Annotated in this window: 101 protein-coding genes, 3 tRNA genes and 7 pseudogenes; 54 read left to right on the forward strand and 57 right to left on the reverse strand. The window is 45.9% G+C overall.

Features of this window, described 5'->3' with window-relative positions; genetic code table 11:
• Window positions 1-90 precede the first annotated feature (90 nt).
• The 4 genes from DW830_RS00710 to DW830_RS00725 all read left to right on the forward strand — a co-directional run bounded on the left by DW830_RS00710 (window position 91) and on the right by DW830_RS00725 (window position 1883).
• Window positions 91-162 (forward strand) — tRNA-Glu (locus DW830_RS00710).
• A 236-nt stretch (window positions 163-398) separates the two neighbouring features.
• Window positions 399-485 (forward strand) — tRNA-Ser (locus tag DW830_RS00715).
• Window positions 486-511: 26 nt separating this feature from the next.
• Window positions 512-583: transfer RNA gene (locus tag DW830_RS00720), tRNA-Glu, on the forward strand.
• Between the two features lie 31 nt (window positions 584-614).
• Window positions 615-1883, forward strand: a complete 1269-nt coding sequence (locus tag DW830_RS00725) for a DUF5103 domain-containing protein (RefSeq protein ID WP_119248505.1) — start codon at window positions 615-617, stop codon at window positions 1881-1883.
• 84 nt (window positions 1884-1967) lie between these two features.
• Here the strand turns inward: DW830_RS00725 and rsxA are convergent, their stop codons facing one another.
• The 7 genes from rsxA to DW830_RS00760 all read right to left on the reverse strand — a co-directional run bounded on the left by rsxA (window position 1968) and on the right by DW830_RS00760 (window position 7639).
• Window positions 1968-2570 carry an electron transport complex subunit RsxA gene (gene rsxA / locus DW830_RS00730; RefSeq protein ID WP_089542704.1) on the reverse strand — a complete coding sequence of 201 codons (603 nt, stop codon included), beginning with the start codon at window positions 2568-2570 and terminating at the stop codon, window positions 1968-1970.
• A 40-nt stretch (window positions 2571-2610) separates the two neighbouring features.
• Window positions 2611-3195, reverse strand: coding sequence for an electron transport complex subunit RsxE (gene rsxE, locus DW830_RS00735; protein ID WP_118312902.1), 585 nt, complete (start codon window positions 3193-3195; stop codon window positions 2611-2613).
• A 6-nt stretch (window positions 3196-3201) separates the two neighbouring features.
• Window positions 3202-3876 carry an RnfABCDGE type electron transport complex subunit G gene (locus tag DW830_RS00740; RefSeq protein WP_119248506.1) on the reverse strand — a complete coding sequence of 225 codons (675 nt, stop codon included), beginning with the start codon at window positions 3874-3876 and terminating at the stop codon, window positions 3202-3204.
• A 13-nt stretch (window positions 3877-3889) separates the two neighbouring features.
• On the reverse strand, window positions 3890-4891 hold the full coding sequence (locus DW830_RS00745) for an RnfABCDGE type electron transport complex subunit D (RefSeq protein ID WP_089542707.1): 1002 nt from the start codon (window positions 4889-4891) through the stop codon (window positions 3890-3892).
• A gap of 41 nt (window positions 4892-4932) precedes the next feature.
• Window positions 4933-6285, reverse strand: coding sequence for an electron transport complex subunit RsxC (rsxC, locus tag DW830_RS00750; RefSeq protein WP_119248507.1), 1353 nt, complete (start codon window positions 6283-6285; stop codon window positions 4933-4935).
• A gap of 2 nt (window positions 6286-6287) precedes the next feature.
• Entirely contained in the window at window positions 6288-7130 is an 843-nt protein-coding gene (locus tag DW830_RS00755; protein WP_119248508.1) for a Fe-S cluster domain-containing protein, read from the reverse strand.
• A 170-nt stretch (window positions 7131-7300) separates the two neighbouring features.
• Window positions 7301-7639 (reverse strand): SoxR reducing system RseC family protein, encoded by a 339-nt coding sequence (locus DW830_RS00760; RefSeq protein ID WP_233544321.1) that lies wholly within the window; start codon window positions 7637-7639, stop codon window positions 7301-7303.
• Between the two features lie 352 nt (window positions 7640-7991).
• Between DW830_RS00760 and DW830_RS00765 the strand changes: the two genes are divergently transcribed.
• The gene (locus DW830_RS00765; RefSeq protein WP_119248509.1) at window positions 7992-8444 is read left to right on the forward strand and encodes a hypothetical protein; all 453 of its coding nucleotides are present in this window, start codon (window positions 7992-7994) and stop codon (window positions 8442-8444) included.
• Window positions 8445-9156: 712 nt separating this feature from the next.
• Here the strand turns inward: DW830_RS00765 and DW830_RS00770 are convergent.
• Window positions 9157-9510, reverse strand: a complete 354-nt coding sequence (locus DW830_RS00770) for a hypothetical protein (RefSeq protein ID WP_119248589.1) — start codon at window positions 9508-9510, stop codon at window positions 9157-9159.
• A gap of 467 nt (window positions 9511-9977) precedes the next feature.
• On the opposite strand from DW830_RS00770, the gene DW830_RS00775 reads away from it, so the two are divergent.
• From DW830_RS00775 to aroC, 3 genes are all read left to right on the forward strand, one after another.
• Window positions 9978-10262: a hypothetical protein gene (locus tag DW830_RS00775; protein ID WP_119248510.1), complete on the forward strand. Its 285-nt coding sequence runs from the start codon at window positions 9978-9980 to the stop codon at window positions 10260-10262.
• A gap of 151 nt (window positions 10263-10413) precedes the next feature.
• Entirely contained in the window at window positions 10414-11022 is a 609-nt protein-coding gene (locus DW830_RS00780) for a peptidylprolyl isomerase (protein ID WP_119248511.1), read from the forward strand.
• A gap of 143 nt (window positions 11023-11165) precedes the next feature.
• Window positions 11166-12290, forward strand: a complete 1125-nt coding sequence (gene aroC, locus DW830_RS00785; RefSeq protein WP_119248512.1) for a chorismate synthase — start codon at window positions 11166-11168, stop codon at window positions 12288-12290.
• Between the two features lie 61 nt (window positions 12291-12351).
• Here the strand turns inward: aroC and nth are convergent, their stop codons facing one another.
• Genes nth through DW830_RS00800 form a run of 3 tightly spaced genes read right to left on the reverse strand, consistent with a single transcriptional unit; the run spans window position 12352 to window position 13882 of the window.
• Window positions 12352-12999 (reverse strand): endonuclease III, encoded by a 648-nt coding sequence (nth, locus tag DW830_RS00790; protein WP_119248513.1) that lies wholly within the window; start codon window positions 12997-12999, stop codon window positions 12352-12354.
• 28 nt (window positions 13000-13027) lie between these two features.
• Window positions 13028-13642 carry an OmpH family outer membrane protein gene (locus tag DW830_RS00795; protein ID WP_119248514.1) on the reverse strand — a complete coding sequence of 205 codons (615 nt, stop codon included), beginning with the start codon at window positions 13640-13642 and terminating at the stop codon, window positions 13028-13030.
• A 45-nt stretch (window positions 13643-13687) separates the two neighbouring features.
• Window positions 13688-13882, reverse strand: coding sequence for a hypothetical protein (locus DW830_RS00800; RefSeq protein ID WP_089542716.1), 195 nt, complete (start codon window positions 13880-13882; stop codon window positions 13688-13690).
• Between the two features lie 149 nt (window positions 13883-14031).
• On the opposite strand from DW830_RS00800, the gene DW830_RS00805 reads away from it, so the two are divergent.
• Together DW830_RS00805 and DW830_RS00810 are read left to right on the forward strand one after the other, a co-directional pair.
• The gene (locus DW830_RS00805; protein ID WP_119248515.1) at window positions 14032-15489 is read left to right on the forward strand and encodes an aminoacyl-histidine dipeptidase; all 1458 of its coding nucleotides are present in this window, start codon (window positions 14032-14034) and stop codon (window positions 15487-15489) included.
• 38 nt (window positions 15490-15527) lie between these two features.
• The gene (locus tag DW830_RS00810) at window positions 15528-15911 is read left to right on the forward strand and encodes a hypothetical protein (RefSeq protein ID WP_117663841.1); all 384 of its coding nucleotides are present in this window, start codon (window positions 15528-15530) and stop codon (window positions 15909-15911) included.
• A gap of 132 nt (window positions 15912-16043) precedes the next feature.
• Here the strand turns inward: DW830_RS00810 and DW830_RS00815 are convergent, their stop codons facing one another.
• From DW830_RS00815 to DW830_RS00845, 7 genes are all read right to left on the reverse strand, one after another.
• The gene (locus DW830_RS00815) at window positions 16044-16589 is read right to left on the reverse strand and encodes an RNA polymerase sigma factor (protein ID WP_118311944.1); all 546 of its coding nucleotides are present in this window, start codon (window positions 16587-16589) and stop codon (window positions 16044-16046) included.
• A 205-nt stretch (window positions 16590-16794) separates the two neighbouring features.
• A complete protein-coding gene (gene htpG / locus DW830_RS00820) occupies window positions 16795-18852 on the reverse strand; it encodes a molecular chaperone HtpG (protein WP_119248516.1) in 2058 nt (685 codons plus the stop codon).
• A gap of 252 nt (window positions 18853-19104) precedes the next feature.
• Window positions 19105-19965, reverse strand: coding sequence for an N-acetylmuramoyl-L-alanine amidase-like domain-containing protein (locus tag DW830_RS00825; RefSeq protein ID WP_233544322.1), 861 nt, complete (start codon window positions 19963-19965; stop codon window positions 19105-19107).
• Entirely contained in the window at window positions 19962-21182 is a 1221-nt protein-coding gene (locus tag DW830_RS00830; protein WP_119248517.1) for a DUF4421 domain-containing protein, read from the reverse strand. Before DW830_RS00830 ends, DW830_RS00825 begins: the two co-directional genes overlap by 4 nt.
• 19 nt (window positions 21183-21201) lie before the next feature.
• Window positions 21202-22185 carry a Gfo/Idh/MocA family protein gene (locus DW830_RS00835; protein WP_119248518.1) on the reverse strand — a complete coding sequence of 328 codons (984 nt, stop codon included), beginning with the start codon at window positions 22183-22185 and terminating at the stop codon, window positions 21202-21204.
• Window positions 22186-22349: 164 nt separating this feature from the next.
• On the reverse strand, window positions 22350-22955 hold the full coding sequence (yihA, locus tag DW830_RS00840; protein ID WP_118311946.1) for a ribosome biogenesis GTP-binding protein YihA/YsxC: 606 nt from the start codon (window positions 22953-22955) through the stop codon (window positions 22350-22352).
• 87 nt (window positions 22956-23042) lie between these two features.
• Window positions 23043-24875 (reverse strand): ABC-F family ATP-binding cassette domain-containing protein, encoded by a 1833-nt coding sequence (locus DW830_RS00845; protein WP_119248519.1) that lies wholly within the window; start codon window positions 24873-24875, stop codon window positions 23043-23045.
• Window positions 24876-25027: 152 nt separating this feature from the next.
• Between DW830_RS00845 and rho the strand changes: the two genes are divergently transcribed.
• Window positions 25028-27097 (forward strand): transcription termination factor Rho, encoded by a 2070-nt coding sequence (gene rho / locus DW830_RS00850; protein WP_119248520.1) that lies wholly within the window; start codon window positions 25028-25030, stop codon window positions 27095-27097.
• A 563-nt stretch (window positions 27098-27660) separates the two neighbouring features.
• Here the strand turns inward: rho and DW830_RS00855 are convergent.
• The 5 genes from DW830_RS00855 to dapA all read right to left on the reverse strand — a co-directional run bounded on the left by DW830_RS00855 (window position 27661) and on the right by dapA (window position 34712).
• Window positions 27661-29841, reverse strand: coding sequence for a family 20 glycosylhydrolase (locus DW830_RS00855; RefSeq protein ID WP_119248521.1), 2181 nt, complete (start codon window positions 29839-29841; stop codon window positions 27661-27663).
• 46 nt (window positions 29842-29887) lie between these two features.
• Window positions 29888-31207, reverse strand: a complete 1320-nt coding sequence (locus DW830_RS00860; protein ID WP_119248522.1) for a YihY/virulence factor BrkB family protein — start codon at window positions 31205-31207, stop codon at window positions 29888-29890.
• A 104-nt stretch (window positions 31208-31311) separates the two neighbouring features.
• Window positions 31312-32715 (reverse strand): glucuronate isomerase, encoded by a 1404-nt coding sequence (gene uxaC, locus DW830_RS00865; RefSeq protein WP_119248523.1) that lies wholly within the window; start codon window positions 32713-32715, stop codon window positions 31312-31314.
• A gap of 139 nt (window positions 32716-32854) precedes the next feature.
• Window positions 32855-33742, reverse strand: coding sequence for an AraC family transcriptional regulator (locus DW830_RS00870; RefSeq protein WP_119248524.1), 888 nt, complete (start codon window positions 33740-33742; stop codon window positions 32855-32857).
• An 82-nt stretch (window positions 33743-33824) separates the two neighbouring features.
• The gene (gene dapA / locus DW830_RS00875) at window positions 33825-34712 is read right to left on the reverse strand and encodes a 4-hydroxy-tetrahydrodipicolinate synthase (RefSeq protein WP_118311953.1); all 888 of its coding nucleotides are present in this window, start codon (window positions 34710-34712) and stop codon (window positions 33825-33827) included.
• A gap of 166 nt (window positions 34713-34878) precedes the next feature.
• Between dapA and truA the strand changes: the two genes are divergently transcribed.
• Window positions 34879-35658, forward strand: coding sequence for a tRNA pseudouridine(38-40) synthase TruA (truA, locus tag DW830_RS00880; RefSeq protein ID WP_119248525.1), 780 nt, complete (start codon window positions 34879-34881; stop codon window positions 35656-35658).
• A gap of 147 nt (window positions 35659-35805) precedes the next feature.
• Window positions 35806-36723, forward strand: a complete 918-nt coding sequence (locus DW830_RS00885; RefSeq protein WP_089542731.1) for a DMT family transporter — start codon at window positions 35806-35808, stop codon at window positions 36721-36723.
• Window positions 36724-36996: 273 nt separating this feature from the next.
• Here DW830_RS00885 and DW830_RS00890 read toward each other — a convergent pair whose 3' ends face one another.
• Window positions 36997-40230 carry a response regulator gene (locus tag DW830_RS00890; protein WP_119248526.1) on the reverse strand — a complete coding sequence of 1078 codons (3234 nt, stop codon included), beginning with the start codon at window positions 40228-40230 and terminating at the stop codon, window positions 36997-36999.
• A gap of 45 nt (window positions 40231-40275) precedes the next feature.
• Window positions 40276-40986, reverse strand: coding sequence for a hypothetical protein (locus DW830_RS00895; RefSeq protein ID WP_119248527.1), 711 nt, complete (start codon window positions 40984-40986; stop codon window positions 40276-40278).
• A 322-nt stretch (window positions 40987-41308) separates the two neighbouring features.
• Between DW830_RS00895 and DW830_RS00900 the strand changes: the two genes are divergently transcribed.
• Window positions 41309-42046, forward strand: a complete 738-nt coding sequence (locus DW830_RS00900) for a hypothetical protein (RefSeq protein WP_147487173.1) — start codon at window positions 41309-41311, stop codon at window positions 42044-42046.
• A gap of 97 nt (window positions 42047-42143) precedes the next feature.
• On the opposite strand, the gene DW830_RS00905 is transcribed toward DW830_RS00900, so the two are convergent.
• Window positions 42144-42395, reverse strand: coding sequence for a type B 50S ribosomal protein L31 (locus tag DW830_RS00905; RefSeq protein ID WP_089542903.1), 252 nt, complete (start codon window positions 42393-42395; stop codon window positions 42144-42146).
• Between the two features lie 385 nt (window positions 42396-42780).
• Between DW830_RS00905 and DW830_RS00910 the strand changes: the two are divergent.
• The 3 genes and pseudogenes from DW830_RS00910 to udk all read left to right on the forward strand — a co-directional run bounded on the left by DW830_RS00910 (window position 42781) and on the right by udk (window position 45051).
• Window positions 42781-43844 (forward strand): annotated as a pseudogene (locus tag DW830_RS00910) (endonuclease/exonuclease/phosphatase family protein).
• A gap of 2 nt (window positions 43845-43846) precedes the next feature.
• A complete protein-coding gene (locus DW830_RS00915; RefSeq protein WP_119248529.1) occupies window positions 43847-44422 on the forward strand; it encodes a uracil-DNA glycosylase family protein in 576 nt (191 codons plus the stop codon).
• A 5-nt stretch (window positions 44423-44427) separates the two neighbouring features.
• Window positions 44428-45051 (forward strand): uridine kinase, encoded by a 624-nt coding sequence (gene udk / locus DW830_RS00920; RefSeq protein WP_089542900.1) that lies wholly within the window; start codon window positions 44428-44430, stop codon window positions 45049-45051.
• A 71-nt stretch (window positions 45052-45122) separates the two neighbouring features.
• On the opposite strand, the gene DW830_RS00925 is transcribed toward udk, so the two are convergent.
• A complete protein-coding gene (locus DW830_RS00925) occupies window positions 45123-45728 on the reverse strand; it encodes a DUF308 domain-containing protein (RefSeq protein ID WP_119248530.1) in 606 nt (201 codons plus the stop codon).
• 227 nt (window positions 45729-45955) lie between these two features.
• Between DW830_RS00925 and DW830_RS00930 the strand changes: the two genes are divergently transcribed.
• Both DW830_RS00930 and DW830_RS00935 read left to right on the forward strand, forming a co-directional pair.
• Window positions 45956-46534, forward strand: a complete 579-nt coding sequence (locus tag DW830_RS00930; RefSeq protein ID WP_119248531.1) for a histidine phosphatase family protein — start codon at window positions 45956-45958, stop codon at window positions 46532-46534.
• A gap of 84 nt (window positions 46535-46618) precedes the next feature.
• Window positions 46619-47371, forward strand: a complete 753-nt coding sequence (locus tag DW830_RS00935; RefSeq protein WP_089542897.1) for an SDR family oxidoreductase — start codon at window positions 46619-46621, stop codon at window positions 47369-47371.
• Window positions 47372-47417: 46 nt separating this feature from the next.
• Here DW830_RS00935 and DW830_RS00940 read toward each other — a convergent pair whose 3' ends face one another.
• On the reverse strand, window positions 47418-49034 hold the full coding sequence (locus DW830_RS00940; protein WP_118311884.1) for a DUF6377 domain-containing protein: 1617 nt from the start codon (window positions 49032-49034) through the stop codon (window positions 47418-47420).
• Window positions 49035-49661: 627 nt separating this feature from the next.
• Here DW830_RS00940 and rfbD point away from each other — a divergent pair.
• The 8 genes and pseudogenes from rfbD (at window position 49662) to DW830_RS00980 (ending at window position 59672) form a co-directional block, all read left to right on the forward strand.
• Window positions 49662-50534 carry a dTDP-4-dehydrorhamnose reductase gene (rfbD, locus tag DW830_RS00945; RefSeq protein WP_089542895.1) on the forward strand — a complete coding sequence of 291 codons (873 nt, stop codon included), beginning with the start codon at window positions 49662-49664 and terminating at the stop codon, window positions 50532-50534.
• 23 nt (window positions 50535-50557) lie between these two features.
• The gene (locus tag DW830_RS00950) at window positions 50558-51691 is read left to right on the forward strand and encodes a dTDP-glucose 4,6-dehydratase (protein ID WP_006847283.1); all 1134 of its coding nucleotides are present in this window, start codon (window positions 50558-50560) and stop codon (window positions 51689-51691) included.
• Between the two features lie 195 nt (window positions 51692-51886).
• Window positions 51887-52849, forward strand: a complete 963-nt coding sequence (locus DW830_RS00955) for a PCMD domain-containing protein (RefSeq protein WP_233544323.1) — start codon at window positions 51887-51889, stop codon at window positions 52847-52849.
• 49 nt (window positions 52850-52898) lie between these two features.
• The gene (locus DW830_RS00960; protein ID WP_410524474.1) at window positions 52899-54038 is read left to right on the forward strand and encodes a BamA/TamA family outer membrane protein; all 1140 of its coding nucleotides are present in this window, start codon (window positions 52899-52901) and stop codon (window positions 54036-54038) included.
• A gap of 34 nt (window positions 54039-54072) precedes the next feature.
• Window positions 54073-55802: pseudogene (locus DW830_RS00965) on the forward strand (sulfatase-like hydrolase/transferase).
• A 144-nt stretch (window positions 55803-55946) separates the two neighbouring features.
• Entirely contained in the window at window positions 55947-57476 is a 1530-nt protein-coding gene (locus tag DW830_RS00970; protein WP_119248534.1) for a carbon-nitrogen hydrolase family protein, read from the forward strand.
• Window positions 57477-57539: 63 nt separating this feature from the next.
• Window positions 57540-58616, forward strand: coding sequence for an o-succinylbenzoate synthase (locus DW830_RS00975; RefSeq protein ID WP_119248535.1), 1077 nt, complete (start codon window positions 57540-57542; stop codon window positions 58614-58616).
• Between the two features lie 42 nt (window positions 58617-58658).
• The gene (locus DW830_RS00980; RefSeq protein ID WP_119248536.1) at window positions 58659-59672 is read left to right on the forward strand and encodes an AMP-binding protein; all 1014 of its coding nucleotides are present in this window, start codon (window positions 58659-58661) and stop codon (window positions 59670-59672) included.
• On the opposite strand, the gene aroB is transcribed toward DW830_RS00980, so the two are convergent.
• Window positions 59659-60705, reverse strand: coding sequence for a 3-dehydroquinate synthase (gene aroB / locus DW830_RS00985; protein ID WP_119248537.1), 1047 nt, complete (start codon window positions 60703-60705; stop codon window positions 59659-59661). The two genes, DW830_RS00980 and aroB, sit on opposite strands and share 14 nt — an antisense overlap.
• Window positions 60706-60981: 276 nt before the next feature.
• On the opposite strand from aroB, the pseudogene DW830_RS00990 reads away from it, so the two are divergent.
• Window positions 60982-63917 (forward strand): annotated as a pseudogene (locus tag DW830_RS00990) (TonB-dependent receptor).
• A gap of 142 nt (window positions 63918-64059) precedes the next feature.
• On the opposite strand, the gene DW830_RS00995 reads toward DW830_RS00990, so the two are convergent.
• The gene (locus DW830_RS00995) at window positions 64060-64611 is read right to left on the reverse strand and encodes a porin family protein (protein WP_119248538.1); all 552 of its coding nucleotides are present in this window, start codon (window positions 64609-64611) and stop codon (window positions 64060-64062) included.
• 254 nt (window positions 64612-64865) lie between these two features.
• Here DW830_RS00995 and DW830_RS01000 point away from each other — a divergent pair, with 254 nt between their 5' ends.
• The gene (locus DW830_RS01000) at window positions 64866-65063 is read left to right on the forward strand and encodes a DUF6722 family protein (protein ID WP_119248539.1); all 198 of its coding nucleotides are present in this window, start codon (window positions 64866-64868) and stop codon (window positions 65061-65063) included.
• 140 nt (window positions 65064-65203) lie between these two features.
• Window positions 65204-65326, forward strand: a complete 123-nt coding sequence (locus DW830_RS16845; RefSeq protein WP_255415601.1) for a hypothetical protein — start codon at window positions 65204-65206, stop codon at window positions 65324-65326.
• Window positions 65327-65372: 46 nt separating this feature from the next.
• Here DW830_RS16845 and DW830_RS01005 read toward each other — a convergent pair.
• The 3 genes and pseudogenes from DW830_RS01005 to DW830_RS01015 all read right to left on the reverse strand — a co-directional run bounded on the left by DW830_RS01005 (window position 65373) and on the right by DW830_RS01015 (window position 67025).
• Window positions 65373-65794, reverse strand: a pseudogene (locus tag DW830_RS01005) (RNA-binding S4 domain-containing protein).
• A 2-nt stretch (window positions 65795-65796) separates the two neighbouring features.
• On the reverse strand, window positions 65797-66369 hold the full coding sequence (gene pth / locus DW830_RS01010) for an aminoacyl-tRNA hydrolase (RefSeq protein WP_089542883.1): 573 nt from the start codon (window positions 66367-66369) through the stop codon (window positions 65797-65799).
• A 53-nt stretch (window positions 66370-66422) separates the two neighbouring features.
• Window positions 66423-67025, reverse strand: a complete 603-nt coding sequence (locus DW830_RS01015; protein ID WP_119248540.1) for a 50S ribosomal protein L25/general stress protein Ctc — start codon at window positions 67023-67025, stop codon at window positions 66423-66425.
• Between the two features lie 310 nt (window positions 67026-67335).
• Here DW830_RS01015 and nusB point away from each other — a divergent pair, with 310 nt between their 5' ends.
• From nusB to DW830_RS01040, 5 genes are all read left to right on the forward strand, one after another.
• The gene (nusB, locus tag DW830_RS01020) at window positions 67336-68334 is read left to right on the forward strand and encodes a transcription antitermination factor NusB (protein WP_119248541.1); all 999 of its coding nucleotides are present in this window, start codon (window positions 67336-67338) and stop codon (window positions 68332-68334) included.
• Window positions 68335-68447: 113 nt separating this feature from the next.
• A complete protein-coding gene (yajC, locus tag DW830_RS01025; RefSeq protein WP_117662985.1) occupies window positions 68448-68765 on the forward strand; it encodes a preprotein translocase subunit YajC in 318 nt (105 codons plus the stop codon).
• Between the two features lie 39 nt (window positions 68766-68804).
• Window positions 68805-69752: a CdaR family protein gene (locus DW830_RS01030; protein WP_317125360.1), complete on the forward strand. Its 948-nt coding sequence runs from the start codon at window positions 68805-68807 to the stop codon at window positions 69750-69752.
• 50 nt (window positions 69753-69802) lie between these two features.
• A complete protein-coding gene (gene coaE, locus DW830_RS01035; RefSeq protein ID WP_158573407.1) occupies window positions 69803-70378 on the forward strand; it encodes a dephospho-CoA kinase in 576 nt (191 codons plus the stop codon).
• 35 nt (window positions 70379-70413) lie between these two features.
• Complete coding sequence (locus DW830_RS01040) at window positions 70414-70863, forward strand: DUF5606 domain-containing protein (RefSeq protein ID WP_119248544.1); 450 nt, start codon at window positions 70414-70416, stop codon at window positions 70861-70863.
• A 94-nt stretch (window positions 70864-70957) separates the two neighbouring features.
• On the opposite strand, the gene DW830_RS01045 is transcribed toward DW830_RS01040, so the two are convergent.
• On the reverse strand, window positions 70958-72319 hold the full coding sequence (locus DW830_RS01045) for an MATE family efflux transporter (protein WP_119248545.1): 1362 nt from the start codon (window positions 72317-72319) through the stop codon (window positions 70958-70960).
• Between the two features lie 201 nt (window positions 72320-72520).
• On the opposite strand from DW830_RS01045, the gene DW830_RS01050 reads away from it, so the two are divergent.
• Window positions 72521-74725, forward strand: coding sequence for a sodium-translocating pyrophosphatase (locus tag DW830_RS01050; protein WP_119248546.1), 2205 nt, complete (start codon window positions 72521-72523; stop codon window positions 74723-74725).
• 509 nt (window positions 74726-75234) lie between these two features.
• Window positions 75235-76347, forward strand: a complete 1113-nt coding sequence (locus DW830_RS01055) for a Fic family protein (protein WP_233544324.1) — start codon at window positions 75235-75237, stop codon at window positions 76345-76347.
• A 171-nt stretch (window positions 76348-76518) separates the two neighbouring features.
• Here the strand turns inward: DW830_RS01055 and DW830_RS01060 are convergent, their stop codons facing one another.
• The 7 genes from DW830_RS01060 to DW830_RS01090 all read right to left on the reverse strand — a co-directional run bounded on the left by DW830_RS01060 (window position 76519) and on the right by DW830_RS01090 (window position 82307).
• Entirely contained in the window at window positions 76519-76788 is a 270-nt protein-coding gene (locus tag DW830_RS01060; RefSeq protein WP_119248547.1) for a nucleotidyltransferase domain-containing protein, read from the reverse strand.
• Between the two features lie 167 nt (window positions 76789-76955).
• Window positions 76956-77354: a hypothetical protein gene (locus tag DW830_RS01065; RefSeq protein WP_119248548.1), complete on the reverse strand. Its 399-nt coding sequence runs from the start codon at window positions 77352-77354 to the stop codon at window positions 76956-76958.
• A 19-nt stretch (window positions 77355-77373) separates the two neighbouring features.
• Window positions 77374-79131, reverse strand: a complete 1758-nt coding sequence (locus DW830_RS01070) for an LlaJI family restriction endonuclease (RefSeq protein WP_119248549.1) — start codon at window positions 79129-79131, stop codon at window positions 77374-77376.
• Window positions 79132-79138: 7 nt separating this feature from the next.
• Window positions 79139-80965: an AAA family ATPase gene (locus DW830_RS01075; RefSeq protein WP_119248550.1), complete on the reverse strand. Its 1827-nt coding sequence runs from the start codon at window positions 80963-80965 to the stop codon at window positions 79139-79141.
• A gap of 60 nt (window positions 80966-81025) precedes the next feature.
• A complete protein-coding gene (locus DW830_RS01080; protein ID WP_119248551.1) occupies window positions 81026-81430 on the reverse strand; it encodes a HEPN domain-containing protein in 405 nt (134 codons plus the stop codon).
• Entirely contained in the window at window positions 81421-81747 is a 327-nt protein-coding gene (locus tag DW830_RS01085) for a nucleotidyltransferase domain-containing protein (protein WP_118254818.1), read from the reverse strand. Before DW830_RS01085 ends, DW830_RS01080 begins: the two co-directional genes overlap by 10 nt.
• 236 nt (window positions 81748-81983) lie before the next feature.
• The gene (locus DW830_RS01090) at window positions 81984-82307 is read right to left on the reverse strand and encodes a nucleotidyltransferase domain-containing protein (protein ID WP_119248552.1); all 324 of its coding nucleotides are present in this window, start codon (window positions 82305-82307) and stop codon (window positions 81984-81986) included.
• Between the two features lie 585 nt (window positions 82308-82892).
• On the opposite strand from DW830_RS01090, the gene DW830_RS15690 reads away from it, so the two are divergent.
• Window positions 82893-83033 (forward strand): hypothetical protein, encoded by a 141-nt coding sequence (locus DW830_RS15690; protein ID WP_158573405.1) that lies wholly within the window; start codon window positions 82893-82895, stop codon window positions 83031-83033.
• Between the two features lie 80 nt (window positions 83034-83113).
• Here DW830_RS15690 and DW830_RS01095 read toward each other — a convergent pair whose 3' ends face one another.
• Complete coding sequence (locus tag DW830_RS01095; protein ID WP_119248553.1) at window positions 83114-83581, reverse strand: DUF6575 domain-containing protein; 468 nt, start codon at window positions 83579-83581, stop codon at window positions 83114-83116.
• The gene (locus DW830_RS01100; protein ID WP_119248554.1) at window positions 83578-84009 is read right to left on the reverse strand and encodes a hypothetical protein; all 432 of its coding nucleotides are present in this window, start codon (window positions 84007-84009) and stop codon (window positions 83578-83580) included. Before DW830_RS01100 ends, DW830_RS01095 begins: the two co-directional genes overlap by 4 nt.
• Window positions 84010-84164: 155 nt before the next feature.
• Between DW830_RS01100 and DW830_RS01105 the strand changes: the two genes are divergently transcribed.
• Genes DW830_RS01105 through DW830_RS01120 form a run of 4 tightly spaced genes read left to right on the forward strand, consistent with a single transcriptional unit; the run spans window position 84165 to window position 86119 of the window.
• Window positions 84165-84671: a very short patch repair endonuclease gene (locus DW830_RS01105; protein WP_119248555.1), complete on the forward strand. Its 507-nt coding sequence runs from the start codon at window positions 84165-84167 to the stop codon at window positions 84669-84671.
• 27 nt (window positions 84672-84698) lie between these two features.
• Complete coding sequence (locus DW830_RS01110) at window positions 84699-85268, forward strand: hypothetical protein (protein ID WP_147487174.1); 570 nt, start codon at window positions 84699-84701, stop codon at window positions 85266-85268.
• Window positions 85240-85602: a type II toxin-antitoxin system HigA family antitoxin gene (locus tag DW830_RS01115; RefSeq protein ID WP_119248557.1), complete on the forward strand. Its 363-nt coding sequence runs from the start codon at window positions 85240-85242 to the stop codon at window positions 85600-85602. Before DW830_RS01110 ends, DW830_RS01115 begins: the two co-directional genes overlap by 29 nt.
• Before the next feature lie 10 nt (window positions 85603-85612).
• On the forward strand, window positions 85613-86119 hold the full coding sequence (locus DW830_RS01120; protein ID WP_119248558.1) for a very short patch repair endonuclease: 507 nt from the start codon (window positions 85613-85615) through the stop codon (window positions 86117-86119).
• Here the strand turns inward: DW830_RS01120 and DW830_RS01125 are convergent.
• The 4 genes from DW830_RS01125 to DW830_RS01140 all read right to left on the reverse strand — a co-directional run bounded on the left by DW830_RS01125 (window position 86116) and on the right by DW830_RS01140 (window position 88079).
• Window positions 86116-86367: a hypothetical protein gene (locus DW830_RS01125; RefSeq protein ID WP_119248559.1), complete on the reverse strand. Its 252-nt coding sequence runs from the start codon at window positions 86365-86367 to the stop codon at window positions 86116-86118. The genes DW830_RS01120 and DW830_RS01125 overlap by 4 nt on opposite strands.
• Complete coding sequence (locus DW830_RS01130) at window positions 86348-86836, reverse strand: DUF3990 domain-containing protein (RefSeq protein ID WP_118311351.1); 489 nt, start codon at window positions 86834-86836, stop codon at window positions 86348-86350. Before DW830_RS01130 ends, DW830_RS01125 begins: the two co-directional genes overlap by 20 nt.
• A complete protein-coding gene (locus tag DW830_RS01135) occupies window positions 86836-87081 on the reverse strand; it encodes a DUF3791 domain-containing protein (RefSeq protein ID WP_117661563.1) in 246 nt (81 codons plus the stop codon). The genes DW830_RS01130 and DW830_RS01135 overlap by 1 nt, the downstream gene beginning before the upstream one ends.
• A 245-nt stretch (window positions 87082-87326) precedes the next feature.
• Window positions 87327-88079 carry a NigD-like protein gene (locus DW830_RS01140; RefSeq protein WP_119248560.1) on the reverse strand — a complete coding sequence of 251 codons (753 nt, stop codon included), beginning with the start codon at window positions 88077-88079 and terminating at the stop codon, window positions 87327-87329.
• 197 nt (window positions 88080-88276) lie between these two features.
• On the opposite strand from DW830_RS01140, the gene DW830_RS16205 reads away from it, so the two are divergent.
• From DW830_RS16205 to DW830_RS01150, 3 genes are all read left to right on the forward strand, one after another.
• On the forward strand, window positions 88277-88942 hold the full coding sequence (locus DW830_RS16205; RefSeq protein ID WP_233544325.1) for a metallophosphoesterase: 666 nt from the start codon (window positions 88277-88279) through the stop codon (window positions 88940-88942).
• A 5-nt stretch (window positions 88943-88947) separates the two neighbouring features.
• On the forward strand, window positions 88948-89412 hold the full coding sequence (locus DW830_RS16210; protein WP_233544326.1) for a metallophosphoesterase: 465 nt from the start codon (window positions 88948-88950) through the stop codon (window positions 89410-89412).
• A 361-nt stretch (window positions 89413-89773) separates the two neighbouring features.
• A complete protein-coding gene (locus tag DW830_RS01150; RefSeq protein WP_119248561.1) occupies window positions 89774-90379 on the forward strand; it encodes an epoxyqueuosine reductase QueH in 606 nt (201 codons plus the stop codon).
• A 252-nt stretch (window positions 90380-90631) separates the two neighbouring features.
• Here DW830_RS01150 and DW830_RS01155 read toward each other — a convergent pair.
• A pseudogene (locus DW830_RS01155) lies at window positions 90632-92294 on the reverse strand (formate--tetrahydrofolate ligase).
• An 81-nt stretch (window positions 92295-92375) separates the two neighbouring features.
• Complete coding sequence (locus DW830_RS01160; protein ID WP_119248562.1) at window positions 92376-92624, reverse strand: hypothetical protein; 249 nt, start codon at window positions 92622-92624, stop codon at window positions 92376-92378.
• A gap of 295 nt (window positions 92625-92919) precedes the next feature.
• On the opposite strand from DW830_RS01160, the gene pflB reads away from it, so the two are divergent.
• From pflB to DW830_RS01175, 3 genes are all read left to right on the forward strand, one after another.
• A complete protein-coding gene (gene pflB, locus DW830_RS01165; protein ID WP_119248592.1) occupies window positions 92920-95166 on the forward strand; it encodes a formate C-acetyltransferase in 2247 nt (748 codons plus the stop codon).
• A gap of 76 nt (window positions 95167-95242) precedes the next feature.
• Window positions 95243-95974, forward strand: coding sequence for a pyruvate formate-lyase-activating protein (gene pflA, locus DW830_RS01170; RefSeq protein ID WP_119248563.1), 732 nt, complete (start codon window positions 95243-95245; stop codon window positions 95972-95974).
• A gap of 365 nt (window positions 95975-96339) precedes the next feature.
• On the forward strand, window positions 96340-97218 hold the full coding sequence (locus DW830_RS01175) for a GIN domain-containing protein (RefSeq protein WP_119248564.1): 879 nt from the start codon (window positions 96340-96342) through the stop codon (window positions 97216-97218).
• A 237-nt stretch (window positions 97219-97455) separates the two neighbouring features.
• On the opposite strand, the gene DW830_RS01180 is transcribed toward DW830_RS01175, so the two are convergent.
• The 4 genes from DW830_RS01180 to pyrB form a co-directional block, all read right to left on the reverse strand.
• Window positions 97456-98202: a DUF5020 family protein gene (locus DW830_RS01180; protein ID WP_119248565.1), complete on the reverse strand. Its 747-nt coding sequence runs from the start codon at window positions 98200-98202 to the stop codon at window positions 97456-97458.
• Window positions 98203-98354: 152 nt separating this feature from the next.
• A complete protein-coding gene (gene glyA, locus DW830_RS01185; protein ID WP_119248566.1) occupies window positions 98355-99635 on the reverse strand; it encodes a serine hydroxymethyltransferase in 1281 nt (426 codons plus the stop codon).
• 38 nt (window positions 99636-99673) lie between these two features.
• Window positions 99674-100138: an aspartate carbamoyltransferase regulatory subunit gene (gene pyrI / locus DW830_RS01190; RefSeq protein ID WP_119248567.1), complete on the reverse strand. Its 465-nt coding sequence runs from the start codon at window positions 100136-100138 to the stop codon at window positions 99674-99676.
• A gap of 31 nt (window positions 100139-100169) precedes the next feature.
• Window positions 100170-101117 carry an aspartate carbamoyltransferase gene (gene pyrB / locus DW830_RS01195; RefSeq protein ID WP_089542854.1) on the reverse strand — a complete coding sequence of 316 codons (948 nt, stop codon included), beginning with the start codon at window positions 101115-101117 and terminating at the stop codon, window positions 100170-100172.
• 115 nt (window positions 101118-101232) lie between these two features.
• Between pyrB and DW830_RS01200 the strand changes: the two are divergent.
• The 4 genes and pseudogenes from DW830_RS01200 (at window position 101233) to DW830_RS01215 (ending at window position 107342) form a co-directional block, all read left to right on the forward strand.
• Window positions 101233-103560, forward strand: a pseudogene (locus DW830_RS01200) (transglycosylase domain-containing protein).
• A gap of 215 nt (window positions 103561-103775) precedes the next feature.
• Window positions 103776-106244: a phenylalanine--tRNA ligase subunit beta gene (gene pheT, locus DW830_RS01205; protein ID WP_119248568.1), complete on the forward strand. Its 2469-nt coding sequence runs from the start codon at window positions 103776-103778 to the stop codon at window positions 106242-106244.
• A 73-nt stretch (window positions 106245-106317) separates the two neighbouring features.
• Window positions 106318-107061: a YebC/PmpR family DNA-binding transcriptional regulator gene (locus tag DW830_RS01210; RefSeq protein WP_119248569.1), complete on the forward strand. Its 744-nt coding sequence runs from the start codon at window positions 106318-106320 to the stop codon at window positions 107059-107061.
• Between the two features lie 2 nt (window positions 107062-107063).
• Entirely contained in the window at window positions 107064-107342 is a 279-nt protein-coding gene (locus tag DW830_RS01215; protein ID WP_119248570.1) for a TIGR03905 family TSCPD domain-containing protein, read from the forward strand.
• 142 nt (window positions 107343-107484) lie between these two features.
• Here DW830_RS01215 and DW830_RS01220 read toward each other — a convergent pair whose 3' ends face one another.
• Entirely contained in the window at window positions 107485-107871 is a 387-nt protein-coding gene (locus DW830_RS01220; RefSeq protein WP_118311336.1) for a hypothetical protein, read from the reverse strand.
• A gap of 70 nt (window positions 107872-107941) precedes the next feature.
• Between DW830_RS01220 and lepA the strand changes: the two genes are divergently transcribed.
• Together lepA and DW830_RS01230 are read left to right on the forward strand one after the other, a co-directional pair.
• Window positions 107942-109735: a translation elongation factor 4 gene (lepA, locus tag DW830_RS01225; RefSeq protein ID WP_119248571.1), complete on the forward strand. Its 1794-nt coding sequence runs from the start codon at window positions 107942-107944 to the stop codon at window positions 109733-109735.
• 45 nt (window positions 109736-109780) lie between these two features.
• Complete coding sequence (locus DW830_RS01230) at window positions 109781-110380, forward strand: Crp/Fnr family transcriptional regulator (protein ID WP_119248572.1); 600 nt, start codon at window positions 109781-109783, stop codon at window positions 110378-110380.
• An 86-nt stretch (window positions 110381-110466) separates the two neighbouring features.
• On the opposite strand, the gene DW830_RS01235 is transcribed toward DW830_RS01230, so the two are convergent.
• The 3 genes and pseudogenes from DW830_RS01235 to DW830_RS01245 form a co-directional block, all read right to left on the reverse strand.
• Complete coding sequence (locus DW830_RS01235; RefSeq protein WP_119248573.1) at window positions 110467-112131, reverse strand: AMP-binding protein; 1665 nt, start codon at window positions 112129-112131, stop codon at window positions 110467-110469.
• Window positions 112132-112216: 85 nt separating this feature from the next.
• Window positions 112217-113883: pseudogene (locus DW830_RS01240) on the reverse strand (AMP-binding protein).
• 208 nt (window positions 113884-114091) lie between these two features.
• Window positions 114092-115339 carry an ABC transporter permease gene (locus DW830_RS01245; RefSeq protein WP_119248574.1) on the reverse strand — a complete coding sequence of 416 codons (1248 nt, stop codon included), beginning with the start codon at window positions 115337-115339 and terminating at the stop codon, window positions 114092-114094.
• Between the last annotated feature and the right edge of the window lie 4 nt (window positions 115340-115343).

Genomic DNA, 115343 nt, shown 5'->3' on the forward strand with positions numbered 1-115343 from the left:
GATTCCCCTATCGACTACTTGGTTAAATAAGTTAAATTTGTTGTTCAAGTCTGCACAAGTTGTGAAACCAATGCAGACTAATTAAAAATGGTTCGATTCATCTAATGGTTAGGATACAAGATTCTCAATCTTGGCATAGGGGTTCGATTCCCCTATCGACTACTAAGTGTTTTTCATGTATTGGTTATTGTTAGTAAGCTTGCAATTAGTCAAAAAGACTACTGCAAGTTATTTTTTTATCCCTACGCAGGTAACGCTATCGCCGTTGTGGATAAATGACAATTACCCATCATAAAAGCAAAAAAAGTAAAGGAAAAATTTGGTGGAACCAAAAAAAAGTTGTACCTTTGCAATCGCATTTGAGAACGATGCTTGATGATTCAGAAATGAATCCAACAGGAAGGTTGGGTGAGTGGCTGAAACCACCAGTTTGCTAAACTGACGTGCGGGTTACCGTACCGGGGGTTCGAATCCCCCACCTTCCGCAAGCATTATTCAAAATTGCACCGTTGGTCGATTCATCTAATGGTTAGGATACAAGATTCTCAATCTTGGCATAGGGGTTCGATTCCCCTATCGACTACATTCCCCCTTTTTACCGTATCTTTGCAAGCATGAAAAAGATATTGACTCTCCATATACTTCTCGCCCTCGCTGCTCTGCCCTCACGGGCGCAGAGACACGAGATATACTGTCAGCGCATCGCTACCCTACAGGTGGTGGCGGGCACCGACTGGCAAGCCCTTCCCATCACTTTGCTGAACGGGCAACCCATCCACATCGACTTCGATGACATGACCCACGATTATCATCGATACACCTACAGGATAGAACATTGCGATGCCGACTGGAAGGTTTCTCAGGGACTCTTCGAGACCGACTATCTGAAGGGATGGAACCACGAGCAAGCCATCGACAACATCGAGCAATCGCTCAACACCAACCATCTCTACACCCACTATCATCTCACAATCCCCAACGAGAACTGCCACATCACCATGAGCGGAAACTACAAGCTCACCATCTACGATGACAACGCAGAGACGAACAACCAAGAGGATGAAACTACCGATAAGGACGGCAGAAAGATACTCACCGCCTGTTTTATGGTAGTAGAGCCACAGGTGCAGGTTGCCATCGGATATTCTTCGAATACGGACATCGACATCAACAAGCAGCATCAGCAGGTAAGCATGAATGTGAACTACGGCAACCTAAAGGTAACCAACCCCTCACAGCAAATCAAAACCGTGGTGCTGCAGAACGGACGTTGGGATCAGGCAGTATGGAATGCCAAACCTGATTATATCAGCTCAGAGGGGCTGCAATGGAAGCACAACCGCCATCTGATATTCGATGCAGGAAATGAATACCGAAAATTCGAACTGCTCGACATGGATCATCCTACGATGGGAATAGACGAGATAAAATGGGATGGAGAAGAATACCAGGTCTATGTAATGCCCGACATTCCTCGCCCCAACTACGTACACGATGAGAGCGCCAAAGGCTCCTTCTACGTGCGCAACAGCGATAACGAGGATAATAATTTCACCTGCGAGTATGCACCGGTACATTTCCGGCTACAGACCAATCGCCAGCCAGGTGACGTATATCTGAATGCAGACTGGACCTACGACCGCTTTTCGCCTACCTATCGGATGGAATACAACGAAGCCGACCACAGCTATCACGCCACCGTGCTGCTCAAGCAAGGTTATTACAGCTACCAGTATCTGGTGCTCAAAAGCGACGGCAGTACGCAACCCGTGAGTACGGAGGGTAACTTCTTCCAGACTACCAACCGCTATGATGCCCTCATCTATTATCGAGGCACGGGAGATAGAACCGACAGACTGGTAGGCTGGAAAAGCAGCCAATAAAAAACGCCCTGAAAGCGCAAAAGCATCAACCATATATAATGCTTTTGCCCTCTCAGGGCGTTTTAACTAACTAATACTATCTTTTTACTCCAATCCGAACAAAGCCTTCAAGCCTCCATCTACACCAGAGAAGCCCATGAAGGCAAGGCTGAGGAGAGCGGCTGTAACCATGACGATGGCTACGCCCTGCATACCCTTAGGAATGCGAACCAAAGCCTGCTGCTCACGAATGCCAGCGAAAACGATGAGAGCCAGGGCAAAGCCGAGGGCTGTAGAGAACGCATAAACCACACTCTCCAAGAGATTGTAGTCCTTCTGGATAACCAGGATAGCTACACCCAGCACAGCACAGTTGGTAGTAATCAAAGGCAGGAAGATGCCGAGCGCCTGATAAAGCGCAGGAGAAACCTTCTTGAGGATAATCTCTACCATCTGAACCAAGGCAGCAATCACGAGGATGAACGCCAGGGTCTGGAGATATTGCAATCCGAACGGATCGAGTACATACTTCTGAACACACCAGGTAATGATGGTTGCCAAGGTCAAGACGAAGGCGATGGCACCACCCATACCGATGGCTGTATCAACTTTCTTCGATACGCCCAGGAACGGACAGATACCGAGGAACTGCGACAAGACGATGTTGTTGACGAATATCGCAGAGATAAATATCAATAAATATTCCATAATTTCTATTTTATTTCATGGATTGAAGCGATGCCTACGCTTACTTCTTTACCTTATTAAATATCGCAATGATGTATCCCAATGTGAGGAATGCTCCTGGAGGCAGGATGAACATCAGAATATTGGTTGTCTCTGGCAACAGAGTGATACCGAATACGCTTCCTGCACCGAGAATCTCACGAGCTGCACCCAAGATGGTCAAGGCAAGGGTGAAACCCAAACCGCAACCAATGCCATCAAAGAGACTGGCAATCGGTGAGTTCTTAGCAGCAAAACTCTCTGCTCTACCCAGGATGATACAGTTTACAACAATCAATGGGATGTAGATACCCAGCGCCTGGTTAATGCTGTCAGGAGCATAGGCGCTCATCAGCATCTGAAGGATGGTTACGAAGGCTGCAATCACGACAATGAAAACAGGGATGCGAACCATATCCGGGGTAATCTTCTTGATACATGAAATCACAAAGTTGGTACAAACCAATACCGCCATGGTAGCCAATCCCATGGAAAGACCATTGATGGCACTGGTTGTTGTAGCCAAGGTAGGACACATACCGAGGAGCAACACGAAGGTAGGGTTCTCCTTGATGAGTCCGTTCATCAAAATTTTCATATTACTCATATCGACTTATCCTTTCTTTTCGTTATGTTCAACTTTAGATGCACCGCTCTCAGCATCAGCTTTCTGAGATGCACCACTCTCGCCATCTACACTCTTACCTGCATAGGCAGCATAAGCCTGATTGATAGCCTTGAGGAAGGCACGGCTGGTAATGGTTGATGCGGTGATGGCATCTACTGTATTGCCGCTCTTATCGTCCGTGCTCACGTGGAGGTCGCCATCCTTTGGAGTCTTGCCAATGATGCTACCCTTTCCGTCTTTCTGGAACCAGGTGGTTGCCTTGGCACCCAGACCTGGAGTCTCTGAAGCCTGAAGAATGGTGTAACCCATAATCTTGCCCTCGGCATCGAAACCTACGAGCACCTTCAAGTCGCCACCGAAACCGCCGGTAGTACTCTCTACGGCAGCACCCAACTCCTTGCCGCTCTTGTCAGAGCACTTGTGGAGGATAAAGGTAAATTCCTTGCCGCCAAACTCCTGCTTCACCTCTTCCGGCTCAGCCACCTGGAGATCTTCAGTGCCCATCACGCTCTTGATACCGGCAGCCAGACTCTGGGCAGCCTTCTCGGCGATTGGACCTGAAGTAAGGTTGTTGATACAAGCCAGCACGGCACCCACAACGAGTGCTACACCTACGAGCACCAAAACCATGTTCTTTAATGATGATTCTAATTTCTGCATGTCTCAATCCTCCTTATTTCTTAGCAGGCTTCTCACCGAAGCGCTTTGGTTTAACGTATGTGTTAATAAGAGGTGTGAACGCATTCATGATAAGAATGGCGAACGACATACCTTCTGGATAGCTACCCCAGTTACGGATGATGACGGTGAGAAGACCGATGCAGACACCGTAGATGAGCATACCCTTGTGAGTCATTGGTGATGTTACGTAATCGGTAGCCATGAAGATGGCACCGAGCATCAAACCACCACTGAAAATGACAGCCAGAGGATTGGCATAAACAGGATTAGCCAAATGCATCAAACCACTGAAAACGAATACGGTAGCGATGATGCTGACTGGAATATGCCAGGTAATAACCTTTTTCCAGAGCATGTAAGCCAAACCGAGCAAGAGGGCGAATGCACAAACCTCACCGGTAGTACCGGCTCCGAAGGTATCGCCAGTAGCACCGAAGAGCAGACTCATGGAATCAGGCAACTGATTCAGGAGAGAAGCATCGCCAGTCTTGATGGCTGTCTTCATGATAGCCAGCGGTGTAGCACCAGTTGTTGCATCGGTATAGCTGAGCATCTGTCCTGCCACTGGCCATGAAGTCATCTGAGCAGGGAAGCTGACGAGCAGGAAGCAACGGCCCACCAAAGCAGGATTGAAAGGATTGTTACCCAGACCGCCGAAGCTCATCTTACCCACACCGATGGCAAACAGAGCACCGATGATGATGATCCAGAGAGGAAGGTTACTTGGCAAGTTCATACCGAGCAAGAGACCAGTGATGATGGCAGAACCATCGAGCAAACTGGTCTCCTCCTTCAGGAGATATTTTGTAATTGCCCACTCAAAGAAAACGCAGGCTGCCACAGAGGTGAGCAGTACGACTGCTGAACCCAGACCGAAGAAATAGAAAGATGCGAGGATGGCAGGCACGAGAGCGATGATCACTCCGTACATGTTCTTCTCCACGCTCTCATTTCCGTGGGCATGTGGCGATAATGAAACGATTAATTTTCCCATTTTACTTAATTAAGTATTTGGATTGTTTTTACTTTTATTCTTTACTTCTTGGCACTTCGTGCTCTGATGATGCCCATCACCGCTGCCTTACCATTGATGATGTTATCGAGGATAGGACGATGAGATGGACAGGTAAACTGGCATGAACCGCAGGCAATGCAGGATGTTACCTCCTCTGCCTCCAGGCGTTCATAATCCTTCACTACGCTCAGGGTAGCAAGCAAGTATGGCTCCAAGCCCATTGGGCAGGCATCCACACACTTGGCACAGCGGATACATGGCTGAGCCTTCTTGCGGTGAGCATCGGCATCGGTCAGTACGGTGATGGAGTTGGTACCCTTGGTTACAGGAACATCGAGACTGATCACAGCCTTACCCATCATCGGACCACCAGCCAATACCTTGTTGTCGCCCTCAGGCAAACCGCCACAGTTCTCAATCATCTGAGAGAATGGGGTTCCCATACGTACGAGGAAGTTACCAGGATTCTTCACCTGCTTACCGGTAACGGTGGTATAGCGTTCGAAGAGTGGCTTATTCTTCATAACTGCCTGATAAACAGCGAAGGCAGTACCTACATTCTGAACAATTGCTCCAACATTGACCGGGATAGCTGGAGGAGCAGGAACCTGTCGGCGGATAACGGCGTCCACCAACTGCTTCTCACCTCCCTGAGGATACTTCTTAGCCAGAGGAACAATCTCGATACGAGCGTCATTGGCAGTCTTTTCCTCAAAGAGTTTGATGGCAGCAGGCTTGTTGTCCTCAATACCAATGTAGCCCTTCTCTACCTTAGCCGCCTTCATCAGAATGTTCAAGCCAACGAGAATCTCATCGGCATGCTCCATCATCAGACGATAGTCGGCTGTGATATAAGGCTCGCACTCCACACCGTTGATGATGACGCACTCAGCCTTGGCTCCTGGAGGAGGACAAAGCTTGATAAAGGTTGGGAAACCAGCACCACCCATACCAGTGACACCAGCCACCTTGATACGGTTGACAATCTCTTCTGGAGTCAGCTCAGCATGAGCCTCCAGAGTCTCGAGTTTATCAGAGCGGTCGATATTCTCCTCCCACTCGTCGCCCTCTACATTAATGATAATGCAAGGCTTGCGATAACCGGTAGCATCAATAGATGTATCTACCTTGAACACGGTTCCTGAAACGGAACTGTAAATAGGAGCACTCACAAAACCACCCGCCTCAGCGATGAGTGTACCCACCTTCACCTTGTCGCCCTTGGCAACTACAGGCTTGGCAGGAGCACCGATGTGCTGACCAAGCGGAAAAATAGCCTGCTTAGGGAGAGGAGCTACCTGAGTAGCCATCTCGGCAGTAATCTTATTCTCTTCTGGGTGAACTCCACCAATTCTAAAAGTTCTCAAATTCATGATTATTCCTCCTTTTTCTTAACTGGGAAATTTACTTTTACGAGAGCACCGGTTGGGCATTCGTCAACACACTTGGTACACATGCGGCACTTATTGAAGTCAACATAAGCCACATTGTTTTCTACCGTGATAGCATCAAACCTGCAGACTTTCTGACACTTACCGCATCCGATGCAAGCAACGCTACAAGCCTTCTTAGCCACAGCTCCCTTGTCGTGGTTCACGCACTGCACGTAAACACGGCGACCCTTAGGACCCTTCTTTCGAAGCTCGATGATGTGACGTGGACAAGCCTTGGCGCAAGCACCACAACCCGCACACTTCTCCTCATCAACCTCAGGAAGCCCCGTCTCTGGATTGATAGAGATAGCACCAAACTGACAGGCAGCCACGCAATCGCCACAACCCAGACAGCCGAAACCGCAGCCGGTTTCACCAGCACCACAGGAGTTCATGGCAGCACAAGTGTGCAAACCATCATACTCGGCAATGCGAGGACGATGCTCGCAAGAGCCATTACAACGAACCACTGCCACCTTAGCCTCTGTGTTAGCCACAGCCAAGCCAAGGAGATCAGCCACTTTGCCCATCACGTCGGCACCACCCACAGGACACATCAGTCCATCGATGCTACCGGCATCAGCACCCTTGACTAGCGCAGCAGCCATACCGGAACATCCGGCAAAACCGCAACCACCGCAATTGGCACCAGGAAGGAGTTCTCCCACCTGTCCCAATCGAGGGTCTTCTTCAACGGCAAACTTCTTGGATACCCCGAAAAGTACCAGCGCTGCAATCAGCGCAATGGCACCGAGTACCAAGACAGCACTCAAAATTAAATCCATAATAGTTTGTATTTGTTTTGTTAATATTTCTAGTTATTTCCATATCAGCCAACATCTTGTATTCGAGCCTGAAAAGCTGGGAAATCATTCCTAGCTGCAGGGTTCAAGACTAAAGCTTAATTTGTTTCGTAGTTTGTTTCTCAAGAGATAAAGCCCTATATAATAAGGTATCAATATCCCCAAGGCAGACACAGCGCATATCCCTCTGATTGCGTAATCTTCAGTACGGCAACCAAAGCCACAACCATCAGGACCAGAGGCAGCAAATAGCCATACAAGCTGGCGCGGAAGCCAACAGCCGTATCTGCCACCACAACAACAGAGTCACCCAGCTGATACTTGACAGCATCAGCAGCCTGCACCTCGATAATCTTTTCTTTCGTTTCAGAAGCATTGCAATGAGCAGCCACCTTGCAGGCACTGCACGCAGATGACTGAAGGATGCGCACGCGCACACAGCCCTCTTCTACTCCATCCACAACTCCATTATGCTTTATTTTATTACTCATTTCCAAATCTTGTTCATAAGGTTAGCCTTTCCTCTTCTACACAAGAGCACCTATTTTAAGGTGGCTTATTGCAAAGTAGAGTTAGCAATTCTAATTTGTTTGCAAAGATAATATATTATTTATAAATGACAAACAAAATCACCAGATTATTTAATCAAAAGAAACGTAAACGTTTTCTATTTTACATTTTAGACCATAAAAACAAAGAAAAACGCAGAAATAAACGGATAAAAATAGGTTTTTTATAAATTTCTCGCCATCTTCTTTGTTTATATCATTTTTTTGTGTACCTTTGCAAAAAACAAGAAAGCCAACAACACCTAGCGTGTCGAGGCACGAAAACACTAAGATTATGGAAATAACAGAGCAGATGACAATTCAGCAAGTTGAGCGCTTTATCAAAAAGATAGCTCAAAAGTTTCCAGCACAACCTTCAAATGAAGAAAACGCCGTGCTGACCGACATCCATGTAAGAGTTTCCCAAGACAGTGGTGAGCTCCTAGCCTTTGACGATGACGACACAGAGATTACTCGCTGCGTAGTTGAGCAATGGATAGACAACAAGGATGAGAACTTCTATGATGAGGTGGCAAAGATTTTGCGAGACACCTTGCGCAAGAATTCTGAGATTGCAGATCATCTCGGAATCCTGAAGCCATATAGCTTCGTGCTGGAAGATGATGACAAGGAAAACCTCGGCGAACTCTATCTTGCCGACGATGATACCATCATTCTGGGTGGTGACCTGATGGAAAACCTGGATCACGACCTCGATGAATTCCTTGACGACTTGTTAAAAGAATAAACTATAAAAGTGCCAGTCAGCCCACTAGTGGATCCCACCATGCCCGTCGCATGGGCACCCACAGCCCACCAAGCGGGCATCCACAGAACAAGCGCCGGGCAACAAGTGCCCATAGAACGGGCAATGAGTGCCCAAATGCTGGGACTATTTTTGGGCAACACTGATAAGAGTTTACTGTTTACAATTTATAGTTGACAGTGTACTGTTTTCGATGCGCAGTAGATGAAGCAATCCTTTTAGTCGATATTTACAACAGAGAATGAGACTATGAGACTTTTTCTTAAAAAAAAACTTTTTCACGTAAGCGCATACTAACAAGAGCAAAGCCCATCCTCCGGATGGGCTTTAGCATTTAATACAAAAACATTATGAATTATTTCTATTAGCGAACAAGATTCGTTTTATCTTCTATATTCTATCTAAAAGTTATATTCTATACAAACTAATAGTTTCAAACAATTACCATACTCCTACGGTTCATCTATTCACGTTTACGGGTGCAAAGATACGGCTTTTTTCTTATTCTTGCAATACCTAATAATGGGGGTTTTAGACAATACCTAAAACTGATGAGCCAGACACTTTAGCCTATTGCTATTTGCCCCCTCTCCTATACACACAAAAAAAAACTGCAAGCCAGACTTTTCGTCCGACCTGCAGTCCATTCATATCTCTCTCTTATAATTTCCTTTCAGAATTCAACCGAATTGAATTACTTCAAACCACGATTCATAAGTGTTGCATTCAGAAGCATCACATACTTGCGATACTGAGAATCATTGAGGATGCTGTGCATGTACTTAAGATCCTTAATGACAGCCTTGTCAATCATAGCTGCACGCTCATCCTTTGCTGCAGTTGCAGCATTCATCATATCAGCAGTGAAGTTCTTGTGAACATCAGCTACAGCCTCTGCCTGATCAATATTGAGTGACAATGCATTAGCCAAGCTACCCATCTTTACATTCATGTTGAAAGCTGCTGTTGCGTTTGTTGCCTCGTCTGCTGCGAAAGTAGTTGTTGCCATTGCGAACATTGCTACTGCCAAAATCATAATCTTTTTCATAATCTTTTTACCTTTCTTTACTTTACGAGCCATCTTCTGAACCTACACTATCTCTCTTATAACCTAGGAGGCTCTAGAAGGACTCTTGTTAAACATTATCCTGATGTCTTTTCTTTAAGACACTGCAAAGATACAAACTTTCCGTTGTGTACGCAAACAATTTACAAGAAAAATGCTCTAAAGGGCCTCTTTTTTGATATATATCAACATCAAAAGGCTTCTTTCTTCTACTTTTCGTTATCCTACACTTATTTTTGCATTCAAAAGGTAAGCAGTTTTGCAATATCAGTAACATTTGCGTTTCAAACGAGAACTACTATAAGAAAAAGCCTGGCAAGTTGCCATTTTCCAGCCATAGAAAATGAGCACTCTGAATCTTTTTTTCCGAAAACCCCAATATTTCTACTATTTCTTTTCCATATCCCAATTATTTATTGTATCTTTGCAGAAGATTTACAATAGAAACAATGGAAGAACAAAATCATATAGACAAGGCACTCGCCTTCCTCGAAAGCCTCGAAAAGTTGGGAAACCAGCTCAAAGCGGCTGAAGAGAATCAGAAACAGTTCCTCGCCAGAATGCTTGAACTCAAGAAATCAGGCGAAACTGACAGTGAGGAATACGCAGACCTTTCACGCAAGAGCAAAGGATTGCAGGACATCATCGACAAATGGCGCCCTATCTATTTGGAGCGAATGGAAATGGTGAAAAGCGTGCAGATGAAGAAGCGTAAGCGCACTGGAAAGAAGTAACTACAATAGTGGCTATCAGACTGGGACAAAGTACCTGCAAAGCAAGGTATAAAGAAACTATATATTAATGTACGCGCGTACATTATGTATATCAAATCAAATAGCCCACAGATGGCACTATAAATAGAAAACAATAAAAAGAATAAATAAAATGGAATCAAACAACAAAAACAAGTTTATTAGAGTATCATACGCATTGTATGATGTAACAAAGGGTGATAACGGCGAAGAGATGCTGATTGAGCGCACTACAGATGAGCGTCCTTTCTTCTTCATCAGCGGTATGGGTGTAACCTTGCCAGCTTTCGAGGAAAAGGTAGTTGATTTGGCTGAGGGCGAAGAGTTCGACTTCGAGTTGGAGCCTGAGCAGGCTTATGGTTTGCACTATGACGAGCGCGTAATCGACCTCGACAAGCAGATCTTTACTATCAACGGACAGTTTGACGCTCAGCACGTACAGGTAGGTGCTATCATCCCATTGCAGAACGAGGATGGCAACCGCTTCAATGCTGTAGTCAAGAATATCACAGACGAGAAGGTAACTTGCGACCTCAACCACCCATTGGCTGGTTTGAAGCTTAACTTCTGCGGTCAGGTTCTTGAGAGCCGCGAGGCAACAGCAGAGGAAATTGCCAAGATGGCACAGATCATCAGCGGCGAGGCTGGTGGTTGCGGCGGCGGTTGCGACAACTGCGGCGGTGACTGCAAGGATGGCAACTGCGAGGGCAACTGCGAGGGCGGCTGCGATTGCAACAAGTAATATTTGAGAATAAACGATAGCGGCTATCTCAATACCATTGGGATAGCCGTTCTTCATATCAACACAGAGGCTTACCGGTACATCTACTTCCAGCAACCAGCTCCTGTATCGGGATAACAAGCCTTAACATATCATATTTGGCAATGAGGAATACATTTGGCAATCTTTTCACTCTCACAACATTTGGCGAGAGTCATGGCATAGCTGTAGGAGGCGTCATCGACGGTTTTCCTGCAGGTATCGACATCGATATGGACTTTATCCAGAGCGAACTGAACCGTCGTCGCCCTGGACAAAGTCACATCACTACAGCACGAAAGGAAGCAGACCAGGTAGAATTTCTAAGTGGTGTTTTCGAGGGAAAATCTACGGGAACCCCTATCGGCTTTGAGGTACGCAACCAGAACCAGCATTCTCAGGATTATGAGAATATGCGCTGTCTGTTCCGTCCATCCCATGCCGACTTCACTTACAATGAGAAGTATGGCATCCGTGATCATCGCGGTGGCGGCCGTTCATCTGCACGCATCACCATCGCCCGCTGCGTAGGTGGTGGCTTAGCCAAGTTGGCACTCCGCCAGCTCGGCGTCAGCATTACGGCATATACATCTCAGGTTGGCAGCATCGCCCTGGAAAAAGATTACCATCTATATGATCTCAACACCATCGAAGACAACCCCGTTCGTTGCCCAGACCAGGCAAAGGCAAAGGAGATGGAAGACCTCATCGCACAGGTCAAGGCTGATGGTGATACCATCGGAGGCATCATCACCTGCGTCATCAAGGGATGTCCTGTAGGATTGGGAGAACCGGAATTCGACAAACTTCATGCCCAGCTTGGGGCAGCCATGCTTGGCATCAATGCCGTCAAAGGATTTGAATATGGAGAAGGATTCGCCGGAGTTTCTGCTCGCGGAAGCGAACAGAATGACGTCTTCGTTCCTAAAGCCAAGAATATGGGTGCTGCTGATGATGCAGCAAACAATCAGGACGTTGCAGCTCGCATCACGACCAAGAGCAATCATAGCGGTGGCATCCAGGGAGGATTGAGTAATGGGCAGGATATCTACTTCCGGGTAGCCTTCAAACCTGTAGCTACCCTTCTGATGGAACAGGATACAGTAGATTTGGAAGGAAATCCTACCAAACTCACAGCTCGCGGACGCCACGATCCATGTGTATTGCCAAGAGCCGTACCTGTAGTAGAGGCAATGGCTGCCATGGTAATCCTGGATAATTATCTTTTGAATAAAACTATAAAAATTTAATTAGTGAATAATTGGTAGTGATTAGTGATAAACAAACTAATCACTACCAATTAATCACTACCTAGAGTTTACTGTCCTTTAAGAGTTTTGGACAATATTCATTGAAGAAGCATTTATCACAAAGCGGCTTGGCACTTTTGCAGATATATCTGCCGTGCAACAGAATCCAGTGATGCGCATTCGGAATATCTTCTGCCGGAATGTGCTTCATCAGATAATCTTCTACCTTGCGAGGCGTATCAGCCGTACGAGGCACCAACCCCATACGATGACTTACACGATAAACATGCGTATCCACCGCCATCGTGGCATGACCGAACCAAACGGCACGGATTACATTCGCCGTCTTGCGCCCCACTCCAGCTAATTTCACCAGATCTTCAGCAGCCTCCGGCACCTCACCTCCAAAGAGTTCTACCAGTTGCCGTGACATCTGTGCCAGATGTTTCGCCTTGGCATTGGGATAACTTACCGAACTGATCAGCTCATAGATATCCTCCTCGCTCGCCTGCGCCATGTGCCGTGCATCTGGATAACGGGCAAAGAGGGCCGGCGTAACCATATTGATACGCTTGTCGGTACATTGAGCCGAAAGCAAGGTAGCAACCAGAAGCTGAAATGCGCTACCGAATTGCAACTCGGTAGTCACATTCGGCAGCGCATTTCTGAAGTGATTCAATATGAAATCGTATCTTTCGTTACGAAGCATATTTCTATACGTTTATATTTTCCGGAAATTACTTCTTCTTGGCTGGAGTCTCCTCTGTACCCTTCAACTTACCCTTGTAAGCCTTGTTCAAGCCAGAGATAACCTCACTGGTAATATCGTATGCCTTGTCTGCATAAAGCAGATTGTCACCACTCTTAGAGAAGATGATGCTATACTTCTTATCCTTGTTATACTGAGCCAGGTAGTTAGCAATGCTGTCGTGGAGAGCTTTGTTGTACTTATTCTGCTCAGCAGCAAACTCATTGCTCAAACGTTGCTGCAAACCCTGAAGATCATTGTTCTGCTTCTGCAAACCAGCCTGGATAGCCTCAGCTTGCTCACGGGTGTAAGCATTCTGCTGAATCTTCTGCTGGAAGTTAGCAGCAGCTGCCTGCAACTGCTGACCCTTCTGAGCGATAGTAGCCTGAATATTCTGACCCTTTTTCTCCAGCAAGGCAGCATACTCCTTAGCGAATGTGTATTGAGTCATGATAGAGTCAACCTCTACGTATGCGATCTTCAACTCTGCTGGAGCCTTGCTCTCAGACTTAGCCTCAACCTGAGGCTGTGACTTATTGCATGATGCCAACGACAAGGCAGCTACAGCAGCAATAGCCACTGAACTCAAAATGTTCTTTTTCATTTCTTCTGTATTTTTATTATTATTTATTCCTAAAACTAAAATGATTTAATACGCCTTGTTTGCTTCGCGCGCTTCGCGGTCTTGGTCAACCACACAGTGGATACCCATCTTGCGCAAACCAGGATTGTCGTGAACATGCTGAGAAGAGAACTTACCATTCTTCTTGAAAATCAGCTTCACACTAAATAATGCCATTGCGATAGCAATTATTAACAGACTTAATAACATTAATTTTATCATTTTTATTACCTTTGCAGTGCCTTAGTGCACTTCACGTTGCAAAGGTACGATTTTTCGGGCAAAAAGCAAAAGAAATCTCATAAATAAATGACTTTCTTGATGCAAAAATAACAAAATAAGAGAATAATACATACAAAATAACATTATCAATGGAAAAAAATGAATTAAAACCTGCTCTTGTGTTCGAGCAGTTCGCTAAAATCAACGAGATACCTCGTCCTTCCAAGCACGAGGAGAACATGATTGAGTACTTGAAGGAATTTGGCAAGAACCATAACCTTGAGACTGTAGTTGATGAGACTGGCAATGTCTTGATTCGCAAGGCTGCCACCCCAGGATATAAGAACGCTGACACCATCATCCTTCAGAGTCACATGGATATGGTATGCGACAAACTGGTGGACGTAGAGTTCGACTTCCACAAGGATGCCATCCAGACCTACGTAGATGGTGAATGGTTGAAGGCAAAAGGTACTACCCTAGGTGCTGACGATGGTATCGGATGTGCCATCGAGCTTGCCATCCTCGCAGCCAACGACATCGAGCATGGTCCTATCGAGTGCGTCTTCACCCGTGACGAGGAGACCGGCTTGACAGGTGCAGTAGGTATGAAGGCTGGTTTCATGACCGGCAAGATGCTCATCAACCTTGACTCAGAGGATGAGGGTCAGATTTTCGTATCCTGCGCAGGCGGCCAAACTACCAAGGCTACCTTCCACTTCACCCGCGAAGAGGCTCCAGCAGGCTACTTCTTCATGGAGGCTTCCCTGAAAGGTCTCAACGGCGGTCACTCTGGTGATGACATCAACAAGAAGCGCGCCAATGCCATCAAGGTACTTGCCCGCTTCCTCTTCCTGGAGAACGAGAAACTCAATGGTGCCCTTCGTCTGGTAAGCTTCAACAGCGGCAAGATGCATAACGCCATCCCTCGTGATGGCAAGATTGTCTTTGCTGTCAAGAATGAGGCAAAGGAGCAGGTACGTGCAGACTGGAATATCTTCGCATCTGAGGTAGAAGATGAGTTCCACGTAACTGAGCAGTCTATGCTTTTCAACATGGGTTCTGCCGATGCAGCTCCTGTTATCGAGAAGGCTGTAGCCGATAAGTTCATCATGGCTTTACAGGCTGTAGATAATGGTCCACTCACCACCTGTCAGGACGAGGCACTTGCCGAGATGGTAGAGACATCCAGCAATGTTGCAAGCGTGATGACCGACGAAACTAGCATCAACATCGTGGCTTCTCAGCGCAGCAATGTGATGAGCAACCTGGACAACATGACCAACACCGTGAAGGCAGCCTTCCTTCTGGCAGGTGCTGAAGTAAACGTGGGAGGCAAGTATCCTGCATGGAAGATGCGTGCCAACAGCAAGCTGACCGACATTACCGTGAAGAGTTACGAGAAACTCTTCGGCAAGGAGCCATGGGTAAAGGGTATCCACGCCGGTCTGGAGTGCGGTCTCTTCTCAGAGCGTTATCCAGACCTTGATATGGTAAGCTTCGGTCCTACCCTTCGCAATGTTCACACACCAGAGGAAGCACTTCTGATTCCTACCGTTCAGATGGTATGGGATCACCTGCTGGATATCCTCCGCAGCGTGAAGTAAGAAGAACTGAGTGAATTCCTAACAAAGGATATGAAATCATGAAGAAGATACTATTCGTATTGACATTAGGCTTGGCGCTGGTCCTCACTTCCTGTGGCGACCAGCACAAGGCTCAATCACTCGTCAAGGATTTCCTCAATGAAAACCTGGAAAACGAAGATTGTAGCTTTAAACGCTTCAGCCAACTCACTCCTACAGCCATGATCGATTTTAACAGAGTAAAATCTATGCGTCAGGAGATGAACCAGTTGCCATATATGAAAAAGAACATCGACTATAACGATGGCACCTTCCCAGATACCTTAATGTATCTGAGAGCCACCTACCAGTTGACTACTCATGATGGCAAGAAAGAAGAACTCACCCAGACATTCTATCTTGACAAGGCTTTGACCCGAGTCATCGCTTTCAAAGAGAACTGATTCTATTTCAAAAAACTAAAATCAAGAATTTAAGTTCAGATTGTAAAATTAGAAAAACATAAAAACAAGGCTGCACTCCTATCAAAGGGAATGCAGCCTTATTTTCGTGATAAAACCTCTAGCCAAGGGACCTCATCCTGCCAAAGCCTTCTCAACAAAACCACGAACCTTCTTACGGGCAACTCCCAGTTTCTTTTCTGCTTGTTTATATTTCAGATTTAGGGTTACCGCAATCTGACGAACCGGCATATCTTCGTAGAGATTCAGACGATATACCGAACGCTGACTCTCTGTAAGCTGAGCAATACCCCGCTCCAGTATCTCATTCACTTCACGAGCCGAGAAGACAGACTCCACCCCTTCAGAAGAACGGTTTATCCAACTGCCCTTCCTGATAAAATGCTCATACTTCTCATATTGCTGTCTGCAACGCCAATAATCTACGATTTTATTCCTTGCCATTGTATAGACCAGACAAGGCAGAGTTACCGGTGATATCATCTGATCCGACTGCAGAAGTCGGACAAAGATATCCTGCACAATATCCTCAGCCTCATCCACAACTTGCAGACGAGATATGACGAACTTCTTGAGTTCGTCATAATGATTTGTGTAATAATCAGCAATGATGCATTTTTTAGATGCAACATCCTGTTCTGATTCAACATTTTGTTTCATATCAGGAGGGTTTTATCTGTTTATAGTTTATTTGTTTCTTCGATCAAGTAGTGCAAAGGTACAAAAAACAGATAATATCACCAAAGAAAAGAAACAAAAAAATGTGCTAAATGCCTATTTTGAAACATTTAGCACATATCTAGATACAATTTGTAACATTCAATGTTACCCTACGTAAAGTAATATACTTTTTATAAAGTAGCAATTACTTGATCATATCCACACTTCTCTTCAGGAAAGCATCGAGAGAAGCGCCCTTCAGCATACCATTCTGCAACAGGGCGAGGTCGATGAGCTGATGAACGATGTTGTTGTTCTTGGCATAACCAGAGATGATATCGTTGCGCTTAGCCTTCTCATCGCTGATGGCTTTCTCTGTGTTGTGAACATCATCCTTCTCCTCCTGGGTAATCTCTTCTGGCTTCTTCTTGCCCTGCTCCTGATGAAGCACTGCAAGACGAGCTTCCTGTCCCTTGATCTCTGCAAGGATTGGCTTCAGGCTTTCGGCGGTATTAGCCTCAGCATCCTCCAACACCTTCTTCACCAATGCATGGTCTGAGTTCAATACGATGTTGTAGCTGTCTGGCATCTGACCATAGAAGTTCATACCTGCCTGGAACTGACTCATTGCCTTCATACGGCGCATATACTCGTTCTGAGTAATGAGCACAGGTTGGTTCTGCTCACCCAAAGCCTGAATCTCCACGAAGAACTCTGCCTTGTCGAGCTTAGGCATCTGAGAACGGAACACCTCTGTCAAATTGTCAGACTGATCCTTTGTCAAATCTGTCTTCTTGGCATCTTCCTTCACGATGAGTCGGTCGATGATATCAGCATCCACACGGGTAAAGCGGCTCTTCTCCAACTTCTGCTCCAACATATTTACCATAGGTGTATCGAGCTGACCTTCCATCAGGAGCACAGAGTAACCCTTCTGCTTGGCAGCCTCGATATAAGAGTACTGCTCCTCCTTATTGTTGGCATAGAGATATACCAGATTGCCATCCTTATCAGTCTGGTTGTCCTTGATCAGCGTCTTGTACTCCTCGTAAGTGAAGTACTTGCCCTCAACATCATTCAGAAGCGCGAAGTCCTTGGCACGCTCGTAGAAGTCTTCCTGTGAAAGCATACCATAATTGATGAAGAGCTTGAGATCATCCCACTTCTCCTCGAATTCCTTGCGGTTCTCCTTGAAGATTGAGCTCAGACGATCTGCCACCTTCTTGGTGATATAGGTAGAAATCTTCTTCACGTTGCTATCGCTCTGCAAGTAGCTGCGGCTCACGTTCAATGGGATGTCTGGCGAGTCAATGACACCATGTAACAGGGTCAGGAACTCAGGGACAATGCCCTCTACCTGGTCGGTAACGAATACCTGGTTGCAATACAGCTGAATCTTGTTACGCTGCATGTCGATGCTGTTCTTGATGCGTGGGAAGTAGAGAATACCCGTCAGATTGAATGGGAAATCTACGTTCAGGTGAATCCAGAACAATGGGTCGTCCTGCATTGGATAGAGGGTGTGATAGAACTTCTTATAGTCCTCATCCTTCAGAGTGCTAGGAGTCTTGGTCCAGAGAGGCTCCACATTATTAATAATGTTATCCTCGTCAGTCTCCACGTTCTTGCCGTCCTTCCACTCGGTCTTTTTGCCGAAGGCTACAGGCACTGCCATAAACTTGCAGTACTTGTTCAGAAGTTCCTCGATCTTGTTCTTCTGGAGGAATTCCTTGCAGTCGTCTGCAATATGGAGAACGATGTCAGAACCACGCTCTGCCTTGTCTGCATCCTCGATTTCGAAAGCCGGTGAACCATCGCAGCTCCACTTTACAGCCTTGCTACCCTCTTTATAGCTCTTGGTGATGATTTCCACCTTGCTGGCTACCATGAAAGAAGAATAGAAACCGAGTCCGAAGTGACCGATGATGGCATTGGCATTCTCCTTATACTTATCAAGGAAGTCGGTTACACCTGAGAATGCAATCTGGTTGATATATTTATCGATTTCCTCCTCAGTCATACCGATACCACGGTCGCTGATGGTCAGGGTACCAGCTTTCTCATCTAGAGAGATACGCACTGTTGTGTCACCAATCTCACCCTTGAAGTCGCCCTGGGCAGCAAGGGTCTTCAACTTCTGTGTAGCATCCACAGCGTTGGAAACCATCTCACGGAGGAAGATGTCATGATCTGAATATAAGAATTTCTTGATGACAGGGAAAATGTTCTCTGTCGTTACACCGATATTACCTTTCTGTGCCATAATTATAATGTTTATTTATATGTTTTACTTTATTTGTTTTTGCTATAGGTTTTACAAATAACGTGCCAAAAAGGGAGAAATGAACAAAATGGCAGAATTAATCTGACAGAATCATCATAACAAGAAGTAAGCCTTAAGGAAAAAAATATTTTCCCTTAAGGAAAAAAACAACTATCCTTAAGGGAAAATATTAAATGTGAAAAATGCCCTATTTACCGGCTTTTCCGACATCAGCATTCATATTCCGAAATTTTATAACACCCTACAAGCTCGGACACCAATCTGAGATGGATACTTCTGCATATAGGTATAAAGTGTCATCGGTTCATCAATCACTTTTTTGTGGATGCTGCTGGCATTGAGCAGATGTAATCCATCCTTATGCCAGGAAGCAATACCGATATGCGTGGTGTCCAATCCCTTCTTTCGGGTTATCATCAGAAGGATATCACCATCCTTGATGGTATTTCTGAAAAGCTGGTTGTTACGAATCTCCTTCGGGATATAGCGATAGCGCTTGCCGTTGATGCTCTGCTCCAAAGCACGGATACCCGACTTCCACTGCGGATGAGCCGAAAGCATCTTGTAACTGGAAGGATGGGTGGACATCCAGTTTACGTTGATGGTCTGGACTGCAGTGAAGGGAGGATTATTCTGAATATCCTTCACGATACCTTCCTTTACATTATCATCCACCCAGAGGGTGAAATAGTGCTGGCGTTTTACATACGCTACCTCTCCGCCGATATAGCGCACGTGCTTCAGATGATTGCAGAAAGCTGCGAAACTGGTTTCCTGATGCTTGGCACACATCGTCAGGGCGGTCACGATTTCCACGTAGGTAGTACAATCTAGTTCCCTGGTATTCACCACGAGCAGCTCTTCCTGGGTTCTGTCCAAGGTGCCACCCACATAAGGAATACCCACAAACTGCTTTCCAAACCACATCATCCAGTTGGCAGGCTTTTTCTTCATCGCCTTCGCCTGCTGCAGCAAGGATACGATTCGCAGACTATCCTGGCGCTGATAAACTACGCCCGTCTTGGCAAAAGCAGGCATTACCATCAGGAATGCCGCTGCAAAAACTAAAAAACTGTGCTTTACTTTCATCATTTTACATTTTTATATTCTCGTTTCTTTCCAAAGTTCACACCCACATAAATATTGAGCGAACCGAAAGAATTGTTGGTTGAGAAATGATCCTTGTGATAATTATACGAATGGATGACGGTACTGGCACCTGCATACCAGCGGTCGTTGTTCCATACCACTCCAAAACGGCCGATACCATCAAAATTGAAATTCTTGAAGTTGAAGTTCTTCAGATCAAACTTATCCTTTTCCGGGTCTCCCGATTTGGAGTGATTATAGGCAAGACCTACGGAGAGGGAGGCATTGAAGAGCCAGTTTTTGGCAAACACCCAGTTGTAGCCATATCCCACCGTAGCGGAATAATCGCTATACTTCACCTTCGAGAACATCAGACTGCTGTCAATTTTAGCCTTCAACTGCTGCTTGTTGTCCTGATTGAGCCGCTCATCCACTATGGCAGAAAGCTTATCCCAATCCACTTCCAGCTGATGCTGGGTATATCCCAGTCCTACCATCCATGAGCCAGCACTTTTCTTCTGTCTTGTACTTTGAGAGTAAGCTGCTGGATATGAGAACTTACGATGATTAAATATATAGTAAAGATTCAAGCCTTTAATACTACTCTTAAAACCATCGAAAGATACTCTTCTCAGAGCATCCGTATTAATATGATCACCCAGATCCATTCGCTGAATATGATAATCATTACCCGTCTGGCGCCAGAACAAATCTACGCCCAGCAAACTGCTATACAGACTCAGGTTGAACTCCTTCTTGCTGCTATGATTGCTCTTGGTATCGATATGCTTCAGGTCGATAGTATAACCCAGGAATACCCATCGCCATCCCAGATAAGGTCCCAGACGCCAGGAAGGATCAGGCGCAAAGGAGATTCGCTGCCCCTCCTTGCCATACAGGGTATATTCCTCGTAGGTATTGGTATTCTGCAGCATCACCGTATAATTGAAATGCTGCGGTTCTATATACCTTTCATCTATATTGGAGAATTCTCTAAAGAAGGTAGTGAAGGTCTTACCCAGTCGATGAAAGAAAGTGCGCTCATGACGGGCACGAATCAAGCTGTCCTGAGTATTACCCTTGAACATCGAAGAATTGAAAAGGGTCTTGATGAGAGAAGAGTCCTGTCTTACCGGGCATTCCAACGTATCTCGCTCCGCCGCCATCTGTGGCAGCAGAACGAGAAACAACAGTCCTAGTATTATTCCAATTTTTCTCATCACATTTAGGTTTTTCTTTCTAATTCTTCCAAAGCACGCGATCAAGCACCCAGTTTACCGGGGTAGCCGAAACGCTGGTGCAGGTACAGGTATTAATGCCCTGCAGATGCTCTATCACATTTCTGATGATAGGCAACTGAACATACGGTGGATTGGCAACGGTGATGCTCGATCTGCCCTCGCTCGTAATCAGCTCGATAGGCTGATAGGTAAAGACAGAGAAAGAGAGCGAACCCTTGTCACCAATCACCTCGATACAGTCTTCCTTGGCACTCTCATGTCCCACGAAGCACCAGCTGCCGCTCGCCGGAATACCACTTTCGAAGAAGAAACAGGCAGATACCGTATCCTCTGCATCATAAAGATGCGCACGGTTGGCAGGATAACCATGGGCACGGGTGATGACTCCAAAAAGATCCTGCAACAAGTCTATCTGATGAGGAGCCAGGTCGTAGAAATATCCTCCACCGGCAATATCCGGCTGCAATCTCCAAGGCATCTCCTTGCCACTCTTGGTGTCCAGATCACGTGGAGGCACAGAAAAGCGGACCTGTACATTGATGACATCACCAATAACACCACTTTTAATAATCTCCTTTACTTTTTGAAAATAAGGAAGATAACGACGGTAATATGCAACAAAACATGGCACCCCCGTCTGCTCGCTGATACGATTGATACGAATACAATCGCTATAGCTTGCCGCCAATGGTTTCTCGATATATACCGGTTTGCCGGCACGCATTGCCATAATGGCGAAGGTGGCATGCGATGATGGTGGCGTGGCGATATATATTGCATTCACATCTGGATCATCGATGAGTTCCTGTGCATCGGTGTACCATTTCCGTATATGATGACGCTCGGCATAACCACGAGCCTTTTTCTCGCTACGGCTCATCACCGCAACGACCTGCGACCCCTCTACCTCATTGAAGGCAGGTCCGCTCTTCTTCTCGGTTACTTCTCCGCAGCCGATAAATCCCCAGTTTATCTGTTTCATCCTATTACTTTTATATTCTGATTTTACCTGAATATTGTTGATCCGGACACGATTATATACCAGAATCCGGCAGAGTGTATCTTGACCCAAGAGTGTATCTTGACCCAAGAGTGTATCTTGACCCAAGAGTGTATCTTGACCCAATAGATTCAGATGGCAGGCTTTTACTCTCCTGCCAGTGATTTATTGATTTCGTCGATATAGTCGAGTACTTCATCACGCCCCATCTTCTTCTCGCTACTAGTGATGAAGTAAGGAGGAAGTGCCTCCCAACGGTCCTCCAGAGCGTGCATCCACTTCTCGGCATTCATACGAGCCTTTACCGGACCCAACTTATCAGCCTTGGTAAAGACAATACAGAAAGGCACATTGCTTTCGCCCAACCAATCCACGAACTCACGGTCAATCTTCTGTTGCTCATGGCGCACATCAATCAGAACGAAGACATTCGCCAACTGTGGGCGCTGCAGGATATAACTGCTGATCATCTGCTCCAACTGCTTCTGCACAGTCTTCGAACGCTTGGCGAAGCCATAGCCAGGAAGGTCAACCAGATACCATTCATTATTGATGATAAAATGATTGATAAGCAAAGTCTTACCCGGTGTAGCTGAAGTTTTAGCCAAACCCTTATGATTGCAAAGCATATTGATCAGGCTCGATTTGCCTACATTACTACGGCCGATAAAAGCATACTCAGCCTTATTATCTTTTGGACACATGCTCACGCGTGGAGCAGATATCGTAAATTCTGATTTCTTGATTTCCATTCTTTCTATTTTCTTTTATAATTATTATTATAGGCAGCCCACGAACTAATCATAAAGTTCAATATCCAACCGCTCACAGTTCTATGTCTAGAGCATCTCTGACAATTCCAGCCACCTCATTTCCTTCTCGTCAAGCTCATCCTTGATTTCCGGAAGACGCTTGCTCTTTTCGGTCAATTCCTCTACCGACAGGGTACCGCTGCAAAGGGCTTCTTCCAACTTTTTCTGCTCATCGGTAAGTTTCTCTATTTCCTGGGTCAGCTGTTCATATTCACGCTTCTCCTTATAGCTCATCTTACGCTTGTTTTCAAAGTTGGCATCACGCTTGGCAGTGCCGGCACCATCGTTGGCAACCGTATTGTTATTGCCTGCGTTTTTAGCCGTAACAGCAGCTTTTTCAGCTTCATCTTTCTCCTGCAACCTGCTCCAGTCTCTATACTGGGTATAGTTGCCAGGGAAATCCTGAATTTCGCCTTCGCCCTTGAATACCAGGAGATGATCTACCACCTTGTCCATAAAGTAACGGTCGTGACTCACTACGATCACGCAACCTGCGAAATCCTGCAAATACTCTTCCAACACCTGCAAGGTCTGGATATCGAGGTCATTGGTTGGCTCATCGAGTACCAGGAAGTTGGGATTTCTCATCAGCACCGTACAGAGATAGAGCTTGCGCTTCTCGCCACCACTCAACTTATACACATAGTTGTGCTGTTCCTCAGGAGTAAAGAGGAAGAACTGCAGGAACTGCGAAGCCGTCATATGCTTGCCGTTGCCCAGGTCGATATAGTCGGCAATCTCCGTGATGACATCTATCACCTTCTGGTCTTCCCTGAACTTGAGTCCCTCCTGCGAGAAATAACCGAAGCGCACAGTCTCTCCAATATCAAACTTACCGCTATCCGGCTGCACCTCGCCCAGGAGCATTTTGATGAAAGTAGTTTTTCCCGTACCATTATTACCTACGATACCCATCTTCTCAAATCGGGCAAAGTTGTAGTAGAAGTTATCGAGAATCATCTTCTTCTTTCCTCTGTCATCGAAAGCCTTGCTCACATACTGGCATTCGAAGATTTTCGAACCAATATATACGGTAGAAGCCTTCAATCTTACCTGACGGTCTTCGATGCGCTGCTTGGCTACCTTCTCCAACTCATAGAAAGCATCCTCACGATATTTCGCCTTATGACCTCGAGCCTGAGGCTGACGACGCATCCAGTCCAGCTCTCTGCGATAGAGATTCTTGGAATGCTGGATTTCTGCACGCAGATTATCCATACGCTCCTGGCGCTTTTCCAGATAGTAAGCATAGTTTCCACGATAGGTGTAGATGGTCTTGTCATCGAGCTCCAGGATGGTATTACATACCTTATCAAGGAAGAAACGGTCGTGCGTAACCATGAAGATGGTTTTGTTACCTCGATTCAGATAACCCTCCAGCCACTCTATCATCTCCAGGTCGAGGTGATTGGTAGGCTCATCGAGCATCAGGAAGTCAGGCTCATCTATCAGCACATTGGCGAGTGCCACACGCTTCTGCTGTCCTCCACTCAGCTGTCCCATCGGCTGGTCCATATTGGTGATATGCAACTGTGTGAGGATCTGCTTTGCCTTGAGCACCTTTTCCGGATCATCCTCATGATTGAAGCAAGCTTCCAGCACGCTTTCCTCCGGATCAAACTTAGGAGATTGTTCCAGATAGCCCACTTTCAAGTCGCGTCGATAGATGATATCACCACTCTCATGCCCCTCCTTATCCATGAGCACCGACATCAATGTAGATTTACCCGTGCCATTGCGTGCCACGAGTCCCACTTTCTGTCCTTCTGCTATAGAGAAGGATATTTTATCAAAAAGAACCTCTGCTCCAAAGCGTTTGGTGAGGTTTTGAACGTCTAAATACGGTATTTGACTTGCCATTTTCGTTATTTTTGTGCAAAGTTACAGAAAAAATTTGGCAGAAACAAATTTTTTGCTTATCTTTGCACTCGAAAAGTTCAAATACATATAGTGTTTCCATTGTAGAAACGCTACATTTCATAGAAAAATCATATAATATACAATATATAATAATGTATAGCAAAGACGAATTATCAGCAAAAAGTGTCGTTCAACTGAAGGACCTTGCAAAAGAAATTGGCGTCAAGATTAAATCTGGCGACAATAAGGAAACGATTATCTATACGATTCTTGATGCTTTGGCAGAGGCATCAGCAGATGGTGCTGCGCAGAAGCGTAAACGCACACGCATCGCCAGCAAGAAAGAAGATCGAGTATATTCTGTTCATGGAATCGAGGGCGAAAACTTCGATGTTATGAAAAACCAGGTTAACGGCCCTGCCGCTACTGATACAACCACTGAAGGAGAGACTCCACAAGCTACCCCTGCATTCGTTGATCCACTGGCTGCTTTTCCTAAGCACAGAGGACGCAAGAGTAAGGCAGAACTGGAAGCCATTGCGGCTGCCAAGGCGGCTGCCATCAAAATGCAGCAGGAAGCAATGAAGAATGCAGAAAACACTGCTGAGCAACCTACTGAAGATGCAGATCTGGCAGAAAATCCAACAGAACAGGCTACTGTTTCTGAGGAAGAAGCTATGGCTACAGCTCTGGCAAACAAAGAGCAGCCAACAGAAGAAGCTCCCGTATCTGACAACCAGGAGGCAGAGATTCCAGAGGCGCAGTTTACTGCCAACGGTTCGGGCAATGACAACAGTGAGTTGATTGCCATACTCCAGGCTAAGATGAATGCTCACAACGAGAACAATACTCCTGCAGAACCAAAAGAAAGCAATACTCCAAAACATACTCCAGAGCCAGCTGTAGCCGAGACTACACCAGATGGTGTCTGGGCAGGCGACCCGGGCGATGGCACCGATTTCATCACCGTGGTAGATTTACCTATCGAGGATCAGGCTGCCATGCCTACATACGATATCTTCGACCGTCCGATGACTCCGGCAGCAACAGCAGCTCCAGCACAAGCCCCTAAAGAGGTAAGTCAGGAACCAGAATATGATTTTACTGACATCATCTCTGCCAATGGTGTACTCGAAGTACTCTCTGATGGATATGGTTTCCTTCGCAGCAGCGATTTCAACTATCTCTCATCTCCAGATGATATCTACGTAGCTACCAATTTCGTGAAGCGCTACGGATTGAAGACAGGTGATGTCATCCAGTGCCACGTTCGTCCACCACATGAAGGCGAAAAGTACTTCCCACTCACCAGCATTGACAAGATCAATGGTCGTGACCCATCGGATATAAGAGACCGTGTTCCATTCGAGCATCTCACCCCACTCTTCCCTAACGAAAAGTTCGAGCTCTGCGGCGACCGCCGTACCACCAACCTGAGTACCCGCGTAGTAGATCTCTTCTCACCTATCGGTAAGGGACAGCGTGCACTCATCGTGGCTCAGCCTAAGACCGGTAAGACCATCCTGATGAAGGATATCGCCAATGCCATCGCAGCCAACCATCCAGAGGCATACCTGATGATGCTGCTCATCGACGAGCGTCCTGAGGAGGTTACCGATATGGCTCGCACCGTGAATGCCGAGGTTATCGCATCTACCTTCGACGAGCCAGCCGAGCGCCACGTGAAGATTGCCGGCATCGTTCTGGAGAAGGCAAAGCGTATGGTTGAGTGCGGTCATGATGTTGTCATCTTCCTCGACTCTATCACACGTCTGGCACGTGCCTATAATACAGTAGCCCCTGCATCTGGTAAGGTGTTGACGGGTGGTGTGGATGCCAACGCATTGCAGAAGCCTAAGCGTTTCTTCGGTGCAGCCCGTAATATCGAGGGCGGCGGTTCGCTCACCATCATCGCTACTGCCCTCATTGATACAGGTAGTAAGATGGATGAGGTTATCTTCGAGGAGTTCAAGGGTACAGGTAACATGGAGTTGCAGCTCGACCGCTCACTCAGCAATAAGCGTATCTTCCCTGCAGTCAACCTTGTGGCTTCTTCTACCCGTCGCGACGATCTCTTACAGGATAAGACAACCCTCGACCGTATGTGGATTCTCCGCAAGTTCATTTCAGATATGAACCCTATCGAGGCGATGAACACCATCCACAAGAGTATGCAGCATACCCGCAACAACGAAGAGTTCCTCATTTCCATGAACTCATAACGATAAATATCACACAAAAAAGAGTCCAGTAAGTCCATTCATACTTACTGGACTTTTTCTTTCTATTTAATAGGTAAAACAGCACATCCCTGTACAAAAAAAGCTATATTGCTGATACGGCATACAAGCATGACAGCAATACGGGGAATATACTATAAAAATGTCATTTTCATCACATATCTGAAGTAGTTGATACAGGTCAAAAAACACTTGTTGCATTTATATTTCTTAGCATAAAATGCCGTTATTTGATAAAAAAGTGTTAACTTTGCACTCGTATTAAGGAATAACAGTAACAAAAAATTAAAAAGATTTAAAGATTATGATGACTATTTTTACAATGGCAGTAGCCGCAGTTATGTTTTCAGGTATGGTACTTTGCATGGGTATGTTCTTGAGAGACGTAATCAACTCAATCCCGGAAATGACTAATATGAGCCACTCTGTTAGTTTGAGCAAGTAAAAATAGAAATCTCTATTATATTTACAGTGAGAGAGATTTAAATATGAGAAAGGGCAAGATCCATTTTTGGAGCTTGCCCTTCTTGCTTTCTAGTTCTTCATTAATATTCCATAGAGAAGGTGATGCCTCTTCTCATCATATCCTTCACGGTTGGCTTCAATCGGGTCAGGAATCCCTCCCATGAACGGTTCTTCTGGAAACTCCAGCCTGCCTCAGCCAAAGCCAGCGAACGAGGATAAGCCTGATAGTAGATACGTTCAGGCGAATTGATACACTCGCTCCAAAGGGTTCCGGCTACACCGAAGAGATTGTTCTTCTCAAACTCCTCGCCCATACCCCAGGCAGGATCCAGGCTATAGGCTGCCTTCAGAGATGTAACAGGCATACCCCAGTTTACCTCAGGCATATCGCCCTTTGCCATCGGATAATCAAAATAGCAATGCTCTCCAGGACAAAGCAGGATACGGGCATTGTTCTCAACAGCCGCTACCAATGCTTCCTTTGTCAAACCGGCACGCCAGGCAAAGGTAACACAACCAGGCTGTATCTTCTTGAAATCGGTCTCATACCAGAACATTGGAGTCTTGTGATACTGGGTACGAAGCAGTTCTATCACCTTGTCAAAGAGATACCCCTGCAACTTCCAGTTCTCAGAACGGTCGGTTGTGGTAATACCCAGCTTCTTCTTCAAAGCCTGGCACTTAGGACAGTAGGTCCAGCAGTCGAGCGCAGGATTTCCTGCCTCATCACCACCCAGATGGATGTATTCAGAAGGAAAGATATCTGCCAACTCCTTGAATACATTACCCAGGAACTCGTAAGTGAAGTCATTACCCGGACAAAGCAACTCATCCGATACACCGCAGGTGGTACGGATAGGTTTCTGAACACCCTGACAGGTCAACTCCGGATAAACACTGATGGCAGCTACCTCGTGACCCGGCATCTCAATCTCAGGAACCACCTGGATATGATACTTGGCACAATATGCCACGAAGTCGCGCATCTGCTCCTGGGTATAATAGCCCTTGATAGGCATTAGCATATCGTCCATTCCCCATCGACTGCTCGCCTCGGCAGTGAGTCTAGGATATTTCTTGATTTCGATGGTCCAAGCCTGGTCATCTACGAGATGGAGATGAAGCATATTCAGCTTATAGCGGGCCATCTCCGGAACAAAAGCCTTCAGATCCTCGTATGGAACGAAGATACGGCAAGGATCCACCATCAACTCTCTCACATGGGTGCGAGGCTGGTCTTTCAATGTCAGCTGCGGGATGGCATCACAACCTACCTTAGCGGCATCGCCGCGGAGCAACTGGTCGAAAGTCATCAATCCATAGAAGACACCAGCAGCTGTCTTACCCTTGATTACTACTCCCTTCTGCTGCACATCCAGGGTATAAGCCTCATTGTCTGCCAGCGTCTCATCCAGGGCAAGCGTCATAGTGAGCTGTCCGCCCTTTTTCAAATCCTTATGCTGCAGCTCTACTCGCTCCTTCAGGATTCTCTCGGCATGTTCCTGCTCATTGGCAAGACCATCGGCAGCTACGATCTTCCAGTTTCCTGCCACCTGCAAAGGTGCCGCCTTGGCATTTACTTTCAGTTCCATCGGAGTAGGAATCAGACAAGCCTCAGGATTGCAGACTTCTCTCGCCTGCTTCACCTCACCGAAGAAGTGGTTCCATCCCGGTGCCTTGCGATAGAGTTTTTCGCTACCTCTTGGCATCACCAGTTTCACGTCTCGCATATTCATGCCCGAAAAAGCAGTAGAAGCTGCCTTTGGCGGAATCTTGGAATTCACCTTGATGACCTTTACGCCTTCCAGATTGGCAAAGGCAAACTCTCCTAACTCCGGCGTTCCGTCTATCGTGATGTTTTTCAATGCCTTACAACCAGAAAAGGCTGCAGCTCCCACTTTCGTCACGCTCTTAGGAATCACTACATCCTGCAGATTGTCGCAGGCAAAGAAAGCCTGACTACCAATCTCCTGCAACTGGTTTGGCAGGATGATGCTCTGCAGATGATGACGGGAATGGAAGGCATTCTTTGGAAGAACAGGACAGGTAGCTTCGCTCAAGTCCAGAGTTCTCAATTGCCAGCACAAGTCACGAAGCTGTCGGAAATCCGAATTTCTCGTGGTTGTTAATGTTCCTGTCAATTTCAGGTTAATAGCAGCCGATTTTTTCTCAGCATTGAGGTCCTTCATATTGGCGACGGTCTGCGCCGACAACGAGGTTGCCAACAAAGCAAAAACTGCAAAAGAAATCATTTTTCTCATACACTAATGGTTTTTAAAGGTTTATATACTATTATTCTAATTAATATTAAACGAAATTTATTCTCTTGCCACTTTCTACGAACTCTGCATTCAGGACATCTATGTCTTTCCACTTTTCCCAGTCAGGATTCTGCTCAGCAAGTCCCACAACATCAACCCCATAGGTAAAGAGTCGCTCTATCATCGCTCCATAGGTAAGATGATCGATCTTCTCTATCGGATGCAGGATGATCGATTCCTCGAAACTACCCTTCTTCTCGCTTCGGATTTCCACCAGCAGCTTTGCCTGCAGCAATTCCTTCACGGCGTGATTGATGATCTGCTGCGGAATCTTCGTCACCTCATGGATATCTTTCGGCGTATAAGCCTGCTCACCATCATTGAAGCGATGACACACCTGATGCATCACCACAGCACAGACCTTGATACGCTGTTCCAACTTCACATGATCATACTTCAAGTCCAGGTCATAATGATGCAGGTTCTGGTTGGTATAGCAGAGCAAGGCACCAAACACTACGATTGCCCACGAAATCTGGAGCCACAGAAGAAACAACGGAATGGCGGCAAGCGAACCATAGATTACGTTATAGCTCGAAAGGAATACCTGCAGATAAATATATCCATACTGCAATGCCGTCATGCTGATGCCCGCCAGAAGCGAAGGCACCAGCGTACTGCGAAACCGGATATAGGTATTAGGAATCACGCAATAGCAGAACACGAAGAATAGGAACATCGGCACAAATGCAGCTACATGCAGGATGAAAGCCGGGATAGTCTCTCCCATATCAGCAATCCGATCCACATCATCTATCACATTCACTGTCCATACATTAAAGAAAGAGGCGAAGAGAATCATCATACCCAGTCCGAAAAGAATGGTAGGATATTCTGTCACGATCTGCTTCCACGAACGCTCACCCGTATGCCAGATGTCATCAAAGGTGAGCTCTATCTTCTGCATCAGTGAGATGATGGTATAGAGAAACATCACAATACCCGTACCGATGATATAATTACTCTGCGTGTTCTCGATATAATTGTGAACGAAATTCACGATAGTCTGAGCCACAACGGGTTGCGCCTCGAAAGTGGTAGATAGCCACGACTCCAGCATAGCCGTATAACCGAAACCGCGGGCAATGACAAACATCATCGCCATGAATGGAATCAATGCCATAAACGAGGCAAAGGTCAATGCCGCCACATCCCTGGCCCACATATCCTTGATATAGAAGATACGACCGGCGAGCATACCCATCTTGAGCCAAGATTTCATCTTGCCTCGAAAATCCTGGATATTCGAAGAATTCAACTCCCTGATATCCTCGTAGAAACCTACTATTTTATCTATTAATCCCATAAACTCCGGTTTTTTGTTATCAAGCAACAAATCCCCTCACAACACCCAGAAGATGCCGTGAAGGGATTTGTCTTAGTATTTTGCTGATCAGATTCTACTACTCTTTAGTAGAACTTGAAGTAGTTGCGAGCGTTGTTGTAAGAAATGTCCTCTACCATGCGAGAGAGGCTCTCCATGTCGTTAGGAAGCAAGCCCTTCTCTACATCATTGCCGAGGAGGTTGCAGAGCAAACGACGGAAGTACTCGTGACGTGGGTAGCTGAGGAATGAACGTGAGTCGGTCAACATACCTACGAAACGGCTCAAGAGACCCAATACTGAGAGTGCATTCATCTGACGGGTCATACCATCGAGCTGATCGTTGAACCACCAGCCTGAACCGAACTGGATCTTACCTGGGCAAGAACCGTCCTGGAAGTTACCAAGCATGGTAGCAATTACCTCGTTGGCACATGGGTTCAATGTATAGAGGATGGTACGTGTCAACTTACCCTCCATATTCAACTCATTGAGGAAGTTGCTCATAGCCTTAGCGGTAGTAAACTCACCGATAGAGTCGAAACCGGTATCAGCACCGAGCTTGTTGTACATCAATGTATTGTTATCGCGGATAGCACCATAGTGGAACTGCTGAGTCCAGTCGGCTGCGTGATCCATCTCAGCGCAAACCTTCAGGAAGGCATGCTTATACTGGCGGATCTCGAGTGCAGAGAGCTGCTGACCGCGCATTGCCTTTGCAAAGATAGTCTCAATCTGAGAATCTGTATATGGCTCATCATAGAACTCCTCGATACCGTGATCGCTCAATTTACAGCCGTTCTCGGTAAAGAAGTCGTGACGCTTCTGCAAAGCATCAACCATATCCTGGAAAGTAGTGAGGGTAACACCAGCTACCTCGCCCAACTTGTTCATATACTCAGCGAAATCAGGCTTCTCGATGTTCATCGCCTTGTCAGGACGCCAAGCTGGAATCATCTTGATCTCGAAACCACTCTCACGTGTCTGCTTGTGGTAACGGAGATCATCGATAGGATCATCTGTTGTACAGACGCACTCTACATTATAGTGACGCATGAAGCCACGAGCAGTAAACTCAGGCTGCTGCAACTTCTCGTTACACTCGTCGTAGATTTCACGTGCAGTCTTAGGGCTCAACTGCTTGTTGATACCGAAAGCTGTCTTGAGCTCCAGGTGTGTCCAGTGATAAAGAGGGTTACGGAAAGTATATGGTACAGTCTCTGCCCATTTCTCGAACTTCTCCCAGTCGCTGGTGTCAGTACCTGTGCAGAAACGCTCATCTACACCATTGGTACGCATAGCACGCCACTTGTAGTGGTCACCACCGAGCCAGAGTTCTGTAATGCTCTTGAACTTGTGATCATTCGCAACCATCTCAGGGATGAGGTGGCAGTGATAATCGATGATTGGCATCTTAGCCGCATGATTGTGGAAAAGGTCCTGCGCTGTCTTGGTATCAAGCAGGAAGTTTTCATCCATAAATTGCTTCATAACTGTATAGTAGTTTTTAAATGTTTATTTATTTAATAATACTAATGATGACGCAAAGATACAATAAATATCCCAAAAAGAAATCGTTTAAGGGAAATATTTTTAATTATTTCACTTAAACGATTACGTTATGCGTATTTTATACGATAATTCTGGTCTTATGATAGTTCTCTCTGAACTCACTTGGCGAGCACCCCTTCTTCTTCTTGAAGATGCGATTGAAGTTACTGAGGTTATTGAAACCGCAGTCGAACCCGATTTCGCTGATGCTTTTTGCAGTATCCACCAGCATCCTGGCAGCATAGCCCAGACGGAGGTCGATGATATACTCTGAGATGTTTCTACCCGTATGGAGCTTGAAGAATCTGCTGAAGGCACTCGAGCTCATACCCGCCAGCGAAGCGAGATCCGGCAATCGGAGTTCATCCATATAGTTCTTCGAGATATAGTTCTTTACCTTCAGAATACGTCGGCTGTCATCCTCCACCGCCACCTTGGCATAGCTGCTCGATACCAGAGTTCGCGCATCCTCACACTTCGACAGTTCATAAAGAATGGTGAGAAACTGCTGCACGGCATAAAAGCCATCTTTCACTGTACTCAGGGTATCCAGCAATCGATAAACCTTCATAATCGCCTTCAGAGGAAAGCAAAGTCCTTTCTTCGCCTCCTGCATCATACGTGTAATGCTGGCATACGGATTTCTGCCAAAGAGAGTCTCCTCACCCATACTGAAATCAAACTGGATGGTAATCTCACGGATATCTTCACTGCGACAGACGTTCTGTTCCCATACATGTTCCAGATCAGGTGATGTGATGAGACAAAGGTCGAAGTCGCCAATTACCTCCTGAGAATCACCCACAATACGCTTTACTCCCGCCGCATTCTCTACAAAATTGAGTTCGAACACCGAATGATTGTGTATCGGATAGGTAAACTCCTTCTTGTGCCTGTCGGCAATGTAAAGCACATCCTTACCCATCAGCGGGGTAATCTCATGTATGATTCTTCTGTCTTCAGCCATAATGTATAGTGATTAATGATCAGTGATTAGTTATCAATGATTATTCTATGCGTGTAATAATCAATAATAACTAATCAATATATTAAATATTCAAAGTTCTGAGGATTTCACTCATCTTCTGCTTGGTAGCGATACGGGTAGGAACCAGCGGCAGGCGCAGCTCGTTTTCGATAAAGCCCATATCATTGAGCAATGCCTTCACACCGGCAGGATTACCATCTACGAAGAGAAGGCTGTAAAGCTCAGTGAAGGAATGATGAATCTTGCGGGCTGGCTCGTACTCACCACGGAACTCCAGACGGATCATTCTACTGAATGCCTTTGGCAGAGCATTACCGATGACAGAAATCACACCGGCAGCGCCACTCGCAATCATAGAGAAAGTAAGGGCATCATCACCGCTGATTACTTCGAAATTATCCGGCTTGTTCTTGATGATCTCATCTACCTGCTCCAGACTACCACTCGCCTCCTTCACGGCTACCACATTAGGGAAGTCACGGGCAATGCGGCAGGTGGTCTCTGGCTTCATATTGATACCGGTTCTGCCAGGTACATTATAAAGTACGATAGGCAGCGGACTAACCTGTGCGATGGCCTTGAAATGCTGATACAAACCTTCCTGGGATGGCTTATTGTAATAAGGACAGATGCTGAGGATGCCATCGATGCCACTCCAATCGCTATTCTTGATTTCCTCTACGACAGCGGCAGTATTGTTGCCGCCACAATATTTCAATATCTTGACGCGACCCTTGTTCACGTCTTTCACCAATTCTGTAATCTTGTCTTTCTCTTCCTGGGTCAGGCAAGGAGCCTCACCAGTTGTTGCAAGGATGCAAAGGAAGTCTGCACCATTGTCAATTTGGAACTCTACCAATCGCTTGAGCGACTGATAATCTACCGAACCATCGGCCTTAAAAGGAGTAATGAGGGCAACACCAAGGCCCCTAAATATATTCTGTGCCATAATCTAAATAAACAAAATCGTTGGCAAAAGTACACAATTATTAGCATATTGCAAAATAAAATCGCAATTTTCTTTCAAGATTGTACCATTTTTGAAAATATTCTGTATTATTATACCATATTTCACGTTTTTTTAGTAACTTTGCAGTCGTTTTAAGTGAAAAGCAATGAGATATTTTATATTCTTTGGTTACGACGGAACCAACTATCACGGCTGGCAGATTCAGCCCAATGCCAATTCGGTGCAGCAGGAGTTGCAGCGCGCCCTCTCCATCCTCCTCAGAAAGGAGATTGAAGTGGTAGGTGCAGGAAGAACTGATACCGGAGTGCACGCCCGGAACATGGCAGCGCATTTTGACTGGAATTCGGAAGAGAAAGTTTCGGAAGAGAAAGTTTCGGAAGAAAGAATCCCGATGGCCCTCGACCAGCTGACATATCGTCTGAACAGAATCCTGCCACGCGACATTGCCGTCTATGAAGTTCGGGAGGTAGATGCCGAGATGCATGCCCGCTTCTCTGCCACCTCGCGTACCTATCATTATTATATACATACCCGGAAGGATCCCTTCGAGCGCCACTATTCGCTGCAGATGAGCTACCCGCTGGATTTCGAAAAGATGAACCAGGCGGCGCAGCATTTCCTGCATCACGAAGACTATGCGGCTTTCAGCAAGGCAGGCGGTGACAACAAGACCACCATCTGCCATGTGTCGGCTGCCAGATGGGTCCAGACCTCCCCTACCACCTGGTATTTCGAGATTACCGCCAACCGTTTCCTCCGAAATATGGTACGTGCCGTAGTGGGCACCCTCATAGATGTAGGCAGGGGCAAGATCACGATGGAGCAGTTTCTCGACATCCTGCACAACGGAAGCCGCAGTGATGCGGGCGAAAGCATGCCAGGCAACGCATTGTTCCTGGAAGACGTGGGGTACAACGAACTTTGAACTTTGAGATTTGAACTTTATGATTGGCAATAATCCTATAAGTTGCAAGACAAGCCATATCATAAAGTTCAAAGTAATCTCAAAGTTACAAAGTAAAGTAATCATAAAGTTCAATGGTCAAAGTTCAATGGTCAAAGTAAAAGTAATATGTGGTTAGTATTAGCATTTCTCTCAGCAGCGCTGCTGGGATTCTATGATGCCTTCAAGAAGAAGGCTCTTTCAGGTAACGCAGTGATTCCCGTGCTCTTTCTGAACACGCTTTTCTCATCGCTCATCTTCCTGCCGTTCATCATCTTGAGCTATACAGGAAATTCGCTGGATGGAACCATGTTCCATGTAGCTGAAGGCGGATGGGAAGTTCACAAGTATATCGTGCTCAAGAGTTTCATCGTATTGAGCAGTTGGATTTTCGGTTATTTCGGCATGAAGCATCTGCCGCTCACCATCGTGGGACCTATCAATGCCACCCGACCGGTAATGACACTCGTGGGTGCCTTGCTGGTTTACGGCGAGGTACTCAACCTCTACCAGTGGATTGGTGTCATTCTTGCCATCATCTCCTTTGCCATGCTTTCACGCAGCGGAAAGAAGGAGGGCATCGACTTCAAGCACAACAAGTGGATCTACTTCATCGTACTGGCTGCCGTGCTCGGTGCCGTGAGTGGTCTCTACGATAAGTATCTGATGGCTCCACCTGAGAATGGCGGTGTGGGATTGGATAGAATGATCGTGCAGAGCTGGTACAATATCTACCAGTGCTTCCTCATGGGAGCCATGCTCCTGATGATCTGGTGGCCAACAAAGAAGAACTCCACCCCATTCCATTGGCATTGGAGCATCATCTTCATCAGCATCTTCCTCTCGGCTGCCGACTTCGTATATTTCTATGCGCTCAGCCTGCCGGGTGCCATGATCAGTATCGTAAGCATGATCCGTCGTGGTTCGGTCATCGTCAGCTTCCTCTTCGGTGCAGCCATCTTCCACGAGAAGAACCTCAAGGCGAAGTTCGTAGATCTCCTCCTCGTCTTGCTAGGAATGCTCTTCCTCTATTTCGGAACGAAGTAAAAGTTCTATGCCAGCACGCCCTGAAAGGGCAGAAGCTCCTAGCCCAGGGCAACACCCTGGGTATAAGGTATATATAGGAAGTCGCCCTGAAAGGGCAAAAGCTTTGAAATTGAAAGCTTTTGCCCTTTCAGGCGACTTTACTTTTTGCCAACATTACCCAGGCGATGCCCTGGGCTAGGAGCTTTTGGGCTTTCAGCCCGACTTCGGCTGCCATAATCTAAACTTATGACACACCCTCATTCTATAGATTTATAGAAGACAATTTCCAGTCTTTTATTCCTTGGTTCGTTCGCGATATTCGCTAGGAACAATACCCAGTTCTTTCTTGAATACCTTGGAGAAGTACTTAGGGTCGCTGAATCCTACTTCGAAAGCGATGCTGGTAAGCGGATCATTGGTCTGCTGCAGCAATTCGCAGGCTCTCATGATTCGGATATGGCGCACGAAGTCGATTGGTGTCATACCTACAGCCTGCTTGATCTTGTTGTAGAGTACGCTTCGGCTCATACCGATGGCATCAGCGATGTCGTCTATCTTCAGGTCTGGACTGCCCATATTGTCGGTCACGTACTTCAGGATCCTACCCATGGTCTTGTCGTTGATCTGACTTTCCATGAATGCATAACTCTTCATTTTCGACTTTTTCTCTTCTGCCAGTCTTTCCTTTTCCTGGATGTCGAAATTCAGTTCACGGAGTGTCTTCCTTGGCTCAGTTGCTGGTTGGGAAATTTCTGCCGCTTCAGTATTTCCGGTATTTCCAGTATTTCCTGCCTTTCCAGTATATCCTACATTTCCGTTCTGCTTCATCATCTTGGCAATGTCGGTCTGCGTAGACTTGCGTTTATTGATGGCAGCCTCGATACGTCCCATCAGGTATGAGGTAGAGAATGGCTTTGTAAGATAGCCATCCACTCCCTGTTCGAATCCCTTCAACTGGTCTTCTACACTGGCTTTTGCCGAGAGGATGATGATAGGTATATGCGAGATGGTACGGTCTTGCTTGATTTCACGTATCATCGTGATACCATCCATCACAGGCATGGTTACATCGGTGAGGATAAAGTCTGGCATCTCTGTGCGAGCCTTATAGAGACCCACCTTGCCGTTTTCTGCCAGGAGCACATTGTACTTTTCTTCGAGTACGCTGTTGAGATATAGGCGCAGGTCGGAGTTGTCTTCCACAACAAGAATGGTGAGGTTCTTGCTTGGTTTGTTAGAGGCTGTACCCTTCTGTTTTTCCTCCTCTTCGTGCTTTGCCTTTTCTTTCTTCTTTTCTTCTTCCAACTCCTTCAGGTACTTGGATACGGTGGTATCGTCTATTTCGCCTTCAACTTTTTCCATCTCATTGCCTTCCTCATTGACGTTTTCGCTGAGTCCGCCGTTGACCAGGAAGTTGGCATTATCGTCGAATCTCAGTACCTTGTTGAGCATATTCAGCATTTCTCTTGAGTTCTTCAGGGCAATGACGAGCATTTCCCTACTGTTTCGGGTGATACCATGCTCGGTGTCCAGAACGTGTTTCAGTGGTCCGCCAATCAGGGTCAGCGGGGTGCGCAGCTTATGACTGGCATCGCTGAAGAAGTCGTTCTTCATCAGACTCATTTCGTGCTCCAGCTTTTCACGCTGCTTCCTGTTATAGGAGTAGAATATACTTGCCACTACCGCAGCGAGCAATAGCAGCAGGGTGAGTCTGCCCCATACACTTTCCCAGAAAGTAGGACGTACCTCGATAGGAAGTTCTGCAATGTACTTGCTCCATACACCATGGGAGTTGGTGGCTGATACCTTGAGAATATAGTCTCCCTGTGAGATTCGGTTGAAGCCGATAGTATTGCTGCTACCATTGTCAATCCATTTTCCTGGAGGAGTTTGTCCCTCCAGGCGATAGCGGTATTTCATCTGGTACTTACGTGAATAATCGAGCGAAGCGAAGCTGATGGTCAGGTTTCGCTTGTTGGCTGGAATCACGATCTTCTTGCTATGCAGGATAGGGATAGACTCGCTTTCGCCGGTAAAGTGCAGCGAAGTGAAGATGATATGAGCCTGGTATTGACTCTTCTTCAGGGTTGCTGGATTGAAGGTCAGCCATCCGAATGGGGTTCCTACGGAAATGTCGTTCGTGGCTGGATCGTGGGTAGGGCGAGCCCCGGTGAAGGAGATGTTGTAATCGAAGTCGTTCGGACCGAAGACGGTGGTCTTTCCTGTCTTCAGATTACATTTGTTGATACTCGACTCACGGATCACCCATAGGTTGCCCTCGTTATCTTCTATCATGCTTTGCACGATACCTTCATTATAGTTGATGTTCTTGAAATACTTTGTCTTCAAGTTGTCCTGCAGCAGTTTCTTGTTGATGATGCTTTCCAGAATTCCTCCTAACTGAGAGATGTAGGTCTTGCCATTGCTATGCTCTATGATAAAGTTGACATCGTTGGCTGCCAATGATGTGGTATCGTTGGGAATATAGCAGGTTTGATAGAACTTGATCTGTTGCGGATTCCTGAAGTTATCGCCGAATGTAATGAGACCGTCTGTGGTACCTACCAGAATTTCTCCTGTAGGGCTACAGAAAATGCGTCGTATATCGGCAAAACTATTCTTAGGCCATGGCAAGCCAAAGTTCCTGTTGTAGAAGAACAGACCTGTTTCGCCTTCTTGGGTAAGAGCCAGTCCGCCACCATGTGTGGCTACCCATATTCTTCCATAGCGGTCAGCTACCACATCATAAATGTCGTTGTGCGGTAACGATGCCTTGTTGGCTGGATTGTGTTCGTAATGGCTTACGCCTTCATGCGACCGGACATAAAGTCCGTCGCCTTGGGTTCCTATCCACATTCTGCCCCTTGTATCACTGAAGATTGAAAATACTGGATATGGACAGAATGGTACCTGGTTAGGTACAATCTGACCGCCTGGAGCCAGATAACCTACGGTTTGATACTTGCTGTCAGTTACTTGCACGACACCATTCGCATAACCGGTCCAATGGTATCCTTCTGGAGTATTGCAGAGTGCACGTACTTCTGCTTCACCATTCTCCAGTTTGTTTAAGCGATACGTATGGTTCTTGAAGGCTACCTGGGTAAGATCGTGGGTACCTGCTATCCAGAGGATTCCCTGATCGGAAAGGAAATGCTTTCCGATTTTAGGCACACGGTAGTTGCCCGAAGAGTTGCTCCTCAGGAGATAAGGTACCAGTTTGCCGGCTTTGCGGTCGAAGTAGCTGAAGGTTCCTCCATTCGGCACAATCCATAGAGTCTTGTTTTCATCTTGGGTGATGAAGAAACTGTCGGAGGTGGTGCGGTCCATAGGATCCTGTTGGTCGGCAAACAGCCATTGCTTGGTTGAAGTCTTTGGATTTACCAGGGTTACACCCATACCATCCGTAAACACCCATACCATTCCGAAATCATCCGTATAGATATTCTTCACCTCAGTCAGGGGCTGGCTTGGACTTTGTACATTGATGATTTCTGTCTTGAAGGTGCGTGGATTGTAGATAATCATTCCCAGGTTAGTAGCTATCAGGAGCTGATAGCCTGTGTTCTTGAGCTAATTGATGCGGGTTACTCCGGCTGGGAGTGGTATCATATTCAGCTTGTTGTTCTCATCGAATACGGCGAGTCGGCCATCTTCTGTTGCCAGGAAGACATTATCGCCCACTTCTCTTATCCATTTGAAGGGGATGGGAGTGCTGAATTGAGAGTGGTAGATGGTGGTTCCCTTGTCAGTGAGAATCCAATCGCGTTTTTTCTTATCTGCCCAGATATGCCATACGTTTCCGCTTCGGAGTCCGTCTTGTCCTACCTTGATGAGCTCTGGAATATTTCCCTCTCTCTGGAGTCCATTGATACGTATCAGATAATCGCCAGACTTGATAGTTACCCAGGTGTTATCATGTTTGATAGGGTAAATCTTATCTACTCGCAGGTCGATGTTATATAATTTATTGATGTTGTCACCTACGGGAACGAAAGTACACAATATGGTCTCATAGGCATAGAGGCGTCTGCTCGCAGTGATACACCACACGTTGTTTCTGGCTGTTGCATAGATGCCTATGAAGCGGTTGGTGGAAAGAAGGTCGATATCGTCTGCATCATCACGGAAGGTATGGAAGGAGTTTCCATCATAATAGGATATTCCGTTCCAGGTACTGAACCACATCAGGCGGTCGGGTGTCTGTGCTATGTCGGAAATCGTGTTGGCGGCAAGTCCGTCGATGATGGAGAATTTGCGAACATCGCAGTAGGGGGTTCCCATAACCTCAGTGAGGTTATGAGTATGAGGAGTATGCTATAAATGGCTCTCTTAATCATATTATCTGTTTCTGACATTCTGTTCGTCAGTCTTTGGTTGGTAAATATGCATAAATATTGTTGCAAAGATAGTGTATTTTTTTGAGAATGACAAGGTTTTATAGGGAAAAACTGTTATATAATAGGGATTTTCCCCTAGATTATTCCTCTTTTCCCTTTGCTAGGTGTAAAAATTGCCTTATCTTTGCACCATCATTCAAGGAACCAGATCTGTTAAGGGTCTGAGCTCTGTACGGATATTAACAATAAAATAAAAATCTTACGATATGAGAAAAATGAGACTTTTCGTGATGCTGATGGCGATAGCTGCGGTATCCTTTACGTTTACCAGTTGTGATGATGATCCTTGGGATGATGATTATTGGGATGATCCTTATGGATGGTACGATGATTACAACCATGGTGGCTGGGGATGGAACCAGGATTATTGGTATGAAGGTTCGCAAGGATCACATGATGACGATCTGGTCGATGAGGCGATGACCTTGGTTGGTGAGTGGTATGGTCAGGTGAAGTATTCCTATATCCAGGATGATGGTATGTCAAGAGGCTATGATGAGTTTTATGCCAATATGATATTCTATCAGAGCGGAAACCAGAGCGATGCCCTGAGTGGAAGTGGTGTGGAGATAGATGAGGTTCATGATAATCAGGGAAATGTTACCGATCAGCAGACCCTGAAATTCTCCTGGTATATCGATAACAATGGCGATATCTACCTGAAGTATGCCAGTGGTGCCACCTTCGTGTTGGATGCAGGTGCTAGCCAGTACGGTTTCCGTCTCGGTGTCGAGAAGGGCAATAATTATAAAACCTTCTATGGTTATATGATTGGTACCGGTAAGGTGAAGGGTGATATCATCTACTTCGATTTATCTGAGGTTTCTACTACCGGTTATGCCAAGAAGCTTACACGTTCAGCATCAGCTGCAACTTCATTCGGCAGTGGAGCAACTATGAAGCCAATGGCTGGCACGGTGAAGCAATTGAATAAGAGAAGATAGGTTTATAAAAAAGTGCATTCCTACGTATATGCAACTACGTTGGAATGCACTTTCTATCTTTCGATATTATATATCCTTATTAAAAAAGGTATATATATTACTTCTTCAACTTAGCGTAACGGCTCATGAAGCGGTCAACGCGACCAGCAGTATCAACGAGCTTGCTCTTACCTGTGTAGAATGGGTGAGAGGTGCTAGAGATTTCAATCTTAACAACTGGATAAGTCTCGCCCTCGAACTCTACAGTGTCGTTAGTCTTGCATGTTGACTGAGAGAGGAACATATCGCCGTTAGACATATCCTTAAATACTACAGGACGATAGTTCTCTGGATGAATACCTTTTTTCATTTTTCTTTTATTTATTATTAATTTGTTAAAAAATAGACGTTATGGGGACGCTTTCACATCATTTCATGTCCCTCTTCAGGGCATGCCCATTATAGCCTTTACCTAATTCAGGGTGCAAAGTTACTGCTTTTTCCTGAAATCACCAAATATTTCCCGGTGTTTTTTAGAAATATTGGGGATTTTGGTGTCTGTGTATATATAAATAAGGTGGAAAATGATCTTTTAGAGTGGTAAAAAGAGGACTGGATGTGTTAAAAATGAATGAAAACTCAAAATTTTATTCCCATTTATGATGATAATTGTAATTAATGCGGTATCTTTGCATATTAGTTTGAGAACATCAGATGATGTATCATATAGTTATAACTTTAAAGCGAGAAAAAGAATGAAAAGACAAATGCTATTATTGGCAGCCCTGCTCATGGTTGGCTTGGGTGCTTGGGCGCAGAAAGCGGAGCAGAAATTCAACCCTAAAAAGTTCCAGGTTTTTGCCGTTGGATTCTATAATCAGGAAAATCTCTTTGATACCTGTCATGATGCCGGCAAGAATGATTATGAGTATCTGCCTGCTAAGGGATGGAATAGCGAGAAATATACGAGTAAGTTGAAGAATATGTCTCGTGCTTGGCTGATATGGGTACGGATGTGCTGCCTGATGCTGGTTGCGCCTTCATCGGTCTTGCCGAGGTTGAGAATGCCAATGTACTGAAAGACCTTACTGCCCAGCCGCCTTTGAAGGCTCGCAATATGCAGTTCTGCCATATCGAAGGTCCGGATAAGCGAGGCATCGACTGTGCACTGCTTTATAATCCGGCTCTTTTTACCGTGAAGAATGTGAAGCTGGTTCCTTATGTGCAGGAGTTGGCAAAGGATTCAGCCTTTTATACCCGTGGCTTTCTTACGGTGAGAGGTGAGATGGCGGGGGATGATGTGGCGGTCATCGTTTGTCACTGGCCAAGTCGTTTCTCCGATTCCTTCTATCGCGAGAGTGGCGCCCGTCAGACCAAGGCTGTGAAAGATTCCCTGCTTCGCCTGAATCCAGAGATGAAGGTGTTTGTGATGGGAGATATGAACGATGATCCTACCAACAAGAGTATGCATGAGGTTCTCCGTGCCCAACCGGAAATATCAGAAGTAGGTGAGGGAGATATGTATAATCCTTGGTATAACATCCTGGCAAAGGAAGAAAAGGGAACCCTTTACTACAGAGGAAAATGGAATCTCTTCGATCAGATTGTGCTGACTCCTAATCTTCTGAACAAGGATGGAAAGAAGAAGGGCTATCGCAGTCTGAAGTACTGGAATCATCAGGTGTTCCGCAGAGATTATCTCATCCAGCAGGAGGGTCGCTATCAGGGTGCGCCGTTGCGTACCAAGGCTGGCGGTAAATGGCTGAATGGATATAGCGATCACTTGCCTGTAGTACTGTATCTGGTAAAAAAGAAGTAGAAATGTTAGAGTCTCATCCTTTTGAACCATGGTTGCCGGGCAATGCCAAGTTGCTGATGCTCGGAACCTTTCCGCCGGCAGAAAAGCGCTGGTGTATGCCCTGGTATTATCCTAATTTCCAGAATGATATGTGGCGAATCTTCGGCATCATCTACTTTGATGACAAGTTTCATTTCGTAGATGTGGAGCACAAGACTTATCGCCTGGATGCCATCAAGGAGTTCCTGATGCAGAAGGGGGTGGCTATCTATGATACTGCCCAGCAGGTGATCCGTACCAAGAATACGGCATCTGACAAAGACTTGCAGGTGGTTCAGCCTTCCGACCTGGACGGCATGCTCCGTTCCCTGCCTGATTGCACGGCGGTACTTACTGCCGGACAGCTGGCAACCAAAGTCTTCTCCGATCACTTCGGCATCAAGGAAAAACCGGAGATGGGAGGATTTGTGGAGTTTGAATTCGAAAACCGCAAGTTCCGTCTCTATCGTATGCCTAGCAGCAGTAGGGCTTATCCGATGGCTGTAGAGAAGAAGGCGGAATATTATCGGAAAATGTTTAATGATATATTGGAAAAATAAGAGATATGGCAGAAAATAAAGTAACAGTGATCGGTATCGCTGGTGGTACCGGATGCGGTAAGACTACCGTAGTCAAGAGATTGGTGGAAGCTTTGCCTCCTCATTTCGTGGCAGTTGTTCCTCTGGATTCTTATTATAATGATACGACGAATATGACGGAGGAGGAGCGTAGGGCGATCAACTTCGATCATCCAGATGCCTTTGATTGGAAGTTGCTTCATCAGCAGCTTGCCGACCTTCGTGCCGGTAAGGCAATCGAGCAGCCTACCTACAGTTATCTGAAGTGTAACCGCGAGAAGGAAACGATTCATGTAGAACCTAAGCCAGTGATAATCATAGAGGGAATCATGACTTTGGTGGATAAGGAATTACGTGATTTGATGGACTTGAAGGTGTTTGTGGATACAGATGCCGATGAGCGCCTGATCCGTAACATCCAGCGTGATACCATCGATCGTGGTCGTACGGTTTCCATGGTGGTAGATCGTTATCTGAAGGTGCTCAAGCCAATGCACGAACAGTTTATCGAACCAACCAAGCGCTATGCAGACATCATCATTCCTCAGGGAGGAGAGAATGCTACCGGTATTGGTATTCTCTGCAGATATGTAGAGGGATTGGTAGATTAAAACCATAAAAGCTTCTATCATTCGGATATGAATCCTATGATAGAAGCTTTTTTCGTATTATCTCTTTCGTATTATCTTTTTTGTATTTCCTGTGTCTTCTGCCATCTGCGTCGGTTGTTGGAAACCTTCAGGGCATTGACGGCTTCCACCACGCCATATACCAGCATTGCCCATCCGATAACGAGCAGTGGGGCAGAGGCAATGGAAGATGGCTTGAAGAGGGTGAACAGCCCCAACAGCAGCAGGAGTGTAGGCATCAGCCAATATACGATACCCACTCTGCCCATCTTGGCAGCAGATACCAGGTTCGCCATTTGGGTAAGGGCTCCCATAATCAGTATTGCCGAGAGGATGAACATCAGCCAGGCGATGAATACATTTGGCATCAGTGCCAGTATCAGACCAAAGATGAGTGAACCGAATCCTACAAGAGGAAAGTTAGGGCGCATACCTATGATTTGGTTGCCTTGTGCATCATAGAGATACTGTCCCTTCATTTTCTCTGCATTTCGCTTGGCACTCATATAACTGAGTAACGAGAATACGCCTGAGAGGAAAAACAATACACCGATGGCAATGGTAATCCAGGTGACTGTCTGTTCTCTGTATTGTATGAGTAGAGCACCCACAATGATGGCGCATAAGGCTCGAAATAATGAACTTTGTATTACTTTCATATCAATTGATTTAAATGTTGTGTTGCAATATTGCGTTTCCTTTTCCTGAAAAGTATTTCCTTTCTATTGCAAAAGTACGAAAGATTTTCGATACCACAAGTTTTTTCTCTCGCTTTTATATCATATTTAACGCAATTTATTCCTTCATTTCAATTATTATCAGTAATTTTGTAAGCAAAAATAAAATAGATGGTTGAATGACCATCTGATGATGATAAATATTCAATATGACAAAGCTATATTTAGTTCGACATGGTGAGACCATGGATAATGCCGCCCAGATTATGCAGGGGCAGACTCCAGGCAGACTGAATGACGTGGGCATTCAGCAGGCTGAAGAAGTGGCAAGGAAAATGGCAAATGATCACATCGATGTCTTCGTTTCGAGTGATCTTTATCGCAGTATGCAGACTTGTGCCATCATTGCCCGTCCCCATTTGGAGGCAGAAATGCACTTGAAGGGTAGTGGAGATGCTGCCGCATTCTTGACGGAAGATGATATTCTCCAGAAAATAGAGACGACTCCTTTAATCAGGGAACGTGACTGGGGAGATTTTACGGGTAAGTTCATTCCTTCTCTTCCCAAAGACCCGAAGGATTGGCCGGACAATGTCGAATCTCTGGAGCGGATGAAGTCGAGGGCGCAGAACTTCCTCACCTGGCTGAAGGTGGCATATCCTGACAAGACCATCCTGGCAGTAGGTCACGGTATCATCAACAAGGCGATTCAGAGTGTGTATTACAAACGCCCGATGAACCAGATAGAGAAAATGGCGAATGCCGAAGTGAGAGTTCTCATTCTGTAATGGAATCATAAAGAAATCAGGAAGATTTTGCTCCAGGCAAACGAATCATAAAGTTCAAAGTTCAAATATCAAAGTTCAAAGTATATGAAAATTGCTCTTATCACAGGTGCAACCAGCGGAATTGGCGAGGGTTGTGCGCGCCGCTTTGCAAGAGGTGGCTACGATTTGATCATTACGGGTAGAAACACCGGTAAACTGGAAATTCTCAAGAAAGAGTTGGAGGCAGAGGGGGTACAGGTCCTTGCTCTGGCTTTTGATGTGCGTAACCGTGAAGCGGCAAGAAAGGCTGTGGATTATATTCCGCAGGATTGGCGCAATATTGATGTGCTGATCAATAATGCAGGCTTGGCTCGTGGCCTGGAACCTGAGTATCAGGGTAGTTTCGAGGATTGGGATCAGATGATTGATACCAATATCAAGGGACTCCTCACCATGACTCGTCTGATTGTTCCTGGTATGGTGAGACGTAATCATGGACACATTATTAATATAGGTAGTGTGGCTGGTGATGCGGCTTACGCTGGTGGCAATGTATATTGTGCTACCAAGGCTGCCGTCAAGGCCATCACCGATGGCTTGCGTATTGATGTGGCTCATACCAAGGTGCGTGTTACCAATGTCAAGCCCGGCTTGGTGGAGACGAATTTCTCTAATGTCCGTTTCCATGGAGATAATCAGCGTGCTGCCAGTGTTTATCAGGGTATCGAACCTTTGAATGGGGATGATATTGCGGATGTGGCTTTCTATGCAGCCAGTGCTCCGGAGCATGTACAGATTGCAGAAGTCTTGGTTCTTGCTACCCATCAGGCTAACGGAACCGTTATCCATCGTGACTAATCTTTAAGTAAGTTCGTACGCCCTCAGGGCGTGCGGAACTTACTTATTATATAATGTGGCAGAGTCGGTTGATATCCGACTCGAAGGTTTCCCTGTTGAGCGACTTGGCTCTCATTCCCGACTTGTAATTGTAGATGGTCTGGGTAGAGTAGTATAGCAGGGTTGCTATTTCCTGGCTATCCGTTACGCCCAGTCTCATCAAGGCATAGATTCTTACTTCGGTTGTCAGCTCATTAGGAGATGGCAGCACGATATGGTGCTCTGGCTTGAGAAGCGTATTCAGTTCCTCAACGAAATTCGGATACAATTCCATAAAAGCCTTGTCGAAACGGATGTAGAACATTGACGATTCCTCTTCTGCCAGCTTGAAGCTGTTGATGCTCTTCAGCAAGTCTTCTGTCTGCTTGGCTTTTACCTTTCTGCTCACCAGTTTTCTGTAGTCATCCAACTTGCGGATATACAGGGCGCTGATATCCATGAAGAGGCTCATATAGGTTTCGCGTCGCTTGTTGGTATCCATCAGTCGCTGGTTGAGCTCTGCCAACTGCTTGTTCTGTGCCGCAATCTCCTTTCGGTTTTTCTTCAAACTGTTTTTCTGTTTGGTATTCACCACTGTAAGAATCAGGATGATGGTTAAGATGACGCAGGCACAGATGAGTCCAATCTCCATACGGGTACGGGAGCGTTCTGCAGCCTCCTGGTTGCTTGTAACAATCACTGGCAGGATGTTTGAAATCTCTATCATACGGAGACGGTTGTTGAAAAACTGGGCATCCTCCATGGAATGCTGGATATATCGGGTGGCACGCTTGCTGTTGTCTTTGTCTGTTTCATAGAGAAAATAGGAAAGTTTTTGGAGGGCTGCTGTCTCCTTGAGTTGGCAAATCCCATCAGACTCACTTGCCTCTACCAGATACTTCACATACAGATCATACTGTTCGAGGTCTCTGTAGTAACGGGCTATGCCGTATGCTGCCATAGGATGCAGTCGATCGTTTTTAGCCGTCATCTTTAAAGCTTTGAGATAACAGTCTAATACACTTCTGTGTGTAGGCGAGCTGAGAAAGATATACTCTCCTTTCATATACTGGTAAAAAGCCGACTTCTTTCCTTTTTCATTGAAGTTTTCAAGCAAAATATTCATATAATACTTCTTCTTGGCTTTGAAGTCGTTTGCAAATTCCGATTTGGCTGCGTAAGATTGCCAGTAATTGAACAGCCAGGCATAGGTAAAGTAGTAATACAGCTTCTGTTCGTAGGGCATTTGCTTAGGGTCGAGTGTCGCCAGAATGCCTTCCGCCTTGTCATAGAATCCTCCCACCGACAGCACGGATGCCCGGTGTATCTTAAAGCAAGTAATATAAAAGGTGTTATGGGTAGCTTCTGCCAGTTGGAGTCCTTTACTCACATAGGCACATGACGAGTCGTAGCGATAGTTACTATAGGCACGATAGAGACTGTCGAGGTAGCATAACCTTTCCTCGTCAGTGATTGCATCGCCTGCCTGTCGTCTCAGTCGTTTGAGCTCCTTCTCTTTCTGTTGCTGGTAGTAGCTGTCCATTTCGATAGCATGGTCAACCCGCTCCAATAGCTTTTCCATATCGGTCTTGCCATAGGAGAGAAGTGGTATCATGATGAATAGTAAAAGTATGTACTGCTTCATTTTCTATACTATTTTTATCCTTTTGTACTATTTTTGTTGTTTACGCTGCAAAGATATAGAAAAGATTTCTAATAAAAGCATTTACTTTGATAAAAATGCTTAAATGGGTTAAAATACTGATAATCAGTAGGTTATATACCTAGCAAATCTACATTTTATTTACTATACGCCTACTAGGGTGTACAGATAGCCAAAAAAGTACGTATCTTTGCAGCGGAATTCAAAAAAGCAGTAAAAATGACTTTGGTTTAAAAACCACTTCAAGTCTTCTAAAGTTTAAAGGTATATAAATATTCCTTTTGTTGATTTAGTATGTTGATTTAAATAACAGTATTAGTTTCTTAGGGGAAAGATTGATTGAAAAATAGGAAGCCTGCTTGATTGAATCTATTTGCTTTCAAAAAAGCAGCAATGCTTTACTATTATGTTTAGGAAAGACTCGTCGTTTTCTTGTGAAAGAAGGCGGCGGGCTTTTTGTTTTTATAGGGGTGTACTTCCTAAAAGTATAATTTATGTTACTATGAATCTTTTTGTCTTCATAAAAGTTGTGTAGCTCGGAATAATTCATTATCTTTGCCACATATTATATATATAATGTATTATCATTAACTAGTATCACAGCAAAATATGAATATATTAGTTACAGGCGCTAATGGTCAGCTCGGTCATGAAATGCAGATTTGCGCCAAAAACAGCAATCACAAGTTTGTCTTCACCGATGTGGCTGAAGGCTATGAGAAATTGGATATTACTAACCTCGACGCTATCCGCGAAAAGGTGAAGGAAAATGATATCCAGGTTATCGTTAACTGCGCTGCCTATACCAACGTGGATAAGGCGGAGAGCGATTTCGACCTCGCCAACCTGCTCAACAATACGGCAGCAGGCAACTTGGCTCAGGCGATGAAGGAAGTGGATGGAACCCTGATTCATGTGAGCACAGACTATGTGTTCCAGGGCGACAAGAACATCCCTTGCAAGGAAGACTGGGAAACCAATCCGCTCGGTGTCTATGGCAAGACCAAGCTCGCAGGAGAAAAGAGCATCGAGGCTACTGGCTGCAAGCACATCATCATCCGTACGGCATGGCTCTACTCGCAGTGGGGTAAGAACTTCGTGAAGACGATGCAGAACCTCACGGCAAGTCACGACACCCTGAAGGTGGTATTCGACCAGGTGGGTACTCCTACCTATGCCGGCGATCTGGCTGCTGTCATCTCTCACATCATTGAGACCAACCAGCTCGACAAGACTGGCATCTATCATTTCTCTAACGAGGGTGTATGTTCCTGGTTCGATTTTGCCAAGATCATCTGCGAGCTCAGCGGCAATACCTGCGATATCCAGCCTTGCTACAGCGAGGAGTTCCCAAGCCCAGTGAAGCGTCCTCACTTCTCAGTGCTCGATAAGAGCAAGCTGAAGCAGACCTTCGGTTTCAAGGTGCCATACTGGACAGACAGTTTGAAGAAATGTATCGCCGAATTGGCGGAAGCAAAATAATTATAATATAAAAAAGAATTGAAATGAAGAATATCATTATCACGGGCGGTGCTGGTTTCATCGGCTCACACGTAGTAAGACTTTTCGTGAACAAATATCCTGAGTATCACATCATCAACCTCGACAAGTTGACTTACGCAGGTAATCTGGCTAATCTCAAGGACATTGAGGACAAGCCTAACTATACTTTCGTTAAGGGTGATATCTGTGATTTCGACCTGATGCTGAAGCTGATGCAGGACTACAAGGTGGATGGCATCATCCATCTCGCTGCCGAGAGCCACGTAGATAGAAGTATCAAGGATCCATTCACTTTTGCTCAGACCAACGTGATGGGTACCCTGTCTCTGCTCCAGGCGGCAAAGATTTACTGGGAGAGTCTTCCTGAGGGATATGAGGGCAAGCGTTTCTACCACATCTCTACCGATGAGGTTTATGGTGCATTGCAGATGACTCATCCTGAGGGCATTCCTGCTCCTTTCACCACCAAGGCATCTAGCGATAAGAACCATGAGGCTTACGGCGAGGAGTTCTTCCTGGAGACTACCAAGTACAATCCTCACTCTCCATACTCTGCATCTAAGGCAAGCTCAGACCACTTCGTCCGTGCTTTCCACGATACATACGGTATGCCAACCATCGTGACCAACTGCTCTAACAACTATGGTCCATACCAGTTCCCTGAGAAGTTGATTCCGTTGTTCATCAACAACATCCGTCATCGCAAGCCATTGCCTGTATATGGTAAGGGTGAGAATGTGCGCGACTGGTTGTATGTAGTGGATCATGCCCGTGCCATCGATATGATTTTCCACAAGGGTAAGATTGCCGAGACTTACAACATCGGCGGTTTCAACGAGTGGAAGAACATCGATATCATCAAGGTGGTAATCAAGACCGTTGACCGTTTGCTCGGCAGAAAGGAAGGCGAGGATATGGATCTCATCACTTACGTAACTGACAGAAAGGGTCACGATATGCGTTATGCCATCGACTCTCGCAAGCTTCAGAAGGAACTCGGTTGGGAGCCATCACTCCAGTTTGAGGAGGGTATCGAGGAAACCGTGAAGTGGTATCTCGAGAATCAGGAATGGATGGACAACGTAACCTCTGGTGATTACCAGAAGTACTACGACAACATGTATTCTAACCGTTAATAGACACCCTGTAAGAGCAAAAGCTTTCACAATCCCAAGCTTTTGCTCTTGCGGGGCTTTTTTTGTTTTTCATCGATTAAAATCCCCTAAATATATTATTATTTCTTAATATTTCATTTTTTAGTACTTTGAAAACCCGAAAGTACGAAAAGTTTTTCTATCTTTGCAGCATCTAGAAAGATAAAAGTAATAGATATGAAAAAACAAGTAATTTTCGGCATAGCATTAGCGCTTGCTATTTTGTCATGCCTTCCTATGCAGGGACAGGAAAAAGTGGTTCCTCTGAAATATGGAAACATGGACCACTGGGTAATCAGAAATATCAAAGAGTCGGCTATCATTGGTGGTAATCAGAAAACCATTTATGCCGTAGGACCTAATATGACTATCCATGGCAATACTCCATATACCAATAAGGGTGGGTCTCCTTGGGGCTCATCCAATGTTCTTGCGCATGTTTCCGGCATTTACAAGACCAATAATTCGGTTTATCGCGACAGGCACGGCAGTGGCTATTGCGCCAAATTGGAGACTCATATAGAAAAGGTAAAGGTGTTGGGACTTATCAATATCAAGGTACTTGCAGCTGGTTCCCTTTTCCTGGGAGATGTTCGTGAACCGATCACCAGTACCAAGGATGGTCCAAAGGCTATCAACTGGGGTATTCCGTTTACGGCTCGTCCTAAGGCTTTGCGTTTCGATTACAAGACCTCCCTTCCTAATGTTGCCAACCGTATCAAACAGAATGGATTCAGTGGTGCCTCTACTGTGGCTGGAAGAGACCATGCCATCGTGGTGCTCTATCTTCAGAAGCGTCACGAGGATGCCAAGGGTAATATCACAGCCAAGCGAGTGGGTACGATGGTGGTACGATACGGCAAGAGTACGAATGGATGGGTGGAAGATGCAACCTATACCATCCACTATGGTGATATCCGTCACATGGCTGGCTACCATGCCGCAACGATGGGACTCCGTTCTACCGATTATGCCCGCAACAGCAAGGGTAAGAGTGTGCCCGTAAGAGAAGTGGGATGGGCTGCTGCCGATGAAACGCCTACTCATCTCATTCTCCAGTTCTCTTCTTCGGATGGCGGTGCCTATATCGGAACACCAGGCAACACCTTGTGGATAGATAATGTGGCATTGGTGTATTAATCATTTAAATATTGACTTTATGAAGCATATTCTAATCATACTTTTTGCGATGATGGCATTGAACAGCTATGCCTCGGAGCCAATTTCTTCAGATACTCTCTCTTCAGAGAAGGTGGATACAGCCCAGCAGGTCAAGAAATCGTGGATGACGCGATTCCTAGACTACTTCAATGATGCCAACAAGAACAAGCAGCATAAGCGGTTCGACTTCAGCGTAATCGGAGGTCCTCACTATGCTTCTGATACCAAGTTTGGTCTGGGAATGGTGGCTGCAGGACTTTACCGCACCGATCCTAACGATAGCATTTTGCCGCCTTCCAATGTATCGCTTTTCGGTGATGTCAGTTCGGTGGGCTTCTATATGTTGGGTGTTCGGGGCAATCATATAGCTCCTGCCGGTCGTTACCGCATTGATTATCATCTCTATTTCTATTCCTTCCCTTCCGATTTCTGGGGAATCGGTTACGAGATGGGCGATAACGATGACAACAAGAGTGATATGAAGCGTTGGCAGGCTCAGGCAGAAGCCAGTTTTCTGTTCAGGGTAGCCGATAACTTCTATGTGGGACCGATGGCAGCTTACGACTATGTGATAGGCAAGCAGATAGAGCGCCCGGAATTGCTGCAGGGGATGGATAAGCATACCTGGAATGTAGGAGTGGGTGTATCTTTGGTTTATGACAACCGAGATAATCTTACCAATCCGCACCGGGGTATCTATCTGAATCTCAAGCAGATGTTCCGGCCAGAATTTATGGGTAATGATTATGCCTTTAGTACGACTCATTTCCGTTTTGATGCCTATCAGCGACTGGGCAAGGGAACGATTCTTGCCGAGGATTTCGGAGCCAATCTCAATTTCGGCAATCCTTCATGGGGTATGATGGCGGAACTGGGAGGTACCAGTTCGATGCGTGGCTATTACGAGGGCCGCTATCGCGACAAGCATTCCCTGGAGGCTACCGTGGAGTTGCGCCAGCATGTCTGGAAGCGAAATGGTATTGTGGTCTGGGCTGGAGCAGGTACAGTTTTCCCTAAGTTCTCTGCGTTGCGAAGCAGACAGATTCTGCCGAATGCGGGAGTAGGCTATCGCTGGGAGTTCAAGAAGAATGTGAATGTACGATTGGATTATGGATTTGGAAAGTCTGGACAGTCTGGCTTCCTCTTCAATATCAACGAGGCATTTTGATGAGACTTTTTCATTATATAATAAGGTGTAGTCTATGAATCATTCTATATGTAATACTATATATAATAAGGTGTCTTCAGGTACCTTCCTTTACTGGTATGCGGTGGTGGCATTGCTGCTGCCCAACATCGCCCTGTGCTTTACCGAAAGATTGTCTTTCTGGGCGGGCGCAGCCAATGTGCTGTTGCCTCTGGCACTGTATATGTTGTTCTTTTCCGTAGCCAGATGTCCGGGCAAGATGGTATGGTGGGCATTTCTCTTTGTCTTTTTCGCAGCCTTCCAGCTGGTGTTGCTCTATCTCTTCGGTACAGGAGTGATAGCGGTGGATATGTTCCTGAATCTCGTGACTACCAATCCAGGAGAGGTGATGGAACTGCTGGACAATCTGGTACCTGCCGTGGTAGGTGTTTTTGTGATTTATCTTCCCTTGCTCATTCTGGCTGTCATCCATATCAGGAAGAAGCGTCAGTTATCAGTCTCTTTTCAGCATCACGTTCGAAAATGGGTGATGGAGGTGGGGGCTATCGGCCTCTTCTGTCTGCTGGCATGCTATGTGGTGGTGGATGATTACCGGATGCGCAATCAGCTCTATCCTGTCAACGTCTGCTACAATCTCTATCTGGCTTTCGAGCGCAATGCGGCATCGGAGAATTACAGGGAGGCAAGCCGTAACTTCCGGTTTGATGCCCGGAGCGAGCACGATGTGGAAACTCCTGAGGTGTATGTGATGGTAGTGGGAGAGACGGCACGTGCCCATAACTTCAGTCTCTATGGTTATCCTCGAAATACCAATCCTCTGCTTTCCAAAACGCAGGGTATTATGGCTTTCCCTGATGCAACCACGCAAAGCAACACCACCCACAAGAGTGTACCGATGCTTCTGTCGGCTGCTTCGGCAGAGGATTTCCCACGGCTCTTTCATGAGAAAGGCATTCTGGCAGCCTTCAGGGAAGCCGGATTTCATACCGTGTTTATCAGCAACCAGTTGCCCAATCATTCGTTTATCGATTTTCTGGGAGAACAGGCTGATGAGCATTATTTCCTGAAGAAAGAGGATGCTTTGCAAGGTAATCATTATGATGAGGATTTGTTGCAGAAACTGGATGAGATATTGCCCAAGGCTGATGCTTCCTCGTCTGCCCATTACCGTTATCGCAAGCTCTTCGTCGTTCTTCATACCTATGGTTCTCACTTCAATTATCAGGAGCGTTATCCCCGTAGTTTCGCTTATTTCAAGCCCGATAGCAGGAGTGAGGCAAAGTCGGAGAATCGGCGTGACCTCCTGAATGCCTATGATAATACCATCCGATATACCGATTATATCCTGCATAGTATCATTGAACGCCTGCAGAAATGGGAGGGGATACAGACTAAGACGGATGGGGTATATGGTCAGCCTATCTCAGCGATGCTCTATACCAGCGATCATGGAGAGAATATTTTCGATGATGAGCGCTGCCTCTTCCTTCATGCTGCCCCGAGGCTTCGGATTACGAACTGCATGTGCCTTTCATCATCTGGACTTCTGAAGGCTTCAGTAAACAATATCCGGATATATTGAAGGCATTGGGAGAAAATCGGTCAAAACAGGTACAGAGTAGTCTTTCGGCTTTTCATACCATGTTGGGCATCGGTGGCATTCAGACCCATTATCGTCAGGATGAATACTCGGTGGCAAGTGATAAATATCATCCGGTAAAGTTGCTCTATCTCGATGATCATGATGAGGCAATACCGCAGGAAGATGCCAAGTTTTTGCGTTAAATTCTAAGCCAAAAGGCTTTCTTACAGCAAAATACATGAAAAGAGTTTTCGTAAATATCAATTATTTGCGAAAACTCTTTGTCGTATCTATAATTTGCTGTATCTTTGCACTCGGATTTAGATAATAATAAAAATACAGTTGTTATGGAACCAACTCGAAAAATCGAAAAGGTGAGCATGCGCAACCTCCACATGGAGGATTATGACCAGCTCGCCAAGTCGTTTAAGCGTATTTACGCTGACTCAGATGTATTCTGGACAAAAGAACAGATTAAGAAACTCATTACTATCTTCCCTGAGGGACAGGTGGTTATCATCGTGGATGATAAGATTGTGGGCTGTGCCCTCTCTATCATCGTCAACTATAATATGGTGAAAGGCGACCATACCTATGCTCAGGTGACAGGTAATGAAACCTTCAATACCCACGATCCTAATGGAAACATCCTTTACGGCATCGAGGTGTTTATCCACCCAGACTATCGTGGCCTGCGATTGGCTCGCCGTATGTATGAGTATCGCAAGGAACTCTGCGAGAAGCTCAACCTGAAGGCGATCATGTTTGGTGGTCGTATTCCAAACTATCATAAGTATGCCGACAAGATGCGCCCTAAGGAGTACATCGAGCACGTAAGAAACCGTGAGATTTACGACCCGGTTCTTACCTTCCAGCTTTCAAACGACTTCCACGTTCGCCGTGTCATCCGTAACTATCTTCCTAGTGATGAGGAAAGCGAACACTGCGCCACCCTGCTGCAGTGGGATAATATCTACTATCAGCCACCTACGGATTCTTATGTAGATAGAAAGCCAACCGTGCGAATCGGTCTGGTACAGTGGCAGATGCGTCCATACGCTTCGGTGGACGACCTCTTTGAGCAGGTAGAGTTCTTCGTGGATTCCGTGAGCGATTACAAGAGCGATTTCATCCTCTTCCCAGAGTATTTCAATGCACCATTGATGGCGAGATTCAACGATTTGGGTGAGGCACAGAGCATCCGCAAGATGGCTCAATATACCGATGAGATCCGTGACCGATTCCGCGAGTTGGCCATCAGTTACAACATCAACATCATCACGGGTAGTATGCCTTATCTCAAGGATGATTCCCTCTACAATGTCGGTTTCCTTTGCCGTAGAGATGGTAGCGTGGATATGTACGAGAAGATTCACGTAACTCCTGATGAGCAGAAGTGCTGGGGCTTGAGCGGCGGTAGCCATATCCAGACCTTTGATACTGATTGTGGTAAGATTGGTATCGTAATCTGCTATGATGTGGAGTTCCCTGAACTTTCCCGTCTGATGGCAGAGGATGGTATGCAGATTCTCTTCGTTCCATTCATGACCGATACGCAGAATGCCTACTCTAGAGTGAGAGTCTGTGCCCAGGCGCGTGCCATTGAGAATGAATGCTATGTAGCCATTGCAGGTAGTGTGGGTAACCTGCCACGTGTTCACAATATGGATATCCAGTATGCCCAGAGTGCCGTATTCACTCCTTGCGACTTCGCCTTCCCTAACGATGGCAAGCGTTCGGAGGCAACACCTAATACCGAGATGATTCTCGTATCAGATGTTGACTTGAATCTCTTGAATGAGCTTCATACCTACGGTGCCGTTCGAAATCTTCGTGACCGTCGCAAAGACTTGTACGACTTGAAACAGAAAAAGTAAGTTAAGTGAAGAGTGAAGAACGAAGAGTGAAGATTCAATTGTATTGATATATAGATATAAAGAATGTATAAGATAGACATCTCGGAGCGCACGCTCCACTTCAAGCAGCCGGCAGGCACGTCTCGTGGCGTATATACCACGAGACACAGTTATTATCTCACCCTAACATCGGATGAATTGCCGGGAGTAGAGGGAGTGGGTGAGTGTGCTACGCTCCCTGATCTCAGTTGCGATGCCAAACCGGAATATGCTGTCACCCTTCGACAGGTATGTCAGATGGTGGAGCAGATGGGACGCATCCCATACGATATGATTCGTGCCTATCCTAGCATCACCTTCGGCTTGGAAACCGCCTTTGCCTCGTTCTTCGATGCAGCAAAGAAGCAGAACTTAAGTGTCTCTGTTCCTGCAGGAATGGAGAACCTGATAGATCTCTTCGACTCTCCTTTCGGAAAAGGAGAAGAGGGTATCACCATCAACGGACTGGTGTGGATGGGTACTTATGAGGAGATGCTGGCACGACTGGAGGAGAAGCTCCAGGCGGGTTTCCATTGCGTGAAACTGAAGATTGGTGCCATCGATTTCTTTAAGGAACTCGACCTCATCAAGCGCATTCGTGATGTCTATACCCAGGAACAGGTGGAGTTGCGAGTGGATGCCAATGGTGGTTTTCTGCCAGAGAATGCCATGAGCCAGTTGGAGGCTTTGGCTAAGTATGATATCCATTCCATCGAGCAGCCTATCAAGCAGCATCAGTGGCCAAAGATGGCTCAGCTCTGTAGAGAAACTCCGCTTCCTATCGCCCTGGATGAGGAGTTGATTGGTGTGAATGTCAGAAGTATGAAGGAGGCATTGCTCGATACCATTCGTCCACAGTATATCATCCTGAAGCCTTCGCTCCATGGTGGTATCTATGGTTGCAACGAGTGGATCCAGTTGGCCAGCCAGCGTGGTATTGGCAGTTGGATTACCTCGGCATTGGAGAGTAACATCGGGCTGAATGCCATCGCACATTATGCAGCCAAGGTATATGGTCCGAATGTAGAGATGCCTCAGGGCTTAGGCACCGGTCAGCTCTTTACTGATAATATCCCAATGCCATTGGAAATCCGGGGTGATAAACTCTTTGTTGTAAAATGACTTTGGTAGGATTTTCGTAATAACTTTTAAAGAATTCTCGTAATGACTTTAGAAGATTTCTTTTCTGAATGGAATAACGATAGCGACCGGGTGCTGGTGCATACCAGTGGCTCCACGGGAAAGCCCAAGCCGATGATGGTGGAGAAGAAGCGAATGCTCAACTCCGCCCGCATTACTTGTGATTTCCTGGGATTGAAGCCTGGTGATAGCGCTTTGCTCTGTATGTCGCTTGATTATATCGCAGGTAAGATGGTGGTGGTGCGCAGTATTGAGCGCCATCTCCATCTTATTTCTGTTTCTCCTAGTGGTCATCCGCTGAAGAATATAGATTTGAAAGATGTAAATGGAAAAGATGTAAATGGGGAAATCACTTTTGCCGCTATGGTTCCGATGCAGGTGTATAACACTCTGCAGGTTCCTGAGGAGCGTGAGCGACTCACTCATATCCGCCATCTGATTATCGGAGGTGGAGCCATCGATGCATCCTTGGAAAAAGAACTCCAGGCTCTTCCTGGCAATATCGCTATCTGGAGTACCTACGGCATGACCGAAACCTTATCTCATATCGCCTTGCGAAGAATCAATGGCGCTGAGGCTAGCGAATGGTATCAGCCTTTTGATAGCGTGAAAATCAGTCAGACCGAAGAAGGCTGTCTCGTCATCGATGCCCCTCTGGTCTGTTCCGAAACCCTGGTAACGAATGATATTGTGGAAATAGAATCCTATATATATAATAAGGTGGAAAAACTTCGTTTCCGAATCAAAGGCAGAAAGGATAATGTTATCTGCAGCGGTGGTATCAAGATTCAGATAGAAGAAGTGGAGGCTCTCTTGAAGCCTCATCTTGAAAAGCCTTTCATGCTTGCCAAGAAGAAAGATGAAAAGTTTGGAGAAATCGCCGTTCTCTTGTCAGAGGATAAAGGGATAAAAAAAGTAGAGGCGACTATCCGCCGCCTCTTATCTGATCATAAATACTGGATTCCAAGGGAATTCCTTCATGTAGATCATCTTCCGCTTACCGAAACCGGAAAGCCGAAGCGATCTATCCTTCTCTGAAGAAGTCGAGTGCTTCCTTGATTTCTTCTGTAGTGGCGGTCTGGTTGATGCGGATGTCTCCGATGGCTCCCAGCATGGTGAAGTTGATGATGCCATTCTGGTTCTTCTTGTCGTGCTGCATCAGCTCTATCAGCTCGTCGTAGTCATCGCAGGTGATATTCAGCGTACCGTAGTTCTCCTTGATGAAGGTCACGGTCTGGCGCATCTTCTCTGTTGGGAATCCTGTCTTTACCACACTGAGATAAAGCTCAGGGATGAGACCGAATGCCACGGCATAACCATGAAGGATTGGCTTGCGCTTCAGCGCCCAGCTCTCGAAGGCATGACCGAATGTATGTCCCAGGTTCAGAGCCTTGCGGATGCCCTTCTCATGAGGATCCTGCTCTACGATGCGCTCCTTTACCTTCACGCTGTCGCCCACCATGCGCTGCAACTGCTTCAGGTCTGGGTTGGCAAGGTCGAAGCTTACCAGCTCTTCCCACATCGCTTCGGTAGAAATCAAGCCGTGCTTCAGCATTTCGGCATAGCCCGAACAGATATTCTCGGCATCCAGGGTCTTCAGGAACTCGGTATCGAGAATCACGAACTTCGAGTCGTTGAAAACACCCACCTCATTCTTCAAACCTCCGAAGTTGATGCCGGTCTTTCCACCCACAGAGGCATCTACCATCGCCAGCAGGGTAGTAGGAATATTGATGAAGTTGATGCCACGCTTGAAGGTGCTGGCTGCAAAACCGCCTAGGTCGGTTACCATACCGCCTCCGAGGTTGATCATGCAAGAGTGACGTGAAGCGCCACCATCCTGCAGGCCCTTCCATACCATCATCAGGCTTTCGATGTCCTTATGACTGTCGCTAGCCGGAATCGTGATCATCTTAGCTTCCTTCATGCAGTAGAATTTCTGCAAAACCGGAAGGCACATTTCCTGTGTGGTAGTATCTGTAAGCACAAACAACTTGTCGTGCTCGCATTCTGAGAGAGCGCTTACCAGTTCGTTCTCCAGATGGGTTGATATGATTACTCTCTGATCCATAACATATATACTTTTAAAAGAAACTGACTTTCAGAGTCACCTTTTGTAGGTAACTCATTGTAAATTCGCTTGCAAAGGTACGTTAAATCAGAGACAAAACAAAATAAAAAGCACTTTTTTATCTATAAAAGTTTAAACCTTGATATATTTTATGCGTCAAAAGAAGCAGAATGCCCCAAAAAGAGCAGCTGTTTTTTACAATTGCGCTTTTATTGGGTCTAATCATGTAAGTAAGTCAAAAATATAAGTAAGAAATAATAATAACGTCTATAATTAATGAAAAGATCTATTCTGATGATGCTTCTGGTGTTCGTAACCATGGCATCTTTTGCTCAGGATCGCTTGATTACCGGTGTGATTACCGACCGTGATACCAAGGATCCCGTAGAACAGGTAACGATTCAGTTACTCAAGACCGACAGTACCTATGTGTCGGGTGCTCTCAGCAATGAGCAGGGCCTCTTTCATATCAAGGCTCCTGCCAATGGCAAGTATTTACTTAAAATGTCGAGTGTAGGTTACAAGACTACCGTAAAGCGTATCGAGATTTCTGATGACAAGGATCTGGCGATGGGCAAGGTGGTGATGGGTGCCGAGGCGATTATGCTGAAAGGTGCCGTGGTAACCGCCATGGCTCAGAAGGTGAGCCTGAAGGAGGATACCTCGTCTATAATTCGGCAGCCTACCGTACACCGGAAGGTTCGGTGGTAGAGGAACTTGTCAAGCGTCTGCCCGGTGCAGAGGTTAGCGACGACGGTACCATCAAGATCAATGGTAAGGAAGTGAAGAAGATTCTCGTGGATGGCAAGGAGTTTATGACGGGTGATACCAAGACTGCCCTGAAAAACCTGCCTACCAGCATCATCGACAAGATCAAGGCGTACGATGAAAAGAGTGATCTCTCTAAGGTAACCGGTATCGATGATGGCGAGGAACAGACCGTGCTCGACTTCGGTGTGAAGAAGGGTATGAACAAGGGTTTGATTTCCAACATCGACCTGGGTGTAGGTAACAAGAGCCGCTACAATATGCGTGGTATGGGTGGTTACTTCAATGATAACAACCGATTCATGCTTTTTGCCAATGCCAATAATACCAGCGACCGAGGATTCGGTGGCGGTGGACCGGGTCGTGGCTTTGGTGGTGCGAATGGTTTGAATGCCAGCAAAATGATTGGAGCCAACTATAACTATGAGTTGAAGAACAAGTTCAAGTTCAATACCTCTCTTCGCTGGAATCACAGCGATGGCGATGTATGGAGCAGACGTTCCAGCGAGAACTTCATGGGTAGCAGCAGCTCTTTCAGCAATAGCCTGAGCCAGAATTTCTCCCGCAGCAACAGTTGGAATGGTAACATCCGATTGGAGTGGATGCCTGATTCCATGACCAATATCCTCTTCCGTCCTTCCATCTCCTGGAGTACCAGTGACGGATTGAGTGGCAGCCATTCGGCTTCCTATAACAAGGATCCTTATACCATCACCTCGAAAGACCCTCTTTCTGAGGAAGGTATCGATGAGTTGGAAAAGGCGGAGGCTATGGTGAACAGCCAGTTGACCAATGGCATCACCTATTCTGATAATAACAATATCAACGGTATGTTGCAGATCAACCGAAAGTTGGACAACAAGGGACGCAATATCACCCTCCGTGTGAATGCCAAATATACTGATAAAGACAGCAAGAGCATCTCGCTCAACAATGCCAAGCTCTATCTCGTACAGACAGCGGAGGGTAAGGATTCTACTTATCAGACCAACCGCTATAACCTGACTCCTTCGAAGAATTACAGTTATGCGGGACAGTTGACCTATAGTGAGCCACTCTGGAAGGCAACCTTCCTGCAGTTCAGCTATAAGTTTACTTACAGCTACTCCAAGAGCGACCGCAGCACCTACGATTTCAGCAAGTATGCGATGAGTGGTAATCAGGAGTACTGTGGTTGGGACAGCTATCTGAATCCGTTTGCCGGTCATCTCGAAGATTACAGGGATGATGAGTTGAGCCGTTTCTCTGAGTATCGCAATTACAATCACGATATCCAGGTGATGATGCGATTCATCCGTCAGAAGTACAACCTGAACTTCGGTGTGATGGTTCAGCCACAGCAGTCGAAGTATATCCAGGATTATCAGGGCGTGCATGTAGATACGGTTCGCAATGTGGTGAATGTGAGTCCAACCCTCGATTTCCGCTACCGCTTCTCAAAGATGAGCAACCTGCGTGTGAACTATCGTGGTACTACCTCGCAGCCAAGCATCTCTCAGTTGCTTGACATCACAGATAACAGCGACCCGCTGAACATCTCGATGGGTAACCCTGGCTTGAAGCCTTCGTTCACCCAGAACTTCCGATTGTTCTACAACAACTTCGTGCAGAACCACAACAAGGGTATCATGACTTTCATCAACTTCTCTACCACCAACAACAGCATCAGCAACAAGGTGACCTATGATGAGACGACTGGTGGAAGAATTACCCGTCCGGAGAATATCAATGGTAACTGGAATGTGATGGGAGCCTTCATGTTCAACTGCTCTATCGACAGTGCAGGAGTCTGGAACCTGAATACCGATACCAATTTGGGTTACAACAACTACGTGAGCTATCTGAGTCTCGACAAGCAGTCAGATTCCCAGAAGAATACCACCCGAAGCACCACTTGGAGAGAGCGCCTCTCTTTCAGCTATCGCAACGACTGGTTGGAGCTCTCGCTCGACGGAACATTGAATTATAACCATGCCAAGAACAAGTTGCAGCCAAACAGCAACCTTGATACCTGGCAGTTCTCTTATGGACCAAGCATGACGCTTACAGCTCCTTGGGGAACCAGCTTGAACTCAAGCCTCTCTATCAGCAGTCGCCGTGGATATAACGATAGCAGCATGAACACCGATGAGTTTGTATGGAATGCCCAGCTCTCTCAGGGTTTCCTGAAGGGCAAGCCGCTGACCGTGATGCTTCAGTTCTACGATATCCTTCGTCAGCAGAGTACCTTCTCTCGTGCCATCTCGGCTACATCCCGTACAGATACCGAGTATAATGCCGTCAACAGCTATGCGATGCTTCATGTGGTATATCGCTTGAATCTCTTCGGAGGCAAGCAGGCACGTCCTGGTGGTCCTGATGGAGGACCTGGTGGTCGTCCTGACTTCCGTGGTCGTCCATTCAATGGTGGTCGTCCTGGAGGTGGTCCTGGTAGAATGTTCTAACGGAATGTTTGGATAAAGATAGATTTTCAGGGTAAAATTCAAATAGGTATGACAAAAGAAATCCCCGCTCTTCTTGATGAGGAGCGGGGATTATTCTTTCTATGTTAAATAGCGAGGGGAATCGCTATTTTCATTTCCCTGATTAGAGAGTGAACTTGTAACCTACAGTAATCTGGATTACGTTGTTGTAGTGATCCCAGTTGTCAGCAACCTTAGTTACACCGATGTTGTAACGAGCATCGAATACAATACCCTGGTACTCATAAGAGAGACCTACAGGGATAGAGAGATCTACAGTCTTAACGCCTTCTGCATCATCCTTGTTTACCAGGAAGCCTGGCTGCAAACCTGCCTTGAGAGCAAGACCAGCTACAGGATAATAGTTCAATGTGATAGGTACATTGATATAGCCTGGGTTCCATTTACCACCTTCAAAAGTCATACCTGCAACTTTTACATCCTTGGCCTTGAAGCCCTGTACAGAATAGAGAGCACCTACAGCAACACCTAAGTTACTTGATGCCTGATACTGCAACTCAGCACCAGCTGCGAAACCAGCCTTCCAGTCGTTATCACCGATTGTAGCAACGTTCAAACCTACCTTAGGCTGGAGAGTTGTTGTACCTGCAGCCTGCTGTGCGAAAGCACCTACTGAAGACAGCACCATAGCTGCCATTACAAATAATTTTTTCATAATCTCTAAATTATAAAATTAATAGTATGTTAATACTCACGATTGAGTAAGTTGGTAATCAGCTTATACTCTGAAACTGATTGCAAAGATATAGGTTTTCTCTATTCGCTCCAAACTTTTTAAGCTTTATTTGCCATCATATTACAAAATGTAGCATACTTGTTCCCATATCGTATGTTTTTAGAAAAAATCTCCCCTTTTTCTTGCATTGTATCATAAAAAGTTGTATCTTTGCAGAGATAAAAGTATAGCGTATGGGACTAGAATTTGGAAAATGGTTAATGGACGTTGCCAAATATATACTGACGGCGCTCTTGCTTGCGACTTTCCTGGGGGATATGAATTCCGCAGCTACTATTATAGCCTCTATAGTTTTGATGTTAGGAATGCTTGGCATCGGATTGTGGCTGGTTAAGAAATCAAGTAATAATAATAAAAAGAAAGGAAAATAAATATGGATGCTCATGAACTTAATACTTGGCTTATATTAGGAACCCTTTTCTTACTTTGTTTGGTAGGATTAGGAATAGGTATCTATGATACAAAGAAGCAAAAGAAAGAAAAAAGCCTTTCGGCTTAAAGGAAGATAATTATGACTACACAAGAGATTAATTTTGCGATTATTTGTGGAGCACTGGTTTTGATATGTCTTTTTGCTGTAGGATTGATGATTTATGAAAAGAATCAGCAGAAGAAAAGTGCTCAGTGGGAGTAACGAAAACTCCCCTACACATCAAAAAGTGTGTAGGGGGAGTTTTTGTTTATTCTTCTTCTTCGTCCCAGTCTTCTTCATCGAATCCAAACATGGCTGGATCAACGAAGGCATCCAGGGCACGGCGTTCTTTCTTGGTTGGGCGACCAGTGCCTCTTGCTCTATCTACGAATCCGCTGATGCGACTCATCTCCAGCAGTTCATACTGCTTAGGATCGGTCACGTTCTTATAGACTCCGAAGAGCATTTTGGCTCCTACACGCTGCTCTATGCAGTCGAGCACCTCGAAAGAGTAGGTGATAGGGCTTTCTTCACGCTCACCACGTCGCCACGTTTAATGATGAAGGAGGGTTTACGGGTTACGCCACCTACTGTTACTCTGCCGTTCTTGCAGGCATCGGCAGCAATGCTGCGAGTCTTGTAAATGCGGGCTGCCCAAAGCCACTTGTCTATTCTAGCTGATTCTTTCATTATTATTTTTTCCCTAGCTTGTTGTACTGGTTCATGGTGATATCGATACCAGCCAATACGAAGCTCTTGATGATCTCTACACCCAGGTCGATGGCAGGCTGAAGCTGCTTCATGTCTTCCTCTGTGTATTTACCCAGCACCCAGTCTATCTGTCCGCCACGAGGATAATCGTTGCCGATACCCATACGGAGTCGGGCATAGTTCTGACCGATAAGCTGCTGGATATGTCCTAAGCCGTTGTGACCACCATTGCTTCCGTTAGCCTTCAGGCGGAAAGCGCCGAGAGGCAGGGCGAGTTCATCGCTGATCACCAGAAGTCGGCTCTGGTCAATCTTTTCCTGATTCAGCCAATATCTCACTGCATTACCACTCAGGTTCATGAAGGTGGTAGGCTTCAGCAGGATAATCTTTCTTCCCTTGAGCGTAGTCTGGGCAATGTATCCGTATCGCTTATCCTCAAAATGAATATTGGACGCTTTAGCAAAAGCGTCCAATACCATAAATCCAGTGTTGTGCCTGGTATCAGCGTATTCGTCGCCAGGGTTACCAAGCCCACAAATCAAATATTTATCCAATGTTTGATAATGCTTTACTCAGGTTCGTAAAATCTTTGATGACTTAACGTTGATTAAGCCTCCTCAGCAGCAGCCTGTGCAGCGAGCTGAGCGTTACGTGTCATCTTGATAGAGCAAACTACAACAGCCTTGCTTGTAGCCAACTCGAGACCCTCGAATGAGAGGTCACCTACCTTGATGCTCTTACCAATCTTCAACTCTGTAACATCTACATCGAGGTGCTCAGGAATTACCTGGTAAGGAGCTGTAACGTTGATCTTACGGATAGAGAGGTTCATACGACCACCATCACGTACACCCTGTGCAAGACCTACCAACTTCACTGGGATACCGATAGTGATAGGCTTCTGGTCGTTCACCTCGTAGAAGTCAACGTGCAGAGGAGCGTCTGTTGTTGGGTGGAACTGGATTTCCTTCATGATAGCTGTGTGGCTCTCACCATCGATGATGAGGTTGATAACATATACATGAGGAGTGTAGATAATCTTACGCAACTCAGTGAATGGAACTGCGAAAGACAAAGCCTCAGGAGCACCGTTTGCATCTTTCTTCTCACCATAAAGGTTACATGGGATGAAACCTTCCTTACGCAATGACTTAGAAGCTTTCTTGCCAAGGTCTGTACGCTTCTGACCTGTTACATTAATCTCTTTCATTTGTGTTACTCTAAATTAAGTTGTTAAAAAAATAATTTTGCCTTAACTCGCCATCACACGGATTAGCTTTGTTTGAAGCATGCCTCGCGAGTATTTCTCGTAAAGCGGGTGCAAAATTACTACTTTTATTTGGAATATGCAAATTTCTGGGCGATATTTTCTCCAAAATGCCCGTTAAATATCTAAAACTCATCTCCTAACCTTAAAAAAATAGAAATTATTGCCCCTTTTCTTGCATATTATATATTAAATATGTAAATTTGCACTGTTTTAGGTAATTATATAAATAAATCTTTTAAATTATTAGAGAATGATTAATAGGGATTTGATAAGACGTAAGATTGTGCAGTTAACCTACGCATACTATCAGAACAGCAATCATAATATTGATAATGCTGAAAAGGAGCTGTTGTTTGCTCTTTCTAAGTCGTATGACTTGTACAACTATATGTTGCAACTCATTGTAGCTCTCACCCAGGAGGCACAGAAGCGCTATGAGGTAGAGGTGGCTCGTGCTCAGCGTGAGGGTGCTCCAGAGCCTTCTTCAAGATTCGCATACAACAGATTCGCTTTGCAGTTGGAAGAGAATAAGATGCTCGCCGACTGGGCTGATGTGAAGAAGTCTTCTTGGGAAGAGAATATCGAAACTGCTCGCAAGATTTATACTGCCATCGTCTCCAGCGATCTCTATGCTAGCTATATTGACGGTTCAATGACCAAGGATCATGAGGAGGAGCTTACCGACTATGCATACGATCGCGAGTTCTGGCGCCGTGCTTACAAGACCTTCATTCAGAACAATGATGAACTCGATGCTTTGCTCGAGGAGAAGAGTCTCTACTGGAATGATGACAAGGATATCATCGATACCTTCGTGCTGAAGACCATCAAGCGCTTTGAACCAACCAGCAAGGCTGATCAGGAATTGCTTCCAGAATATAAGGATGAAGAGGATCGCGACTTTGCCCGCAAGCTCTTCCGTGCTACATTGCTCAATTGCGATGCTTACCAGCACTATATCGGTGATGCTTGCCGCAACTGGGATTTCAACCGCCTGGCTTATATGGATGTAGTAATCATGCAGATTGCCATTGCCGAGCTGATGACTTTCCCTGGCATTCCTGCTACGGTTACCATCAATGAGTATGTAGATCTTGCCAAGCTCTATAGTACTCCTCGCAGTGGTGGCTATGTAAACGGTATGCTCGATACCATCGCCCGCTTCCTCATCTCTCGTGGCTTGATCCAGAAGGAATTGCCTGAGCGCAAGGGTGGTCATCATGGTTCTCATGGACATAGAGAAGGTTAAGATATAGAGAGTACTTATATATAATGTACACGCGTACATTATATAGATGAATAGTTTCAATATTATATATAGATATTCAACAATAAACAACATTAATCAATTAGAATAAAGACATGACAAATTTAGTATTGCAGGCTGCTGCTGGTGGTAGCAGCATGAGTTTCCTCATTATGATGGTAGCTATTTTCGCTATCATGTGGTTCTTCATGATTCGTCCTCAGCAGAAGAAGCAGAAAGAGATACGTAAGTTCCAGAATTCTTTGGCAGAAGGTACAAAGGTGGTTACTGGCGGTGGTGTGTATGGCACTGTTAAGCGTGTAGATCTCCAGGCTAATACAGTAGATGTAGAGATTGCACGTGGCGTAGTCATCACTGTTGCTAAGGGTTACGTTTTCGCAGACGCAGCTAGCCAGACTCCTAACGCACAGTAGTCTATTCATAGAATTCTGATGCATAGTATTCGGAATATATTGAAGGCTGTCAGAAACTTCCTGTTCAGTGGCCTGAATAAGGAGTTTCTGATTTTTTTATTCTTTCTCGCTCTCAGTGGCGCCTTCTGGTTGATGATGACGCTCAATGAGACCATGGAGAGGGAATATAAGATTCCTATGCGCCTGGTGGGAACACCACGTAATGCGGTGATAACAGGAGATTTGCCTGATACCGTGCGCATTACGGTGCGTGATAAGGGATTCACCCTGATAACCTATGCTTTCCGTCCGCTTAATTTCAAGTTTAATAACTATGCAGATGAAACAGAGGGACAGGGAGTGATTCCGGTAGCTGATGTCCAGAAGCAGATTCTCTCGCAGCTCTATGGTTCGAGCAAACTCCTGCAGGTAAAGCCGAGTAAGTTTGATTTCTACTTCACCTATGGTGCTTCCAAGAAGGTGCCGGTGGTGTTCAGGGGAAAGATTACAACCAGCAAGAGCTATTATCTGGCGCATACCGAATTTTTCCCTTCTACGGTTACCGTATATGCCAACAAGCGTCAGCTCGATGAGGTCAAGTCTGTAGAGATCGTACCTTTCTATTACCGCAATCTCCAGGATACCATCCGGGAAAATGTGCGCATCAAGAAGATTCGAGGCGTGAAGGTGCTGCCTGATATGATTCGACTGGCTGTGTATCCGGATGTCCTGACCGAGGAAACGGTGGATGTTCCGATTACGGCTATCAATATGCCGCCTGATAAGGTGCTCAGAACTTTCCCATCCAAGGTCTCGGTGAAGTTCACCATAGGAGCTAGTCTCTTCAGAACCATCAAGCCTAGCCAGTTTACGGTGGTAGTAGATTACAATGAAATCGCTGCCAATCCTTCTGATAAGTGCACCCTGCAGCTGCGTAGTGTACCTCGTTCGGTAAGCAAGGCATCGCTGGAAATGGAAACGGTGGATTATCTGCTGGAACAGCAATGATAGTTTATAGTTAATAATTTATAGTTGATAGATTTTTACTGACTACTATGATGAAGATAGCTATAACAGGGGGCATAGGTAGCGGAAAAAGCTATGTATGCCGCATTTTGGAAAAGCAGGGTATCCGGGTATATGATTGTGATGCCGAGGCGAAACGTCTGATGCGTACGGATGCTGAGTTGCAGGCCGGCTTGAAGAAGTTGGTCGGCAAGGAGGTGTATAGTGCCGATGGTATCTTGCAGAAGCCGGTGCTTGCCCAGTTTATCCTGTCAAGCGAGGCAAACAAGCAGGCGGTAAACGATGTGGTGCATCCCGCAGTGGCTCGTGATTTCGAGCAGAGCAACTGTGAGTGGATGGAGAGTGCCATCCTCTTTGATAGTGGGTTCAATCGTCGTACCCATTTTGATAAGGTGGTATGTGTCTCGGCTCCCGTTGCCGTTCGTCTGCAGCGCATCATGCAGCGCGATCATATCTCTCAGGAGAAGGCGCAGCAGTGGATAGATGCCGTGATGCCGCAGGAAGAGCTGATAGCCCGTTCGGATTATGAAATCGTGAATGATGGGGTGAGCGATGTAGAAGCGCAGGTAGTGCATCTGCTCGATCTGCTCAATCCATCAGATAATTGATCATATTAAAAAATAAAAATAGATAATAATAGACAATGGAAACAATTCTTTCAATTGCAGGCAAACCAGGCCTTTACAAATTGGTATCAAGAGGTAACAGAACTCTTATCGTTGAGACGCTCGACGAAACTCACAAGCGTGTACCAGCTTTCGCTACAGACCGTGTAACCAGCCTTGGTGACATCGCTATGTACACAGATGCAGACGAGGTGCCATTGTGGGAGGTACTCGACAGCGTAAGCAAGAAGGAAGAGGGCAAGCCAAGTTCTTTCAACTACAAGAAGGCTCCTGCTGCTGAGCTTCACGATTACTTCGCTGAGGTTCTTCCTAACTACGATCGCGACCGTGTACACGACAGCGACATCAAGAAGCTTCTCCAGTGGTACAACATCCTCGCTAACTACGGTATCACAGATTTCAAGGCTACTCTTACTCCAACAGAGGGTGAGAATGTAGATGATCGTGCTGAGCAGGTTGCTGAGTAAGATTCATTTAGAATATTGATTAAAGGTCGCCCTGAAAAGGACAAAAGCTTTTTATATAAAATGCTTTTGTCCTTTTCAGGGCGACTTGGTTTATTTATTTTTTTTCTATCTTTTTCAGTTCCTTCTCAAATCTTCTCCGATACATTTCGCCCGCTATGGTCAAACCGAACGGGAAGGCAATCCAGATGCCCAGCAATCCCATACCGCAAGGGAAACCGAGGGTATAACCCAATGGCAGCGAGATGACGAAATAGGCGATGAAGGCATAGAGCACCATCGGCTTCACGCAGGCTATGCCTCGAAGCGCATTGGCAAAGGTGTATTGCAGACCATCGCCAAACTGATAAACCATCATCAGGATAATCAGCGTAGCTACATACGCCTGTACCTCTACGTTGTCATTAAACCATCCACCTATCTGGTGGCGGAGCAGAAGTACTGGAATTCCCATGCAGAGAGAGAACAGCAGATTCAGGCGGAATCCATCGTAGGCATTGCGGCGGACGGCAGCATAGTCTTTCTGACCCATAAAGTGGCTCACACGGATGGCCATGGCTGCTGCCATACCCGAAAGCACGAGGTAGAAGAGCTGGGAAATGGTAATCATAACCTGGTGAGCTGCCAATGGAATGGTGCCGAGCCAGCCTACCATCACGCAACTCAGCGTAAAGGCTGCCGATTCCATACCTAGCTGAAGAGCCACCGGCCAGCCCAGTCGGTTCATCTCCTTGAAATCCTTCCTGTTTACGGAACTGTGTACGATGTCATAACTGTAGGTTCTGAATTTCCTGCAGATCACTACTATTCCTATCATCGCCAGTGCCATCAGGATTCTACTTGCCAGGGTAGAGATTCCGGCTCCGAGCAATCCCAGTTCCGGGAAGCCTGCCACACCATAGATGAGTACCCAGTTGCCCAGGATGTTCACGATGTTACCGCCTATCATTGCCCACATCGCCACCTTGGTCTGTCCGATTCCATCGAGGAATTGCTTCATGGTATAGAAGATTCCCATGAAGAGCACCGATGCCAGATTCACCAGATAGTAAGGGCGGATAAGCTCCAGCAGTTCCTCCGGCTGTCCGATATGTGCCAGATTGAGATAGAGCAGGATGAGGGCAAGGGTGAAGATGCCTCCCGTCAGCATATTGGCAAGGAAGGAGTTGCGCACCTTCTGACCGATGATGTCGGTACGTTCCTCTCCGTAGAGTCTGCCGATGATAGGGGTGAGTCCGTAGGTGAATCCCATATAGGATACAAAAACGAGACCGAAGATATTGTTTACCAGTCCTGCTGCTGCCAGTTCGGGGGTACTGTGATGACCGATCATCAGCGTGTCGGCGAATCCCAGAATGATGGTTCCCAGTTGTCCGATGATGATAGGAAATCCTATCGAGAGCAGTTCGCGGTAATGATGTTTCTTATTCGTTGCAATGGATGTTGTATGATTATTCATATTGTTTTTAATTACTAATCTATTTCTTATACTCTGCCGTTAAAGAGTGCAAAGTTACTGCTTTATTCAGTAACTACCAAATTTTTCATTCAGAAAAAGATTTTTTCTTCCTTTTTATTTGGAGTTGTCGGATAAAAGTACTATTTTTGCATTATCAATCAACTGACAATCAGATTTATAAACCAAAACAATTATACCGTTATGAACAACATTCCATTAGTATTTTGGATCATCCCGATAGCCAGCGTTGTAGCATTGGGTATGGCATGGTTCTTCTTCCGTTCGATGATGAAGGAAGATGAGGGAACCGACAGAATGAAAGAGATTGCAGCGCATGTCAGAAAAGGTGCGATGGCTTATCTTAAACAGCAGTACAAGGTGGTGACCATCGTCTTCGTGGTGCTCGCCATTGTCTTCGCCTTCATGGCTTACGTACTGAAAGTGCAGAATCCGTGGGTTCCGTTCGCATTCCTTACGGGTGGTCTCTTCTCCGGACTGGCAGGCTTCTTCGGAATGAAAACGGCTACCTATGCTTCGGCACGTACAGCCAATGGGGCACGTACAGGTCTTGACAAAGGATTGAAAATCGCTTTCCGCAGCGGAGCCGTGATGGGCCTCGTTGTGGTAGGACTCGGCCTGCTCGACATTGCCATCTGGTTTGTTGTTCTGAACGCCGTATATGCCGGTGAGGCAACTGCCCTCGTTACCATCACCACTACGATGCTTACCTTCGGAATGGGTGCTTCTACTCAGGCACTCTTTGCCCGAGTGGGAGGAGGCATCTATACCAAGGCAGCCGATGTGGGAGCCGACCTGGTGGGTAAGGTGGAGGCGAACATCCCTGAAGATGATCCCCGGAATCCGGCTACCATTGCCGATAATGTAGGAGATAATGTGGGAGATGTTGCCGGAATGGGTGCCGACCTTTATGAGAGCTATTGTGGTTCCATTCTTTCTACAGCCGCATTGGGAGCTACCGCCTTTGCCATGAACGGCGATATGCAGCTCCGTGCCGTCATCGCTCCTATGGTCATCGCAGCCATCGGCATCTTCCTCTCGCTCATCGGCATCTATATGGTTCGTACCAAGGAGGGGGCATCCATGAAGGATCTGCTCCATTCCCTGGGATTGGGTACCAATGTCAGTGCCGGTCTTATCGCCGTGGCTACCTTTATTATATTATATCTCCTGGGTATCGAGAATTGGCTCGGACTCTCATTCTCAGTCATCAGCGGATTGGTGGCTGGTGTCATCATCGGTCAGGCTACGGAGTATTATACTTCGCAGAGCTACCGACCAACCCAGAAGATTGCCGAGGCATCAGAGACGGGTCCTGCCACGGTGATTATCAAGGGAATAGGAACGGGAATGATCTCTACCATGGTGCCTGTGGTTACCATCTCCGTAGCCATCATGCTCAGTTATCTCTGTGCCAATGGTTTTGATATGTCGCTCTCTGCTAAGTCTATCAGCGTAGGGCTTTATGGCATAGGTATTGCAGCCGTAGGTATGTTGTCAACGCTGGGTATCACTCTGGCAACGGATGCCTATGGACCTATTGCCGACAATGCTGGAGGTAATGCCGAGATGAGCGGACTGGGTGAGGAAGTTCGTGAGCGAACCGATGCGCTCGATGCCTTGGGCAATACCACGGCGGCTACCGGAAAGGGATTTGCCATCGGTTCTGCTGCTCTTACGGCGCTGGCTCTTCTTGCTTCTTATATCGAGGAGATCAAGATAGCGATGATTCGTGCGGTGGAAAACGGAAAGCAGTATGTGGATGCAGCCGGAAACATCTTTGACCCATCGAATGCCACTACCATTGATTTCATCAATTTCTTCCAGGTGAATCTCATCAATCCTAAGGTGCTGGTGGGTGCTTTCCTGGGAGCGATGGCAGCCTTCCTGTTCTGTGGACTGACGATGGGAGCGGTAGGTCGTGCGGCAGAATCAATGGTTCAGGAAGTACGTCGCCAGTTCCGTGAGATCAAAGGAATCCTTGAGGGCAAGGCTACGCCTGATTATGGAAGATGTGTGGAGATCAGTACGCGAAGTGCTCAGCGTGAGATGATTATCCCGTCCTTGCTTGCCATCATCATTCCGATAGTAGTAGGTTTGATTTTGGGAGTAGCCGGAGTCTTGGGTCTTCTTACGGGTGGACTTGCAGCCGGATTCACGCTTGCCGTCTTTATGTCTAACTCTGGTGGTGCCTGGGACAATGCCAAGAAGATGATAGAGGAGGGTAGTTTCGGAGGCAAGGGTAGTGAGAATCATAAGGCTACCATTGTAGGTGATACCGTGGGTGATCCGTTCAAGGATACCTCTGGTCCATCTCTCAATATCCTCATCAAGCTGATGTCGATGGTAAGTATTGTGATGGCAGGTTTGACCATTGCCTTCCTGTAAGACAGAGGTTTCTGTTAATTAATACTGTTAAGAAACAACTTTACAAAGTTTCTATGTCTAAAAACTACCCTTAAGGGAAGAAAAACTTTCCCTTAAGGAAAAATATTTTTTCCCTTAAGGATATTTTTATTTTTCCTTAAGGGAAACACCAATATCTCTTCTCTCCTCATTTTCCTATAGTTTGAGCAAGAGAAGCGAAAATCAGAATTATATTTACGATATTATCGCAGCTGTTCAGAACGACACAGCGAAGACCTGGTCATGGCGTTTGAGGAATGTCTGGCAGGGCTGACCTATCAGAGCGGTTATCTCACCATCAAGAAGTATAACCCAATGTTGCTTCCTGGAAAAGCTTTACACCTGCAATATGCCTTTTTTTCATCTTTTCCATTGTTATTCTCCGCAAATTTGCGGAGAATAGGCCAAATAATCTCCGCAAAACTTGCAATATTCGATAAAAATGTCTATTTTTGCAGGTACATTTAGAATGAAAGATTAAAAATGCGGCAATGATGAGAGGAACAAAATATATTTGGCAGCATGAAGGTTGGCCCCACATGCAATGGGATAATACCAGTTTCAGCAATATCTTGGCAGAAATCAATCTGCTGAGAGGTAAATTGCTGGGTAGAGTTTCTATGTTTGGTTTTGAAGAACAGAACCTGTCTATGTTGGAGTCTATGACTCAGGAAATTGTACACTCTGCAAAAATTGAAGGTGAGGAATTGAATAGAGATAGTGTTCGCTCGTCTGTAGCCCGGCAATTGGGTCTGGAGTTTGAAGGCTTGAAAAACTCCGATCATTATACTGAGGGAGTGGTACAAGTGATGATAGATGCAGTGCAGCATTATGATATGCCGTTGGATGCCGAGCGTTTATTTTCTTGGCATGCAGCTCTATTTCCTACAGGAAGAAGCGGTATCCATAAAATTCTGGTGGGCGATTGGCGCCAGGGTGAAGAGCCTATGCAGGTGGTTTCAGGACCATTAGGTCATGAGAAGATACATTATGAAGCTCCGGCAAGCAAGGATGTACCAGGTATGATGTCTGATTTTCTTTACTGGTTAGATTCTGAGAATACGCTTGATCCATTGGTAAAGACTGCCGTGATGCACCTTTGGTTTGTCACGATTCATCCATTTGATGATGGCAACGGTCGTATTTGTAGAACGTTGACGGAATTGTTGTTATCCCGTGCTGATCAGACCTCCCATCGATACTACAGTCTTTCTTCTGAAATCCTGAATCATCGTAAAGATTATTATCAATATTTGGAGCAGGCACAGAAGGGAGGTCTTGACGTGACACCTTGGATTCTATGGTTTTTACATACATTGAAGTTAGCGTTGGAAGCAGCTTTTGATAAAACTGAAGGAGTGTTACGTAAGTCCAGATTTTGGGATGTGCATCGCTCTGTTTCCATCAATGAACGTCAGCGCAAGGTTCTCAATATGCTTTTAACTGGTTTCGAAGGGAAGCTGAATTCTTCCAAATGGTATAAGATTAATCATTGTTCTCAAGATACCGCCAATCGTGATATCAGGGATTTGATAGCCAAAGGTATATTAAAACCAACTGGAGAAGGTGGAAGAAGCACAAATTATGAGTTGGTTTCTCCCTGAATTTTCGATAAAATTGCTTATCAAATATAGCTGAAAAGAAAATGTGACCGCACACGTGTCATTAGGTGGCAATAGAAATCAGCCTTATTGCCACCCTTTATTTGCAGTATATCAGATACCTTAGACTATGTATGGTATTAGTGGCAGGCGTTCTGGCGGATTTGCAATCCGCTATAGAAATATGTTCGACCGATAAAACCTGGGGATTTGTAATCCCCACCATAATTCCCATCCAACCATGGTGAGAGGATAGGTTACGTTATCGTAATCAGAAGGAAGAAGTTCCTCCTTATCCAGGATGATAAGAATATCCCAGTCGCTATCATCCCTTGCGGTACCTTTGGCTTGTGAGCCGAAAAGTATCGCCTTTCCGCCTGCAGGCAAGTTTTTCGCTAGGCATTTGCGTATAGCTGCCAATATATGTTCTTGTTCCTTCTTCATGTTGCGATATATTCGTTGATACAAAGATTGTGCCAACCATAGGCAGCAATTCCCCTCACGCCCTGAAGGGGCTGAAGCTCCTAGCCCAGGGCATTCGCTCTGGGTATTCATGTCCGCACGCCTGTCGCCCTGTAGGGGCAAAAGCTTTGTATGGCGCCCGAATCTCACTATTGTTCATCCATAATTTCCACTATAGGTACTGTTTTTTCTACCCCCATATTGGTTGTATAGCTGTAATTACCTATTTGTCTTGCAACCTTTCCTTTAGGAATTTCTATCTTTTGGTCATCATAGTAAGAGGTACTCTCATCTCCCAGAAATAGAACATCTAAACCAAGATTATTGCCCGAAGAGTCATCTCCACTCGACAAAGCGCTTCCATCAGAAAATACCTGAAAAACTTTGAAGGTTTTTTCTGGTACAGTATTACGTGGTTTATCAAACATAACTACGTCATCTTTTGATGAATTATTAGCTACAATTATGCAGCTTATCACAAAGAATACTATACATCCAGTAACAATACCTGCTACATAGGTCAAAATAAATTTTGTTTTTAATTTCATAGACAATTCGATTAAATAATTATAATGTTCTTTTATTATATTTGTTCCTGCCGTTAGTTGATAAGGCAAATTCCTTTAGATGAAATTTCTCCTTGGCAGCCTCTATTATCTCTTCTTTTTGCTTCTCGTCAGAATTGTTCTTCTCGAGCGCAAGTATCAGATAATCATTGCCTTTCGTTGGAGAGAATATCTTGCCGATAAGCATCCTGAAATGCCTGTTGACAAATTCTTCTACTTGAGTACCTTCTTTCGGCGTAAGGCGATAGAACTCATATCTTTCATCCAACATTTTCTGGATTTCATCCCGGAACATCTTGCGGACTCTGTTCTTCCACGAGAATTTCTGGTGCTCATTATGACGGGCATACAGAGATACGACATAGAGAAAGTTTACATCGTAATGGAAGACTAGAAGGGTGTCTCGATCGAACAGACGGTTATTGAAATGCTGAGTATTGAAGCATTTCTGCTCCCTGTCGGTTGACGAAATCTGGTCTGAGAAAGATAGATTCTCTGCCATCTTGGCACTGATGAAGAAGTTAGGAATGATGCTATATCCTTCAGTAAGGTCATCACGGAGCTTTGGTACGTAGCCAAAGTTACGCTTGTCGTATTGTAGCTCTTCATCGTCCTTGTCGTCATTCATAAAGAGGTTCAAGTTCCACTGAATAATATTTCTGGCGTACGTAAACTGCTTATATACAGATTCCTTTCCGATGGCATGACCAAGCTTGTAATATTTGCTGTCGCCAATGTAATAAACAGGCTCTGGCTCTTTGCTTGTAATCAGGTTCTGGTAGGTGTACAAGTGGTCTATACGTTTTCCATCAGCCTGTTCTTTCAGACCTGCTGGGATGTTCTTTTCTCCCAGAAGTTCATCAATAATGGCTTCGAAAACGATATTGAAACTCTTAACCAGAAGATACTCTTTGCGTTCCTTCTGGATGTTCATGCGCTTGGCGTTGTCAAAGAAGTCATAGCATAACTTCCAGAGATATAATGCTTTATCAGAAAAGTACTTGTATTTAATCTGGAGGAGTCTGGTCTTTCCTAATCCATCCAGATAAGTCTTGAAACGATAACCTGTGATTAATTGGAAGTTGCAGTTGATATGATTGGCGAAGCCGTATCTTTCGCTGATATAATTCAGGATGGAATAGAAGATAATCAGGAGTTCTTCATCAAAATTGATCTGCTTTTTCCTGTTGACAGGATGGGGATAAACAGGGCTGTTTTTGCTGATGATGGCACTCGTTGTGGCTATGGTCTTTGACCAATGAATGCGGTTGTAACCGGAATGGATGTTCTTCAGGATGAAGAAGATGAAATCCTGGTTATGTTTGTTGAAGTCGATGAGAGCCAGCAGAATATCGAGGAATGTGTTGTTGTTTTGTCTGTTACTTTTACCGAGGCACGCTATTTTCTGGTGATAAACGATACCGTTTCTGGTGGTATTGTTGTAAACCTCGATGGTGCGGTAAATCCAGACAGAGAACTCATAGATGAAGTCTTTCTCCTGTTGAGAGAGTGGGTTGTTCTGGTTCAGGTTGACGATGGTTTCCGGGGCGTATTTGCCGAATACTCTTTCGCCCTCTGGGGTGTCTTCGAGCAGTACTTTCGGCAAAATGAAGACGCAATCGTTGAGCTGGGTATTGTAGTAATACCCAACGTAGTTGATGCTGACGTTGCCATCAATGTCCTGCATGGCGTCAATGCCGTGCAGGACATCCCTAATCTGATCAGCCTGATACTGATGTTCTTCTATGAGGATTCTCATAATGCCTTTATTTGATTACTTCTACTGTCCAGCCTTGTTCTTTTGCAAATTGGATAATAGAATCAATGTTTGTTATATTCCACCAATTGCTTACATAAAACTCGACTCCATCAGACGAATAGAATTTTCTATCTTTTTTATAAAAGCCATAGGCTCTTTTCTTGTTACCTTCTACAGTGTTATCTATTTCTTGACGAGTGACGATTAATCCAATGAGTTTCAAGTTCTTTCCAAGCATAGTATCTGGGAAGGTTTCTTTGATTTCTGAATATTTCATCTCGGGATGTTCATTCAGATATTGTTTAATGATGGAAATACCTAATTCACCTTTGCCAAGCGGTTCTGAGCCATTGAATTTGTACTTTGTATTATCGTTGCCTTTAGTTTCGTTGTTGCTTGGGGCAGCATCAATTTCCTCCTCTTCTTTATTAAAAGAAGCCTTTTCCACTCCAAAATTCTCCAAGAACTGCTCAACGATAGCTATATCAACGTTAGTTTTGCCGTTCTTATCCTCATAGAATCTATCGAAAGACAGAATCTTGCCTTCTTCATCCTGAAAGTCCTTATCATCGAAACCATAGTCCTTGAACACATCATTCCAGAGATAGAAGATAACCTTACTAACGAACAAGTCGGCATCAATTTCTCCATCTTTTGCCTTGCAGAAGAAATAGCCGAGTTTCTTGTCTTCAGAATTTGTAAGTGAACCAATCAGCTTATTAACCTTGCTGATGAATGACCACCAATTGTATTGCTTATCACCCGTGTTGATGTACCAGTTGAGAGGAGCGTTTGTCGCTTTGTCACGACCTTCGCTGATAGACACATATTTCCAATCCCAGCGGCGCTTGAAGGCAGAGTCGATAGGGAAGAGGCTCTGGTCGCTGGTGTTCATTGTAGCCCAAATATAGAGGTTTGAAGGCAGAACAAGGCGCTCTCCCTTCATGATGAGGTTTACCATATTGGCTTCGCCATAGAGCTGGTTGATTTCGTCTTTATTCGTAATCTCCCATCCTTCAAATTCCTTTTCGAGATACTCCTGCATATCCTTGTCTGCAACGATAGGATAATCAGAAAAACCATATTCGTTGCGGTCGAGCAATTGGAACAAATCACCAAAGATCTGGGCGCAATTTCCTCTGTTTATTTCCTCGATAATAAGATATTGCTTTTTGCCGGATCCAAGTTTCTTCCACGCTTTCACATAGGCTTCGAGAAAAGCCTGAGGAATGAACTTGTAGGCAATTCTTTCTTCCTTCACAACTTCCTTCGTTTCGTCATCGATGACCTTTTTGCCATAGCAATCTCGGAAATCAACTTCTTCTGTAATAGGCTTATAAGTACCTACAAAAGAGGCGTAATCTGAGTCTGGATGGAATGTAGTGCGAATAACGTCTTCACCAAAGGTCAAATCCTTGATGGCCTTTGATTTACCTGTGCCTGGAGCACCATAGTAGATCTGTTGAAGTCCTGCCGCTTTAAGTAAAGAACTTTCTGTAGAAAAAGAATCTGTAGGGATACCCTTTCTTATAAGCTCGTTCTTTGGGTCAAGAACCATCTTTGCCATAGCTGTCAACGTAGCGCTGTAGCCATATTCAAATTTATCAATATTAGATAATTCTTTGAGTTCTACTCTGGCATCCTCAGCCTTTTTGTCGGGGTTCTTTCTATAGTAGTCTATAAATTCTCCCAGCAATTGCTTGGATATTGTACGTATGCTAAAGGCACCTTTGTTTTCTAATTTTACCTGATAGCAAAGTCTGTCTTTGTCTGCAATTAAAAGGCATCCATCTACAGATTGGTCGCCAATCATAAGTTTATCGTAATCTTCCATGTTGTTCTTTAATGATGTTTCGGCAAATGTACGACTTTTGGGTGAAAGTTGTATTGCACATTATTGTTTTTCCTTGATAAGTTTTATGATGCTATTTAAAAAGTCATGAGCAGGTTGCTGCATATTCTCGACATCTGAATTACTTACATCATATTCGCAGTTATAATCAGCTTTCATTCTTAATTGTTCCATCCTGGAGAAAAATGCACCAAGTTCTTTGTCAATTTTACCTGTCTTAACGAAATTCATACCAAATACGCCTAAAGTGCCGGCATGGGTATGGGCCGAGAGTCCATAATGAATTAATAGTGCCTGAGCAGCATGGAAACAAGAATAGTAAAACCTATTAGCTGCCAAATCCCATAATTCCATAGAAAGCATTTGCTCTGCTTCTGCTATAAATCTTTTTGCTTTTTCCAGACGAAGTTCTACTAAAGAACTTCTTTCATCGTTTGTTAGCCCCATAATCTTACTCCTTCCTTTTCTACATTTTTATAAAATGGTGTAATCTTATATTTCTGCCACTCCTTAGCGGAATACATTACAGGATTTATTTCTTTTCCTAAATCCCAGCCTAGCTCGGTAAGAGGATAGGTTACATTATCATAATCAGAAGGTAGAAGTTGATCCTTGTCTAAGATAACAAGAATGTCCCAGTCGCTATCATCCCTAGCGGTACCTCTAGCTTGTGAGCCAAAAAGTATCGCTTTTCCGTAAGGTGGCATATTCTTAGCCAGGCATTCACGGATGGCAGTCAATGTATATTCCTTTTCCTTCTTCATAATGCAAAGATAAGAGAAAAAGTTGAATCAGACAAGCAAAAGCCTTCTTTTTTATGAATTATTACACGATTTATGAGGTATATGATAGAATGATTCTAAAAATAATGTGCGAAGTTCTTCGCTTTTAAACGAAGTTGCTGGTTGAATTCACTTCGAATCTGCTGCTCCTTCTATAATGCTTTTGCCCTTACAGGGCGTGTGGGGTAAGGTGGCTCTGGTATAAAGTAAGCCATCGGCTAACATAAACTTACTCCTTCCTTTTCTACGTTTTTATAAAATGGTGTAATTTTATATTTCTGCCATTCTCTTGCAGAATACATTATAGGATTAATTTCTTTTCCTAAATCCCAACCTAGTTCGGTAAGAGGATAGGTAACATTGTCATAATCAGAAGGAAGAAGCTGCTCCTTGTCTAAGATAACAAGAATGTCCCAATCGCTGTCCTCTCTAGCGGTACCTCTAGCTTGTGAGCCAAAAAGTATCGCTTTTCCGTATGGTGGCATATTCTTTGCCAGACATTCACGGATGGCTGTTAATGTATGTTCTTGTTCCTTCTTCATATTGCAAAGATAAGGTAAAAACTTGAATCAGAAAGTAAAAGCCTTCTTTTTTATGAATTATTACACGATTTACAAGGCTTTTGATAGAATGATTCTAAAAAAGTGGGAATTGTCGGTTATGACACTATGACACTTGTGACACTTGTTTTCTAAAACTTTCCTCACGCGGGCGGGCAGGAAAAATTTTCCAGAAAGGCTTCCCGCCCGCCTACGTGAGAGAGATTTCAAGAAAAGCCTGTCACTGGTGTCATCTTGTCACCCGGAAGTAAGTCTCATTCCAGCATCCTAAGCAAGTCACTTAGGCATCCTAAGCAAGTCTCTTACGGTGCGTAAGTAAGTCACTTAGGCTTCGCATGTGTCTCTTCACTTCCCGAACGACCGTAGGGAGTGATCACTTTTTCCACTTCAATCAATTCCTTCACTTACGAAAATTGAATCAATGAGAAACCGTGAAAATCAGTGAGTAAACGTGAGAAACCGTGAATGGCGGATTCTGAATGTTGTATTTTTGCATTGTGATTCAGTAAGAACCACTGGCAATGCGCAGTGCCGATTAACTTTAATAATTTAACCATTTTAAACGTTATGATCAGAATTGTCTTATACCAGAACACGAACCAGAAGATTGCCGAAGCTTACGGCAAATGTTTTCCACGAGTAGTATCCGATGAGACCATCGGACTCGAAGAGCTCGCCGCTCATATGGCTAGCCACAACACCCCTTAGTATATTCGAAAGACTTGGCCGACTTCTTGCCATTGAGGCTAAGAGATTCTGCCTTTTAGGGCGTGTGGGGGGCAAGATATCTAAAGTACCGCTGCACAGACCTTGCGGAACCAGTCGAGTTTCTTGCCGCTCATTTCTGCTATGGATAAGTTCGCTTTGTTCACATCTTCTGGCTCAAATTCATAATAAGAATCTTCAGTAGGGAGATAATCCTCTGGAAGATCTTCTATGGAGTGGGCCTGGAAGTTGTGATGATTGCCTTCTTCATCAATATCGACAGTATATACAATGTCGTCTAATGGCGAACTTAATACGTTGCGCAATGTTTGCTTTTTATTCGTGTACTTTTGTATATTGTCGTAATCGGTTCTGATGAACATCCAGCGATTGTTTGTATCATCTTGGTCTATCCAATAGAAGAGATAGTTGTCGCCTTTATTGGTAACGTAGTGTGACAACAATGGTCCATCGAAATATATAAGATCGGCCACTTTCTTGAATTTGTCGAAGTTGCGCTTCTTTATGCAAATACCTTTTATAGTTTTCATAACTTTCCCTCCTCTAGTTTAAATGTTTTGGATAAGTCACATGATGGGAATTCAAACAAGTTATAATGTCCGTTGCTTGCTGGTGTAGTGATGTTGCCATCTTTGTTAGCCACAATTCCTGAAGAAATACTGTCACCTACAGCTTTGTATATGTTTCTCATATTTTTTGCAAGTAAGTGATAGAACTTGATGGCTTTGTCCTTTTCAGTAAAGCAAGACAGAGCATATCCACCAACATCAACTTTTCTTTGGCCATTCATAATAGCACGTTGAGGCTTCATGATGTAGTTGGGTAAGTAGCTTTTGGACATATCAGTACTGAAAACGAATCTGAATCCTTTCAAATCGTTTGGCTTTACAACTTCGGGCATTTTTAGTCCTTGTTGTATCAATGCGTCTATTTCTGCTTGATACTTATATATTCCCATCTTTTTATGTTTTAAATCTGCTTGCAAAAATAAGAAATATTTCTCTTTTATGCAAGTTTTTGGGCTTTTTCTTTTGTGTTTTCGTGAGAAAAGATTAATTTTGCATCGAATGGTGTGATTAGATTAGAAAAAAGATGTCTTAATAAATAAAGCGTATGCCAGATAAAATGACCATAGAGCAGCGCCACAACAATATGGCGGCAATCAGAGGCAAGGATACCAAACCGGAGATTCTTGTCAGGAAGTTCCTGTGGGCTAGGGGATTCAGGTATCGGCTCAATCATCCTCGGTTGCCGGGAAAACCGGATATTGTGCTCAGGAAGTATCGTACCTGTATTCTGGTGAATGGCTGCTTCTGGCATGGACATGAGGGATGCAAGTATTACGTGGTTCCGAAGTCGAATACCCAGTTCTGGCAGGATAAGATCAGACGGAATCAGGAACGGGACCATGAGGTGCTGCATCGGTTGGCAGAAATGGGATGGCATACCATCGTTATCTGGGAATGCGAACTGAAGCCGGCTGTCAGGGAGAAGCCCCTGGAGTCGCTGGCTTTTACCCTGAACCATATCTTTCTGGAAGATCATCATATCAGGAGATATGAGTTGCCGGAAGAAAAAACGGCAATGGTGGCGGAGCCGGACCCAAGGCATCGTGATTAGTAACTACTATTATCGGAAATTAGGCTTATGAAAGATATGGATAAATATTGGAAGAGCGTGGGTTCACTTTTCGATTCTAAAGATAATCGAAAAGTGATTTGGATAGGTTATGCAGTTGGTCTTGTATTGGTTACTGCTTCCATATTCAGGCTATGCCTTAGGTTATTAAGGCATGAAGAATTTACTTTTGGGAGAATATCTTCATTGATTATAGTGTTAATGGTAGGTCTTTCTTTGGTTTGTTTCCTTTTTTATAGGAAGAAAATATCGATTAAAATTAAGTTTTACCTGTTGTGTCTGATTTTTGTGTGTGGTGGCATCAATATGTTTCTTCATCCAAGAGTTTCAAGAAGAATTTCATCTGAAACATATTGTCAGGTGGTGGGAATAGTGGCTGTCTCTTCTTTGGGGGAGGCGGTTTGTGGGTATTGTATAATGATTGCAAGTGGCATAGGAGGCGTAGAGACGAGGAGGAATAAAGTGTACCGATGCGCAGACCTTGCGGAACTGTCGGGACACATAGTGAATATGACAAAAATGATTGTTCCACCATTTAATAAAAGCTATTATGGAAAGAATTACCAAAGAACAATATGAGTTTGCACTCAACAGAATTGAAGAACTCCTGCCATTGGTAACGGATGCTACTCCTGCCAATGATAAGAATGCCATAGAACTGACTTTAATGTCGGACATTGTAGAGTCATACGAAAAAAAGCATTACCCAATAGGAAATCCTTCTGTTTCTGAACTTATTGAATTTTCATTAAATGAAAAAGAAATGACTCAGAAACAATTGGCTTCAGAAATTGGAGTAAGTCCTTCACGTATTAACGATTATGTCACAGGACGTTCGGAACCTACTTTAAAAATTGCAAGATTGTTATGTAAGGTTCTGAACATAACTCCTGCCGCAATGTTGCAATGCTAAGCGGAAACAAATGTCAGATCGCTTAACCATAGAGCAGCGCCACCATAATATGGCGGCAATCAGAGGCAAGGACACCAAACCGGAGATTCTTGTCAGGAAGTTCCTGTGGGCTAGAGGATTCAGGTATCGGCTCAATCATCCACGGTTGCCGGGAAAACCGGATATTGTGCTCAGAAAGTATCGTACCTGCATTCTGGTGAATGGATGCTTCTGGCATGGACATGAGGGATGCAAGTATTATGTGGTGCCGAAATCGAATACACAATTCTGGCAGGATAAGGTCAGGAGAAACCGAGAAAGGGACCATGAGGTGCTACATCGGTTGGCAGAAATGGGATGGCATACTATTGTAATATGGGAATGCGAACTGAAACCGGCTGTCAGGGAGAAGACTCTGGAGTCGCTTGCCTTTACGCTGAACCATATCTTTCTGGAAGATCATCATATCAGGAGATATGAGTTGCCGGAAGAAAAAACGGCAATGGTGGCGGAGCCGGACCCAAGGCATCGTGATTAATACCCTCTCTGCTTCTCGTAAATGAAATCGTCGGCGATGTATCCATTGCTCATAAGATACAAGCCGGTGCGCTTATCGTGGAGCTGGGCACAGGTCTTGCTGCGATAGAAAAGATCAAGAGCCATGGCTGGAGATATTTTCAGGCGTTTTGATAATTCGTAAGCTACGCCACCTATCTGATAGCTGAGAATCATTTCTTGAATCTCAGGAGTCTTGGTATTTATCTGGTTATATTTTTTCTGTTCCATTATAGATTAAGTATTTATTGATGAGATCTTGATTGAGTAAACAAATCTGATTATTGGGCTTATGAAAAGTTAACTGCTGTAGAGCTGATTCTGTATCGTAAAAGCCGGTCATATATAGGTTTACGGTATCAATCACTCTGTCGTTTGCTATGCCACCTTCCACATAGTCGTAATCTTTGGCTAGATTTTTTCCTCGTCTGTTGGCTACGATAAAGTCTAGCCAGTCTTTATCGTATGCGGTGAATATCTTGCAGCGAGCCTCGGCGAGAATTGCATCCCTATCCAAGGAATAGATATTGAGTAGGGGTTCTGCTGCTCTTTTATCTGCAATGGTTTTAGCCCATTTTATAGCCTGTTCCTTTAAATCAGTTACGTAGAAACCTTGACCAAAGTCTAACCTTGGTCTTCCTACATGATAAAGTGGAGCTTCTATAATTTCTGTGGCTCCATGATAGACTGTTACTTTCATCAGTTTTTCTTCTCCCAATTAGTTAGACACTCTATGACATCTTCTATAAGATACTCTCTACTTTCGGTATGGAGTGTATCATAATGGGGCAGAATGAATTTGTTGATTAAATCAACCTTTCTCATTCTTTCGTATATTTCAATATATGGCACCCCGAGCTTTCTAGCGGCTCCCTCAACGCATGATGCAGCAAAAGCGAGCTTGATTTCTTCTAGGGGTAATTGTATTCTGTTGTTTTTTTCCATTTTTTCGTACTTTCCTCTTAATTCCTACAAAGATAATGCAAAAATAAGAAATATTTCTCTTTTATGCAAGTTTTTAAGCTTTTTCTTTTGTGTTTTCATGAGAAAAGATTTTTTTTGTATCGAATGGGGTCTCTAATGAAATTATTGAAGAGTATGTGGAGATAATGCAAAAACTGATAGAAAATCCCCTGATGGATTCTCTGAAGAGAAGCATCAGGGGATAGGCGTTTTACTTTATTAATCTTTTACTTTATAGCCTTACCTGTCTGGTTGTAGCCGTCCAGCTGCTTGGCATTGGTGATTGCCTTGCGCGAACAGTAGTTGAAATCTACCTTCTTGTCACCATTGCTAGACTTCCAGCGGATGGTGAGCTTTACAGTCTTGCCATTGGTGTCTGGCAGGGCATCGTTGAGGTTGAAGGCTACCAGGGCATCGCCTACACGATACTTGGCATCACCATTCTGATTGTGACGAAGCTCTACCTCGTATGGATTCTCTGGGTTCACACCGGTGAGAAGGTTGATGATGTGTGGCTTCTGACCGCCCCAGAGAGCACGGAAGCGGAGAGTGAGATAACCATCCTCTGCTACTGTTACCCAATCGCGAACGATATCTACCTCATCATTGCCATACTTCGCATCGTTCTCTGCCGGAGTAGAGAGATAAGGTGCTGGCTTCTTGGTGAGAATGCTGTCAATCCAGTTGACATATACTACCTGAGAATACTTGTCGCTCTTCTCATCGGTAGCTGTATAGTTGACGAGTGCTCTAACCTCCTTGCCATCAAAGACTGAAGTCTTGAGGTTTTTGGCGAGCAATGTGGTGTTGTCATCCAACTGCAGATAGCAGGCATCTGCATTCTGCTTGACTGTTACTAGGGCATTAGGCAAAACCTGATCCCAGTTGGTATCATCATCAGTATCACATGACTGGAAGGTGAATGCTGACATCAGCAGGGCTACTGCGAGCCAGATTTTCTTAAAATTGATCTTTCTCATAACTTTTTCTTTTTTAAATCTTTCTGTCTATAAAATGCCCGAAGATGCGAAATCTTGCTTCTGATTTGGCAAAAGAAAGTTAAATGTATTTTTGAGATTCCCATTTATTTTGTAGTGTCTTCAATTTACACTACCTTTGCAGAAAGATGTTGCGCCCTGACAGGGGATGCAGCGAATAGCTAAATAGAAATAGGTAGATGAATAAGGTTATCAAGAAGATTTTCAGATCTCTTATGTATATAGTAGGCATCGGAGCTATGGCACTGGTGCCCGATGCCTGGTTGTGGCATATCGGAGTGGGGGAGTGGCCTCTGCCGCTAGCTATCCTCTGGTGGATTCCCTCTCTGCTCATCATCCTGGCTGAGGTGGGACTGCAGTTGGGCAAGTTTCATCGCACATCGGTGAGAGTGCTTTTCTCTCTCATCCTTTTCTCTGTGATGCCGAAGATGGTATTCATCCTCTTTGAATTCTTCATGCCATGGTTCTTCGCCATCCTGCCTTCCCTGGCGGTGATGGGATGGTTTCTCTATGGATTCGTGGAGGGATGGAAGCGACTGGAGGTGAAATACGTGACTTATTCTTCTGCCGATCTGCCTCCTTACTTCGATGGCTATAAGATTCTGCATTTTACGGATCTGCATCTCGGTACCTTTCCGAAGGGTGCCAACTTTGTGAGAAAGGTGGTGGAAAGAGCCAATGCCGAAGGGGTGGAGATGATGCTCTTTACCGGTGATCTGGTGAACAATGCTGCCGATGAGGTGGAACCTTATGTGGAGGATCTGAAGAAGCTGCATGCTCCCGATGGTATCTTCTCGGTTTGGGGTAATCACGATTACTGCGAATATAATACCAACACAGTCTGAGTGCCTTGAGAAAGAATCGCCGTCTCCTCTTCCAGTTGCAGAATGAGATGGGATGGCACCAGCTGATGAACGAACATTATACGGTATCGCACGGTATGGCTTCGATAGAAATCGTCGGTGTGGAGAATGCCGGACAACCTCCGTTTACCAATCGCAGTAACCTGAAGAAGGCGATGAAGGGAGTGGCGAAGGATGCTTTCAAGATTGTGCTTACCCACGATCCGCACCATTGGAGAAGGGAAGTGCAGAAGACCGGAGTACACCTGACCCTGGCGGGACATACCCACGCCGGACAGTTGAAGATAGGTAACTTCACTCCTGCCCACATGGCTTTCAAGGAGTGGGGTGGAGAATACTGGCTGGGCAAGCAGCTGCTCTATGTTTCTGCCGGATTGGGCGGATCATTCCCTTTCCGACTGGGTGCCTGGCCGGAGATGACGGTCATCACCCTGAAGCGTGATCTGGGCTAGAAAATAGGCTGGTAGTCAGGCATCTCACAGTTCCCAAAGAATTGGATAAAAACGTTAATTTACTGGTGCAAACTGTTAAGTTTTGGTTAAAAAGTCGATATTTATTCATTTTGATTAAAAATTATCGCTTAAAAATTTGGTAACTCAAAAATTAATCGTATCTTTGCAGCAGTTTTCGCATATATTTGGGCAAATGGGGGGTGTCGAGAGACTGTACTCCATTTGTTTTTTTTTGCCCAAAAGCGAAATCCCGCTTTTTCCGCTCACTTGATAATGAGAAATTCAAGTTTCGCAAGTGAGGGAATTGATAGAAGCTCAAATATCAAAATATCAAAGTTTAAAGTTCAAAGTTCAAAGTAAAATGAAGATTCCCGTAGAAGAACAATATAAATTCGTGAAACTTACTCTCCCGGATGGAAGCAAGGCTGAAGGAAATTCGGTGTTGCTGCATGCCTGTTGTGCACCCTGTTCATCGGCTATCGTAGAGTGTATGCTTCGCAATGGTATGAAGCCAACCGTTTATTTCAGTAACAGCAATATCTATCCGCAGCAGGAGTTCGATATCCGAAAGCACGAGCTGATGAGATTCCTGGAGGCGCAGCAGGTGCCTTATGTAGAGGATGAGTACGATCATGAGGAGTGGCTGGCTACCATCAGGGGATTGGAGAAGGAACCGGAGCGGGGAAGCCGCTGCTCGATGTGTTTCCAATATCGTCTGACTCATGCAGCCAAATATGCCCAGGAGCATGGATTCCATCTGCTAACCACCACGCTGGCTTCTTCCAGATGGAAGAACATTAAGCAGATAGATGCCGCAGGACATATTGCGGTAGAAGAATGCCCGGATGTAGAGTGGTGGGATATGAACTGGAGAAAGGGCGGTTTGCAGAACCGCCGAGGAGAATTGCTGAGACAGAATGAATTCTACAACCAATTGTATTGCGGTTGTGAATTCAGTATGAGATAAAAAAGAGGATGTGTCATTGTTCATCGGATTGCGCGGAATAAACGGAACCTTAACCGCCTTCCTTGGATTACGCACGGATTTTAAACGGAAACTCGACCTGACGGTCGTGGCGATACCCCCTAAAGCTGGAAAAAGCCAGCCTATACGGCGCTAGCCCAATGGCCGTAAGGCCAAATCCGTTTAAATTCCGTGCGTAATCCGTGGAGCAAGAATGTTCCGTTAACTCCGCGTAATCCGATGAAGAAAGTCTATTTATGAAAGACCTGTAATCTCACCATTAACCACATCGATGCGCTCAGCCTGTGGGCTCTTTGGCAAACCTGGCATACGCATGATAGGACCAGCGATGACTACGATCATCTCGGCACCCATGTTCACGGTGATGTCGCGAACGTGGAGCTCGAAGCCTTCTGTTGGTCCGTATGCCTTGGCATCAGTAGAGAAGCTATACTGGGTCTTGGCGATACAGATAGGGAACTTCTCGGCACCCAACTTCTTGATTTCCTCAATCATAGACTTGGCAGAATCGCTCAAGGTTACGCTGCCGGCACCATAGAGGTTGAAGGCAACATCCTCAATCTTCTTCTCTACAGGCTCATCGTCATCGTAAGTGAAGTAGAGAGGAGCAGATGGATGCTCATCGATGGTCTTTACAACGAGCTCAGCCAACTCCATTGCACCCTTGCCACCTTCAGCGAAGGCACTGTTGACAGCGAATCCGCAGCCCATCTCCTCGCAGTGCTTGCGCAATACCTCGATTTCCTCATCGGTATCAGTAGCAAACTTATTGAAGGCGATGACTACAGTCTGACCAAAGCTCTGAAGATTCTTCACGTGCTTGTCGAGGTTCCAATAGCCAGCTTCCATACCAGCTACGTTTGGCTTCTTGATGTCTTCCTGAGCTACGCCACCATGCATCTTCAAAGCCTGGAGAGTAACGACGAGAACAGTAAGGTCTGGCTGCAAACCAGTCTTGCGGCACTTGATGTTGTAGAACTTCTCTGCACCGAGATCAGCACCGAATCCAGCCTCTGTGATGGCATAGTCGCCATACTCGAGAGCTGCTGCAGTAGCCATCACAGAGTTACAGCCATGAGCGATGTTGGCGAAAGGACCGCAGTGAACGAAAGCAGGAGTACCCTCTGTGGTCTGAACCAGGTTTGGCTTCAGGGCATCGAGGAGGAGGGCAACAATACTGCCACCTACACCCATATCCTTGACGGTGAATGGCTTGTCATCCTCGGTAATACCCAGGAGAATATTGTCGATGCGACGACGGAGGTCGTCAACACTTGTTGCGAAACACATGATAGCCATGATCTCTGAAGCTGGAGTGATATCGAATCCTGCCTCTGTCTCGATACCGTTCTTATCACCGATACCGGTGATGATGCGGCGGAGACCACGGTCATTCACATCCATCACGCGGCGCCAGAGAATCTTCTTGAGCTTGAAGCCTTCAGCTTCGTGCTGGAAACGGTAGTTATCGAGCAGGGCAGCAATCATGTTGTTAGCCTCTGTGATAGCGTGGAAGTCGCCAGTGAAGTGAAGATTGATCTTATCCATAGGCAATACCTGGCATAACCGCCGCCGGCAGCACCACCCTTCATGCCGAAGCAAGGTCCGAGAGATGGTTCACGCAAGGCAACGACAGCCTTCTTGCCAATCTTCTGCATACCGAGGGCGAGACCTACTGATACGGTGGTCTTGCCATTGCCTGCCTTGGTTGGGCTGATAGCAGTGACGAGGATGAGATGATGGTTCTTAAACTTGTTAGTGTCGATCTTGTCCGTAGTATCTTAGCGATGTAACGGCCGTAGTTCTCTACTTGGTCTTCATGGATTCCAAGTTCAGCTGCAACCTCATTGATGGGGCGCAATTTTACTGATTTAGCTATTTCAATATCTGTCAACATAAAAAATGTATTTGTATTTTGCTGCAAAGATACGCAAAAGTATTCACATAATGGCATATCAATGTATAAAAAAACAAAAAGTCATTCCATTTCCCATTCTGCACAAACGTATGGACCCGGGCGAACGATGAATTTTTGCATGAATCCCTCTGCAGAAGTGATAGCGATATCGTTGCGCTGGGCTTGTTTTCTTCTGAATATCTCAAGAAATTGCAGAAAATGTAATATTGGTGTGGCACAAATATCTTGATTTGCGCTGGTTGAATACTCAATAATAGGGATTTTAAGAGAAAGGGAAGAAAATCTTTGGTTTTTCTTCTCTTTTCTCATTTTATTATCGTATCTTTGCACTCGAAATTAAATTCAAAGAGAATGATCAAGTCAATAACGATAAATATAGGCTATCAGGCCAAGCAAGATAATGCTGGTGGGAATGGACTCATCGGTAACAGCAACGTACAGACACCTTGCGGACAAGGTGTATAAAAACCCGGGCACAAACGTGTTCGGGCTTTTTTTATCCCCACTATATATAATAAGGTGGAAATTGACTGGTTTAAAAGAATGACAGTGTGTACAATTATATATATTTATTAACTTATAAAATAAAGGATAAACGAAAATGATGAAAACAGAATGGAGAGGTTTCAAGGGAAACCAGTGGCAGAGTGAAGTGAATCTTCGTGATTTCGTTCAGAACAACTACACTAGCTACGACGGCGATGAGTCGTTCCTGGCAGAACCTACTCAGGCTACCAACACCCTTTGGGGGATGTTGAAGGAACTCCAGAAAGAGGAGCGTGCCAAGGGTGGTGTGCTCGATATGGAGACCGAGGTGGTTTCTGGATTGACAGCTTACGGTGCTGCCTATATTGGCGAGGGTACTAAGGAGTTGGAGAAGGTAGTGGGTCTGCAGACCGATAAGCCTTTGAAGCGTGCCTTCATGCCTTACGGTGGTATCAAGATGGCAGAACAGGCTTGTACTACATACGGCTACCAGCCATCAGAGAAGTTGCACGAGATTTTCCACAAGTATTGCAAAACTCATAATGACGGCGTGTTTGATGCTTATACCCCTGAGATGAAACTCGTGCGCCATAACCACATCCTCACTGGTCTGCCTGATACATACGGTCGTGGCCGTATCGTAGGTGACTACCGTCGTGTGGCTCTTTATGGTATCGATTTCCTCATCAAGGAGAAGCAGAACGACCTCGCTAACATGGGTGACCGTGAGATGATCGACGAGGTAATCCGTCTTCGTGAAGAGGTTTCTATGCAGATCAAGGCGCTCAAGGGATTGAAGGAGATGGCTCAGTTGTATGGTTACGACATCAGCCAGCCTGCTAAGAACGCTCGCGAGGCTGTACAGTGGTTGTACTTCGGTTACCTCGGAGCTGTGAAGACTCAGAATGGTGCTGCGATGTCTGTAGGTCGTATCTCTACATTCCTCGATATCTATATCCAGCGCGACTTGAATGAGGGTACTCTTACCGAGGATGAGGCTCAGGAGCTCATCGACCACTTGGTTATGAAGTTCCGTATGGTGAAGTTCGCCCGTATCCCTTCTTACAACGAGCTCTTTACTGGCGACCCAGTTTGGGCTACTCTCGAGGTAGGTGGTATGGGGCAGGATGGCCGCTCTATGGTTACCAAGAACGACTTCCGTTTCCTCCACACTTTGGAGAACATGGGTCCTTCACCAGAGCCAAACTTGACAGTACTCTATAGCTCTCGCTTGCCAAAGGCATTCAAGCACTATGCTTCTCTCATCTCTGTCAAGACAAGCTCTATCCAGTATGAGAACGACGATGTAATGCGCCCAGTTTGGGGTGACGACTATAGCATCTGCTGCTGTGTATCTGCTACACAGACAGGTAAGGAGATGCAGTTCTTCGGTGCCCGTGCCAACTTGGCTAAGTGCTTGACCTACGCTGTATCTGGTGGTGTTGACTCAAAGACACGCGAGCAGTGCGGTCCTAAGTATCGCGCCGTAGAGGGTGATGTATTGACATACGATGAGTTCATGCCACGTTTCATGGATATGATGGACTGGTTGGCTGGTGTTTATGTGAAGACATTGAACCTCATCCACTACATGCACGATAAGTACTTCTATGAGGCAGCAGAGTTGGCGCTCATCGATACAGATGTTCGTCGTACTTTCGCTACAGGTATCGCAGGTTTCAGCCACGTGGTTGACTCTATCTCAGCTATCAAGTATGCCAAGGTAAACATCGTCCGTGATGAGACAGGTTTCCCTCTCAGCTTCGAGACCGAGGGTGACTTCCCACGTTACGGTAACGATGATGAGCGTGCTGATGAGATTGCAGTATGGTTGCTCAAGACCTTCATGAACATGATCAAGAAGCACCACACATACCGCAATTCTGAGCCAACTACATCTATCCTGACTATCACATCAAATGTAGTATATGGTAAGTTCACCAGCAATATGCCTGATGGTCGTCCAGCTGGTGCTCCTTTGGCTCCAGGTGCTAACCCATCTTACGGTGCAGAGAAGAACGGTCTTTTGGCTTCATTGAACTCAGTAGCTAAGTTGCCATACGAGTATGCCCTCGATGGTATCTCTAATACTCAGACCATCAGTCCAGGTGCTCTCGGACACAACGATGAGGAGCGTGCCCAGACATTGGTAGGTGTATTGGATGGTTACTTCAACCAGGGTTCTCACCACCTGAACGTGAACGTATTCGGTATCGACAAGCTCAAGGATGCGATGGAGCACCCAGAGAAGGAAGAGTACCAGAACTTCACCATCCGTGTAAGTGGTTACGCTGTTAAGTTCATCGACTTGACACGTGAGCAGCAGCTCGACGTAATCGCTCGTCAGGCTCACGAGAGACTCTAATCAATTAGAAGAATAAATATTGCCCGCTAGATTTTCTTTCCGAGGATATTTAGCGGGCATTTTTAGCTTAATTATAATGACTAAAGGATTTGTACACAGCATAGAGAGCTTTGGTTCAGTAGATGGACCAGGCATCCGATTTTTGATTTTCCTGCAAGGTTGTCCCATGCGCTGCCAGTTCTGCCACAACCCGGATTCCTGGAAGACGGGAGTAGGTGAAGAGTGGAGTGCCGATGACCTGCTGGATAAGGCAGAGAGATTCAAGAGTTATTGGGGAGACAAGGGTGGCATCACCGTGAGCGGTGGAGAAGCCCTGATGCAGATAGACTTTCTCATCGAACTCTTCGAGAAAGCCCATCAGCGTGGCATCAATACCTGTCTCGATACATCAGCCCAGCCTTTCAGAAGAGATGGAAAAATTTTTGAAAAATTTGAGCGTCTGATGGCTGTTACTGATACGGTTCTTCTGGATATCAAGCATATCAATGATGAAGAGCATCGCAAGTTGACGCTTCATAGCAATAAGAACATACTCGATTGTGCCCGCTATCTTAGCGAGATTCACAAACCGGTATGGATTCGCCACGTGCTCATTCCAGGTATTACCGATGAGGATGAATACCTGGAAGAGTTGAGAGACTTCCTCTCTACGCTCAGCAATATCCAGCGCATAGATGTATTGCCTTATCATACGATGGGTATCTACAAATATGAGAAGCTGGGAATCCCTTATCCGCTAGATGGCATAGAACCTCCTGGCAGAGATCGTGTGGCTCATGCCGAATCTATATTGCAGAAGGCATTATAGACTTTTGTATTGAGTGCTATGGAGTTACCTTTTGTTAGCGATAATGGAGTTGTGAAAAAGCCTAAAATCCAGGCATGTTTCTTATGGTATCATATATGTTTCAAAAGTATGCGACGTTGGCTTATGCCTTACTTGACGATGAATTAAGCCTTACTTGCTGTTCAAAAGAGCCTAACGTAACATTCAATTAAGCCTAACGTAACGCTTAATTGGGGCTTAATTGGATGGTAAGTAAGGCTCTATTGTAAGACAATTGAGGCTCTATTGTAAGGCAATTGTGGCTCTTTTTGCAATCTTTTTGTCCCTTTTTTGCAACCTTTCGGGTTTCTTTTGCGTCTAAGCATCAGAATATTGAAAATTTAAAATTGAAAGAGTATGAAAACAATGAGTATTTGGGTTGCTTCGGCAACTTTGTTTCTTGCCTCTATGGGCATCTGTTCCTGCAGTATGGGTTCTACACCACTTCTGAAATGAAGGGGGGCCTGGAGTTTACGCAGGATGATTTGAGAGAGAAGCCTTTCAAGGCTATCGACGTGGATGTGGTTGCCAGTGTCTATTATACACAGAACGACGGCGATGAATGCAGTGTGCGACTGGATTACTCTGCCATCAAGGATGCTGAGTTCGCTCAGAAACTCAAGGAGAAAATCAAGGTGGTGTATCGAGACGGCGAGGTGAAGATCGGTCTGACGGGAAGACTTAAGGTGCCTACTATGTGTAGCTCTGAAAAATATAGATTGAAGATTTATATCACCAGTCCTGATCTGGTGAAGATTGCTCAGGAAGGGGTAGGGGCTTTCTATGCTAAGTCTGTTAACAGCGACCGCCTGGAAATCGATAACGAGGGCGTAGGCTCTGTCAGTATCAAGCAGATTCTTGCCAACAGACTGGATGTTACCAACGAGGGTGTAGGCTCCGTCAGCATCGATGATGCCAAGGGCGACGTGATGAAGATTGACAACGAAGGCGTAGGCTCCGTAAAAGTAGGCAACGTGGCGATGGGCGACCTGAAGGTGGATAACGAGGGTGTAGGCTCCGTTACGCTCGATTTCTTCAAGGGCGGAAACCTGAAGATCAACAATGATGGCGTGGGTAAGGTAAGCGCCAAGGTTGACTGTCAGGTTCTGAATGTTGATCTGGATGGTGTTGGCGGCGTGCATCTGAGCGGTGTCACCGGCAAATATACCCGTCATAAGGACGGTGTTGGAAGCATCTCTGACGGAAATCTGAAAGTTGGTAGATAACGTAAGTTACTGAAAATCAAAATAAAAAGACAGGGAGGATGAAAGCCCAAGTTAAATTGCGAAGAATTGAGCGATTTAACTTGGGCTAAGTTTCTTCTTATTTTTCTATTTTTTCTTTTATTTATTTTCTTTTTTATCTTTTCTTCTTGCTACTTCTTCTTGTCGTTTTTTCTTTTCTTTTTTCTTTTTTTCTTTTTCTTCTTCTTAAAGAAAATCTCTGTTAGCCATTTTTGACAATTAGAAGTCCCACTTCACACCCAGGCAAGGGCGAACCTTTGCTCCATCGGTGCTGCCGAAGTTATTGGTGATTTCTACCTCACCACCCAGACTCAGGTTCTCGCAGCCGAAGTGCTGACCTACATTGTACCACAGCTGTGGCTCGGTGATGAATACTGTATGGCGGGTCTTAGCCTTGCCGTCGCCATCTACAGTTCCGTGGGTTTCCCACCAGAAATCAGCGAAGCCGTCAAACTTCAATCCCTTTACTCCGAAGAGGTCGTTGCAGGTCCATACGGCAGTCAACTGCATTGGAACATTCTGGTCGGTCTTGCGGATGGTCTTGTAGAGAACATCCAGATTCAGGGTGTTCTTGTAGGTAGCATCGTGAATCAGATACTCCACACCGAAGAGCCAGGCATTGTTGATAGGGTAGTTCTTGGTGATACCACCATTGTACTCTACGTGCAGGCTCCAGTTCTTCATGCTGCTGTTCTGCCAGAAGTTCAAGGCACGTGAAATCTCGGTATAGGTGCCGCCCTGGGCTACGTTTGGACTGTTAGGGTCCATCTTGTCGTAGTTGAAATCGTGGTCAACGAAGAAGTAGGTGCTTCCCCATTTGTCCTGCTTGAACATCTCCAAGGTCAGGGTTACATACTTGCGGTCGGTACCGAAATCATAAAGAATCTGTGCGTTGGTCTGTGCAAGAGTCTTGCTTGCTGGAAGCAATGCCAATGCCATCAGCAGGAGGCTTTTTAATTTTCTCATAACAATGTTTTCTTGTTTTTGATGATAAAGTTTAAAATATGATACTGAACTAAAAAAGACTGCGAATATGATACCCGCAGTCTTTTTTTGTACATATAAATCAAATCGGTTTTTCCTTTGCTTAGATGTAAATCCAATCTTTTTTTCTTGGCTTAGTAAGCGAAGAGAGGATAATCCTTCATGGTCTCGTTCACCTTCTCACGAACGCGGGCGATGACCTTCTCATCCTCTGGTGAATTCAATACTTCCTCGATGAGCTCTGCGATGAGGTGCATCATATCCTCCTTGGCGCCACGGGTTGTCATGGCAGCTGTACCCAGGCGGATACCTGAAGTCTGGAAGGCAGAACGTGAATCGAATGGAACCATGTTCTTGTTCACTGTGATGTCTGCTGCAACGAGCGCATTCTCAGCTACTTTACCAGTGAGGTCTGGATATTTACTTCGGAGGTCAACGAGCATAGAGTGGTTGTCTGTACCACCGCTTACGATACCGAAACCGCGACCCATCAGATCGTCTGCAAGAACGGCAGCGTTCTTCTTTACCTGCATTGCATACTCCTTCCAGGATGGCTGCAGGTTCTCATTGAAGGCAACAGCCTTGGCAGCGATGACGTGCTCCAGCGGACCGCCCTGCTGACCAGGGAATACGGCGGAATTCAAGAGCATGCTCATCTTCTTCACTTCGCCCTTCTTGGTAGTCAATCCCCATGGGTTGTCAAAATCCTTACCCATCAGAATGATACCGCCACGAGGACCGCGGAGCGTCTTGTGGGTAGTAGAAGTTACGATGTGAGCGTACTTCAATGGGTTGTCGAGCAGACCTGCTGCAATCAGACCAGCAGGGTGAGCCATATCAATCATCAGAAGGGCACCCACCTCATCGGCAATCTTGCGCATGCGGGCATAATCCCACTCACGGCTGTAAGCGCTACCGCCACCGATAATCAGCTTAGGCTTGTGCTCCAGAGCCAGCTTCTCCATCTCATCGTAATCCACACGACCCGTCTCCTTGTTCAGGTTGTAGCCGATAGGGTTGTAGAGAATACCAGAAGTATTGACGAGGCTACCATGAGAAAGGTGACCGCCGTGGTCGAGATTCAATCCCATAAAAGTATCACCCGGCTTGAGTACGGCGAGCAATACGGCAGCGTTAGCCTGAGCACCAGAGTGAGGCTGCACGTTGGCATACTCAGCACCAAAGACTTTCTTCACGCGTTCGATGGCAAGGTTCTCTACGATATCCACCACCTGGCATCCACCATAGTAGCGTTTGCCCGGCAGACCCTCTGCATACTTGTTGGTAAGGTAAGAACCCATAGCGTTCATCACCTCGTCACTCACGAAATTCTCAGAAGCAATCAGCTCCATACCTTTCAGCTGACGCTGATGTTCTCTTTCGATTAAGTCGAAAATCTCTTGATCTTTAACCATTTCTGTTTACTTTTTATGGTTGATGTTTATTGGATTCGTTACTTGCAAAGCTCCACTTTGCCCAATTGCTGCTCCTTATCGCAGTAATGGCAGCGTACGATACCGAGTACCTTATCTACGGTGTGGAAGAGGGTCTGCATAGGCTCGTTGTTGGTGATGCACTTAGGGTTGTTGCACTTAACGATGCCCTTGAGTGTATCTGGAGTCTTCACGGTCTTCTTCTCCACGATTTCGTAGTCCTTGATGATACTCAATCCGATGTTAGGAGCTACCACAGAGAGGCGGTTGATTTCCTCATCGGTAAAGTACTTGTTGGCAACTTTGATGATGCCCTTCTTGCCGATCTTCTTGGAAGGCAAGTTGTAGCCGATGGTAACAGGAGTGTCCATCTTCTCCAACTGGAGCAGGTTGACCACCTGGTAGGTCTTCTCGGCTGGTATATGGTCGATTACGGTACCGTTCTCGATAGCCGCAACCACTAATTGACTTTTGTTATTTCCCATCTGTCTATTCACTAAAACTGTTAACTATAAACTATTCAATAATGGTCTTGTCGTTCTTCACGTCCTCCAGTGTGATACCGAGGCAGTGGCAGAAGATAGCCTCACGGGCATAGAGACCATTCTGAGCCTGCTGGATGTAGTATGCATGTGGATCATCATCTACATCGTATGCAATCTCGTTGACACGTGGCAGCGGGTGCATGATCTTCATGTTCTCCTTCGCCTTGCAGAGCATGTCGCGCTTCAGGATATACACGTTCTTCACACGCTCGTACTCCATCAGGTCGCTGAAACGCTCCTTCTGTACACGGGTCATATAGAGAATATCAGCGTCGGCAATCACATCCTCATTGAAATCCTCGTGCTCCACGTACTTGATGTTGTGCTCCTTGCAGTAGAGTTTGTACTCCTCTGGCATGGCAAGCTCCTTAGGTGCGATGAAGTGGAAGGTAGGATTGAAGTGGCGCATAGCAGTGATAAGTGAGTGAACGGTGCGGCCATACTTGAGGTCACCCACAAGATAGATGTTCAAGTTCTCCAGGGTTCCCTGGGTCTTGAAGATAGAGTAGAGGTCGAGCAAGCACTGTGATGGATGCATGTGGGCACCATCACCGGCATTGACGATAGGCACTGGAGCTACCTCGCTGGCATACTGGGCTGCACCCTCGATGAAGTGGCGCATGGTGATGACGTCAGCGTAGTTGCTCACCATCAGAATGGTGTCCTTCAGTGTTTCGCCCTTGGTCGTGCTGGATGTCTTGGCATCAGAGAAGCCGATGACACGGGCGCCAAGGCGATTGGCAGCTGTCTGGAAACTGAGTTGGGTACGAGTAGATGGTTCGAAAAAAAGGGTCGCTACGACCTTTCCCTTCAACAACTCCCTGTTGGGATGCTTTTCAAACTCTTGCGCCATTTCGAGGAGGTACATGATTTTCTCCTTCGAGAGGTCGGCAATCGTCACAAAATTATGTTTTTCCATACGAATTTTGATTGAATGTTCTGAAATCGCCCCCAAAGTTACATATAATTTCTGATTTATGTGCGATATTTCAAAACTTTTATGTAATTTTGCACAAATAAATGAAGAAATAGAGATGAGAAAACATTTTATCTATACATTATGGGGCATTTTTGCCACTTTTGTCGTGTCGGCTATGCTCGCCTTCTTTGCCATCTGGAACGGATGGATCGGTTACATGCCGGACATCGAGGATTTGCAGAATCCTATCAGCAGATTCGCCACTCAGGTGTATTCGTCTGATGGAAAGGTGCTGGGTACATGGAACCTGAACAAGGAGAATCGTATCGTGATACCTTACAAGAAAATGTCACCTTATTTAATAAAGGCACTGGTTGCCACGGAGGATGAACGATTCTATGAGCATTCGGGCATCGACTTCCGTGCGCTCGGTCGTGCCATCGTGAAACGTGGACTCCTGGGACAGACCAATGCCGGTGGTGGATCTACCATCACCCAGCAGCTTGCCAAGCAGCTCTATTCAGAAAAGGCATCGAGTACCTTGGAGCGACTGCTGCAGAAACCGATAGAGTGGGTCATCGCCATCAAGTTGGAGCGATACTATACCAAGCAGGAAATCCTGGCACTCTATCTCAACTACTTCGACTTCCTGCACAATGCCGTGGGTATCAAGACGGCAGCGAATACCTATTTTAATAAGGAACCGAAGGATCTCACCCTCACCGAGGCGGCTACGCTCATCGGTCTCTGCAAGAACCCTTCGCTCTTCAACCCAGTGCGCTATCCGGAGCGTGCCCGCGACAGAAGAAACGTGGTGCTCTCGCAGATGGAGAAGGCGGGCTATCTGGATCATGCTGAATACAGCCAGTATTCGGCAGAACCGCTTACACTCAACTTCCACCGTACCGACCATAAGGATGGTTCGGCTACCTACCTGCGTGAATATCTGCGCAAGTATCTGATGGCTACCCGTCCGGAAAGAAAGGATTATGCATCGTGGAACTATGCTCAGTTTGTTACTGATTCCATCCTCTGGAATACTGATCCTCTGTATGGATGGTGCAACAAGAACTTCAAGAAGGATGGTTCTCCATATAATGTATATAGCGATGGCTTGAAGGTGTTTACCACCGTGGACAGTCGTATGCAGCGATATGCAGAAGAGGCTGTGTATCAGCACGTGGCGCGCTATCTGCAGCCAGCCTTCAGCAAGGAGGTTTCCCGCAAGCCAAGTTCGCCATACAGTGACAAGCTGACCCCTAAGCAGATCAAGGCTATCCTGAACCGCAGCGTCACCCAGTGCGAGCGCTACCAGCAGATGAAGGAAGCGGGATGCTCGGCAGAAGAGATTCACGATACCTTCCGCAAGAAGATTCCGATGACCGTGTTTACCTATCATGGCGACATCGATACACTGATGAGTCCGCTCGATTCCATCCGCTATTACAAGACCTTCCTGCGCAGCGGATTCATGAGCATGGATCCTAAGACTGGTGCCGTGAAGGCATACGTGGGTGGATTGGACTATACCCACTTCATGTATGATATGGTAAGCCTGGGAAGAAGACAGGTGGGTTCTACCATCAAGCCATTCCTCTATAGTCTGGCGATGGAAAACGGTTTCTCGCCTTGCGATCTGGCGCCTAACCGTCAGCAGACCTATATAGTAGCTGGCAGACCATGGACACCTAGAAATGCCAACCATTCGAGATACGGACAGATGGTTCCGCTGAGCTGGGGATTGGCACAGAGTAACAACTGGATCAGTGCCTATCTGATGAGTAAGCTGAATCCGGCGCAGTTTGTCCAGCTGCTGCATGACTATGGTATCAACAACCCGGATATTCACGCCTCTATGAGCTTGTGTCTCGGTCCGTGCGAGGTGAGCGTAAGCGAGATGGTGAGTGCCTATACAGCCTTTGCCAACCATGGTATCCGTACGGCTCCGATGTTTGTGAGCCGCATCGAGGACAACGAGGGTAACACCATTGCTACCTTCCAGCCACGAATGAACGAGGTGATCAGTGCCGACAATGCCATGAAGATGCTCACCATGATGATGGGCGTAGTGGATAATGGTACGGCAGGAGACTGCGCTACCGTTATAAGCTGGAGGGACAGATTGGTGCCAAGACGGGTACTACCAATAACAACAGCGACGGATGGTTCATCGGCTTTACTCCACAGCTGGTAAGTGGCTGCTGGGTAGGCGGTGAGGAGCGCGATATCCACTTCGATTCCATGAATATGGGTCAGGGTGCTACCATGCGCTGCCTATCTGGCTATCTTCATGAAGAAGGTGTATGCCGATACCTCGCTGGGCTACAGTCCGGAGGTGAAGTTTGATATCCCTGCCGATTACAACCCATGCTATCATGTGGGCAGCGGTGGCGAGCAGGATGATTTCGAACAGGTAGATGCCATCGACGAAGTATTCGAATAATTCCTCGGGAAGTGCTCCTGATGCCGTCATCAAAAGGCTATCCGCCATTTTTGCACTCATTTCTTTTAAATAGTGCAAAAATGGCGGATGTTTTTTGCTTATCTCCATTATTTTTTGTATTTTTGCAAAGTTTTAGGGTTCTTGTGCCACAAATGCGTGATGACGAGGAGGTTCCCAAACACTTGATAAAGAGAAAATAATAAAAAAACATTATAATGAACGTTTCATACAAATGGCTTAAAGAATACGTCGATTTCGACTTGACACCACAGGAGACTGCCGATGCGCTGACCTCTTGCGGACTCGAAGTGGACGCTTTGGAGGAAGTACAGTCTATCAAGGGTGGACTGAAAGGTCTTTACGTAGGTAAAGTGTTGACATGCGAGGCGCATCCTAACAGCGATCACCTCCACGTAACAACCGTTGACTTGGGCAAGGGCGAGCCACAGCAGATTGTCTGCGGTGCGCCTAACGTAGCTGCCGGTCAGAAGGTTATCGTCGCCGACCTGGGCTGTGTGCTCTACGACGGCGACCAGAGTTTTACCATCAAGAAGAGCAAGCTGCGCGGTGTAGAGAGCTTGGGTATGATCTGTGCCGAGGATGAGATTGGCGTGGGCACTGCTCACGATGGTATCATCGTGCTCCCAGAGGATGCTCCTGTGGGTCAGCCTGCTGCTGAGTACTATCACCTGGAGAGCGACTGGCTCATCGAGATTGATATCACAGCCAATCGTGCCGATGCACTCGGTCATTGGGGTGTGGCACGCGACCTCTATGCCTGGTTGAAGCAGAACGGTTATGAAACCAGCCTGCATCGTCCATCTTGCGATGAATTCGTAGTAGATAACGAGGAGCTTCCTATCGACGTAGAGATTGAGAATACCGAGGCTTGCAAGCGTTATGCCTGTGTAAGTATCACTGACTGCGAGGTGAAGGAAAGCCCTAAGTGGTTGCAGGACAAGTTGAACATCATCGGCTTGCGACCAATCAACAATATCGTGGATATCACCAACTACATCATGATGGCATACGGTCAGCCATTGCACTGCTTTGATGCCGACATGGTTACCGGTCATAAGATTGTGGTTCGCACCCAGCCAGAGGGCACCAAGTTCGTGACCCTGGATGGCGAGGAGCACACCCTGGGTGAGCACGACCTGAGCATCTGCAATGCCGAGGAGCCAATGTGTATCGCCGGTATCTTCGGCGGTAAGGGTTCTGGTACTTACGAGACCACCAAGAGCGTGGTTCTGGAGAGTGCTTACTTCCACCCAACATGGATCCGCAAGAGCGCTCGCCGTCATGGTTTGAGCACAGATGCCAGCTACCGTTTTGAGCGTGGCGTAGATCCAAACGGACAGATTTATGCTTTGATGCAGGCAGCCATCCTCTGCAAGCAGTTGGCTGGCGGCAAGGTTTCCATGCAGATCAAGGATGTATATCCAGAGCCAATGCAGGATTTCCCAGTTCGCCTGAACTATGAGTATGCTCACCGTCTCATCGGTAAGGAGATTGGTGCTGAGACCATCAAGAGCATCGCTACATCTCTCGAAATGAAGATTGTGAAGGAGGATGCTGAGGGTATCGACCTGCTGGTTCCTGCTTATCGTGTGGATGTTCAGCGTCCTTGCGATGTGGTAGAGGATATCCTCCGTATCTACGGATATAATAATGTGGAGATTCCAACCCAGTTGAAGAGTTCTTTGACAGTTCAGGGCGATGAGGACAAGGCTTATCACAGCCAGAACCTCGTGGCAGAGCAGTTGGTAGGTGAGGGCTTCATGGAGATTCTCAACAACTCTCTGAGCAAGTCAAGCTACTATACAGACCTGGAGCTGAACAAGTATCCTGAGGAGACAACCGTGAAGGTGATGAATCCATTGAGTGCTGATCTCGGCGTGATGCGTCAGACCATGCTCTTCGGCGGTTTGGAGAGCGTAGCCCGCAACATCAACCACAAGAGCCAGAACCTGAAGTTCTTCGAGGTGGGTAACACCTATATATATAATAAGGAGAAGTGGAGCGAGGAGAGTCCTATCAAGGCTTACTCTCAGGAGGCTCACATGTCACTCTTCATCACCGGTAAGCGAGTAGAGGGCAGTTGGGCTCATGCCGATGAGCAGAGCAGCATCTACGAGTTGAAGGCTGTGGTAGAGAATATCCTCCGCCGTGTGGGTATGCCACAGAACAACCTCGTTATCAAGCACAGCGACAACAACATCTTTGCCAAGGGCGTGAACTATGAGACCCGTGCCGGCAAGGTATTGGTAGAGATGGGTATCCTGAGCAACAAGCTGAAGAAGGCATTCGATATTGAGCAGGATGTATTCTATGCCGATGTTCACTGGGATAATCTGGTGAAGACCGTGAAGAAGGTGAACCTTACTTACACAGATATCAGCAAGTATCCATCTGTGAGCCGCGACCTTGCATTGCTCGTTGACAAGAACGTAGAGTTTGCACAGATTGAGCAAATTGCCCATCAGACAGAGAAGAAGTTGCTGAAGAGCGTGGTTCTCTTCGACGTTTATGAGGGTAAGAACCTGCCAGAGGGCAAGAAGAGCTATGCCGTGAACTTCATCCTCCAGGATGAGGAAAAGACATTGAATGACAAGCAGATTGATGCCATCATGAAGAAGCTCATCGCCAACCTCACAGGCAAGCTCAACGCAGAATTGAGATAATGCAGAATGCGATTGACGCAGAATAGAGATAATATTATAAACAAAAACGATAAACATTTAAAATTTTATTCCAATGGGAAGAGCATTTGAATATCGTAAAGCTACAAAGCTGAAAAGATGGGGCCACATGGCCAAGACATTTACTAAGTTGGGTAAGCAGATTGCCATCGCTGTAAAGGCAGGCGGTCCAGAGCCAGAGAACAACCCAACCTTGCGTGCTATCATCGCTAACTGTAAGCGTGAGAACATGCCTAAGGACAATATCGCTCGTGCCATCAAGAACGCTTGTGGCAAGGATACCAGCGATTACAAGGAGGTGACATACGAGGGATATGGCCCTCACGGAGTGGCTGTCTTCGTTGATACATTGACAGATAACACAACTCGTACAGTGGCTGACGTTCGTTCTATCTTCAACAAGTTCAGCGGTAACCTGGGTACAACAGGTTCTCTGTCTTTCCTCTTCGACCACAAGGCTGTGTTTACATTCAAGAAGAAGGAAGGTCTGGATATGGACGAGATGATTCTTGACCTGATTGACTACGGTGTAGAGGACGAGTTCGATGAGGACGAGGAGAACAACGAAATCACTATCTATGGTGCTCCTACAAGCTTCGGCGAGATTCAGAAGCACCTGGAGGCTGAGGGCTTCGAGGTAACTGGTGCTGAGTTCACCTACATTCCTAACGATTTGAAGGAGGTTACTGCCGAGGAGCGCGAGACTATCGACAAGATGGTTGAGAAGTTGGAGGAGTTTGACGATGTTCAGACTGTTTACACCAACATGAAGCCAGAAATTCCTGCAGACGCAGAATAATGATGTTGCAGCAGGAGAAACAGAATAAGTTGACCAAGGTTACTTATCAGACTCATGGTACCTGCTCTAAGTACATCTGTATCAGTGTTGATGAGGATGGAAAAGTGCAGGATACCCAGTTTATCGGCGGTTGCGATGGCAACACCAAGGGCATTTGTGCCTTGATTCAGGGTATGAAGGCAAAGGAAGTCATTGCCCGACTGAAGGGTATCACTTGTGGCAACAAGCCTACAAGCTGTCCAGACCAGCTGGCTACAGCCTTGCAGGAAATGGGATATTAAAACAATAAATCCGCAGAACTTAACGGATGATACGGAAAGATGATGATTCCGTTGATTCTCGTTTAAGTTCTGCGGATTTTTCGTTTCACCGCTTTACGACAGCGTATTTCGCTTCATCGCTTATCAGCAGTTTCTAATCCTTCTAATATTTGAAGACGTCATCCAGCAGAACCTCCTTCGGATTCTTGGCTGAATAATAAACGAAGCGGAAGGTGAAGTGAGCATCCTTGTAAACCTTCAGACCGGGGTTGTTGTCCAATGCCTCTTTCTGGAGTTTGTGGAGCTTATCCTTGTTGGCATCAATCGCCTTCTTGTTGTCCGCTTTGTTGCGAAGAGTCATGTAATAAGAGAATACGCGGGTGTTCTTGTCAAACACGGCGCTGTCTGTTCTGCTGTCGTTTACGTATGGGGTAGGGCAGTATTTCTCTGTGTATTCCTTAGCCTCACGAACCGCCTTATCTTCCAGACTTTCAGTGCAAGATACGACCAAACTAGCTAAAAATATGCTATAAATTACTTTTTTCATCATTATTATATAAATTTTTTGCAAAGATACGAAAAAAAATACTATCTTTGCACTCCAAAGAGAGAAAAATTGTATGGAGAATATAAATAAGATAAGAAATTTCTGCATTATTGCACATATTGACCATGGTAAAAGTACCTTGGCAGACCGATTGTTAGAGAAAACTCAGACCATCAAGATTACTGAGGGTCAGATGCTTGATGATATGGATCTGGAGAGGGAGCGTGGTATCACCATCAAGAGCCATGCCATTCAGATGGAATACAAGGCAAAGGGTGGAGACACTTACATCCTCAACCTCATCGATACTCCGGGACACGTCGATTTCTCTTATGAGGTTTCTCGTTCCATCGCAGCGTGCGAGGGAGCGCTCTTGGTGGTTGATGCCACCCAGGGTGTTCAGGCACAGACCATCTCTAACCTCTATATGGCTATTGAGCATGACCTGGAGATTATTCCGGTCATCAACAAGATAGATATGCCTTCGGCTATGCCGGAGGAAGTGGAAGATGAGATTGTGGATCTCATCGGTTGCAAGCACGAGGATATCCTCCGTGCATCCGGTAAGACCGGCGAGGGCGTTGAGGATGTACTGGAGGCGGTGGTGAACCGTGTTCCGGCTCCTAAGGGAGATGACAAGGCACCACTCCAGGCTTTGATCTTCGACTCTGTATTCAATTCATTCCGTGGTATCATCGCCTACTTCAAGATAGAGAACGGTGTGATCCGCAAGGGCGACAAGGTGAAGTTCTTCAACACCGGAATGGAATATGATGCAGATGAGATTGGCGTACTGAAGATGGATATGATTCCTCGCAAGGAATTGGGTGCCGGTGAGGTAGGTTACATCATCTCGGGTATCAAGAATGCTACCGAGGTAAAGGTGGGTGATACCATTACCCACATCGCACGTCCTTGTGAAAAGGCGATTGCAGGATTCCAGGAAGTGAAGCCAATGGTCTTTGCCGGCGTTTATCCTATCGATCCTAGCGATTACGAGAATCTGCGTGCCTCATTGGAGAAGCTGCAGCTCAACGATGCTTCGCTCACCTTCTCGCCTGAGAGTTCGGTGGCTCTGGGCTTCGGTTTCCGATGCGGATTCCTCGGTCTGCTCCACATGGAGATTGTACAGGAGCGTCTGGACCGTGAGTTCAACATGGATGTCATCACCACCGTTCCTAACGTATCCTATATGGTATATGACAAGCAAGGTGGTGAGAAAGAGGTACATAACCCATCGGGACTGCCAGATCCAACGCTCATCGACCATATCGAGGAGCCGTATATCCGAGCTACCATCATTACAGCTACCAGTTATATCGGTCCTATCATGAAGCTCTGTCTCGACAAGCGTGGAGAGCTTATCAATCAGGAATACGTGAGTGGTAACCGTGTGGAGCTGCATTTCATGCTGCCATTGGGCGAGATTGTAATCGATTTCTACGATAAGCTGAAGAGTATTTCCAAGGGATATGCTTCTTTCGACTATCATATCGATTCCTTCCGTCATTCCGACCTGGTGAAGCTGGATATCCTCTTGAACGGAGAGCCTGTGGATGCCTTGAGTACTTTGACCCATCGCGACAACTCTGTGAGCTTCGGCCGCAGAATGTGCGAGAAGCTGAAGGATCTGATTCCACGTCAGCAGTTTGATATTGCCATTCAGGCTGCTATCGGTGCGAAAATCGTAGCCCGTGAAACTGTGAAGCAGGTGCGCAAGGATGTTACTGCCAAGTGTTATGGTGGTGACGTGAGCCGTAAGCGTAAGTTGCTGGAGAAGCAGAAGAAGGGTAAGAAACGTATGAAGCAGATTGGTAACGTAGAGGTGCCGCAGAAGGCATTCCTTGCGGTGCTGAAGCTTGACTAAGAGATTCGACGAAATAAATTTTAATAACTAGGAGGAACTTAAATTATGAGTGATTTTAAGGTTATCACCCCTAAACGAGACATAGCCAGAGAGCTTGCCCGTAGGTATAGTACGATGACTCATGACGAGTTGGATGTACTGGAATCAATCCTGGAGCCAATCAAGTATGGCAAGGGCGAAAAGATTCTGGTAGAGGGTGAAGTGTGCAGAAACATTTCTTACATCGAGAAGGGATTGGTACGCCAGTTCTATACCAAGTATGATAAGGAGGTAACAGAACACTTAGGTGTTGACCATTCTATCTTCATGTGTATTGAGAGTCTGTTCCGAGAAACCCCTTCTTACCTCCAGGTTGAGGCTTTGGAGCCTACCTTGGTGTATGCTTTGCCGAAGGCGAAGCTTGAGGCGGCTGCCATAAGAAATGTAAACATCCAGATGCTTTACCGTAAGATTCTGGAAGAGAGTTTGATTCAGTCGCAGGTACATGCCGACCTGATGCGATTCGAAACTGCGCCTAATAAGTATAAGCGTTTGTGCGAGATGAATCCGCAGGTGGTGCTCCGTGCGCCGCTTACGTATATCGCAAACTATCTGCAGATGACGTCTGAGACTTTGTCTCGCATCCGATCAAACACTTTGATGTAATGATTATCATAAAAAAATGGTGTAACTTCTTTTTTTGAAGCTACACCATTTTTTTTTGTATTTGTATTTCTTTTATTCAAGTTCAGTTATTCAGCAGTATAGAGGAATCGCTTGATACTCTTCTTAGGAGTCTTCTCAAACTCCTCATCGTGGATGCGAATCTCGCTTACCTTGCTGTAGGCAGGAACCATCGTATTGAGCTCCTGACGGTTCTGCTCCATGATCTCTTCCAGTTCGCTTCTGCCCAGGTTCAGAGACTGAGCCTCGTCGAAGTCTGGATATACCAGAGCCACCAGCTTGTCGCCCTTCTGGATTACCACGCTCTCTGCAACGAGGGCGAGAGAATTGAGCTTATCCTCGATTTCCTCAGGATAGATGTTCTGACCGCTGGCACCGAGCAACATGTTCTTGCTGCGGCCCTTGATGAATACATTGCCGTCGCCATCCATCGTTCCGAGGTCGCCGGAATGATACCATCCGTTCTCATCGATGGTCTGCTTAGTTGCCTCCTCATTCTTGTAGTAACCCAGCATCACGTTAGGACCCTTGGCAAGGATTTCGCCTGGTACGTTCTCCGGATCCGGACTGTCGATGCGAACCATCATGTGGAGCGCTGCCTTACCACAAGAGCCCGGTACGAAGTTCTTGTAATCTTCGTAGCAGATGATAGGCGCACATTCTGTAGCACCATAACCCACTGTATATTTGAAGCCTACGCCGTGGAGGAATCTTTCTACTTCCTGGTTGAACGCAGCACCGCCGATAATCACCTCATAGAAGTTGCCACCGAAGGCATTGGATACCTGGTCGCAGATCTTCTCCTTCACCTTCTTGCTGATAACAGGCATGTGGAGGAGCATGCGCATACGGTTGTTCTGAATCTTAGGGAATACCTTCTTGCGGATAATCTTCTCGATAACCAGAGGCACAGCGATGATAACAGCTGGCTTGATGCGTCCGAATGCCTCGGCGATGATGGCTGGGCTAGGGATGCGGGTGAGATAGAAAATATGACAACCCTTGATGAACTCGAAGATAAACTCGAACGCCATACCATACATGTGGGCCATCGGCAGGATGCTGATGACTGAATCTCCAGCCTTGATCTTCTTGCCCAATACATTCTCGGCAAAGTCGGCATTGCTCCACAGCGCACGGTATGGAACCATCACACCCTTGGAGAAACCGGTAGTACCACTGGTATAGTTAATCATAGCCAACTCGTTAGGATCCTGGTCGATATAGTAGCTGACGTGGTTCTTGCGGAAGTACTTTGGGTACTTGATACCGAACATCTCGTTGAGGTGCTCACGGGCATAAGTCAACTTGTCGGTACGTGAAACCACGAGCGAGTAATCTGGAATGTAGATGATACCTTCCAGACCCGGCATCTTGGTTGCATCTACCTGTGTAGCAACAACGTCACCCACGAAGAGCAGCTTGGCGTCGCTGTGGTTCACGATATTGTGAATCTGTTCTGGCATGAACTCATGCAGGATAGGCACTGCGATGGCACCATAGGTTAGGGTAGCGAGGAAAGCCACTGCCCAATTGGCACTGTTTCTACCACAAAGAGCAATCTTGTCGCCCTTTACTACGCCGGAGTTTTCAAACATGATGTGCAGCTTCTCTATCTTGCGTGCTACATCGTGATACTGCAAGGTAGCTCCCTTGTAGTCGGTCAAGGCATCCATATCCCAATGGTCTATGATGCTCTGCTGGATAAGTGCGTTAAAGCTAGGAATTTCCATATTCTTATTATTTAACGATTTTTCTAAGTTCATATTTTTCTCGTACTTGAAGTCTCTATCTCTGGGTAACGCTTTGTTTCGCGTATTATATCACGTCCTGGTATAGGTAACGCTTGATAGACTTCTTGGCTGTCTTTTCAAATTCGGTGTCGTGCAGCTGGATGCGTGATATCTGCGCAAAGCTAGGCATCTGCATATTCAGTTCCTTTCGGTTCTGCTCCATGATGTTGGCGAGGTCTTCGTCTGAGAATCCCAGGTCCTGACTCTCTTCCATCTCTGGATGAACGAGTGCCACGAGCTTGTCGTCCTTCTGCAGTACGATGCTTTCGTTGACCATTGCCATGGAGTTGAGCTTATCCTCAATCTCTTCCGGATAGATGTTCTGTCCATTAGGACCGAGCAGCATGTTCTTGCTTCTACCTCTTACGAAGAAGTGACCATCGGCACTCATCGTTGCCAGGTCGCCGGTATGGAACCATCCATCCTCATCAATCACGGCATCGGTAGCCTCCTGGTTCTTGTAGTAGCCCTTCATCACGTTGATGCCGCGGCAAACCAGTTCGCCTGCCACGTTTTCAGGGTCATCGCTCAGTACCTTTACCTCCATGTGCTTCACGGCAACACCACAGCTGCCTGCCACATAGTTGTCCTGATGGGCAAAGGTAATGAGCGGAGCGGTTTCCGTAGTACCGTAACCCATGGCGATAGGGAAGCCGATGCTGATGAAGAAGTTCTCTATCTCCTTGTTGAGTGGAGCACCACCCACAACCACCTCGTAAGGACGCTCGCCAAACTTGCGCAATACAAACTCGCGAACCTTCTCCTTGATGCGCTTGTTGATGACAGGCATGTTCATCAGCAGTCGGGCACGGTTGGTCTGGATATGTGGGAACACTTCTTTTCTCACGATCTTATCTACCACGAGTGGTACGGCAAAGATGATGTCTGGCTTGATTTCTGCCAGCGCCTCAGAGATGAGCGTAGGGCTCGGAAGGCGGGTGAGGAAGAAGATGTGGTTACCCATCGCCATATTGTAGATGAACTCGGTCATGAGTCCATACATGTGAGCCATCGGAAGGGTAGAGAGGATGTTGCAGTTCTTGCCAATCTTGGGACTTACCGTATCCATCAGATAATCGAGATTACCCCAGAGGCTCTGTATGGCAACATCACACCCTTGGAGAAACCTGTGGTTCCGCTGGTGTAGTTGATCATCGCCAGTTCTTCCGGATCATCCACATGATATTTTACATGCTCAGGGCGGAAGTACTTGGGATATTTATGACCAAACATTGCGTTGAGATGCTCGCGGGCATAAGTCAGTTTCTCTGAACGGGAAATGACGAGTGAATTATCCGGCAGATAGATGATGCCTTCCAGTGTAGGCATTTCATCGGGAGTAATCTCCGTAGCCACCACATCACCCACAAACAGGAGCTTGCTCTCGCTATGGTTCACGATGTTGTGAATCTGCTCAGGTTTGAATTCGTTCTGTATAGGCACGACGATTGCACCATAGGTGATAATAGCCAGGAAAGCTACTGCCCACTGGCTACTATTTCTACCGCAGACGGCAATCTTGTCGCCCTTCTTGACATCGCTGTTTTCAAACAGGATGTGCAGTTTCTCTATCTTTCTGGCAACATCGTGGTACTGGAGTGTAGCGCCCTTATAATCGGTGAGCGCATCCAAGTGCCAATTCTTGATGATGCTTCTCTCAATATACGAGTTAAAACTTGGTATTGAATTCATTGCACAGTTTACAAAATTTTGTGCAAAGGTACGGAAAATACTGCACATCGCAAAATAAAATGTGCATTATTTTATAGATTAGCGTAAAATATTTTAGAAACTAGGTAAAAATATATAGTTTTATCCCATTATTGCCATTTGATAGTGACAATAATGGGATGATTTTCACTGATTCGTTAGTCTGAATCCTATTCATCTGCCGTGAATCCTATTCGTATCTCATCGATTTGGCAGGATGGATATGAGAGATGAGGTAACTTGGCGCTACCAGCATGAAGATGCTGATGAAGAGGGTGGCTACGTTCAGTGCCACAATGAGGAGCCAGTTGAACTCTACCGGTACCGTACTTACGTAGTAAGTCTGGGCATCGAGCTTTACCATTCCCGTGAAATGCTGAAGGGCAAGAAGTCCCAGTCCGATGACATTGCCCAGTAACATTCCCTTGCCGATGATGAATACGGCAAACCAGAGGAAGGTGTGGCGGATGGTCTTGTTGCGGGCACCCAGTGCTTTCATCACTCCAATCATTGAAGTGCGCTCCAGGATAATGATGAGCAATCCGCTGATCATCGTTACGCCTGCCACGATGAGCATCAGTCCCAGGATAATCCATACATTCAGGTCCATCAGGCTGAGCCATTGGAAGATGTTCGGATTCAGCTCCTTGATGGTGGCGCTGCTGTAGGTTTCTCCGTAATGATCTACGGTACGGTTCACCTTATTGATAACATAGTCTTCCGTCTCGTTGAGCTTGTCGAAGTCCTTCACGGTCAGCTCGGCACCGCTTGCCTGGTCATCCTCCCATCCATTCAGCTTCACGGCTGTATAGAGGTCGGTATAGACCATCAGTTCATCATACTTCTTGAGATTGGTCTCGTAGATGCCCGCGATGGTGAACCGGCGCATTCTCACGCCCTGGTTGTCGATGAAGTAGGCGAAGATGCGCTCGCCGTTCTTCAGCTTCAACTTGTTTGCCATCAGCTTGGAAATCAGAATCTGGTTATGGCTGGCTTTGTCATTAAACTTCGGTATGCTTCCTTCCACCATGTTCTGATGGATGAAGGTAGAATCGAAATCCGGTCCCACACCCTTGAGCACTACGCCCAGGAAATCGTTGTCGGTCTTGAGGATTCCTTCTTTCATGGCAAAGCGCTGCACATGTTTCACACCCGGAATCTTCTGGAGCACCTTCACCATCGAGTCGTTCATCACCACCGGATACTGGTTCTGCTGCTGCAGGGTCATGAAATCCGCCACCTGGATATGGCTTCCGAAGCCTATCACCTTGTCGCGGATGGTGTGCTTGAATCCCAGCACCACGCATACCGACATGATCATGATGGCGAGTCCGATGGCAACACCGGCTGTGGCAATATGAATAGCAGGGCGAGAAACTTTACGTTTGTCGCCCTGATCACTATATAATCTTTTTGCTATAAACAGAGGAAAATTCATATTT

The sequence above is a fragment of the Prevotella sp. AM34-19LB genome (genome assembly GCF_003468525.1).
In the GTDB taxonomy this organism is placed as follows: Bacteria; Bacteroidota; Bacteroidia; order Bacteroidales; family Bacteroidaceae; genus Prevotella.

Excerpts from the sequence above, each read along its gene's own strand:
- DW830_RS00725 (WP_119248505.1), top strand. The coding sequence starts at position 615 with ATGAAAAAGATATTGACTCTCCATATACTTCTCGCCCTCGCTGCTCTG.
- rsxA (WP_089542704.1), bottom strand. The coding sequence starts at position 2,570 with ATGGAATATTTATTGATATTTATCTCTGCGATATTCGTCAACAACATC.
- rsxE (WP_118312902.1), bottom strand. The coding sequence starts at position 3,195 with ATGAGTAATATGAAAATTTTGATGAACGGACTCATCAAGGAGAACCCT.
- DW830_RS00740 (WP_119248506.1), bottom strand. The coding sequence starts at position 3,876 with ATGCAGAAATTAGAATCATCATTAAAGAACATGGTTTTGGTGCTCGTA.
- DW830_RS00745 (WP_089542707.1), bottom strand. The coding sequence starts at position 4,891 with ATGGGAAAATTAATCGTTTCATTATCGCCACATGCCCACGGAAATGAG.
- rsxC (WP_119248507.1), bottom strand. The coding sequence starts at position 6,285 with ATGAATTTGAGAACTTTTAGAATTGGTGGAGTTCACCCAGAAGAGAAT.
- DW830_RS00755 (WP_119248508.1), bottom strand. The coding sequence starts at position 7,130 with ATGGATTTAATTTTGAGTGCTGTCTTGGTACTCGGTGCCATTGCGCTG.
- DW830_RS00760 (WP_233544321.1), bottom strand. The coding sequence starts at position 7,639 with ATGAGTAATAAAATAAAGCATAATGGAGTTGTGGATGGAGTAGAAGAG.
- DW830_RS00765 (WP_119248509.1), top strand. The coding sequence starts at position 7,992 with ATGGAAATAACAGAGCAGATGACAATTCAGCAAGTTGAGCGCTTTATC.
- DW830_RS00770 (WP_119248589.1), bottom strand. The coding sequence starts at position 9,510 with ATGAAAAAGATTATGATTTTGGCAGTAGCAATGTTCGCAATGGCAACA.
- DW830_RS00775 (WP_119248510.1), top strand. The coding sequence starts at position 9,978 with ATGGAAGAACAAAATCATATAGACAAGGCACTCGCCTTCCTCGAAAGC.
- DW830_RS00780 (WP_119248511.1), top strand. The coding sequence starts at position 10,414 with ATGGAATCAAACAACAAAAACAAGTTTATTAGAGTATCATACGCATTG.
- aroC (WP_119248512.1), top strand. The coding sequence starts at position 11,166 with ATGAGGAATACATTTGGCAATCTTTTCACTCTCACAACATTTGGCGAG.
- nth (WP_119248513.1), bottom strand. The coding sequence starts at position 12,999 with ATGCTTCGTAACGAAAGATACGATTTCATATTGAATCACTTCAGAAAT.
- DW830_RS00795 (WP_119248514.1), bottom strand. The coding sequence starts at position 13,642 with ATGAAAAAGAACATTTTGAGTTCAGTGGCTATTGCTGCTGTAGCTGCC.
- DW830_RS00800 (WP_089542716.1), bottom strand. The coding sequence starts at position 13,882 with ATGATAAAATTAATGTTATTAAGTCTGTTAATAATTGCTATCGCAATG.
- DW830_RS00805 (WP_119248515.1), top strand. The coding sequence starts at position 14,032 with ATGGAAAAAAATGAATTAAAACCTGCTCTTGTGTTCGAGCAGTTCGCT.
- DW830_RS00810 (WP_117663841.1), top strand. The coding sequence starts at position 15,528 with ATGAAGAAGATACTATTCGTATTGACATTAGGCTTGGCGCTGGTCCTC.
- DW830_RS00815 (WP_118311944.1), bottom strand. The coding sequence starts at position 16,589 with ATGAAACAAAATGTTGAATCAGAACAGGATGTTGCATCTAAAAAATGC.
- htpG (WP_119248516.1), bottom strand. The coding sequence starts at position 18,852 with ATGGCACAGAAAGGTAATATCGGTGTAACGACAGAGAACATTTTCCCT.
- DW830_RS00825 (WP_233544322.1), bottom strand. The coding sequence starts at position 19,965 with ATGATGAAAGTAAAGCACAGTTTTTTAGTTTTTGCAGCGGCATTCCTG.
- DW830_RS00830 (WP_119248517.1), bottom strand. The coding sequence starts at position 21,182 with ATGAGAAAAATTGGAATAATACTAGGACTGTTGTTTCTCGTTCTGCTG.
- DW830_RS00835 (WP_119248518.1), bottom strand. The coding sequence starts at position 22,185 with ATGAAACAGATAAACTGGGGATTTATCGGCTGCGGAGAAGTAACCGAG.
- yihA (WP_118311946.1), bottom strand. The coding sequence starts at position 22,955 with ATGGAAATCAAGAAATCAGAATTTACGATATCTGCTCCACGCGTGAGC.
- DW830_RS00845 (WP_119248519.1), bottom strand. The coding sequence starts at position 24,875 with ATGGCAAGTCAAATACCGTATTTAGACGTTCAAAACCTCACCAAACGC.
- rho (WP_119248520.1), top strand. The coding sequence starts at position 25,028 with ATGTATAGCAAAGACGAATTATCAGCAAAAAGTGTCGTTCAACTGAAG.
- DW830_RS00855 (WP_119248521.1), bottom strand. The coding sequence starts at position 29,841 with ATGAGAAAAATGATTTCTTTTGCAGTTTTTGCTTTGTTGGCAACCTCG.
- DW830_RS00860 (WP_119248522.1), bottom strand. The coding sequence starts at position 31,207 with ATGGGATTAATAGATAAAATAGTAGGTTTCTACGAGGATATCAGGGAG.
- uxaC (WP_119248523.1), bottom strand. The coding sequence starts at position 32,715 with ATGAAGCAATTTATGGATGAAAACTTCCTGCTTGATACCAAGACAGCG.
- DW830_RS00870 (WP_119248524.1), bottom strand. The coding sequence starts at position 33,742 with ATGGCTGAAGACAGAAGAATCATACATGAGATTACCCCGCTGATGGGT.
- dapA (WP_118311953.1), bottom strand. The coding sequence starts at position 34,712 with ATGGCACAGAATATATTTAGGGGCCTTGGTGTTGCCCTCATTACTCCT.
- truA (WP_119248525.1), top strand. The coding sequence starts at position 34,879 with ATGAGATATTTTATATTCTTTGGTTACGACGGAACCAACTATCACGGC.
- DW830_RS00885 (WP_089542731.1), top strand. The coding sequence starts at position 35,806 with ATGTGGTTAGTATTAGCATTTCTCTCAGCAGCGCTGCTGGGATTCTAT.
- DW830_RS00890 (WP_119248526.1), bottom strand. The coding sequence starts at position 40,230 with ATGATTATCTACAATCCACGCACCTTCAAGACAGAAATCATCAATGTA.
- DW830_RS00895 (WP_119248527.1), bottom strand. The coding sequence starts at position 40,986 with ATGGGAACCCCCTACTGCGATGTTCGCAAATTCTCCATCATCGACGGA.
- DW830_RS00900 (WP_147487173.1), top strand. The coding sequence starts at position 41,309 with ATGAGAAAAATGAGACTTTTCGTGATGCTGATGGCGATAGCTGCGGTA.
- DW830_RS00905 (WP_089542903.1), bottom strand. The coding sequence starts at position 42,395 with ATGAAAAAAGGTATTCATCCAGAGAACTATCGTCCTGTAGTATTTAAG.
- DW830_RS00915 (WP_119248529.1), top strand. The coding sequence starts at position 43,847 with ATGTTAGAGTCTCATCCTTTTGAACCATGGTTGCCGGGCAATGCCAAG.
- udk (WP_089542900.1), top strand. The coding sequence starts at position 44,428 with ATGGCAGAAAATAAAGTAACAGTGATCGGTATCGCTGGTGGTACCGGA.
- DW830_RS00925 (WP_119248530.1), bottom strand. The coding sequence starts at position 45,728 with ATGAAAGTAATACAAAGTTCATTATTTCGAGCCTTATGCGCCATCATT.
- DW830_RS00930 (WP_119248531.1), top strand. The coding sequence starts at position 45,956 with ATGACAAAGCTATATTTAGTTCGACATGGTGAGACCATGGATAATGCC.
- DW830_RS00935 (WP_089542897.1), top strand. The coding sequence starts at position 46,619 with ATGAAAATTGCTCTTATCACAGGTGCAACCAGCGGAATTGGCGAGGGT.
- DW830_RS00940 (WP_118311884.1), bottom strand. The coding sequence starts at position 49,034 with ATGAAGCAGTACATACTTTTACTATTCATCATGATACCACTTCTCTCC.
- rfbD (WP_089542895.1), top strand. The coding sequence starts at position 49,662 with ATGAATATATTAGTTACAGGCGCTAATGGTCAGCTCGGTCATGAAATG.
- DW830_RS00950 (WP_006847283.1), top strand. The coding sequence starts at position 50,558 with ATGAAGAATATCATTATCACGGGCGGTGCTGGTTTCATCGGCTCACAC.
- DW830_RS00955 (WP_233544323.1), top strand. The coding sequence starts at position 51,887 with ATGAAAAAACAAGTAATTTTCGGCATAGCATTAGCGCTTGCTATTTTG.
- DW830_RS00960 (WP_410524474.1), top strand. The coding sequence starts at position 52,899 with ATGATGGCATTGAACAGCTATGCCTCGGAGCCAATTTCTTCAGATACT.
- DW830_RS00970 (WP_119248534.1), top strand. The coding sequence starts at position 55,947 with ATGGAACCAACTCGAAAAATCGAAAAGGTGAGCATGCGCAACCTCCAC.
- DW830_RS00975 (WP_119248535.1), top strand. The coding sequence starts at position 57,540 with ATGTATAAGATAGACATCTCGGAGCGCACGCTCCACTTCAAGCAGCCG.
- DW830_RS00980 (WP_119248536.1), top strand. The coding sequence starts at position 58,659 with ATGACTTTAGAAGATTTCTTTTCTGAATGGAATAACGATAGCGACCGG.
- aroB (WP_119248537.1), bottom strand. The coding sequence starts at position 60,705 with ATGGATCAGAGAGTAATCATATCAACCCATCTGGAGAACGAACTGGTA.
- DW830_RS00995 (WP_119248538.1), bottom strand. The coding sequence starts at position 64,611 with ATGAAAAAATTATTTGTAATGGCAGCTATGGTGCTGTCTTCAGTAGGT.
- DW830_RS01000 (WP_119248539.1), top strand. The coding sequence starts at position 64,866 with ATGGGACTAGAATTTGGAAAATGGTTAATGGACGTTGCCAAATATATA.
- DW830_RS16845 (WP_255415601.1), top strand. The coding sequence starts at position 65,204 with ATGACTACACAAGAGATTAATTTTGCGATTATTTGTGGAGCACTGGTT.
- DW830_RS01015 (WP_119248540.1), bottom strand. The coding sequence starts at position 67,025 with ATGAAAGAGATTAATGTAACAGGTCAGAAGCGTACAGACCTTGGCAAG.
- nusB (WP_119248541.1), top strand. The coding sequence starts at position 67,336 with ATGATTAATAGGGATTTGATAAGACGTAAGATTGTGCAGTTAACCTAC.
- yajC (WP_117662985.1), top strand. The coding sequence starts at position 68,448 with ATGACAAATTTAGTATTGCAGGCTGCTGCTGGTGGTAGCAGCATGAGT.
- coaE (WP_158573407.1), top strand. The coding sequence starts at position 69,803 with ATGAAGATAGCTATAACAGGGGGCATAGGTAGCGGAAAAAGCTATGTA.
- DW830_RS01040 (WP_119248544.1), top strand. The coding sequence starts at position 70,414 with ATGGAAACAATTCTTTCAATTGCAGGCAAACCAGGCCTTTACAAATTG.
- DW830_RS01045 (WP_119248545.1), bottom strand. The coding sequence starts at position 72,319 with ATGAATAATCATACAACATCCATTGCAACGAATAAGAAACATCATTAC.
- DW830_RS01050 (WP_119248546.1), top strand. The coding sequence starts at position 72,521 with ATGAACAACATTCCATTAGTATTTTGGATCATCCCGATAGCCAGCGTT.
- DW830_RS01055 (WP_233544324.1), top strand. The coding sequence starts at position 75,235 with ATGATGAGAGGAACAAAATATATTTGGCAGCATGAAGGTTGGCCCCAC.
- DW830_RS01060 (WP_119248547.1), bottom strand. The coding sequence starts at position 76,788 with ATGAAGAAGGAACAAGAACATATATTGGCAGCTATACGCAAATGCCTA.
- DW830_RS01065 (WP_119248548.1), bottom strand. The coding sequence starts at position 77,354 with ATGAAATTAAAAACAAAATTTATTTTGACCTATGTAGCAGGTATTGTT.
- DW830_RS01070 (WP_119248549.1), bottom strand. The coding sequence starts at position 79,131 with ATGAGAATCCTCATAGAAGAACATCAGTATCAGGCTGATCAGATTAGG.
- DW830_RS01075 (WP_119248550.1), bottom strand. The coding sequence starts at position 80,965 with ATGGAAGATTACGATAAACTTATGATTGGCGACCAATCTGTAGATGGA.
- DW830_RS01080 (WP_119248551.1), bottom strand. The coding sequence starts at position 81,430 with ATGGGGCTAACAAACGATGAAAGAAGTTCTTTAGTAGAACTTCGTCTG.
- DW830_RS01085 (WP_118254818.1), bottom strand. The coding sequence starts at position 81,747 with ATGAAGAAGGAAAAGGAATATACATTGACTGCCATCCGTGAATGCCTG.
- DW830_RS01090 (WP_119248552.1), bottom strand. The coding sequence starts at position 82,307 with ATGAAGAAGGAACAAGAACATACATTAACAGCCATCCGTGAATGTCTG.
- DW830_RS15690 (WP_158573405.1), top strand. The coding sequence starts at position 82,893 with ATGATCAGAATTGTCTTATACCAGAACACGAACCAGAAGATTGCCGAA.
- DW830_RS01095 (WP_119248553.1), bottom strand. The coding sequence starts at position 83,581 with ATGAAAACTATAAAAGGTATTTGCATAAAGAAGCGCAACTTCGACAAA.
- DW830_RS01100 (WP_119248554.1), bottom strand. The coding sequence starts at position 84,009 with ATGGGAATATATAAGTATCAAGCAGAAATAGACGCATTGATACAACAA.
- DW830_RS01105 (WP_119248555.1), top strand. The coding sequence starts at position 84,165 with ATGCCAGATAAAATGACCATAGAGCAGCGCCACAACAATATGGCGGCA.
- DW830_RS01110 (WP_147487174.1), top strand. The coding sequence starts at position 84,699 with ATGAAAGATATGGATAAATATTGGAAGAGCGTGGGTTCACTTTTCGAT.
- DW830_RS01115 (WP_119248557.1), top strand. The coding sequence starts at position 85,240 with ATGGAAAGAATTACCAAAGAACAATATGAGTTTGCACTCAACAGAATT.
- DW830_RS01120 (WP_119248558.1), top strand. The coding sequence starts at position 85,613 with ATGTCAGATCGCTTAACCATAGAGCAGCGCCACCATAATATGGCGGCA.
- DW830_RS01125 (WP_119248559.1), bottom strand. The coding sequence starts at position 86,367 with ATGGAACAGAAAAAATATAACCAGATAAATACCAAGACTCCTGAGATT.
- DW830_RS01130 (WP_118311351.1), bottom strand. The coding sequence starts at position 86,836 with ATGAAAGTAACAGTCTATCATGGAGCCACAGAAATTATAGAAGCTCCA.
- DW830_RS01135 (WP_117661563.1), bottom strand. The coding sequence starts at position 87,081 with ATGGAAAAAAACAACAGAATACAATTACCCCTAGAAGAAATCAAGCTC.
- DW830_RS01140 (WP_119248560.1), bottom strand. The coding sequence starts at position 88,079 with ATGAGAAAGATCAATTTTAAGAAAATCTGGCTCGCAGTAGCCCTGCTG.
- DW830_RS16205 (WP_233544325.1), top strand. The coding sequence starts at position 88,277 with ATGAATAAGGTTATCAAGAAGATTTTCAGATCTCTTATGTATATAGTA.
- DW830_RS01150 (WP_119248561.1), top strand. The coding sequence starts at position 89,774 with ATGAAGATTCCCGTAGAAGAACAATATAAATTCGTGAAACTTACTCTC.
- DW830_RS01160 (WP_119248562.1), bottom strand. The coding sequence starts at position 92,624 with ATGAGAAAAGAGAAGAAAAACCAAAGATTTTCTTCCCTTTCTCTTAAA.
- pflB (WP_119248592.1), top strand. The coding sequence starts at position 92,920 with ATGAAAACAGAATGGAGAGGTTTCAAGGGAAACCAGTGGCAGAGTGAA.
- pflA (WP_119248563.1), top strand. The coding sequence starts at position 95,243 with ATGACTAAAGGATTTGTACACAGCATAGAGAGCTTTGGTTCAGTAGAT.
- DW830_RS01180 (WP_119248565.1), bottom strand. The coding sequence starts at position 98,202 with ATGAGAAAATTAAAAAGCCTCCTGCTGATGGCATTGGCATTGCTTCCA.
- glyA (WP_119248566.1), bottom strand. The coding sequence starts at position 99,635 with ATGGTTAAAGATCAAGAGATTTTCGACTTAATCGAAAGAGAACATCAG.
- pyrI (WP_119248567.1), bottom strand. The coding sequence starts at position 100,138 with ATGGGAAATAACAAAAGTCAATTAGTGGTTGCGGCTATCGAGAACGGT.
- pyrB (WP_089542854.1), bottom strand. The coding sequence starts at position 101,117 with ATGGAAAAACATAATTTTGTGACGATTGCCGACCTCTCGAAGGAGAAA.
- pheT (WP_119248568.1), top strand. The coding sequence starts at position 103,776 with ATGAACGTTTCATACAAATGGCTTAAAGAATACGTCGATTTCGACTTG.
- DW830_RS01210 (WP_119248569.1), top strand. The coding sequence starts at position 106,318 with ATGGGAAGAGCATTTGAATATCGTAAAGCTACAAAGCTGAAAAGATGG.
- DW830_RS01215 (WP_119248570.1), top strand. The coding sequence starts at position 107,064 with ATGTTGCAGCAGGAGAAACAGAATAAGTTGACCAAGGTTACTTATCAG.
- DW830_RS01220 (WP_118311336.1), bottom strand. The coding sequence starts at position 107,871 with ATGATGAAAAAAGTAATTTATAGCATATTTTTAGCTAGTTTGGTCGTA.
- lepA (WP_119248571.1), top strand. The coding sequence starts at position 107,942 with ATGGAGAATATAAATAAGATAAGAAATTTCTGCATTATTGCACATATT.
- DW830_RS01230 (WP_119248572.1), top strand. The coding sequence starts at position 109,781 with ATGAGTGATTTTAAGGTTATCACCCCTAAACGAGACATAGCCAGAGAG.
- DW830_RS01235 (WP_119248573.1), bottom strand. The coding sequence starts at position 112,131 with ATGGAAATTCCTAGCTTTAACGCACTTATCCAGCAGAGCATCATAGAC.
- DW830_RS01245 (WP_119248574.1), bottom strand. The coding sequence starts at position 115,339 with ATGAATTTTCCTCTGTTTATAGCAAAAAGATTATATAGTGATCAGGGC.